The sequence below is a fragment of the uncultured Cocleimonas sp. genome (assembly GCF_947495625.1).
GTDB lineage: Bacteria > Pseudomonadota > Gammaproteobacteria > Thiotrichales > Thiotrichaceae > Cocleimonas.
In genome coordinates this window covers 57,672-147,396 of the sequence record NZ_CANLZW010000007.1, presented here as the reverse complement: position 1 = coordinate 147,396, position 89,725 = coordinate 57,672, and the positions used below count along the sequence as shown (strand labels likewise).

86 protein-coding genes, 1 other RNA gene and 1 pseudogene (1 of these 88 running past the window's edge) are annotated in these 89,725 nt (G+C 39.5%); 38 read left to right on the top strand and 50 right to left on the bottom strand.

Going from position 1 to position 89,725, the window contains the following annotated elements:
* From Q1A31_RS05955 to gspD, 9 genes are all read right to left on the bottom strand, one after another.
* A partial coding sequence (locus Q1A31_RS05955; protein WP_299873745.1) for a hypothetical protein occupies positions 1–1,405 on the bottom strand: 1,405 nt, incomplete at its 3' end.
* Positions 1,406–2,339: 934 nt separating this feature from the next.
* Entirely contained in the window at positions 2,340–4,433 is a 2,094-nt protein-coding gene (locus tag Q1A31_RS05950; RefSeq protein WP_299873742.1) for a reprolysin-like metallopeptidase, read from the bottom strand.
* Positions 4,434–4,630: 197 nt separating this feature from the next.
* Positions 4,631–4,991, bottom strand: a transfer-messenger RNA (tmRNA) gene (ssrA, locus tag Q1A31_RS05945).
* 346 nt (positions 4,992–5,337) lie between these two features.
* Positions 5,338–6,102: a polysaccharide biosynthesis/export family protein gene (locus Q1A31_RS05940; protein ID WP_299873740.1), complete on the bottom strand. Its 765-nt coding sequence runs from the start codon at positions 6,100–6,102 to the stop codon at positions 5,338–5,340.
* A gap of 27 nt (positions 6,103–6,129) precedes the next feature.
* Positions 6,130–7,176 carry a UDP-glucose 4-epimerase GalE gene (gene galE / locus Q1A31_RS05935; RefSeq protein ID WP_299873737.1) on the bottom strand — a complete coding sequence of 349 codons (1,047 nt, stop codon included), beginning with the start codon at positions 7,174–7,176 and terminating at the stop codon, positions 6,130–6,132.
* A 160-nt stretch (positions 7,177–7,336) separates the two neighbouring features.
* Positions 7,337–7,981 (bottom strand): helix-hairpin-helix domain-containing protein, encoded by a 645-nt coding sequence (locus Q1A31_RS05930; RefSeq protein ID WP_366942979.1) that lies wholly within the window; start codon positions 7,979–7,981, stop codon positions 7,337–7,339.
* A 42-nt stretch (positions 7,982–8,023) separates the two neighbouring features.
* Positions 8,024–9,238 (bottom strand): type II secretion system inner membrane protein GspF, encoded by a 1,215-nt coding sequence (gene gspF / locus Q1A31_RS05925; protein WP_299873735.1) that lies wholly within the window; start codon positions 9,236–9,238, stop codon positions 8,024–8,026.
* A 12-nt stretch (positions 9,239–9,250) separates the two neighbouring features.
* On the bottom strand, positions 9,251–10,813 hold the full coding sequence (gspE, locus tag Q1A31_RS05920) for a type II secretion system ATPase GspE (protein ID WP_299873733.1): 1,563 nt from the start codon (positions 10,811–10,813) through the stop codon (positions 9,251–9,253).
* A 12-nt stretch (positions 10,814–10,825) separates the two neighbouring features.
* Positions 10,826–13,066, bottom strand: a complete 2,241-nt coding sequence (gene gspD / locus Q1A31_RS05915; protein WP_299873731.1) for a type II secretion system secretin GspD — start codon at positions 13,064–13,066, stop codon at positions 10,826–10,828.
* 450 nt (positions 13,067–13,516) lie between these two features.
* Here gspD and Q1A31_RS05910 point away from each other — a divergent pair, with 450 nt between their 5' ends.
* Positions 13,517–13,936, top strand: a complete 420-nt coding sequence (locus Q1A31_RS05910; RefSeq protein ID WP_299873730.1) for a secondary thiamine-phosphate synthase enzyme YjbQ — start codon at positions 13,517–13,519, stop codon at positions 13,934–13,936.
* 347 nt (positions 13,937–14,283) lie between these two features.
* Entirely contained in the window at positions 14,284–15,591 is a 1,308-nt protein-coding gene (locus Q1A31_RS05905; RefSeq protein ID WP_299873728.1) for a PilT/PilU family type 4a pilus ATPase, read from the top strand.
* A gap of 30 nt (positions 15,592–15,621) precedes the next feature.
* On the opposite strand, the gene waaA is transcribed toward Q1A31_RS05905, so the two are convergent.
* Positions 15,622–16,911 (bottom strand): lipid IV(A) 3-deoxy-D-manno-octulosonic acid transferase, encoded by a 1,290-nt coding sequence (gene waaA, locus Q1A31_RS05900; protein ID WP_299873725.1) that lies wholly within the window; start codon positions 16,909–16,911, stop codon positions 15,622–15,624.
* 115 nt (positions 16,912–17,026) lie between these two features.
* Here waaA and Q1A31_RS05895 point away from each other — a divergent pair, with 115 nt between their 5' ends.
* A complete protein-coding gene (locus Q1A31_RS05895) occupies positions 17,027–17,524 on the top strand; it encodes a peptidylprolyl isomerase (protein WP_299873724.1) in 498 nt (165 codons plus the stop codon).
* Positions 17,525–17,654: 130 nt separating this feature from the next.
* Here the strand turns inward: Q1A31_RS05895 and Q1A31_RS05890 are convergent, their stop codons facing one another.
* Positions 17,655–18,200: a lecithin retinol acyltransferase family protein gene (locus Q1A31_RS05890; protein WP_299873722.1), complete on the bottom strand. Its 546-nt coding sequence runs from the start codon at positions 18,198–18,200 to the stop codon at positions 17,655–17,657.
* Positions 18,201–18,341: 141 nt separating this feature from the next.
* On the opposite strand from Q1A31_RS05890, the gene Q1A31_RS05885 reads away from it, so the two are divergent.
* On the top strand, positions 18,342–20,708 hold the full coding sequence (locus Q1A31_RS05885) for an EAL domain-containing protein (protein WP_299873721.1): 2,367 nt from the start codon (positions 18,342–18,344) through the stop codon (positions 20,706–20,708).
* A 266-nt stretch (positions 20,709–20,974) separates the two neighbouring features.
* On the opposite strand, the gene tilS is transcribed toward Q1A31_RS05885, so the two are convergent.
* The 12 genes from tilS to ffh all read right to left on the bottom strand — a co-directional run bounded on the left by tilS (position 20,975) and on the right by ffh (position 32,409).
* Entirely contained in the window at positions 20,975–22,237 is a 1,263-nt protein-coding gene (tilS, locus tag Q1A31_RS05880) for a tRNA lysidine(34) synthetase TilS (RefSeq protein WP_299873719.1), read from the bottom strand.
* Between the two features lie 126 nt (positions 22,238–22,363).
* The gene (gene accA, locus Q1A31_RS05875) at positions 22,364–23,317 is read right to left on the bottom strand and encodes an acetyl-CoA carboxylase carboxyl transferase subunit alpha (protein ID WP_299873718.1); all 954 of its coding nucleotides are present in this window, start codon (positions 23,315–23,317) and stop codon (positions 22,364–22,366) included.
* 24 nt (positions 23,318–23,341) lie between these two features.
* Entirely contained in the window at positions 23,342–23,707 is a 366-nt protein-coding gene (gene trxA, locus Q1A31_RS05870; protein WP_299873716.1) for a thioredoxin, read from the bottom strand.
* Between the two features lie 106 nt (positions 23,708–23,813).
* Positions 23,814–24,419, bottom strand: a complete 606-nt coding sequence (locus Q1A31_RS05865; RefSeq protein ID WP_299873713.1) for a flavin prenyltransferase UbiX — start codon at positions 24,417–24,419, stop codon at positions 23,814–23,816.
* On the bottom strand, positions 24,419–25,855 hold the full coding sequence (gene mpl, locus Q1A31_RS05860) for a UDP-N-acetylmuramate:L-alanyl-gamma-D-glutamyl-meso-diaminopimelate ligase (protein ID WP_299873710.1): 1,437 nt from the start codon (positions 25,853–25,855) through the stop codon (positions 24,419–24,421). The genes Q1A31_RS05865 and mpl overlap by 1 nt, the downstream gene beginning before the upstream one ends.
* Positions 25,856–25,878: 23 nt before the next feature.
* Positions 25,879–26,682, bottom strand: coding sequence for a VacJ family lipoprotein (locus Q1A31_RS05855; protein WP_299873707.1), 804 nt, complete (start codon positions 26,680–26,682; stop codon positions 25,879–25,881).
* A gap of 124 nt (positions 26,683–26,806) precedes the next feature.
* Positions 26,807–28,573, bottom strand: coding sequence for an EAL domain-containing protein (locus tag Q1A31_RS05850; RefSeq protein ID WP_299873705.1), 1,767 nt, complete (start codon positions 28,571–28,573; stop codon positions 26,807–26,809).
* A 269-nt stretch (positions 28,574–28,842) separates the two neighbouring features.
* Positions 28,843–29,187: a 50S ribosomal protein L19 gene (gene rplS, locus Q1A31_RS05845; RefSeq protein WP_299873701.1), complete on the bottom strand. Its 345-nt coding sequence runs from the start codon at positions 29,185–29,187 to the stop codon at positions 28,843–28,845.
* A 23-nt stretch (positions 29,188–29,210) separates the two neighbouring features.
* Positions 29,211–29,954 (bottom strand): tRNA (guanosine(37)-N1)-methyltransferase TrmD, encoded by a 744-nt coding sequence (trmD, locus tag Q1A31_RS05840; protein ID WP_299873698.1) that lies wholly within the window; start codon positions 29,952–29,954, stop codon positions 29,211–29,213.
* A gap of 6 nt (positions 29,955–29,960) precedes the next feature.
* Positions 29,961–30,488 (bottom strand): ribosome maturation factor RimM, encoded by a 528-nt coding sequence (rimM, locus tag Q1A31_RS05835; RefSeq protein ID WP_299873695.1) that lies wholly within the window; start codon positions 30,486–30,488, stop codon positions 29,961–29,963.
* An 18-nt stretch (positions 30,489–30,506) separates the two neighbouring features.
* Entirely contained in the window at positions 30,507–30,764 is a 258-nt protein-coding gene (gene rpsP, locus Q1A31_RS05830) for a 30S ribosomal protein S16 (RefSeq protein ID WP_299873692.1), read from the bottom strand.
* Between the two features lie 265 nt (positions 30,765–31,029).
* A complete protein-coding gene (gene ffh / locus Q1A31_RS05825) occupies positions 31,030–32,409 on the bottom strand; it encodes a signal recognition particle protein (protein WP_299873689.1) in 1,380 nt (459 codons plus the stop codon).
* A 250-nt stretch (positions 32,410–32,659) separates the two neighbouring features.
* On the opposite strand from ffh, the gene Q1A31_RS05820 reads away from it, so the two are divergent.
* The 8 genes and pseudogenes from Q1A31_RS05820 (at position 32,660) to Q1A31_RS05785 (ending at position 40,094) form a co-directional block, all read left to right on the top strand.
* Complete coding sequence (locus tag Q1A31_RS05820; protein WP_299873687.1) at positions 32,660–33,520, top strand: inner membrane protein YpjD; 861 nt, start codon at positions 32,660–32,662, stop codon at positions 33,518–33,520.
* A gap of 5 nt (positions 33,521–33,525) precedes the next feature.
* On the top strand, positions 33,526–34,812 hold the full coding sequence (locus tag Q1A31_RS05815) for an HlyC/CorC family transporter (protein WP_299873684.1): 1,287 nt from the start codon (positions 33,526–33,528) through the stop codon (positions 34,810–34,812).
* 3 nt (positions 34,813–34,815) lie between these two features.
* The gene (radA, locus tag Q1A31_RS05810; RefSeq protein WP_299873681.1) at positions 34,816–36,189 is read left to right on the top strand and encodes a DNA repair protein RadA; all 1,374 of its coding nucleotides are present in this window, start codon (positions 34,816–34,818) and stop codon (positions 36,187–36,189) included.
* A 112-nt stretch (positions 36,190–36,301) separates the two neighbouring features.
* Entirely contained in the window at positions 36,302–36,715 is a 414-nt protein-coding gene (locus Q1A31_RS05805; RefSeq protein WP_299873679.1) for a DUF4952 domain-containing protein, read from the top strand.
* Positions 36,716–36,900: 185 nt separating this feature from the next.
* Positions 36,901–37,725: a phytanoyl-CoA dioxygenase family protein gene (locus Q1A31_RS05800; protein WP_299873677.1), complete on the top strand. Its 825-nt coding sequence runs from the start codon at positions 36,901–36,903 to the stop codon at positions 37,723–37,725.
* Between the two features lie 107 nt (positions 37,726–37,832).
* Positions 37,833–38,312, top strand: a pseudogene (locus Q1A31_RS05795) (magnesium chelatase domain-containing protein); the annotation flags it as partial.
* A 272-nt stretch (positions 38,313–38,584) separates the two neighbouring features.
* The gene (locus Q1A31_RS05790; protein WP_299873674.1) at positions 38,585–39,034 is read left to right on the top strand and encodes a phosphate-starvation-inducible PsiE family protein; all 450 of its coding nucleotides are present in this window, start codon (positions 38,585–38,587) and stop codon (positions 39,032–39,034) included.
* Between the two features lie 97 nt (positions 39,035–39,131).
* Entirely contained in the window at positions 39,132–40,094 is a 963-nt protein-coding gene (locus Q1A31_RS05785; RefSeq protein WP_299873671.1) for a calcium/sodium antiporter, read from the top strand.
* A 137-nt stretch (positions 40,095–40,231) separates the two neighbouring features.
* Here the strand turns inward: Q1A31_RS05785 and Q1A31_RS05780 are convergent, their stop codons facing one another.
* The 3 genes from Q1A31_RS05780 to Q1A31_RS05770 form a co-directional block, all read right to left on the bottom strand.
* Complete coding sequence (locus Q1A31_RS05780; protein WP_299873668.1) at positions 40,232–41,995, bottom strand: ABC transporter transmembrane domain-containing protein; 1,764 nt, start codon at positions 41,993–41,995, stop codon at positions 40,232–40,234.
* A 328-nt stretch (positions 41,996–42,323) separates the two neighbouring features.
* Entirely contained in the window at positions 42,324–43,085 is a 762-nt protein-coding gene (locus tag Q1A31_RS05775; protein ID WP_299873665.1) for a sulfite exporter TauE/SafE family protein, read from the bottom strand.
* 155 nt (positions 43,086–43,240) lie between these two features.
* The gene (locus Q1A31_RS05770) at positions 43,241–43,891 is read right to left on the bottom strand and encodes an AAA family ATPase (RefSeq protein WP_299873662.1); all 651 of its coding nucleotides are present in this window, start codon (positions 43,889–43,891) and stop codon (positions 43,241–43,243) included.
* Between the two features lie 191 nt (positions 43,892–44,082).
* On the opposite strand from Q1A31_RS05770, the gene Q1A31_RS05765 reads away from it, so the two are divergent.
* Positions 44,083–44,631, top strand: coding sequence for a prolyl-tRNA synthetase associated domain-containing protein (locus Q1A31_RS05765; protein ID WP_299873660.1), 549 nt, complete (start codon positions 44,083–44,085; stop codon positions 44,629–44,631).
* A 100-nt stretch (positions 44,632–44,731) separates the two neighbouring features.
* The gene (locus Q1A31_RS05760; RefSeq protein WP_299873657.1) at positions 44,732–45,028 is read left to right on the top strand and encodes a hypothetical protein; all 297 of its coding nucleotides are present in this window, start codon (positions 44,732–44,734) and stop codon (positions 45,026–45,028) included.
* 262 nt (positions 45,029–45,290) lie between these two features.
* Here Q1A31_RS05760 and Q1A31_RS05755 read toward each other — a convergent pair whose 3' ends face one another.
* On the bottom strand, positions 45,291–45,935 hold the full coding sequence (locus tag Q1A31_RS05755) for an ankyrin repeat domain-containing protein (protein WP_299873654.1): 645 nt from the start codon (positions 45,933–45,935) through the stop codon (positions 45,291–45,293).
* A 326-nt stretch (positions 45,936–46,261) separates the two neighbouring features.
* On the opposite strand from Q1A31_RS05755, the gene Q1A31_RS05750 reads away from it, so the two are divergent.
* A complete protein-coding gene (locus Q1A31_RS05750) occupies positions 46,262–46,825 on the top strand; it encodes a cysteine hydrolase family protein (RefSeq protein WP_299873652.1) in 564 nt (187 codons plus the stop codon).
* Positions 46,826–46,862: 37 nt separating this feature from the next.
* On the opposite strand, the gene Q1A31_RS05745 is transcribed toward Q1A31_RS05750, so the two are convergent.
* The 3 genes from Q1A31_RS05745 to Q1A31_RS05735 form a co-directional block, all read right to left on the bottom strand.
* Positions 46,863–47,027, bottom strand: a complete 165-nt coding sequence (locus tag Q1A31_RS05745) for a hypothetical protein (protein ID WP_299873649.1) — start codon at positions 47,025–47,027, stop codon at positions 46,863–46,865.
* 29 nt (positions 47,028–47,056) lie between these two features.
* Positions 47,057–47,938: a LysR family transcriptional regulator gene (locus Q1A31_RS05740; protein WP_299873646.1), complete on the bottom strand. Its 882-nt coding sequence runs from the start codon at positions 47,936–47,938 to the stop codon at positions 47,057–47,059.
* Positions 47,939–48,069: 131 nt separating this feature from the next.
* On the bottom strand, positions 48,070–48,591 hold the full coding sequence (locus tag Q1A31_RS05735) for a DUF1772 domain-containing protein (protein WP_299873644.1): 522 nt from the start codon (positions 48,589–48,591) through the stop codon (positions 48,070–48,072).
* 165 nt (positions 48,592–48,756) lie between these two features.
* On the opposite strand from Q1A31_RS05735, the gene Q1A31_RS05730 reads away from it, so the two are divergent.
* From Q1A31_RS05730 to Q1A31_RS05705, 6 genes are all read left to right on the top strand, one after another.
* Positions 48,757–49,362 (top strand): TetR/AcrR family transcriptional regulator, encoded by a 606-nt coding sequence (locus Q1A31_RS05730; RefSeq protein ID WP_299873641.1) that lies wholly within the window; start codon positions 48,757–48,759, stop codon positions 49,360–49,362.
* Positions 49,363–49,413: 51 nt separating this feature from the next.
* The gene (locus tag Q1A31_RS05725) at positions 49,414–50,031 is read left to right on the top strand and encodes a protocatechuate 3,4-dioxygenase (RefSeq protein WP_299873638.1); all 618 of its coding nucleotides are present in this window, start codon (positions 49,414–49,416) and stop codon (positions 50,029–50,031) included.
* 161 nt (positions 50,032–50,192) lie between these two features.
* Positions 50,193–51,038, top strand: a complete 846-nt coding sequence (locus Q1A31_RS05720) for an ATPase (protein ID WP_299873635.1) — start codon at positions 50,193–50,195, stop codon at positions 51,036–51,038.
* 67 nt (positions 51,039–51,105) lie between these two features.
* Complete coding sequence (locus Q1A31_RS05715) at positions 51,106–52,200, top strand: homoserine O-succinyltransferase (protein WP_299873633.1); 1,095 nt, start codon at positions 51,106–51,108, stop codon at positions 52,198–52,200.
* A gap of 122 nt (positions 52,201–52,322) precedes the next feature.
* Positions 52,323–53,525, top strand: a complete 1,203-nt coding sequence (locus Q1A31_RS05710) for a multidrug effflux MFS transporter (RefSeq protein ID WP_299873630.1) — start codon at positions 52,323–52,325, stop codon at positions 53,523–53,525.
* 216 nt (positions 53,526–53,741) lie between these two features.
* A complete protein-coding gene (locus tag Q1A31_RS05705) occupies positions 53,742–54,383 on the top strand; it encodes a fasciclin domain-containing protein (RefSeq protein WP_299873627.1) in 642 nt (213 codons plus the stop codon).
* A 69-nt stretch (positions 54,384–54,452) separates the two neighbouring features.
* Here the strand turns inward: Q1A31_RS05705 and Q1A31_RS05700 are convergent, their stop codons facing one another.
* The 4 genes from Q1A31_RS05700 to Q1A31_RS05685 form a co-directional block, all read right to left on the bottom strand.
* Positions 54,453–55,313 carry a hydroxypyruvate isomerase family protein gene (locus tag Q1A31_RS05700; RefSeq protein WP_299873625.1) on the bottom strand — a complete coding sequence of 287 codons (861 nt, stop codon included), beginning with the start codon at positions 55,311–55,313 and terminating at the stop codon, positions 54,453–54,455.
* A 12-nt stretch (positions 55,314–55,325) separates the two neighbouring features.
* Complete coding sequence (locus tag Q1A31_RS05695) at positions 55,326–56,546, bottom strand: SO_0444 family Cu/Zn efflux transporter (protein WP_299873622.1); 1,221 nt, start codon at positions 56,544–56,546, stop codon at positions 55,326–55,328.
* Between the two features lie 57 nt (positions 56,547–56,603).
* On the bottom strand, positions 56,604–57,002 hold the full coding sequence (gene zntR / locus Q1A31_RS05690; RefSeq protein WP_299873619.1) for a Zn(2+)-responsive transcriptional regulator: 399 nt from the start codon (positions 57,000–57,002) through the stop codon (positions 56,604–56,606).
* Between the two features lie 343 nt (positions 57,003–57,345).
* Positions 57,346–58,086 carry an ABC transporter substrate-binding protein gene (locus Q1A31_RS05685; RefSeq protein WP_299873616.1) on the bottom strand — a complete coding sequence of 247 codons (741 nt, stop codon included), beginning with the start codon at positions 58,084–58,086 and terminating at the stop codon, positions 57,346–57,348.
* An 823-nt stretch (positions 58,087–58,909) separates the two neighbouring features.
* On the opposite strand from Q1A31_RS05685, the gene Q1A31_RS05680 reads away from it, so the two are divergent.
* Positions 58,910–59,833: a tellurite resistance TerB family protein gene (locus Q1A31_RS05680; RefSeq protein ID WP_299873613.1), complete on the top strand. Its 924-nt coding sequence runs from the start codon at positions 58,910–58,912 to the stop codon at positions 59,831–59,833.
* 138 nt (positions 59,834–59,971) lie between these two features.
* Here the strand turns inward: Q1A31_RS05680 and Q1A31_RS05675 are convergent, their stop codons facing one another.
* The gene (locus Q1A31_RS05675; protein ID WP_299873610.1) at positions 59,972–60,406 is read right to left on the bottom strand and encodes a DUF6173 family protein; all 435 of its coding nucleotides are present in this window, start codon (positions 60,404–60,406) and stop codon (positions 59,972–59,974) included.
* Between the two features lie 643 nt (positions 60,407–61,049).
* On the opposite strand from Q1A31_RS05675, the gene nhaD reads away from it, so the two are divergent.
* Entirely contained in the window at positions 61,050–62,387 is a 1,338-nt protein-coding gene (gene nhaD / locus Q1A31_RS05670) for a sodium:proton antiporter NhaD (RefSeq protein WP_299873751.1), read from the top strand.
* A 54-nt stretch (positions 62,388–62,441) separates the two neighbouring features.
* On the opposite strand, the gene Q1A31_RS05665 is transcribed toward nhaD, so the two are convergent.
* From Q1A31_RS05665 to Q1A31_RS05640, 6 genes are all read right to left on the bottom strand, one after another.
* Entirely contained in the window at positions 62,442–62,636 is a 195-nt protein-coding gene (locus Q1A31_RS05665) for a hypothetical protein (RefSeq protein ID WP_299873608.1), read from the bottom strand.
* Positions 62,637–62,675: 39 nt separating this feature from the next.
* On the bottom strand, positions 62,676–63,608 hold the full coding sequence (locus Q1A31_RS05660; protein ID WP_299873605.1) for a hypothetical protein: 933 nt from the start codon (positions 63,606–63,608) through the stop codon (positions 62,676–62,678).
* A gap of 213 nt (positions 63,609–63,821) precedes the next feature.
* Positions 63,822–65,018: an RtcB family protein gene (locus tag Q1A31_RS05655; protein WP_299873602.1), complete on the bottom strand. Its 1,197-nt coding sequence runs from the start codon at positions 65,016–65,018 to the stop codon at positions 63,822–63,824.
* 446 nt (positions 65,019–65,464) lie between these two features.
* Positions 65,465–66,274, bottom strand: coding sequence for a class II glutamine amidotransferase (locus Q1A31_RS05650; RefSeq protein WP_299873599.1), 810 nt, complete (start codon positions 66,272–66,274; stop codon positions 65,465–65,467).
* Positions 66,275–66,281: 7 nt separating this feature from the next.
* A complete protein-coding gene (locus Q1A31_RS05645; protein ID WP_299873596.1) occupies positions 66,282–67,022 on the bottom strand; it encodes an NYN domain-containing protein in 741 nt (246 codons plus the stop codon).
* 84 nt (positions 67,023–67,106) lie between these two features.
* Positions 67,107–69,047, bottom strand: a complete 1,941-nt coding sequence (locus Q1A31_RS05640) for a SulP family inorganic anion transporter (RefSeq protein WP_299873593.1) — start codon at positions 69,045–69,047, stop codon at positions 67,107–67,109.
* A 191-nt stretch (positions 69,048–69,238) separates the two neighbouring features.
* Here Q1A31_RS05640 and Q1A31_RS05635 point away from each other — a divergent pair, with 191 nt between their 5' ends.
* The 10 genes from Q1A31_RS05635 (at position 69,239) to Q1A31_RS05590 (ending at position 73,978) form a co-directional block, all read left to right on the top strand.
* Positions 69,239–69,547 (top strand): hypothetical protein, encoded by a 309-nt coding sequence (locus Q1A31_RS05635; RefSeq protein WP_299873591.1) that lies wholly within the window; start codon positions 69,239–69,241, stop codon positions 69,545–69,547.
* Between the two features lie 156 nt (positions 69,548–69,703).
* Positions 69,704–69,976: an RNA-binding protein gene (locus Q1A31_RS05630; protein WP_299873588.1), complete on the top strand. Its 273-nt coding sequence runs from the start codon at positions 69,704–69,706 to the stop codon at positions 69,974–69,976.
* A 41-nt stretch (positions 69,977–70,017) separates the two neighbouring features.
* The gene (locus tag Q1A31_RS05625) at positions 70,018–70,671 is read left to right on the top strand and encodes a peroxiredoxin-like family protein (protein ID WP_299873585.1); all 654 of its coding nucleotides are present in this window, start codon (positions 70,018–70,020) and stop codon (positions 70,669–70,671) included.
* Between the two features lie 34 nt (positions 70,672–70,705).
* Positions 70,706–70,849: a thioredoxin family protein gene (locus Q1A31_RS05620; RefSeq protein WP_299873582.1), complete on the top strand. Its 144-nt coding sequence runs from the start codon at positions 70,706–70,708 to the stop codon at positions 70,847–70,849.
* Positions 70,850–71,035: a co-chaperone YbbN gene (locus Q1A31_RS05615; protein ID WP_299873579.1), complete on the top strand. Its 186-nt coding sequence runs from the start codon at positions 70,850–70,852 to the stop codon at positions 71,033–71,035.
* A gap of 74 nt (positions 71,036–71,109) precedes the next feature.
* On the top strand, positions 71,110–71,358 hold the full coding sequence (locus Q1A31_RS05610) for a DUF3297 family protein (protein WP_299873576.1): 249 nt from the start codon (positions 71,110–71,112) through the stop codon (positions 71,356–71,358).
* A 113-nt stretch (positions 71,359–71,471) separates the two neighbouring features.
* Positions 71,472–71,714: a hypothetical protein gene (locus Q1A31_RS05605; RefSeq protein ID WP_299873573.1), complete on the top strand. Its 243-nt coding sequence runs from the start codon at positions 71,472–71,474 to the stop codon at positions 71,712–71,714.
* A 372-nt stretch (positions 71,715–72,086) separates the two neighbouring features.
* Complete coding sequence (locus Q1A31_RS05600; RefSeq protein WP_299873571.1) at positions 72,087–72,287, top strand: hypothetical protein; 201 nt, start codon at positions 72,087–72,089, stop codon at positions 72,285–72,287.
* A gap of 84 nt (positions 72,288–72,371) precedes the next feature.
* Entirely contained in the window at positions 72,372–72,974 is a 603-nt protein-coding gene (locus Q1A31_RS05595; RefSeq protein ID WP_299873568.1) for a class I SAM-dependent methyltransferase, read from the top strand.
* 152 nt (positions 72,975–73,126) lie between these two features.
* Positions 73,127–73,978 (top strand): transglutaminase family protein, encoded by an 852-nt coding sequence (locus tag Q1A31_RS05590; protein ID WP_299873565.1) that lies wholly within the window; start codon positions 73,127–73,129, stop codon positions 73,976–73,978.
* A gap of 98 nt (positions 73,979–74,076) precedes the next feature.
* Here the strand turns inward: Q1A31_RS05590 and Q1A31_RS05585 are convergent, their stop codons facing one another.
* The 3 genes from Q1A31_RS05585 to Q1A31_RS05575 all read right to left on the bottom strand — a co-directional run bounded on the left by Q1A31_RS05585 (position 74,077) and on the right by Q1A31_RS05575 (position 76,199).
* Positions 74,077–74,607, bottom strand: a complete 531-nt coding sequence (locus Q1A31_RS05585) for a hypothetical protein (protein ID WP_299873562.1) — start codon at positions 74,605–74,607, stop codon at positions 74,077–74,079.
* A gap of 182 nt (positions 74,608–74,789) precedes the next feature.
* Entirely contained in the window at positions 74,790–75,458 is a 669-nt protein-coding gene (locus tag Q1A31_RS05580) for a hypothetical protein (protein ID WP_299873559.1), read from the bottom strand.
* Between the two features lie 18 nt (positions 75,459–75,476).
* Positions 75,477–76,199, bottom strand: coding sequence for a sterol desaturase family protein (locus Q1A31_RS05575; RefSeq protein WP_299873556.1), 723 nt, complete (start codon positions 76,197–76,199; stop codon positions 75,477–75,479).
* A 147-nt stretch (positions 76,200–76,346) separates the two neighbouring features.
* Between Q1A31_RS05575 and Q1A31_RS05570 the strand changes: the two genes are divergently transcribed.
* From Q1A31_RS05570 to Q1A31_RS05555, 4 genes are all read left to right on the top strand, one after another.
* Positions 76,347–77,087, top strand: coding sequence for a helix-turn-helix transcriptional regulator (locus Q1A31_RS05570; protein WP_299873553.1), 741 nt, complete (start codon positions 76,347–76,349; stop codon positions 77,085–77,087).
* A gap of 201 nt (positions 77,088–77,288) precedes the next feature.
* Entirely contained in the window at positions 77,289–78,641 is a 1,353-nt protein-coding gene (locus Q1A31_RS05565; protein ID WP_299873550.1) for an APC family permease, read from the top strand.
* A gap of 93 nt (positions 78,642–78,734) precedes the next feature.
* Positions 78,735–79,127 carry a TerB family tellurite resistance protein gene (locus Q1A31_RS05560; RefSeq protein ID WP_299873547.1) on the top strand — a complete coding sequence of 131 codons (393 nt, stop codon included), beginning with the start codon at positions 78,735–78,737 and terminating at the stop codon, positions 79,125–79,127.
* 148 nt (positions 79,128–79,275) lie between these two features.
* Complete coding sequence (locus Q1A31_RS05555) at positions 79,276–80,598, top strand: ankyrin repeat domain-containing protein (RefSeq protein ID WP_299873544.1); 1,323 nt, start codon at positions 79,276–79,278, stop codon at positions 80,596–80,598.
* A gap of 99 nt (positions 80,599–80,697) precedes the next feature.
* On the opposite strand, the gene Q1A31_RS05550 is transcribed toward Q1A31_RS05555, so the two are convergent.
* Both Q1A31_RS05550 and Q1A31_RS05545 read right to left on the bottom strand, forming a co-directional pair.
* Positions 80,698–81,453, bottom strand: a complete 756-nt coding sequence (locus Q1A31_RS05550) for an HAD family hydrolase (RefSeq protein ID WP_299873541.1) — start codon at positions 81,451–81,453, stop codon at positions 80,698–80,700.
* 139 nt (positions 81,454–81,592) lie between these two features.
* Entirely contained in the window at positions 81,593–82,177 is a 585-nt protein-coding gene (locus Q1A31_RS05545; protein WP_299873538.1) for a DUF502 domain-containing protein, read from the bottom strand.
* A 233-nt stretch (positions 82,178–82,410) separates the two neighbouring features.
* Here Q1A31_RS05545 and Q1A31_RS05540 point away from each other — a divergent pair, with 233 nt between their 5' ends.
* A complete protein-coding gene (locus Q1A31_RS05540; RefSeq protein WP_299873535.1) occupies positions 82,411–84,810 on the top strand; it encodes a fatty acid cis/trans isomerase in 2,400 nt (799 codons plus the stop codon).
* Positions 84,811–84,817: 7 nt separating this feature from the next.
* On the opposite strand, the gene Q1A31_RS05535 is transcribed toward Q1A31_RS05540, so the two are convergent.
* From Q1A31_RS05535 to Q1A31_RS05520, 4 genes are all read right to left on the bottom strand, one after another.
* Positions 84,818–86,677, bottom strand: coding sequence for a sodium:proton antiporter (locus Q1A31_RS05535; protein ID WP_299873532.1), 1,860 nt, complete (start codon positions 86,675–86,677; stop codon positions 84,818–84,820).
* 168 nt (positions 86,678–86,845) lie between these two features.
* Entirely contained in the window at positions 86,846–88,246 is a 1,401-nt protein-coding gene (locus Q1A31_RS05530) for a mechanosensitive ion channel family protein (protein WP_299873529.1), read from the bottom strand.
* Positions 88,247–88,457: 211 nt separating this feature from the next.
* Positions 88,458–89,147: a hypothetical protein gene (locus Q1A31_RS05525; protein WP_299873527.1), complete on the bottom strand. Its 690-nt coding sequence runs from the start codon at positions 89,145–89,147 to the stop codon at positions 88,458–88,460.
* A gap of 233 nt (positions 89,148–89,380) precedes the next feature.
* On the bottom strand, positions 89,381–89,725 hold the 3' portion of the coding sequence (locus Q1A31_RS05520; protein ID WP_299873524.1) for a hypothetical protein. Its footprint extends 93 nt past the window's final position; only the last 345 of its 438 coding nucleotides appear in the window; the start codon falls outside the window, past its right edge; the stop codon is at positions 89,381–89,383.

Here is an 89,725-nt window from a genome sequence, read left to right as displayed (position 1 = left end):
AACCATCCGTGGCATCTCCTGCCCAGGCCTTAACGATCGTGACATTATTCCCTTTACGTGTGTTCGTTAAGGTACATTCAATTACAGTATCATCGGAATCAACTGTCAGTATATTACCATTCAATACAGAATTGATTGCACCGCCATTACCATCATCACAAACTAATGTTGTATCATAATTTACCGAGTTTGCCGTTGTTATAAAAGTTTCACTAAGAGTTATTTCATTACCAGGAGACACATTAGCTGTCGCTACTGAATCATTATTAGCAGTACCATCGTTACTATTCATACCTTGAACAGAATCTGTTCCTCCAGTTATATCTAACGTAACCGAATCTCCAATGGGGCTACCATCCCAGTCTTTAGTTAATGTTATTGGTATAGCTGTTTTGGTATTGGTAATCGTACAGGTAATTTCATCATCAGAGTTAACGTCAACATCACACGAAGTACCATTTGTGTTAGTGTTTGTACAAATATTAACAACTGATCCAGCTGTAGAACATGAGATGGTTGATGTGTAATCATCAAGAACAGTACCGGTTCCAGCGCTTTCTCCAACGCTATGAATACCTTCATTGACATCAATAAAGTCCGTGGTACCCCCATCTCCTACATTTTCAGCATTAATCACTTCATCTATCTCTAGATTGAACTTGCCTAAATCGGTACTTGGGCTCAAATCTTTCACGACCTTTATTTTGCCAAACCCGCCGAGACCCTCTAGAACCAAAGGAGTACAATCACACTTTGAACCAGTTCCAGCTTGAGAGAGTGTCGAACAAGCAGTTTGAGCATTCTGTTGCCAAATTCTACAAGATGCAATATTCAAAAATCCGTCTTGAATGTTTTTACAAGAAACTGTTGCGGATACAGACCAGTCTACAGGTCCTGCCGTTTTATTTACATCTCCACATGAATCACTATCTTCATTTAAAAATAGGTCAGTATCACTGTCGGCGGGGTAAGCATTCAGGATACCTCCACCTACTTGTGAAGCTGCGCCTCCACAAGAAGTAGCGGTAGAGCCACTATCACTTAAACTTCCACCATCTAATGCAATAAATGTCCCCAGATCATATCTTGTGCCTGCTGTTGCAGCATATGTCAGGGTCATCACAAGATCTATGGTGTCATTTGGACCACTACATGTAGGGTCACTAGTAGCGGCCATGACTGATTTTACAGATGTAGTGAGTTCACCAGCCGAACATGAATTCAAATTAGTAGGACAAGCAGAAATAGGAGGCAATGGGTCGGCTGCATACCCAGTATTAACCAACACAATCATCAACATACACATCAAAAATAGAGTCTTAAACACTCGATGAATAAAACCAAATAGCATTCTATTTTCAGTATTTATATTTTTGTTAGAAAATCCATTTTCTATATTTTTCATTTCATGCTGCCTATATCTTGAGCGATATCCATTTCGGATCGGGGGTTTTATTTGTCAAGTAATACAACTCCCTTTTACAAAGTACATTTGAAAAAGGAAGAAACGGGGGGTTAGATTGATAAACGGAGTTAAAACGAATGATTAACTCTGTTTCTAATAATTTGATATAGGTTGATAGTTTTACTAAGTTAAAAGCACTTTGGACATTGGCTTTTAATCTTGTATACGGTTCAATTATTTTATTTTTTTGGGATATATTGGGGTATTTTATTTTAGCGAATCGAGTTGTTAGACCTGTGAATGACACTTGGTGAAAGCAGCAATTTAACTTAGCTATTAAGTAATTCTTTGTTATTTGGGATAATTCTCGCCCAGCTACTCTGAGTACTCTAAAAAGAGCAGAGGCAATTATCCCTGTTATTGTATTTAAAGAACCCACTTCAAAATCCTTTTTTTAGTTAAAAAGCTCTCTCCCTGAGCTTTTTCCTCTTTATAACTTTATAACTAGTTATTCGTATACTACTAGAAGTAGCTAAAGTAACTTCTAGCTGTTGACTATAAATAAATATAGCAGAATAAAGTGTGAAATATGTCACTAACTGAACGCAAGCTGAACATGCAGACATATTACGATAAGAATAATTTATGGGTATAGATTAACAGACAATGCTAATATAATGTTTTTTTAAAACACAAAAAATTCATATTTTCTATTGAATTTCAACAAGATAGTTTAATTTCTTTGTTTATTTTTTAATCACATTTCTCAGTATAACAAAATGATTTAACTTCTAGTGATTGTTGTTTTTTCACAACACGCATAAAATAATTTCATGGTGAGAAACTTAATATTAATGACTTTTGACTGATTATGATCAGTTAAATATATGGAGCTTACAGACTATTCGATAAAATTTCGCTGTATTTGAATAAGTTACAGCTGTCTTTTCCTAAAGAGATTTATGTTCAGTGAAGCAATCTTGAAAACATTTAATAACATTAAAAACAGGACAAATACATTAAAAGATCCACCGCCACTTGCTCCTGTTTGTTTACTACCATTTGATTCCCCAATTTCAAGCTTTGCAGATGAAATATTGAAAAAAGAATCATTATTGCAAGCAACCATAATGCGAGCTTCTTGCATGTCAGGGGTTGTTAATGGAATGGTAACATTCTCATTACCATCATTTGCAGTACCTTCAAGCAATACGTTTTTCACACCATTTAATCTAATAAGTTGAATATCCACTTCTTTACAATTTATTGGTGATGAATTTGTACCAGCTACATCCCATTCGATAAGTGTTTCTTGCCCCTGCTGTAATATCTCAGGATTAGTATGTGATAATACTTTAAATACAGAGCCTGAATCAGTCACTAACAACTTCTTAAAGTCCGTTGCAATACCACCTTTTTGCCCACGTGCTAAGAAAGCGAAATTTAATTCTCTGTTCATTTTGGGGAGGGTTTCACCTATTAGCGTTGTTTCTTCAAAGAGATTTGTTAATGATGGAATGTATCGCGTTGACTCACTGTTAGGTAAGAGTGAACGTATTATCGCATTTTCACCTAAATCTTCAGCTACTGATGATGCCGCACCTGTATCTAATTGATCCCAGGAATAAGTCACCCCCCCACTTGTAGCACCTTTTAGCATGAAAGGTGTGTTTGCGGGTATATTCAGATCTTCTTTTGCATCAACGCTTAAGTCTTCGTGCACTGTTGATGTTCTTGTCCCACAGGTATTTCCTGTGGCGTTGTTTGTATATTCTGTGATCTGATCAATGCTTGCCCAATGGAATACGGCATCTGAGACTGTTTGTATGTTGTCTGTACCGCAAAGCCCACTATATGACATGATTGTGCTTCCGCTACCCGGTTCTACCGCTGTTATCTGCACTCTATTATTGCCACTACAAGAACGTTGTTCACTATTAAACGTATGTGTTGCTCCTAGCTGATGACCTAATTCATGTGCGACATATTCAACACTAAATGTTTCACCATTTGGAGTGGGTGTACCAGTGGCACCGCCCGCTTTATAACTTTCCTGACAGGCGGAAGCTGCAAATGCTAAACCACCTAAAGAACCTTGCGCAAATACATGACCTATATCATAATTTTCTGATCCGATAACCTTATTAAGGTTTTCAATATTTTCTGAGACTAATGACATTGCACTATTGTTTGTGTAAGGATCAGCACTAGAATCGGTATATACAATTGACTCATCGGTTACCAACTGCAATTTGACGCCTAAATCTCTTTGGTAGATTTCGTTTACGCGATTTATTGTCGTTATCATTGATGCATAAGCAGAAGAACTTGTGCCACCTTGACTCTGCGTATACTCGCCTGTGCCTGCTAGGGCCAATCGGTATGTAATTAAATTTTGACTGGGTGACGCTGCTAATGTTTTAGCCGCAGTAGTCAAATTATTGCCAATGTCTAACTTTGATTCATGATCATGAACTTGACAATTAAATTCTGTTTTAAAGTGATCAACATTTATCTCTTTGCTGAAACTACTATATAAACCTGAGTTATTTTTATCTGGATCTATATAAACAGTGTCTCCATTTTCCAGTATCAGCATTCCATGAAAACCATTGGATGTAATATCGATTCTTCCGCTTACAGCTGGATCATCGACTCCGACTACTCGCCAGGCATGTGTGTCTGGATAACGCTGTTGCAGTTCATTTGACAGCAAAGCTTCATCAACTACTTTAACGCGAATAGAATCATTATCTGGCAAAGGAAGATCAAGAAACTTTTGAGAAGGTTTAGCTGCCATTGAATCTGTAAGAGTTTGTGTAGAGCTAGCAGTTAAGTAATCTCTTAAACTGGCTTCATCTAACCTTAAACTTCGTTTTACAAATTGTTGACTGCTTTTATGTAACTTACCCGAAATTTCTAACGGTTGAATATCGTTAGAGACATCTTGCCAAAATTCTGGAACTATGGGATCAGAGTAAAGATTACTGAAAGCAATTAAACTTAATAAACCTATTATTTTCTTCATAATTATTGTTATTATTTTTCAAAAGGGTGACCCCGATTATCCCACCAGAAAGCTGAACCTAAGCTAAATGAGCTATACAGCTTATCTGATAGTTAACTGTTTGCTTTGTTGCTAAACATATATAAAAGTCACCCCCTACTTTTAAGGCATTTTTTCCAGGCAAAAAAAAGCCTCATCCGAAGATGAGGCTTTTGAATTGGTGGAGGCGGCGGGGATCGAACCCGCGTCCGCAAATACTCTGCCTGAAGGCGCTACATGTTTAGTCTAGCTATTAATTTAACTCTTTTCTAACCACTAGACAGGATTGAAAAAAGCGATTCTGGTAAAAGTTTTAACGGCTCCGTCCCAAACGTACTTCACCGCGATCCCGTATGAATGATCCCGAACACTTGCCCTACAGGCGAGGAAAGGTCAGGAGTCTAGTGATGCTTATTAAGCAGCTAGAGCGTAGTTGTCATCATTGGCAACTAAAGTTTTTTAGATAGTGTTTAAGTGCTCACTAAACGCACTACATGCTCCTTAGGTTTCGTGATCCACGTCGAAGCCAGAATCGCCCCCAAAGGTGAGAATAAATTCTCTATGATGATAGGATGACTTTTAGCATCCCTGTAATTATGACATTCTACAGACTGTTTTAGTTCCTGTCTGCATAGTTTTTATTTAGTTATATTTTTATGCCGTCTGATTCATTTACAACCAAAGAAAATAAAAAACACCAACACATTTAGAAAACGGTACAACAGGCACAATTGTTAGTCTTAAATTTAGATTAATCGTTTAATATTTGGAGAAATACTTTGTAAGTCACCCCCCTACTTTTAGGGGCTTTTTTTAGATAATAATCTATTGGTTATTACACCAATAGATTAAAACAAATTCTTACAGGCTTACATACAGGTCTAGATTACAGGCCTAAGATAGAAAATGGCGCTGTCACAGCAGGTAAGTATTCCAGAACTTTCTTTTCTCTTACTTTTGCGCTGTCTTGCATAACCACTATTCGATCATCTCCGCGAAGACCGGGATCAGCGATTGTGCCATTTCTGACTAAATCAAGATTTACCAGATGACGTGTTCCATCTCTATAAAAGAAAACACCACGAGAATTACCAACTTCAGTTAGCCCCTGAGCTAGCGCTATCGCTTGCAAGAAACTCATATTACCTTTGATAGGAAATACACCCGGGGACTTTACCGCCCCTTCCACAGTGACACGATTTTCAATCGCTTTATTGGTTCTACTAATGCTTACCTGAGGATCTTGCATAAACTCTGTAAGTCGTTTTGTAATTTTTTGCTCTGCCTGAGCTATCGTCAATCCGGCCACTTGAACTGTGCCTACTAATGGCAACGAAATGGCTCCACCCGCTTCTACAGTTAAATCTTTTGCCGATAAATCAGGCACTTTAAATACATTTACATCAAGTTTGTCTTCGGTTGAGATTCTATCTGATGCCGTAGGAGCGCGTTGATAGCTAGGAGTACGTTTATTATTATAATTACTTGCTGCAGGCGCTCTAGCAGCATAAGCCCCAGATTGCGCATTTAACGCATCAACAGAATTTGCTGCTGCGGTCGTTTCTGCAGGTGTAGGCACATAAGGACTAGAACTAGTACACGCTGTGAGCACTAATAAAGGTAGTAATGCTGATAATGTTTTGTTTTTCACTGGATATCCTCTTTAAACCAATTGCCATTAAGCGATTGCTTCTTCAGTTTTGTTATTTGTTTTGTAGCCCATTGGGTTATTACTTTGCCAACGCCAGGTATCATCACACATTTCTTGAATACCACAGGTTGCCTCCCAATCTAGCAATTGCTTGGCAAGGGTTGGATCTGCGTAACAACATGCAATATCACCCGGTCTTCTTTCAACAATTTTATATGCCACTTTTTTACCAGAAGCATTCGAAAAAGCTTCTACCATTTCTAATACTGAATAACCCTTACCAGTCCCAAGATTGACTGTATAAAGATTATCTACATCGCTATTTTCAAATGCCTGCAATGCCTTTACGTGGCCTTTCGCCAGATCAACCACATGAATATAATCTCTAACACCGGTGCCATCTGGCGTAGGATAGTCTCCACCGAAAACTGAAAGCTGCTCATAACGTCCAACTGCAACCCCGGAAACATAGGGCATCAGATTATTTGGTATATCATTAGGATCTTCCCCTATCAATCCACTAGGGTGCGCACCAACAGGATTAAAATAACGAAGCAAAGCGATATTCCAGCTTTTATCGGAGACATGAATATCTCGCAATATCTCTTCTATATGAAGCTTGGAACGACCATAAGGATTGGTAGCACTTACTGGAAAGCTCTCGAGTATCGGAACTGTTTCAGGGTCACCATAAACAGTAGCAGATGAGCTAAAAATAACACGCTTCACATTATTACGATTCATCGCACTAAAAAGGCTAATGCTTCCAGCAATATTGTTATCGTAATACATAAATGGCTTTTCTACGGATTCACCCACAGCTTTCAAACCTGCAAAATGAATCACACCATATATATCGTGCTTCTGAAAAACTTGATCTAAAAGTTCAGAATCTCTGATATCACCTTCTATAAAGGTTATGGCTTGTCCGGTAATTTGTTTAACTCTATCAAGTGAAACCGTTGAACTATTGCATAAATTATCAAAAACTATGGGGGTATATCCTGCTGCGAGCAGTTCTATACATGTATGTGAACCTATATATCCGGCGCCACCGGTAACTAATATATTCATCTAATTATTTTTAATCTGTTTGTATGAATTTAAAAGAAGATTACCTTTCTGTATAAAAAATAGCCAGTATTCTCGAAAGAAACTGGCTATTCCGTACTTATTAACCGACGGTCTGCAAGGTCAAAATATTAAACCTTGATGAGCTCGTCTAAAGTAATTACTACTTTTTATCTTTAGTTGTTTTCTTTTTTGTAGTTTTCTTCTTAGTTGGCTTCTTTTTAGTGGTTTTTGTCTTAGTAGACGTTTTCTTACTGGTAGCTATCTTCTTTGGAGTTGTCTTTTTAGAATCAGTCTTTTTACTTGTTGTTGATTTCTTTGAAGACGTTTTCTTTGTAGAAGCTTTCTTATCCGTTTCTACTATTTTTGAAGACTTGTTTTTAGAAGAGGTAGATGATGTTTTTGAGCTAGAAGAACTCGATGATTTCTTCAATGTTTTCTTTTTTGACGAAGAGCTAGTTGCTTTACCCATTTTATATCCATCAGGAGCAACGCTTTTACCTCTTGAGGTAGATACGTTCTTCTTCATATCTTTATAGGTTTCTTCACCAATTCCAGGAACATTCTTTAAATCGTCAATTTTCTTGAAACTACCGTTTGATTTACGGTATTTAACAATTGCTTCTGCTTTACTTGGTCCCACACCTTTCAAATAAGCAGCTAGTGTTGATGCGTTAGCTTTATTAATATTAACTGTTTCTGTACCCTTGAACTCAGTCGATGCTGAAACTAAAGCAGGAATTAGCATCATAGAAAACATAACACTCATTAATACTTTACGAAGAGTAGAACTAAAATTTAAACCCATTTTTTTATCCTCAATTGAAAAATTATTTATCTCTTAGGGCATTTACAATACTAATTGGTTCAAATTCAGTATTGGTAACAGTATAGATAAAACAATCAGCAGCACCACAGCCCCCATAACAAGGATAAGAACAGGCTCAAATATTCCCAGCATATTGGTTAGCATCGCATCAGTTTCCCTTTCTTGCTGCTTCGCTGCGCGTTCCAGCATATCGTCAAGACGTCCACTACTCTCACCACTTGCTATAAGATAGACGGTCATTGGTGGAAAATAACCAGATTGCTCAAGCGCCTTATTTATTGTCATACCTTCTCTAACTTTAATTGCTGCATCCGTCACCGCTTGTCGCATTGGCATGTTTTGAACTACCTGAGCAGAAATAGACATGGCATCAAGAATAGGAACACCACTAGACGCTAAAATACTCAAGGTTCTGGCAAATCTAGCTGTATTCAAGCCTCTTACCATCTTTTTAATCACAGGGACTTTCAATAAAAATGAATGATAACGATATTTCCACTTTGGAATTTTTATCATTTGCTTGAATATGATGTACAGAATAACTAATAAGACTGCAATATAAATGCCATAGGCCCTTACAAAATCACTAACAGCAATTAACACTAAGGTCATGGGTGGCAGTGATTGCCCAACATTATCAAAAACATCAACTATTTTAGGAACAATAAACGCAAGAAGCCCTGCAACAATTGCTATCGACAAAATAGTTAAAATAACAGGATAAAACATCGCTGTAGATATTCGTTGTTGTGTTTCTTGACGTGATTCTGTGTAATCGGCCATACGCTCTAACACCGCATCTAAATGTCCCGATTGCTCACCTGCGGCAACCGTTGCCCGATACATATCTGGAAATACAGATGGGTAAGTTTTCAATCCTTCCGCAAAAGAAAACCCTTCCACAACTTTTGAGCGAACCGCTGATAGAATATGCTTTATATTTCGTTTTTCACTTTGCTTGGCAGTAGTCGCCAAGGCTTCTTCGAGTGGAGAGCCTGATTGTACTAAAGTTGCTAACTGCCTAGTTAGCAATGCAAGCTCAGATGCTTTAACTTTACCGGCTCTTTTGGTTTTAACTTTATTATTATTCTCAGATTTCTCTACCTGATTAACTTCTAAGGGTGTGAGATTACCATCCCGTAGAATTTGTCGAATTTGCTTGGCATTGTCTGCCTCGAGCATCCCTTTTTCTTCTTGACCTTTTGCATCAAGGGCGATGTATTCAAATGCTGGCATACTCTATAAACTTTAAACCTGATTGCTTTTTTTAGGTTGATCTTCACGTGTAACGCGCAAAACTTCTTCTAGTGAAGTTCTACCAGCCAATACTAGTCTCACACCATCCTGTCTTATTGTAGGGACATATTGGTGAACATACTCTTCAACAACCTGCTCACTTGCTCCATCATGAATCAAGTTTCGGGTTGTATTATCAATTTCGATAAATTCATAAATACCATTTCTGCCGACATATCCCGAGTGATTACACGCGGCACAACCTTTGTGATGAAAAAGTGTCGGTGGATTTGTACTATCGAGATGCAGCAAATCACATTGCGCCGCATCAGCTATATAGGGTTCACGACATTCTTCGCAGAGCAATCTAACCAATCGTTGAGCGATTACACCGATTAAACTAGAGGAAAGTAAAAATGGCTCCACACCCATATCGCGCAAACGGGTCACGGCACCCACTGCTGTATTCGTGTGTAATGTTGAAAAGACCAAGTGCCCTGTTAATGAAGCCTGCACTGCAATCTCTGCTGTCTCTAAATCTCGAATTTCACCAATCATGACGACATCAGGGTCTTGACGCAGAATTGCTCTAAGTCCCCTGGCAAAACTCATATCAACTTTATTATTAACTTGAGTCTGCCCTATCCCATCAATGTAATACTCGATCGGGTCTTCTACCGTTAAAATATTGCGGCTCGTTTCATTAAGGTTTGTTAGAGCGGCATATAATGTAGTTGTCTTACCTGAACCTGTTGGACCTGTTACCAGAATGATCCCGTGAGGTTTTTTGATTAGTTCTTTCAATCGTTCATGTGTTACCGGGTCCATGCCTAGATGTTCTAGATTTAATCTACCTGCTGATTTATCCAGCAAACGCATTACGATGCGTTCATTATGCCCTGAAGGTAAGGTAGAAACACGAACATCAACGCCACGACCGGCTACACGTAATGAGATACGACCATCTTGCGGGATACGCTTTTCAGCAATATCAAGTTTAGCCATTACCTTAATTCGAGAAATGACCAATGCTGCCAATGTTCTTGGTGGTTCTAAAATCTCTCGAAGCACACCATCGACACGCATACGAACAATCATACGATTTTCAAAGGTTTCTATATGAATATCAGATGCATTTTCTTTAACGGCTTGCGTCAAGATCGCATTTATCAAACGAATGATAGGAGCATCGTCTTCAGACTCTAATAAATCTTCTGGCTCTGGCAAAGAATCAGCGACATCATGTAAATCAAATCCTTCACCGAAGTCTTCCATCATGGCGCTTGCACCATCAGCACCACTATTATCGTATTGGCGCGCTAACATATGCTCAAAAGCATCGTTATCTATTTCTTTAAAGGTAACTTTTTGATTTAAAAAACGATTAACTTCACTTGCAATTACTGGAGTTAAACCCTGTTTATAATAAACAGTCAGTTTACCATTTCCATCTTGTACGTCACGCTGAAGCACGACTCCATTTCTTTTAGCAAAGCTATAAGGAAAATCCAAGACCTTTTTTGTTTCGTTTTCTACTTCAGGCTCTAGACTATCAAGTTCGACAAGTTTATTCATAGTATTTGACGCCTATTGATTAGGACGTTCTTCTTCCTGATAGCGTCTCTTCACTGGCATTACTTGTTTGAGACGAGCTGGTATCTGCATTTGAGCTACAGGTTGTGGTTGTGAACGACTTACAGCTGGCACCCGGCTCCTTTTAGCTTGTAGGGCAGCAGCTTGCCTTTGTTGAGCCATTTTAGCCTGTTGAATTCTGTTTTTATATTCAAGTTCACGCTGCTGTTGCTCACGTATAATAATCTGCCGTTTCTGAGCTGGTGTTAATTTTTGTGCAAGGTTATGACGCAGGTCAGCCGGGAATTCAGTAGCCTTATCTTTAAGGATACCTCGTCTAGTAACATTTGATAATGATTGCGCTTTCTTAAGCTTGTTATACTTTTGATGGGTATAGTGATCGCCACTTAAAACATCACGCATTATCATTGGATGAATAAATACCATCAAATTTGTTTTAGTTTTTTCTGTCGTTGTATTCCGAAATAGTTTCCCTAAAACAGGAACATCTCCTAGGAAGGGGACTTTTGAAACCGAATCAGTAAAGCGGTCTCTCATTAAACCACCTAAAACTAGCACTTGATCATCCTCGACCATGACACTTGTCGCGATTGAACGTTTGTTGGTAATTCTATCATCAGCGCCCGTAGACGATGCTGATATACTTGATACTTCTTGTTCTATATCCAGTCGAACACTACTACCATCATTAATTTGCGGCTTGATTTTCAGGGTTATACCTATGTCTTTTCTTTCTATGGTCTGGAAAGGGTTGGATGGATTAGTGGTATCCCCTGTTGACGTATAGCTTCCAGTAACAAATGGTACTTCCTCACCAATAACAATACTGGCTTCTTCATTATCTAATGCCAGCACAGTAGGTGTAGAAAGTACATTGGTTGCACCATCTCCAGACAAAGCATCTATTAACAAGCCGAATTTATTACTACCGACATTGTCTACTAAGCCCAGCCTTCCTCCATTACCCGCCAAACCTGAAGCCACATTATCAGCATCAGCAGTAAAGATATTCAATAGTGCACTCACACCAGTAACTGTTCCTGCAGCTCCAACAATACCTTCTGTACTAGATAAACCTAAATTAGCGCCTAAGGTCTTAGATAAACTAGCAGATACCTCGGCTATCACTGCTTCAACCATAACTTGTGCACGACGAACATCTAAACGACTGATAACTTTTGCCAGATTTCTTTGAACATCAGGTTCAGCGGTAATTATTAAAGAATTTGATGCTTCATCAGCCTGTATATCAATATCTGCTTTTTGGGTACCTGCCGCACCTTTTGTGGTCGCTTTGGTTGTTTTCTGAATAGCAGAAAAACCTGTCAAGACTTTAGCTAAATCCACGGCTTTTGCGTATTTCAAATAAATAACTTTAGTTTTTTCTTGCAGAGGTTGACTTGTATCTAACTTTGCAATGATTTTTCTAACCTGCTGACGAGAGGATTTATCGCCACTGATTAATAGACTGTTTGTTCTGTCATCTGCTGAAATTTTATTTTTAGTAGGGGCCCCCTTAACAGAGGATTGCTGAAGCTTTTGAATAGTAGCTGCTAGATCTTTAGCGGATGCAAACCTTAGCGGTATAACCTCTAACTCTTCATCATCTGCTCTATCCATACGTTTGATAACTTTGATCAAACGCTCAATATTTGCGGCTCTATCAGAAATCAAGATCGTGTTACTTGGTCCGTACGCTTGAAGTTGACCTGTACTAGGGACCAAAGGACGTAAGATTGGCACCAACATCGCAGCGGGCACATGCTCAACACGAATTACGCGAGTGATTAATTCATCTGCGTCGCGTGTACTTTTCTTTTTGCTCTGCTCTTCTTTTTCACCAATCACTGGCACAGGCTGTTGCTTTGCCTGATTAGAAGGAACAACTTTCACTAAATTACTACCTTCTCCTGCTGGTACTGCAGAAAAACCATGCACTTGAAGAATCGATAGAAATGTTTCATACAATTCATTTTTATCGATATCACTGCTGGTTATTACTGTAACTTTACCCTTGACCCTTGGATCAATAATAAAGCTTTTGCCTGTAATTCTAGATACAGTTTCAATTAATGTTGGAATTTCAACATCACGCAAATTGATCTGAGCTGATTCTTCTTCGGCATAAACATTCGACGATAATGCTATAGAAACTGTTGCAACCATGACCATTGAACTGGCAATTTTCTTGCAACCTAGTAATCCCCAAGACCCCGTATTTAACTTAGCAAACAATGATCGCACTCCCAAAAAACCCCATAATCTAATACTTTATTATAAATAAATTAACTTTATTCGTTGACTAATATACTACCAAGATACAAATCAACCATTTATCCGCGCGATTCTATCACTTATCAACTTTATACGCTAAGTGTTTGAGTCATAACCAGAGACATTTGATCTATCGATTTTCTACAAGAAAACAAAAAAACCTGACTAAAAGACTACAATGATCTTTCTAAGTTCAAACACCAGAAGATTTTGTAAGGCTCAAGCAAAGTGATACTCAATTTCATTACACTAAACAAATAATGTGAAAGAAATATGAAGATAGATGAACAATTTTTGTAATTAACCTAATAATCTCCAATTAAAACGACGTGCTAAGGCTAAGTGAAAAACTAGATCAATAATCGAATCGATGTTGTAATGTAAGTCCAATACAGTGAATTTATAATAAATATGTGGATACAAAAAGAAATACAGTTAAAACCAAGATCACGTGGATTTCATATTATTACCGATGAAATACTTAAGCAGCTTTTTGAACTGAAAGACATTGATATTGGTTTGATGAATATTTTTATCAAACACACTTCTGCATCATTAACCATCAATGAAAATGCCGACCCAACTGTGCGTCAGGATTTTGAGTCCTACTACAACAAAGCAGTTCCAGAAAATGAACCTTATTATAAACACACACTTGAAGGCTCAGACGATTTACCCGCACATTTAAAAGCAAGCATCCTAGGCTCTAGCCTAAACATACCTGTAACAAATGGACATCTAAACATTGGAGTATGGCAAGGTATTTACCTATGTGAGCATCGCAATCATGGTGGCTCCAGAACGTTAGTGGTTACGATATCAGGCAATTAATTTAACTCTAACAAGCTAACTGATCTCAACTAGATCTGTAAATAGATTATAAATAAAATTTCACGTGCTATTAAGTAACAAGCATCTAATGAGCTAACAATTATCCAGAATTAGCTTGGTTTCAGTATTAAATAACACTAAATTGACACCCCCCTACTTTTAGGCGGTTTTTTTATAATATCTAATCTTTTTGGTAATTTATTATTGCCACTTTTTTTCTAAGTTAGGTGACTCACAAAATATTTTTAATTAACAGCTAGTCGGAATCCACTTTACCTGTATTAAGCTAATCTTTTAAAATCGAGAGCAATCAATAAAATAATTCTAATAATAAATGGGTACCGCAAATGGACTTCAAAAAATACCTTCGCATACTTGTCAAAAATGATGGTTCAGATCTTTACTTAACGTTCAATGCTCCTCCTTCTGCAAAATTTAATGGAGAACTAAAAGCATTAAGTCGAGATAGAATGACTTCTGAGCAGCTCCATGAGATTGCTAAATTTCTCATGAATGATGAGCAACTCGAACAGTTTGAGCACAAGCCTGAAATGAATCTTGCGCTAGATGAGCCTGATATCGGTAGATTCCGAATTAATATATTCAAGCAACGTACAAATCTTGCAATGGTTATTCGTAACATTAAAGTTGATATACCAAATGCTGACGATTTAGGACTTCCTGACGTTCTCAAAGAACAAATCATGAAAAAGAGAGGTTTAATTCTTTTTGTTGGTGGAACAGGCTCGGGTAAATCAACGTCACTTGCAGCCCTTATAGACCACAGAAATTCAAATTCAGCTGGACATATTGTTACTATAGAAGACCCTATTGAATACGTTCATCCTCATAAAAAATCGTTAGTTAGCCAAAGAGAAGTAGGCGTTGATACAGATACTTACGAAGATGCGCTAGAGAACACATTACGTCAAGCTCCTGACGTTATTCTAATCGGAGAGATTCGTACTGAAGAGACCATGGAGCATGCTTTAGCATTTGCCGAAACGGGTCACTTATGTCTTTCGACATTACATGCAAATAACGCGAACCAGGCGCTTGATAGAATCATCAATTTCTTCCCTGAAGAACGCCATAATCAGTTATTAATGGATATTGGTCTTAATATTCAGGCTTTTATCTCACAACGATTGATACCTACGGTGGATGGAAAACGTGTGGCTGCTATTGAAATTTTGATCGGCACACAAACTATTCGTGACTTAATCATGAAAGGTGATGTATCTGCTATTAAAGAGATCATGGAAAAATCTGAAGAATTAGGCATGCAGACCTTCGATAGCCACATCTACAAACTTCACAAACAAGGCATTATTTCAATTGAAGAAGCACTTAAAAATGCTGATTCGCCGAGTAACTTACAGGTTAAGCTTAACTTAGAAGATAGCACTTACTCGAATATGACGAGTGATGAAGATACCACTGAAGAAGAACAGGAAGCGATTGATCTAGCTTTCGGTGATCTAGCCTTAGAAGAAATGGATGATGGAAAAACTAAGTTAGATGAAGAAAATAAAATACTAAAAACACCGCAAGAACTGATGGAAGAAAAAATAGCGAGACGTATGCAAGAAGATGCCAAAAACGCAGCAGAATTGAAAAAGATGGAAGAAATTCTAAGTAGCAATTCTAACTAGAACTGATATTTAGAAATTCTAACTCGAGACTCAGACTAGTTTTGAAATTATATCATCCAAACGTGCAGTAACACCTCGGTGTTGCTGCATGAATTTTTCCGACTTACTGATAAATTCCATCTTTTGCTGTAAAAACGAGTCATCTGCCAACCAGGCATAAACTGAATCTTTCAATTCTTTTTCATTCTCACAGACAATCATCAACTCTTCTTTAATAAGCTGTGTTGAAATATCATCAAAGTTAAACATGTATTGTCCGCTCACTACGGGAACATTCAAAGCAGTTGCCTCTAACGGATTATGACCACCTGTTTTTACTAAACTTCCACCGATAAAAACAACATTAGCTACCGTGTACCATGATTGTAATTCCCCCATGGAATCACCAAGAATGACACTCACTTTTTTATTTTTATAATCCGTTTGGAGGCTATGGCGCAAGTAGCTTTTATTATTCGTATCAAAGTTGGCACAAAGCGAGTGCACATCGTCAAAACGCTCTGGATGTCTCGGCACGATAATTAACAGCAAATCCGGAATAAGCTCCAATAACTCATGATGAAGCTTTAGAATTATTTCATCTTCACCTTTGTGTGTGCTTGCAGCAACCCAAACTGGCTTATCCTTGCCCCACTCTAGTTGACGTTGTTTACCCTTTTCTATTTGCTGCTGATTAAGTTGTACATCGAATTTTATATTTCCTACAATTTCAACCTGTTCTGGTTTTGCACCTATTGCTATAAATCTTTCTGAGTCGGCTTTTGATCTAACCGCGATAGTGTTCACTCGAGATAGCGTTTCTTTTACTAAACCTTTTATTTTTAAATATGATCGAGTAGACCTCTCAGACAATCTTGCATTTGCTATAACAATGGGAATAGAACGTTGCTGACATTTGGCATACAAATTTGGCCAGATTTCTGTCTCCATCACAATCAACAAGCTAGGATTAATCGTACAAATAAAGCGTGAAACAGCATCGGGTAAATCGTAAGGAAAGTAAAAGTGAGACACTCGATCACCAAACATCGAAAGCACTCGATCAGAACCTGTAGGGGTGGTTGTAGTCACTAACACATCATAAGTGGGATATTTTTCTAGCAGTGATTCAACCAACGGTTTTGCTGCAATAGACTCCCCTACCGACACCGCATGTAACCAGATTACCGGCGAATTTGATTCGTTAGAGACAAACCCTAGGCGTTCAGAAATTCTTTTTCTATAGGCCGGATTTGACCTACTCCGCCATAATAATCTAAGTATAACAATCGGAAGAATTAGATATAAAAAGACAGAATAAAGCGCGCGCCTAAACGACATTCAAACAAATCCCCAAGCTGTGCTTCACAAAAAATAAAAGGATACCACGTAACACTATAAATTATGACGGATTTATGGCAGACTCCGTCCCTTTTAAAATTTCTGCGGAACGACCATGAAAATTAGCGACAATAAAATTGCTTCACTTACTTACACACTTAAAAATGATGATGGAGCAGTATTAGATAAAGCTGACAACGAATCACCTTTTTTGTACATGCACGGCACTGGCGGAATTATTAAAGGCCTAGAAAAAGCATTAGAAAACAAAGAAGTAAACGACACCTTTAATTTAATTGTTGCACCTGAAGATGCTTACGGTGAACGCGACCCTAACTTGACTGAAGCTGTTCCACGCACAATGTTTGAAGGTATCGAAGACGAAAATCTGGTTGCTGGCGCACAATTTCATGCACAGACCGCTCAAGGAACACAAATCATTACCATCGCTGATGTAGAAGGCGATATGGTAAAAATTGATGCGAATCACCCTTTGGCAGGCGAAACTTTACACTTTGATGTTGCTGTTTTAGACATTCGCGATGCAACTGAAGAAGAAATTGCACATGGTCATCCACATGCGCCAGGTGGATGTGGTCACGATCACGGCTAAGCGCTAATACATCAGTTTAATTTTTTAAATACACCCCCCTACTTTTAGCCTGTTTTTATACCTATAAGTAGGGGGGTGTATTTTTTTGTATAATCTATATATGCATTTAATAAATGCTATTCCAGATGAACTAGTCTTCGTAAGGTAAAGCAATGACACTATTTTTAGTATTATTGAGCCGGAGAAATTCTTTCTCCAAGTTCTCGAAGTCAGGTAATTTATTCATGCCTTGTCTGTGAATATAAACATAACCTGCTGCAGCTCCTGCAACAAAACCAATCGGGTTCTTCACGCCGATGAGTGCTCTTGCTCCTATACCCGCTGAATAAATTAATTTTCCACGTTGTGACTGCTTACTTTTATGTCTTCCCGATATACACCACTCAACAAAGTGCTCACAATTATTATGTAAAATATGATATTGGGCCTCCCCTAATCTTAAAGATGCCCGGACAATCGACTCGTCTATTTGATACTTTCTATCTAGATGTGGCTTGATATGAATCTTTTTATTTTGCGCAAATTCTTCCAGTGATAATTCTTCGATAATACCGGGTGTAGATAAGTCATTTGCCAAACCGGAATAATGGATGACTTTATCGTCACCAATGCCTAAACCATGATGCGTGTATGATCCGGATGCTTTTTTGATATATAGATGCTGTCCTTTGTACATAGGTTTGAAATATCGGTTTATTTTGGTTTTGTTAAGTTAGCGTTAGGTTTTCTTTGGGTACAATACAAAGTCAAAAATGGTGTAATTACGTCATTTCTACTTAATAAATAACTAAAAATAAGACTACATACCCATTATTGCATGGCAAAAAAAACAATCATTTCTTATATATTTACCCTTATAGTGTTGATTCTAACACTAATATTGGTTTTTTTTGGCACCCCTTTACTGCCAAATGCGACCACCTCTGAGACTGTAAATACTCATATAAATTCTGTTATTTATAATGATGATTATTCCCTGAATTTAAACGATCAAGAACAAAAATACTTAAAAGATAATCCGACCATCAAGTTAGGTATAGATAGAGCATTCCCTCCCTTTGGATCCATCACAGCCGAAGGTAATTATGTTGGCTTCTCTGCAGACTACATGAGAATTCTGGAACATCGTTTAAACATAAAATTTGATATTTTCAAAGATTCTCCTTGGGGAGAAACGATGCAAATGGCAAAAACAGAACAGCTTGATGTTGTTTCTGCTTTGGTAAAAACAAAAGAACGCTCGAAATTTTTAACCTTCACGCCAGTTTTTGCCCACAATCCAACCATCATTATCAATAACGGTATCAAAAACGGCTATATCGGCTCACTGGATAAACTGAACGGCAAAACAGTTGCCATTGAAAAAGGGTCTTATGCGGCTGGGGAAATTAGTAAAAAATACCCGAATATTAAGCTGATGGAGGTAAAAAACACGAGTATGGCACTCAGCCTAGTGAGTATAGGCAGTGCCGATGCTTACGTAGGCAATGCTGTAACAGCAAGTTATGAGATTAAAAGGTTAGGGCTTCAAGATCTTTCATTTTCTGGGGAAACTGAATATTCAAGCAATCACAGCGTAGGCATTAACAAAAATAAGCCCGTTCTTGCAAGCGCTATTAACAAAGCACTCGCATCAATATCTAAACACGACCGTGCAGCTATCAAAGAATACTGGCTTGGTATCGACATCGTGCCACAAGTAACGATTAAAACAGCGATCTCTGTTGGCTCGATACTTTTAGGAATCTTATTACTATTACTAGGCTGGCTTGTAAGTTTAAGACACTCCCAATACAGATTAAAAAAGAGTCAGGAGCAGATTAAAACCCAATCCGAAATCGATCACTTAACTGGATTAGCTAACCGCAGAAAATTTTATAGTATTCTCGATACACAGATTAAAAGTAATACCGACTTCACCCTATTCTTTCTGGATCTGGATTTATTTAAAGAAGTGAATGACTCGCTAGGTCACGCAGTGGGAGATAAATTACTTATTGAAGTGGCAGCTCGAATAAAAACCTGCATAAGAGACAGCGACACGATTGCAAGATTAGGCGGAGACGAGTTTATGATCATTCTGCCACACATCACTGATTGTGATAAAACTGAAAACATAGCCAATAACATCAAGACAAGCCTGAACAGACCTTTTACAATTCAGGAGAATCAAATCAATATTACGACAAGTCTCGGTATTACACGATATCCAGATGACGCAGATAATGCTGAACAATTAGTGATTAATAGCGATCAAGCGATGTACCACTCAAAGAAAAAAGGTAGAAATCGCTTTTCCTATTTCAATAAGGCCATGCAGACTGACTTACATAATAAAAACAGCCTAATCAGTGACTTACAATTAGCATTATCAAAACAACAATTTGAGCTTCATTATCAGCCGATCATAAAATTAGACGATAACACCATTACTAAAGCCGAGGCTTTAATCCGCTGGAAACATCCGTCGCGTGGTTTTGTTTCACCTGAAATATTTATCCCACTTGCAGAAGAAATTGGATTAATCAACGATATTGGCGAATGGGTATTTTTGGAAGCTACCATTGAAACCGTTGAAGTTGTAAAAAATCATGGCAGTGATTTTCAAATGAGTATTAATACCTCTCCCCTTCAATACCGTAAAAATGGCATGAATATTTCCAGTTGGTTTAATCAATTACATGCCTACGGCTTAACTGGCAGAAATCTGGTACTTGAAATTACCGAAGGGATATTAATGGAGACCAGTGAATCGGTCAGAAAGAACCTTCATCAATTAAAAGATCTAAATATTGAAGTTGCGATAGATGATTTTGGAACGGGATACTCCTCACTTTCTTACCTTAAGAAATTCGACATTGATTACTTAAAAATAGATAAGTCTTTTATTCAGAATTTAACTGAAGACTCTGATGATATTGCCTTGGTTCAAGCGATTATTATGATGGCACATAAACTTGGCTGTAAAGTGATTGCAGAAGGCATAGAAACCGAAACTCAAAAAAGTATTCTTACTGATGCTGGCTGTGATTATGGACAGGGTTATTATTTTTCAAAACCTGTAAATGCCACAGATTTCCACTTATTACTAGAAAACTGGAACAATAATCAAAGAATGGAAAAGGATACAAAAACATTACCTTTATTCGAAGATAATATTACGACTCTTACACCGAGAGCTTGAGTAAAACTTCAAGGTATTGCATCGTATATAGGCGTTGCTAGAAGATAAGCAATGTAAACAACCATAGTAAGCGTCAAAATCACATTCGCTGTCTTCCAATCGAATCGGAAAACAATACAGCTACTATCGTAGCAATAATGAGTGCAATACCATGTGCTTTATTTAAGACATCCTTATAAAAAACCCTCTATAAGTAGGGGGGTGTCTTATTCTATTTGTTTATATGATTTAACTAGTTGTTTAGCTAATTGTTTAGCTATATGTATTTACTTAAGATTTAAGCCTATTACTTTGACCAATTCATCATCGATATAGACTAACGGCATACGATCACGCATCCAGGGTGGGACACCCTCTTCCTGAAAAATATTCTTTAAACTTAAATTTCCTCTGTTGGCTATTCTAATTTTCTCTCCACCTTGTCTAAATTTAACTGTTACCTTAGATGCTTGTTCACGTTGTTCTTCAGATAGCTCTTCAGGATGAATAACTAGATTTAAAGAGTCGATTGTTAAAGCCGAGCTGACATCCCAGTCAAATTTTAGATTTGAATCATGGTCCAGTAATGGCTCCGAAATATAGAGATCATCTTGAAAACGTCTTAGCTGGGTACCCTGCCATTCCAACAAAGGTTGAGTACCTTGATTCGCTTCAATAACATTAGAAAATAAATGTTGGAGCTTTTTCTCAGAAGGATAAGAAAAGCCACTATCCGCAATCCAAAAACGTAATACTAATTTCTGTTTAGCTTTGCTTAATCGCTTTAATTTGGCTGTGGATAGAGCATTTTTACTATAGTCATAAACCTGCTTAAATGCATTCTCCGCGACTTCATTTAAAATTTCTTTCGTTTCTGATTGAATTGAAGCAGAACGAGAAATAGATTTATCTATACCTGGCCAGCGCAGTCGAAGCTCTGGAAGTATTCGTTGTCGTAAGTAATTACGATCGAATGCCTGATCGAGATTACTTGGATCTTCAACAACATTTAACTGATGTTGCTTGGCGTATTTCTCTAACGATTCTCTATTATATGAAAGTAATGGTCTCAATAGCTGACGCTCTGAATCTTTGGGTCCAAACAGTCTTGAGATAGGCATTGAAGCCAAACCATCAACACCCGCGCCACGAAACAAATTCAGCAGAAAGGTTTCTGTCTGGTCATTCTGGTGATGTGCGGTAAGTAGAGATTCGTCTTCTTTTAAGGTTTGATGAAGAGCTTTATAACGCTCTGTACGCGCCACTTCTTCAATGCTTTGACCTTTGGGTATTTCCAGATTCAGTGAAATCACTTCAAATGGGATACCCAATGCTATACACGTATCTTCACAATGTTGAGACCAGCTCAATGAGCTTGTCTGCAAACCGTGATTAACATGAATCGCTCTGACGACATTTTGAGCAAGTGGGATTTGTGAGAACAGATGAAGTAAAACGTGAGAATCCAAACCGCCACTGTAAGCAATAACTAGTTTGTTATCTGGGGCATGTACTCTTAGATGTTGATAGACTTCACTAACATTTATCATTACTTAATTGCGGATACTAAGTGTAGCCCCTCAATCTATCTAAATATATCGAAATAGATTCAAAATTAGTTTAAGAACTATTAGGTGATTGAAAGAATCCTTAATAAACAGTTATATCAGCGATACTCAAGAATCAAACTGACCAAAGCTCATAAGCTTCTGATAGCGTTTTTCAAGAAGCTGATCCGTACTTAATGCACGCAACTCTCTTAAACTTGCTTCTAATGCTTCACGGATACTAACTGCAACCGCATCATAATCGCGATGTGCACCACCTAAAGGCTCAGCAATAATTCGGTCTATAAGCTTCAGCTTACTCAATTTATCAGCCGTTATACCTAGTGCTTCGGCAGCTTCTGGTGCTTTTGCCGCATCTTTCCACAAAATAGATGCACAACCTTCCGGAGAAATGACCGAATAAGTACTGTATTGCATCATCATGACACGATCAGCAACAGCTATAGCCAAAGCCCCACCAGAACCACCTTCACCCATAATAGTGGATACAATCGGTGTTCTTAATTTAGACATTTCAAACAGATTTCTGGCAATAGCTTCACTTTGGCCACGCTCTTCCGCTCCTATCCCAGGGTATGCACCTGGTGTATCAACGAAAGTTAAAACGGGCAAATGAAATTTTTCAGCCATTTTCATTAAACGCAATGCTTTGCGGTAGCCTTCTGGGCGAGGCATACCAAAATTACGTTTGATATTTTCTTTAGTATCGCGACCCTTTTGATGACCGATGACCATAATCGGATTCCCTTCAAAACGGGCCATTCCACCTATAATCGCTTTATCATCACCATAGGCCCTATCACCATGTAATTGCTGGAAGTCGGTGAATATGCGATCAATAATATCAAATGTATAAGGACGCTTAGGATGTCTGGCTAACTGGCCAATTTGCTTTGAGGTAAGCTTTGAAAAAATAGACTTGGTGAGAGTATTCGCCTTCTCTTCCAGACGTTCAACTTCATCGCCTAGGTTTACATCAGAGCTACTCACGTAGCGCAATTCGTCTATTTTAGCTTCTAATTCAGCAATTGGCTGCTCGAAGTCAAGAAAATCTGGGTTCATATGTATACTTTCTAGATGTTGCTATTACTTTTGATCTTGGCTTGCGATTTCTTCGTGGACTTTTTTCATATCAACTTCTTTCACTTTACCGATAACATCTTCCAATTGTTCTGCATTTAACATGCCTGGCTGAGAGAACAATACTACTTGCTCACGGAAAATCATCAATGTTGGGATCGAACGGATCTGAAAATGCCCAGCTAACTCTTGCTGAGACTCAGTATCAATCTTACCGAATACGATGCCTTCGTGCTTATTTGATACTTCTTCGTAGATAGGAGAAAAAGATTTACAAGGACCACACCACTCTGCCCAAAAGTCGACAATAACTATATCGTTCTTCTCTATAGTTTCTTCAAAAGTCTCAGCTGTTATATCGATGGTCGCCACTATGCGCTCCTATTTAAGTAATTAATTAATATGCTGGGGAATATAAGGTTTAGCGCAAGGAATAGCAAGTTGCCGTAACTTTCACTACATTTTAATTTAAAAATTATTATGATCCCCAGACAGGTAATATTTCGTGAGGAATTTCAAGGTGCTCAAGAATTCTGGCAACCATAAAATTGATAATATCATCCAGAGACTCAGGTTTATGATAAAAACCAGGGTTTGCAGGCATGATCACTACCCCCATTCTTGAGAGTTTTAGCATATTTTCTAAATGAATATCGGAGAATGGGGTTTCACGTACTACCAATATAAGTTTTCTGCGCTCTTTAAGTGCAACGTCAACCGCTCGCTCCAATAGATTATTACTGCTTCCAATTGCTATAGCTGACAAAGTTCCCGTGGTACATGGACAGACCACCGTAGCGTCTGTAACACCGCTACCACTAGCAACTGGAGCCATCCACTGTTCGCGCTCATACACTTTTAATTGCTCTGGTTCAGCTCCATATAGCTCGCTAAAAAACACTTCAATATCCGCAGCTCTTGAGGGTATTTTTATCTCAGTTTCAGTATTAATAACAATTTGAGCTGGCCTTGATATTAACAATGTTATGGTTTTTTTTGCTTTTACCAACTCTTCTAGCAAACGTAAGCCATACTGAGCACCTGAGGCGCCAGTCATAATCAATGTAATGGATTGGGTCGGCATTATTTTTTTAGATTTTCCAGCTCAAGTAAAAGCTTTTCGTGAATACCACCAAATCCGCCATTACTCATTACAAGAATATGATCTCCACTTTGAACGCTTGGCATTATTGACTGTATCAACTGGTCAATATCACTGTGCAAGCTCGCTTTATCACCCAAAGCATCAATGACGTCATGCATATTCCAGTCAACATTTTCAGGTTGAAATAAAACCACCTGATCAGCTTCCTCTAGGGAATTTGCTAAGGTTAGTTTATGTACACCTAATTGCATAGTATTAGATCGAGGTTCAAGAATGGCGATGATTTTTTTGTTAGAAACATTCTGCCTTAAGCCCTTTAAGGTAGTTTCGATGGCAGTCGGGTGGTGAGCAAAATCATCATAAACCCGAACACCATTAACTTCTCCACGAAGCTCCATGCGTCGTTTTATGCCTTTAAACTCGGACAATGCCTCAATAGCAAATTTAGCCGGAACTCCTGCATGTCTTGACGCGGCGATAGCGGCTAAAGCATTTGCCACATTATGCTTACCTAGTAATGACCAATTTACAATGCCTTGTTCCTTACTATCAAAAAGCACTTTAAATTCACTACCATCTGAATTTATGTACTCAGCTGTCCAACCTTTAACTGCTCCATCATTCATTTCACTTAAGCTTTCAGCAGAAGCTGAGAATATTTCTTGTGGTGTCCAGCAGCCTTGCTCTAAAACATCACTGATGTTTTCTTCTTCATCATTTAATACGATCAAACCGTTCTGTGGAACCATTCTAATCAGATGATGAAATTGAGTCTTGATTGCATTTAAATCAGGGAATATATCTGCATGATCATATTCCAGATTATTTATCACTAAAGTACGAGGGTGGTAATGAACAAATTTAGAACGCTTATCAAAGAATGCAGTATCGTACTCATCGGCCTCTACAACAAAAAATGGAGAATCTCCCCCTAATCTCGCTGAAACACCAAAATTCTCAGGCACACCGCCAATTAAAAATCCTGGGCTCAAGCCAGCATATTCCAATATCCAGGCTAGGATACTCGCTGTTGTGGTTTTACCGTGAGTGCCAGAAACTGCTAAAACCCAACGATCCTTAAGAATATTTTCATAAAGCCATTGCGGGCCTGAGGTATAAGGTAAGTTTTGATTGAGCACATACTCAACCACTTCTTTTCCTCTACTCATCACATTTCCGACGACAATCTGGCTTTGCTCACCAGTTTCTAAACTGGATTCTATCTCGGCTTCTATCTGAGCCAGATGTTCAGGCTTAAAACCTTGATCTAACTTGATTCCCTGGGACTCAAGCATCGTACTCATCGGCGGATAAACATTTTCATCAGAGCCACTGACAGTTACACCCGATTCTCTTGCCAATAAAGCAATACCACCCATGAAGGTACCGCATATACCTAAAATATGAATACTCATATTACGTTTAAGCCTTGTATACTTTAAAGATCATCTAAGCTTTCCAATCGATCAATGAGATCTGAGGCTGAATTTTTAGACGATTTACCATCTGTAATTAGATAGTCTCGGCGCTGCAACCAGGCATCTCTGATGGCAATATATTGATCATTAGATATGTTCTCAAATGCTCTTTCTTCATTGAGTAGATCTGCTCTTTTATCAATTAACTCAAGAGCCATATAATACAAGCTTTCATCTGAGTAATTGGTTAAATCGGTAACTCTATCCACAGTAAATTTTGCACCAGCATCACGAATAGTCGATGGACCGAAGAATGGTAACATTACATAAGGACCAGAACCTACACCCCAACGTGCAAGAGTCTGCCCAAAATCCTCATTATGCTTCTCCAAACCTGCCGCAGAAGCGACATCTAGCAAACCAGCAAAACCAAACGTTGAATTAAATACAAACCGCTCAGTATCATTAATGGCATCACTGACTTTGAACTGTAATAGATTATTAATTGCGTTACCTACATCACCCAAATTTGAAAAGAAATTTGTGACACTAGTATCTACGAAGTCTGGAGTGACAACCTTATAACCCTTTGCAACTGGTTTTAAGAAATGTTTATCCAAACCTACATTGAATGAGTAAATACTGCGATTGAATTTTTCGAAAGAGTCTATATTAGATGAATTATTCGCATCAGAAGTTACACCTGCACTTGAGGATTCTACTCCATTAGCTTGTGTTTTATTTTGACTACATGCCGTTAAAGACATTAGTAATGTCAAACTCAAAAAAACGTTTTGAGTAATTTTGTTAGTTTTTAATCCCATTATTCTCTTCCTTAAGAGATAAAATTCATTATAAAAAATTTAGATAATGAATTCGTAATTATATATTGAGGGGATTATATGTAAATTTTGTATTAATGTATTATTATATTAGAAACTTAAGCTTTTAATTCGCTACTTTTTCGTCCACATGACTATCTAACATATGGTTTCTAATGACGATTTCCAAAGGCCCTGGTCGTGCAATTTCATATCCCTGACCATAATCTACGCCCATTTCTCTTAGCAGATGAATGATTTGCTCATTCTCTACATACTCAGCTATGACTTTAAGATTCATCGTATGACCAACCTGATTAATTGACTGCACCATCGTTTTTGCAACTTCATCATTAGCGATATTTTTAACGAAACTACCATCAATTTTCAAATAATCAACATCTAGAGATCTTAAGTAACCGTAAGAACTGACACCCGTTCCAAAGTCATCTAATGAGAACTTACAACCCAATGCTTTCAAAGATGCCATTAATGAATTAATTAATGTTAAATCCTCAACAGCAACCTGTTCCGTAATCTCGAAACACAACATCTGTGGATCTACCCCAGAACTTTTAATTTCCTTAGCAACAAAATCAAGAAAATGTGGATCATTTAGACTCTGACCAGATAAGTTAATCGCAAAAACAGGAAGTGGGCTTTGCTCAGGCAATGTACTGATTTGCTTTAATACATTTCTAATAACCCATTTATCTAATTCAGGCATCATCGAATAATATTCAGCAGCAGATATAAACTCATCAGGCGCTATTGGATTTCCTTTCTCATCAGACAGTCGAATCAATAACTCATAATGATAGAAAGGTTTCTTAAATTCGCTCTCCTTCAATGGATGAATAGGTTGCGCGTGCATGCGGAAACGATTTTCCTGAAGTGCTTTCTTGAGAATCATTACCCACTCAAGATTACCTTCCATTTTCTGGATTTCTGAATCTTCTGGCTTATAAGCAGATAGACGATTACCACCGCGCTTATTTGCTAGATTACACGCCGTATTGGCTTCAGAAATCGCTCTGGTTGAAGAAGTCGTTGTTTGATCCACAACCACAAAACCACAACTCATAGTAATTGAGTATTGCTGACCACGTGACATGAATTTGTATTCAGAGACATCGCTTAAAATTTCTTGAATAGTTTTAATCGCTGAAGCCAACTTGCGCTCACAGAAAACCACTGCAAACTCATTAGCTCCTACTCTTCCGACGATATCTAACTGAGTATACAAATGATTCTTGATTTGCTCACCCATGCAGGTAATAAGGTTATCACCACTGGCATAACCAATCGTATCGTTGATCACTTGAAATTGATCAATTGAGAAATAGGCCAATACATGTTTCGAACTGTGCTTATGCGCGTTATCTATAAGTTGCTTAACTTCAGCATCAAATGATTTACGATTTAACATTCGCGTCAAACCATCGTATGTTTCAAGGTTTGATAGTTTAGACTCAAGCGCTTTTCGTTCTGTAATATTATCTAGAACAAGTAATATATGATCTTGCTCCTGATCACCGTAACGTCTCAATGGAATAAGATTTAATTCAATAGATACTGTCTGATTCATCGTTGTTTGTAATAAACAATCTCGCGTCATGCGTTCCCTTAACAGTGAGGTATCACCACCTAATACACCTTGTAAAACTCTGCCAGTATTAGCATTGAGTAAGGTAAAGATCTCACTATAATCACGCCCCATAACACGCCTGAGCTTGCAACTAAGCATATTCTCGGCTTCTGGATTCAGATATATTATTTTGTTATCAAGATTGAGTATTACGATGGGCTCAGGAAGTAATTTATATGCATCTTCCTGACAATTTTCCGATGATTCTTCGAATTGAGTTTTATGTTTCTTATAGTAGTAAAACATATAAAGACCCATAGCGATGATTATCAACATCAAGCTGATTATCACTATGGAAAGAATATTTATTTCAGTATTAGGCACGAATTATTATATGTCTTATTAGAGACTAGTAATCTCAATTTATTATTATTGCTAATATTTTTACACAACCTAAATGAATCTAAGCTTAAGTTGAGCCCTGAATCGTTTGATCTACTTCAATTCTATAAAATAAATCAATAGACATAAAAAAGCCGCCTGATAAAAAGGCGGCTTTCTGTAAAAAGTAAAAATTATACTTTTTCTTTGATTCTTGCAGCTTTACCAGTAAGACCACGTAAGTAATAAAGCTTTGCACGACGTACAGCACCTTTACGCTTAACTTCAATACCAGCAATAGTGTGACTGTAAGTCTGGAAAACACGCTCAACGCCTTCACCGTAAGAAATCTTACGAACTGTAAACGCAGAGTTTAAACCACGATTTCTAATTGCAATAACAACGCCTTCGAAAGCCTGAATACGTTCGCGCTCTCCTTCAACAACTTTAACTGAAACTACAACAGTATCCCCAGGATTGAAATCAGGAACTTCTTTGCTCATTTGCGCGGCTTCAATTGCCTGAATAATCGTACTCATGTTTATACCTCTAAACCTATGTGTTATTTCTTAAAATATTTCAAATATTCATCAAGTAATTTCTGATCTTCATCACTTAATGATCTGTTTTCTAATAAATCAGGACGTTTTTGAAATGTTCTTCCTAACGCCTGTTTTCTTCGCCAACTAGCAATCGCTTTATGATCACCACTCTTCAAAACTGCCGGCACTTCTAAATCTTCAACAACCTCTGGCCTAGTGTAATGACCATGATCTAACAAATCATCACTAAATGAGTCTTGCTCTGCTGACTCATTATGACCTAATACTGATGGTAGTAAGCGAGTAATACCGTCTATTACTACCATTGCTCCAAGCTCACCACCACTTAAAACATAATCACCAATAGACCATTCTTCGTCGACTTCTAATTCAATTACGCGCTCATCAACACCTTCATATCGGCCACATAACAAAATCAGAGATTGCTCATTAACCGAAGTATCTAGCAACATTGATTGTTCTAACGGCTTACCCTGAGGACTTAAGTAAATTACTTTTGTCTTTTCAGGAGCTTGTTTCTTAACTTCACGAATTGTCTTCAATAAACAATCCGCTTTCATGACCATTCCTGGTCCACCGCCATAAGGACGATCATCAACCGTTCGATGAACATCTTCTGTTTGATCCCGAGGGTTCCAACAGTGCAACTCAATCAAATCACGTTTTTTTGCCCTACCTGTTACACCAAACTCTATAACAGCTTCAACCATTTCAGGCATCAATGTAATCACATCAAAACGCATGAGAACCTAAAACTCTGGATCCCAATCAACAATCATCAAGGACTTTTCAAGATCAATCGACTGTATAACATCACCCATAATATAAGGCAGCATACGCTCTTTGATCTCTGTACCGTCAGTATCTTTAACAATTAAAACATCGTTACTGCCAGTATCGAAAAGCCAGTCAATTATTCCTAGCTTTTCACCTTCTTTTGTCTCTACAGAAAGACCAATTAAGTCCCTCCAGTAGTATTGACCTTCAGCGAGTTCTTTCAACTGATCCTTATGGATAGCAATTTCAGAACCTACAAATGCTTCAGCCTGATCGCGATAGTGAGTATTTTCAAGCAAAGCGATAATATTCTTACCCTGCTTTTTACCATCGACAACCTTTATTGGCTTCCAATCATCCCCTCTTCTCTTGATAAACCACTCTTTGTATTCAGTGATTTGTTCACGAGGAGAAGTATGAGAGAAAACCTTAACCCATCCTTTTATTCCATGTACTCCGGAGATTTCTCCCAGAATGATGTAATCGTTAGATTGGCTCATACAGCCGAATCAATCTAATTAAGAAGCTACAGCAGTTTTAGCTGACTCTTTTAATAAAGTAGAGATACGTGTAGAAAGTTGCGCACCTTCTTTGATCCAATGATCAACACGGTCTTGCTTAAGCTCTAAACGAACTTCCTGACCAGTTGCACGAGGATTAAAAAATCCTAGTCTTTCAATATATCCACTGTCACGTGGCTTACGTGAATCAGTAACAACAATTTTGTAAAAAGGACGTTTCTTAGAACCGCCACGAGCCATACGGATTGTAACCATAATCTTAAAATCTCAATTAACGCTAAATACTCAACAAATCGTTCTTCATTTATATCTAGGATATGAATGAATCACAAAATACGAGCAACTAACTATCTTGCCCTAAAGCAACAGAAAAATAATCGCGCAATTCTACGCTTTTTATTTGAAAAAGAAAGTATATTTTCTAATGAAATAAACGAAAAGTGCCAGTTTTAATTATTACTGGTCATTTTGCATTTAAAAAGTGCTTCCAGAAATCAGATTGTACCCTAAATTCCAGAATCTACATACCGGGAAAACCACCACCGCCACCCATTCCGGGAGGCATTTGACCTTTCATGCCACGCATCATTTTCTTCAAGCCGCCACCTTTAAATTTTTTCATCATTTTACTCATTTGCTTATGTTGCTTGAGTAAACGATTAACGTCTTGAATTTGCAGACCGCAACCTGCAGCGATACGCTTTTTATGTGAACCTTTGATGACCGCAGGAAAACGTCTTTCTTTTGGCGTCATCGAATTAATGATAGCAACCATGCGATTTACTTCTTTATCGCCAGCACCATCTTGAACGGCCTGAGTCATCTTACCCATTCCTGGCAACTTATCCATTAAGCCACCCATGCCACCCATCTTTTGCATTTGAAGCATTTGATTACGCAAATCCTCCAAATCGAAACCTTTACCCCTATTCAGCTTCTTTGCTAATTGCTGGGCATCTTTATGGTCAACTTTACGCTGCGCTTCCTCTACTAAAGAAAGTACGTCTCCCATTCCAAGGATACGAGAAGCCATTCTCTCTGGATGGAACGGCTCTAGCTCATCAATCTTTTCACCCATACCGATGAATTTGATTGGCTTGCCAGTCACTTCACGTACAGATAGGGCTGCACCACCACGTGCATCACCATCAGCTTTGGTCAATACAACACCGGTTAGTGGCAATGCATCACCAAATGCTTTTGCGGTATTCGCTGCATCTTGACCTGTCATAGCGTCAACGACAAATAAAGTCTCTACTGGATTAACCGCTGCATGGATTAATTGAATTTCTTCCATCATGTCAGTATCAACATGTAATCGACCTGCTGTATCCACTAACAGCACATCGATATGATTTCGCTTGGCATACTCTAAAGCAGCCTTTGCGATATCAACAGGTGACTGCCCTACATCACTTTCGATGAAGGTTGCTTCAACCTGACCTGCCAATGTCTCTAACTGCTTAATCGCCGCTGGACGATAAACGTCACAACTCACCATTGCGACAGTCTTCTTTTCTCTTTCTTGAAGAAGTTTGGCTAATTTACCTGCAGTGGTTGTTTTACCAGCACCTTGCAAACCCGCCATTAACACAACAGCTGGTGGTTGAGCATTTAAATCAAGAGACTCGTTTGCCTCACCCATGATTTTGACAAGTTCGTCATTAACAACTTTAACCAGCGCCTGACCAGGAGACAAACTCCCCTGCACTTCAACACCAATGGCGCGTTCTTTGACTTTATCAACAAAGGTTCTAACAACTGGTAGCGCAACATCCGCTTCCAATAAAGCCATGCGAACTTCACGCATAGCATCTTTAATATTGTCTTCTGTTAGTCGCGCCTGACCTTTTAGTTTCTTGACTGTATGGGAAAGACGATCACTTAAATTCTCAAACATCTATAAATACTCTTTTATGTTTTGTTCTTTTCTTTAAAATAGGCTCTAAAATGAGCCTTAAAACAACTCTATAAATAAAAAGTTATTCTTTAATTAATTTTTTTAAACGACAAGTAATCGTCTAGTATAACATTAGCTTTCATTACTCTATAATGAATATCTTAGTCGACACGCATTATAATTAGAGACTAACAAAATTTCATCCCAGTAAATCAAAGATATTATAAAGAGATCAAACAGACGATAACTCATGACAGCTAACTTATTGAACTTTGCGGCGATTATATTCTATTTAATCAGTTGGTATATGATAACTGCCTGTGTTCGTGCCAGCATAGAAAATCCTGATACCTGTAAAGACAAAAGAAAATACTTTTTTATTGTCTGGTTTATTGCTCTAGCCATTCACATTATAAGTATTCATACGCCTTTAATGAATGGAGAGCCGTTATCATTTAGCTTCTTTACCTTATCTTCTTATGTCATGTGGTTTATCAGTCTATTACTGTTTATAACAACCATCACCAGAAGGATCGAGTCACTAGCCATTATTGTACTCCCTATTACGGTAATCAGCCTGCTTAGCAGCACCATTGGCTCAGGCTCAGAAAGAGTCGTGCATATGCATAGCGGTCTGGGCATTCATATTTTAATTTCACTGTTAGCTTACAGCGTATTAATGCTGGCATCATTCCAGTCACTGCTGTTACATACCCAGAACAAGCACTTGCATAACCGCCAAAACAATGGCTTCATTCGTACACTTCCTTCGCTTGAAGATATGGAACACTTCCTATTCAGGCTGATTAACATTGGCGTGATTTTATTAACGATCAGTCTCGTTACCGGTTTCTATTATCTTGAAAACCTATTTGGCTCGAATGTCGCGCACAAAACCATTCTCTCCATTATCTCCTGGGTGATTTTTACTTCACTACTAATTGGACGATGGAAATATGGCTGGCGTGGTAAAATAGCCGTTCGCTGGACCCTCGCAGGATTTTTTGTATTGGCATTGGCTTTTTTTGGCTCAAAATTCATTCAGGAATTTATTGTCGATAAACCAATAGCTCAAATTGACACCCCCCTACTTTTAGAAAGAAATAGTTAATACACGTGGACATCAATGAAATTCCAGTAGGAATATTATTCCTGGTGCTCATGATTCTATTTTTCATGTCAGCATTTTTCTCAGGAACAGAAACGGCATTAATGTCGTTAAATCGCTACAAACTTAAGCACCTTTCGAAAAAGAACAAAGGCGCGAAACTCGCAATGCAACTCCTGCAAAAACCAGACAGGCTAATCGGCGTGATTCTGATTGGCAACAATCTGGTTAATATCCTCATCACTCAATTAGCCACCTATCTCGGTTTTCTTCTGGGCGGTAGCGCTGGTGTAGCCATCTCCACAGGACTGTTAACCTTAGCTCTGTTAGTGTTTGCCGAAGTCACCCCAAAAACCATTGCTGCGTTGCGCTCAGAACAGATTGCACTGCCTGCATCTTATGTATATGTAGTTATGCTGAAGTTTGCTTACCCTCTGGTTTGGGTAATAAATCTCTTTGCAAATATGGTGGTGCGTCTGGTGGGGGTTGACCCTCATGCCACCGATGATCAATCACTGAGTCACGAAGAACTTAAAACCGTCGTCATTGAAGCCAGCGGATTAATCCCCGAGAACCACCAAGACATGCTTATGCGTGTTCTGGATATGGAATCAATCACCGTCGAAGATATTATGATTCCACGAACCGATATCAGCGGCATCGACCTTACGGATGACTGGAATGATATTGAAGAACAAATCCTGCGCAGTAATTTTACCCGCCTACTGATTTACCGAGGCAGTATTAATAATATTGTTGGCTTCTTGCATTTACGCCGCATCATGCCTTTGTTCCATGAAGACAAAATGGATCGCGAGCGCTTTGAAAACCTCATATCGCCCGCACACTTTACCCCAGAAGGTGTCCCACTAACGCAGCAATTGATTAACTTTCAGGACGAACGCCGCCGCATGTCATTAGTTGTCGATGAATATGGCGATATCCAGGGACTTGTAACACTCGAAGATATTCTAGAAGAAATTGTTGGGCAATTTTCAACATCGCCAGCCAACTTCGATTACGAAGCAAAAGTAAACGAAGACGGTTCGATCTGGATCGAAGGTGCCATGCATATTCGTGACATCAATCGTCAATTGAATATGGAACTACCTACCGACGGCGCGAAAACCATTAATGGTCTCGTTACAGAAGAACTCGGACATATACCTACACCGGGAACCAGCATCCTGATAAACGACTACCCGATGGAAATCAGAAAAACACAAAATAATGTGATAAAAACACTGATTCTTTATCCACGAATTAATGATCACAGACGCATCATAGAAGATTAAAAAATGGCAAAACCTAAGACTGAATATCATTGCACCTCCTGTGGCACCGTCCACATCAAGTGGGAAGGCCAATGCAGTGAATGCAAGGAATGGAACACACTTGAAGAAAACGCCGTACAAAGTAGTTCAGCAGCGGGCACAGTGGCAGCAAAAGGTAGCCGTTTTCAAAGTTATTCGGGTGATGTCGGGCAAATTAAATCGATTAAAGACATCGACCTTAAAGCCGTACCACGCACCAAGACAGGACTATCCGAACTCGATCGCACCTTAGGTGGCGGATTAGTCCAAGGCTCAGTTACACTCATTGGCGGTGACCCCGGCATTGGTAAATCAACCATATTGATTCAAGTACTCGCCAGCCTGTCTGATCTGCGCACGCTCTATGTCACCGGCGAGGAATCATTGCAGCAAGTCTCGATGCGCGCCACGCGTTTAGAACTCCCCACCGAACCATTACGCTTACTCACAGAAACCTGTGTAGAACGCATTATCGAACATGCCATGCATGAAAAACCCGATGTGATGGTGATCGACTCGATACAAACCATCCACACCGAAGAACTCAATTCAGCCCCCGGTGGTGTTAGCCAAGTACGTGAAGCCACCGCAAGACTCACACGTTTCGCCAAACAAACCAACACCTCACTATTTATTGCGGGCCACGTCACCAAAGAAGGCACACTCGCTGGCCCACGCGTATTGGAACATATGGTCGATACTGTACTCTATTTTGAAGGTGATCCCGGTGGACGCTATAGAATCTTGCGCGCAGTAAAAAATCGTTTTGGCGCAGTCAATGAACTTGGCGTATTCGCAATGACCGAAAAAGGTCTGATCGGCGTAAATAACCCGTCAGCCATATTCCTTTCCCGACATGAAACACCCGTAGCCGGCAGTGTGATAATGGTTACACGCGAAGGCACACGACCTTTGCTAGTAGAAGTACAAGCACTCGTTGATGATAGTCACGGACAACAGGCACGACGAGTTGTAATCGGTTTAGAACAAAACAGAATTGCCATGCTACTCGCAGTACTTCATCGCCACGGCGGTGTATCGATGTTTGACCAAGATGTATTCATTAACGTTGTCGGCGGAATGAAAATTACCGAAACCGGCGCCGACTTAGCGATGATACTCGCGGCCCTATCCAGTTTTAAAAACAAACCGCATCCATCAGATCTAGTGGTGTTTGGCGAAATTGGCTTAGCAGGTGAAATTCGCCCCGTACCCAATGGCGAAGAACGCCTCAAAGAAGCCGCAAAACACGGCTATAAACGCGCTATTATTCCAAAAGGTAATATGCCGCAGAAACCGATTCCTGGAATGAAGATAATGACAGCACAGCGATTGGAAGATGCTCTGGATTACTTGTAGTAGAGTTTAAAGGACACCCCCTACCTTTTCGGCACTTTTTTCAAATTAACACATCTATAATTTGGAATGTTAAACTAATAAAACTCTTACTAATTAAACAGTAAATCAGAAGATGAAAATCACCACTCTATTACTTTGTCTTTTATTTATCCCTTCTCTAGCAACATCTAGCAAGAAAGAAGATTGCATAGACTTCCTTCAAGAATTAAATTTAAAACCTACCGAGCTAACGTTCCAAAGCTGCAAAAAAGTCGAAAAAGCTCCAGCCGTTCTTTTTGAATCTTATTACTCAGTTTCAGGAGTACAAGCCAAAATCGTCGAAGACTTCTTACACAAAAAGTTCAACTTAAAAAGGCTACGTTTTGTTTGTTGTGGTTGGGAGACTAACCCTACAACTTACCAAAGCAAAAATGGAGATACCTATTCAATCAATATGCATTCATACGATGAATACAATTTCCAAGAAAAGTGGCGAGACTACAAAGAATTTAAAGTTATTATTGGCAAATATATAATTTTGCCGTAAGCGGGTATTACCCTCCCTGCTTTTATCAAAAAAATATGCTTAATTGATATAACTCTCACCTGATTTTAAGCGAGAATAAAGAATCGAAAGCCGTCATGAATTCGTGAAAATATTTTGTGAAAACATTTTCTGAATATCTTATCTAATCATTCCTATACTTAATTAAAAAGTAACAAGGAGTACCCATGTCACTGAGCAAAGAACAAATAGAACATTACCGGGAATTTGGCTGGGTTTCTCCTATAGATATCATGAGTGAAGACGAAGCAGCTTATTATCTTTCGCGACTAGAGCAAGCTGAATTAGATTACCCAGGTCAGTTTTCTGCCAGATATCGTAACAACGCGCATATTTCATTCCCGTTTATGGCTGAGCTTGCTTTCAATAAAAAGATAGTTTCTGCAGCCGCTTCTTTGGTGGGCGAGAATATGAGTTTATTGGGCACTGTTTTATTTGCCAAAGAACCTAAATCTTCTTCCTATGTCAGCTGGCATCAAGACGCTACTTATATGGGTTTAGCTTCTAATAATTTGACTACAGGCTGGCTAGCATTAACCCACAGTAATCTCGAAAACGGTTGTGTTGCGGTAATACCTAAAACCCATCACCAAGGAATGGTTAAGCACAACGATACGTTTGGTGAGGATAATATTTTAACGCGTGGACAAGAAGTAGCAGACATAGACAAATCAACCGCAGTGAACTTAATCCTGCGCCCAGGACAAATGTCCTTTCATGGACCTTGGTTAGTCCATGGTTCATTACCGAACAATAGTGATAGTCGGCGGATTGGCTTAGCCTTGCAATCTTATTTAGGCGATGATGTTAAGCCAGCTCGTGGTGAGCATCATGTGATGCATATTCAAGGAGCACCAGTCTCTAATGATTTTATAGAAGTCCCTCGACCTAGTGAAACCTATTCAGAAGAAAACAGATTAGCCAGAGACAAAGCTAATGATGCCTTTGCAGATGTACTTTACGAAGGCGCCAAAATGAAACGTAATATGTAAAAAAAGACACCCCCTACCTTTTAGGCTATTTTTTCAATCTAGCTCACAGACCGCTCCTGAAATTGCAACTCAGACAACCGCTTATACAGAGGCGAACTCTCCAACAACTGATCATGGTTACACGAGAAGGCACACGCCCACTGTTAGTTGAAGTACAGGCGCTCGTTGATGACAGCCACGGGCAACAAGCAAGACGAGTCGTCATCGGCCTAGAACAAAACCGTATCAATATGTTACTTGCGGTTCTATATCGCCACGGTGGTGTATCGATGTTTGACCAAGACGTCTTCATCAATGTAGTCGGCGGAATAAAAATTACCGAAACCGGCGCCGACTTAGCGATGATACTCGCGGCCCTATCCAGCTTTAAAAACAAACCACACCCATCAGATCTAGCCGTTTTTGGCGAGATTGGCTTAGCAGGTGAAATTCGCCCAGTAACCAATGGTGAAGATCGCCTCAAAGAAGCTGCTAAACATGGCTACAAACGCGCCATCATTCCAAAAGGCAATATGCCACAGAAACCAATTCCTGATATGAAGATAATGACAGCACAGCGGCTGGAAGATGCTTTGGATTATCTTTAGGTGAATTATAGTCACCCCCCTACTTTTAGTAGGTTTTGGTGCTTACTCGATAAAAAATCTAAGTAAAATAAATCAATATACTTACCATTTGTTCAGTTAATGAAAAAAGTAAACAAAAGCAATAAATTTATTGTGATATAAGTAAAGAATTACTGAAGTTCTCTAAATAATCTCAAAAAAAGTAGGCCAACGGCACGATAATAAATTAAAAAACCATCGGCCTTATTAATAGTCTGTTAGTCCCCCAAACTACCCACAATTGGTATTGAAAGATGAATAAACATGATGAATTACCGGTAGACCATGAAATTCCACTAATTGCATGGCTTAACAAGGCAATTAGAGCTGCCATGAGCATTTTAGCCATTTTAATGGTGCTAGTTATTTTTTGGGGAGTTGCAGATGTTGTATTTGTGCTTTATGAGAAACTACTATCACCTCCGCTTTTTATTCTTGAAGCATCTGATATATTAAAATTGTTCGGAGCCTTTTTAATGGTTTTAATAGGGGTAGAGGTTTACCAAAATATAGTTCTGTATTTGAAAACAAATATAATCCCTTTGAAACTAGTTATTTCAACCGCCTTAGTGGCAATTGCAAGAAAAGTTATTGTTCTGGATTTCAATGATATTGGGCCAATGTATATTCTATCAACAGCTGCTGTAACTTTGGCGCTAGGAATAACGTATTTCTTAATAGATAGACAGAATAAAGATTCGTAAGAACAGATTATTAGAGCCCGAACTGATTGTATATTGCGCCACAATGGCTCCCGGCACTTTTTAAGGAGTTAATATTTATGCCCTTATGGTCAAAAGTTTGTTGAACATTTTATTCCTCTTTACTGGTATAGCATTGCTTACCATAGGTGGTGAAGCATTGATTCGTGGCTCTCTAGCTGCGGCAAGACGTTTGGGTGTTTCGCCCTTGCTTAGTGGCATTGTTATTGTTGGTTTTGGTACTTCAGCTCCGGAGTTGGTAGTTTCCGTTAATGCTGCAATAGAGGGAAAGCCAGATATAGCTATTGGAAACGTTGTTGGCAGTAATATTAGTAATATATTATTAATTCTAGGAATTTGCGCGTTGATCACACCGTTAACGGTCAAACCATTGGTGCTAAAACGAGACGCTGCGACGGTAGTTGCAGCAAGCATATTGTTCCTCATTCTGGTAGGAGGAAGTGCTCTCGGTCGTGCCGATGCTGCTATCTTGCTTGCTGCCTTATTTGCTTACTTAATTTGGGCTTATTGGAGCGAAAGCTTCCACGCTTCACCTGCGGGGGAGCTACATCGAGCAGAATCAAAAGAAATATCTGTTGATTCGAAGTCAACGCTTTGGATTGTATTTGCCATAGGTCTTGGTTTGTTGTTATTAATAGGTGGTTCACAAGTTCTACTAATTGGGGCTATTGGCATTGCAGAACACTATAATGTACCAGAAGCCGTGATTGGTTTGACGCTAGTGGCGGTAGGTACATCTCTTCCAGAATTGTCTATATCGGTAATTGCAGCAGTTCGCCGACACGCTGATGTAGCGATTGGTAACATACTAGGAAGTAATATCTTCAACTTACTCGGAATTCTGGGTGTGTCAGCACTTCTTCAGCCACTTCCGGTTCATGCAAGAATCCTGCAGTTTGATCAATGGGTCATGCTTGGGACGTCTTTAATCTTGCTTTTGTTCTTGTACACGCAAAGACACCTGAGCCGACTTGAAGGTGGAATGTTACTGATAGGTTACGGCATATATGTCTGGCTAAGTTTTACGTTATTCCGTGGTTAACAAAGTTACTCGGTGCTGTGAACAAATACCCGAGGAAATGAAACAGTCAAAAGAGCAGCGAAAAAACTTATCAAATTCAAACAGATATTAATAAAATGACACCTCCCCCCACTTTTAGCCTATTTTCCAGAAACAGCCTAGCTCACCGAACGCTCCTGAAACTGCAACTCAGACAACCGCTTATACAGAGGCGAACTCTCCAGTAACTCATCATGCTTACCCTGCGCAACGAGTTTCCCCTCTTTTAATACTGCAATCGAATCAGCGTTACGAATAGTCGCTAAACGATGCGCGATAATCACTGTCGTTCGACCTTGCATTAAGTACTCTAAGGCTTGTTGAACGCGGTGCTCGCTTTCAGCATCTAGCGCTGATGTCGCTTCATCCAATAATAAAATCCTGGGGTCTTTTAAAATAGCTCGAGCAATGGCAATTCGCTGACGTTGTCCACCTGACAGGCGAACACCCTGCTCGCCTAAAAAGCTCTCATAACCATCAGGGAGTTTTCGTATAAATTCATGAGCATTAGCCGCTTTGGCGGCTTCAATCACTTCTTCTTTTGTGGCATCGGGCTTGCCGTAACGTATATTGTACATTACGTCGCTACTGAATAAAGTCGGTTGCTGAGCGACTACTGCAAGTTGTGAACGTAGGTCGCTAGGAAGAAGCTCTCGGATGTCTGTTTCACCTAAAGTTATAGTGCCCTGATCTGGATCATAGAAACGTTGCAGTAATTCGAAAACCGTTGATTTACCCGCGCCAGAAGGGCCCACTAGCGCCAGAGACTTACCTTCTTCAATGACTAGATTCAAATTATCCAAGGCCGCTACATCTGGTCTTGATGGATAATGAAAAGTGACGTTTTTAAACTGCATTCGCGAGCCGTTTTTATTAATACTACCTGCGCTTTTTGGCTTACTTGGCAAATCGATAACGCTCTTGATTGATAGTAATTCAAACAACCTTTCAGCTGCGCCAGCGGCACGTTGAACATCGCCAATCACTTCAGAAATAGTGGCAACAGAACCCGCGACCACAATCGCATAAAACACAAACGCACCTAGTTCACCGCCAGTCATAACACCATTGATCACATCATTGCCACCGACCCACAACATTGCCGCAATAGCGCTGAAGATTAACGAGATAACGACAGCAATTAACATGGCGCGTTGTTTAATACGTTTACGCGCTATCTCAAAAGCACCTTCGACGTGACCTGCAAACGCCTTACGCTCATTAGCCTCTTGAGTGTAACTTTGCACTGTTTTAATCTGTTGGATGATCTCGCCTGCATGGCTGCCGACATCGGCAATGGTGTCTTGGCTTTTGCGTGATAACTTTCGAACTCGACGGCCAAATAAAATGATCGGGACTAACACAATGGGCACACCGACAAGTACGAACATGGTCAGCTTTAAATTTGTAATTAAAAGCAGTATCAGCCCGCCACTAAAGGTAAGCAATGATCTCAATGCCATTGCTGCTGACGAACCAATGACCGTTTGTAGCAAGGTCGTATCGGTAGTCAGCCGCGACATGATTTCGCCGCTGCGGTTCTCTTCAAAATAGCTGGGATGCAGTGTTATCAGGTGATCAAATACGGCCTGTCGAATATCCGCAGATACCCTTTCACCCAACCACGAGACCAGATAAAAACGCGCATAAGTCCCAATTGCCATCAGCGCTGCAATTGCAATAATAAAAAGCGAAGCAGTATTGAGTTTATCGACAGAGCCCGCAACAAAACCATCATCGATGAGTATTTTTATACCCTGACCCATTGCCAGGGTAACTCCGGCGGTGAATATTAAGGCACACCCAGCCGCCACTAGCGTACTTTTGTAATTGAGTAAAAAACGGCCTAGCTGGATGAGCACTGAATAACTTTTATTTGCCATATATGGATTCTGCTGAGGGTTTGTTTTAGTATTGCATGGATGTAGGAAATGAACGCATACACTTTTCTAACTACTTGATTAACACCTCCAAAAATATCATCTCAGAGAGCTTAAGTATTAGGCGTTTTAACTAGACTTCAATGCGCATAGTCAATCTAGATAAGATTTAGATATAACGATAAAGGATTTAAAACAACTGTCCGTTGGCTTGCCATTTCTTGGTTCTTGATGATCCTAAAAAGCCACCTCCCCACTTACAGGCACTTTTTTGAAGTAATTATTATCTAACCTTTAAATATCAATGCCGCTCAACTAGCAAGAATAAACACTACAACATAACACCAATAATCTGCTTAAGCGCCAACACAGAAAGCAATACCAATATCACCCGATCAAACACGACTGCATTCATTCGTCTACCAATCATTTCACCGACAGGCAAACCTGCAAGCAATGGGATAAAAGCAAACAAACCCACAATAAATGTTTGAACATTCATCAAGCCGTAGGCTATTAGTAGTGGTATTTGAGCGACGCACATTGCGATAAAGAACACCGATATTGTAAAAATAAACACCGACCGGTTTAACTTAATAGCGTTAAGAAAGGTAAGAGATACAGGACCTGAAATACCGAGCGCTCCTTGCAATACTCCCCCACTCAAACCGGCATACCAGGCTAATTTTTTTGCACGTTCAAGCGGCAGTTGGAACACGGGCTTGGTCAGCCTTAATACGATATAGGCGAGCACAATAAGCGCCATTAAAATATTCAGTTGATCTACGGGCACGTAGGCAAGCATCATCGTCCCAAGTGCTGCGCCTAATAAACCGGCAATAGCGAAATTACGCGTGAATCTGGGTTCCAGGTTGTAGTTTCGATATTTATAAATCTGCAACGTATTGCTGAGAATGTTCGGAACAACCAGAATAGTTACCGCAAGACGTATATCATAGAACGCGGTGATCACCGGTATGGCAACAATAGGCATTCCCACACCCGTTGCCCCTTTTAGGACTCCGCCTAAAAATATGGCAAAGAAGATTGCCAGAACCCCAAAAGAGTCTGTATTTGAAAGATTAGAAAACATTTTATTTCACTGGATTCTCGTAACAACGTATTCGTTTTACACCTAAAACAGATTGTTTTATTTTAGATACTGATACTATCGTAGTAGGTATCCGTTGATTCTGTCGTTTTTCATACTCCAAATGTACGACTAAATATGCAGAGTGATGTTTTTGATTATGTGATTAAAGTAGCAACCTGAACAAAACGATCCGCATTTGCCGGTGACTCCGCCGCTATAAGCTCTGCATTCATGCCATCACTGGTCATAACCCTTTGTAAAGCCTGTTCTTCACTTAAACCAACGTCCACATGACGTTTCATCAATCGTCGCTTACATTCATCCACTGAGACATTCAGATACCATGCTTCATCAAATACTAAATCTCGTAATTGACTCCAGGGATCAGCATCCAGAAGCAAATAATTTCCTTCAACCAGCACAATCCGATGGGTTTTCAACAGTTTTATATCGTTTTCAATAGGATCGCCGATACGATGATCAAACGAAGAAAAGGAGCCCTCGCCCGAGCGTTTAGCCTCAATAAGATCATTGATGAACTTGGCTGAATTGAACGTAAAAGGTGCACCCCTTCGCATGTGAGCCTCTGCAGGGTCATCCATTTGATCCAGCTCGCTTCGATAGTAATGGTAGCCATCAAGAGGAATGACGAGCAATAAATCCTCCAGGCGTTTTTGCAACTCTGCAGAAAGCGTACTTTTCCCACTTCCTGGGCCACCTGCAAGCCCTATCCACAGCTGTTCTCCTTCGGCCATTTTATTGGCTCTGTCTCTAAGCTCTGCTGCTAGCTCATCATATTCTTGCATGTGTTTCAGACTCCTTATTTAATTGAAGAATAGTTGAAAAGCTTAAGAACACTGCTAAATATTTTACGATCTTATTTATTAGTCATAAAAACACACCCTTTTTATAATAAAACACACCCCCCTGGTTTCAGGCGTTTTTTTTCTAAGCTATCATCCAGCAATCACTTAAACCAATCATAGATAAAAAACCAATGGCCCATTCCGATAGACCCAATCCTGAAACAATTACTCTGGAAAACGGCGACTTAGCCGCAACACCCGATCAAGTGATCGCCGCTATCGAAGCGTTAAACTTCGAACAGGAAACCAAAGTCCACGAACCACTTTTCACTGTGGAACAATCCAAAAAAGTGACTTTCGACAAACCCGGCGCAAAAACCAAAAACCTATTCTTACGCAATAAAAAAGGTCGTATGGTTTTATTAGTGGTTGAACAAGATTGCATGATTGAGTTAAAGGAACTGCGCGACAAATTAGAACTCACTGGCGGACATTTATCGTTTGCCAGCACTGATCGATTGGGTCAATACCTTGGCGTGGTGCCTGGTTCAGTATCACCGCTAGCATTAATCAATGATCATTCAAACAGCGTACAAGTCTTTATTGAGAAGGCTTTAATCGAACAGGGATGGATTTATATGCACCCTTGCAGAAACACCCACACCACAAGAATGCGTTGCGGTGATTTACTCACATTGCTTGAAAGCTGGAATCATCCGGCAGGGATAATAGAATTTTGAATCAGGCATTTTTTATTATCACTTTCCATTAATCGGCTGAAAAGGCACTAACTGTAAATCACGTTATAATGGGGGCTAAAACAATAACAAGGCGCTCGTCATGCCATATATAGAAAAACACAAACTAACCGCAATTGGTATTTATATCATCGTTGTATTATTCGAATGGTTTAGCGGTGGACAACAAAATGGATTGGCAGCCGCTGCCGTTTTGGGCTTACTGCTTCTATTGATTATATTCAGTGGCGTTTTTGCGTTTCTGGGAAGTTTTGGCTTTATGGAGTCATTTGCAAGTGACCACAGTGATGGACTCTCATCAAACGCTGTCTCTTTCTTAAGCTGGATTTTATTTTTAATTGGCTGTGCTTTTTTTCTATTTAATTTGAATATTAATTAATTTCTAGTAGAAAAGTAGAAAGTAAAAAGACACCTCCCAACTTTTAGGCCGTTTTCGTGGGAGATAAAGCCTAAAACCCGGAAGGTGTCATATTTATTCAAAGCTGAATCAAGATCATTAAGAACAATTCAACTTTAAATAAAACGGAAAACTATATGGAGCCATATAGCCTGTTGATCAAAATTGTGTTTTTTGTGTTTCTATCTATCATTAAATATCTATACACAAGCCATCTATAAAAAACGATCACTCTAAAAATAAACTAATTTCTACCTCTAGAAATTCGTATGGCAACGTCATTTAAACCCACACGTTGCGCTACTTTGACAGCTGTTTCGCCTGATTTATTTTTATGCGCCAAATCAAACTGTCGAGTTGCGATCAATTCATTGATGATTCTTTTATTGCGCCCTTCTAGCGCATGAAACAATGCATTGTTACCAGAATCATCGATGGCTTTTAAATTACCACCGCTTTTAACAATCTGTTTGAACAGTGTTTCGTTACCTTTTTTAGCAGCATAATGCAGTGCTGATGCACCTTTGTTATCCTGCATATTGATGTTTCTACTTTTCTTTATCAGCAATGATGCAATTTCTTGTTTATTCGTTTTAATCGAATAAATGAGAGGTGTGGTTCCCGAGTTGTCTGCAACATCAACCTTAGAACCGTGCTTAATCAAATTTTCTACAATGGCGACGGTGCTGGTATCAACCGCATGCATCAAAGGTGTGGTGTTATGCACCGATACATCCAGGTTCAGATCTACGCCATTACGAACCAAAGACTCAACCAGATCAGTATTTTGAGATTCTATCGCGTTAAGTAATTCATCAGCTTTTGTAAAAGCAAAAGCCTGTGTGTTTAAAGCAATAATAAGTGTGGTGGCAAGTAATTTTGTTTTCATTTTTATGATTCCCCAATCATTTTTTTATAACTTATTATGATCTCCCACCACCACAATTCATGTCCCTTTTTCGCAATCACTCGTGATTGCTGACAAGTTAGTAGCCTGGAATTCAATTCAGGTTCATTTTATTTTTAAAGGGGTAAACTCTGGAATCAGAGCCAGATGAATAATTTCATATTAATCTACATAGTTAAAGTCACCCCCCTACTTCTGGGGCTTTTTTTACAATGTTTGATTTGGCTTGAACCGTTCTGATTAGACAAATCTTGTTTTATCAACCTACAACCGACTCTTTAATCACATTGTGATATTCTGCTAGTCAGATGAATATGCCTCAAAACAAGCCCTTATTACTCCTGATCGATTTACAAAAAGCCATCGACCATCCCGATTGGGGCGAGCGTAATAATATTGATGCTGAAGAAAACATAGCAACGCTTTTAGCGCACTGGCGAAACAACGACTTGCCCATCATCCATGTAAAACACACGTCTGTGGAACCCAATTCTCACTATCGGCCGCATCAGGAAGGGAATGATTTTAAAGCGGTTGCCCAGCCTGAAACACACGAAGAAGTTATCGAAAAACACACAAACAGTGCTTTTATAAATACACCTTTAGAACAAATTTTGCGCGAGAGAAATATTCAAGATATCGTCATTATCGGTGTGATTACCAATAACTCGGTAGAAGCGACTGCGCGTATGTCCGGTAATTTAGGGTTTAATACAACCGTCGTTTCAGATGCGACTTTTACTTTCGGCAAAAAGGACTATTCGGGAAAGTGGCATAATGCCCAGCAAATTCACGATATATCATTATCCAATATGGCTGGTGAATATGCGCAGATTATAAGCACTAAGGAATTACTTAGTTCTATAGATTAAAAACCAATGCATTTTAGATGACGACCTGATTCAGTCACTATTTTGCAGCGCTTCCTGACAGAAACACAAAAGGTATCGCTAACGGACCAAACACCAAGCCCATCACTGTCCAGAAAGCGGTATTTGCTCCTCGGTTTTTGGCCAAATAATGACAAACAACGCCACTTATTAAAAAAGGAATCGACCCTATCAAGTAAAACATAACACCTCTATTGTGTTTGATTTATGCAGTTAAGCTGCTCGGAATAATCGCTTCAGGATATCACTTAACACCACGATATCGGGATCTTGTTTGCGTTTCGTTTGATAAGCAAAGCCAACAGGAAGCTTGAATGAAGCCTCGGGCCAGACACAGATTTCACCTCTATCAAGCATGGGTTGTGCTTCTTCTTCCATAATTAATGCCAAGCCCGCTCCTGACTTTATTAACTCATTCACATAAATTTCAGAGGTCGCTTCCGTATTCCATTCGGGTGATTTCTCGATGCCTTCAAACAACCTATCCAATATATCAAGATAAGGACATTGAGGCGCAGGATAGATCCAGGGCAGATTAGCGAGACTTTCGATGTCTTCATTTAATAGCTGATCTTGCCATTTAATTGAACCCGCGATGTGAATAGTTGTTTCTGTTAGCTGGATACTTTCCAGGTTTTTATCATCGTTTTGGCCGAAGAAGAACGTCCCATCCAGAGATCCATTGGATAATTGCTCCATAAGTACGGGGGTGTTACCCGCCACAATATTCGCTTTAACACTGGGGTGATGGGTGCGTAATTCGTCGATGAGTTTTCCCAGCTTTAAAAACACCGCGTCAGCATTCAAACCAATACGTAACTGCGTTGATACTTTGTTTTGCAGCATTTTAGCCTGTAAACGAATCTCGTCACTCGACTCCAAAATCTGCAAGGCCTTAAGTTTTAGTGCTTCACCATTTTCAGTCAGCTGCATACCTGTTGAAATTCGATTGAAGAGTTTGATATCGAACTCTTCTTCAAGCGCTTTTATATGCGCACTGAGTGCAGGCTGACTGATAAATAAACGATCCGCAGCTTGGGTAAGATTGCCTGTCTCGGCAATCGTGATAAACGATTTTAGTTGGTAGAGTTCCATTCAATCATGTTGACATTATTTATCGAACTGAACAATCGTATTTGCTGATCGGCGCGTTTTGAATAAGTTATTGGGTGTTATTGATTAATTAAGTCACCCCCCTACTTTAAGACACTTTTTTCAATAAACCGTTAAAGACGCGATGATCTAACCACAAAGGCAGCCACACACATTAGAAATGCGATGAAAGAAGTCACTACCCTTAATAGATTCGCACTGTTCCAACTGTCTCTCGTCGCTTCCCAATCGTTTGGCAGATTAGTGATATTCCATGATTCAGTATAATAATTGAGTGGTAAATTAACTTGTTTGGTGTAAATAATAACGCCAACGATATAGATCACCGAAGCTAAAACGAGCATCCAGAAACTGACTGATCGACGTTGTTTGAGATTAAACAATATGGCAATCACAGAAAATGCCCCTCCTCCAAAAAAGAAGATAAAGAACATCGAGTGACGCACGTTTTGATTAAACAGAGATTGAACTTGCGCATAGGTGGCTCCATCAACTTGCTGCATCGCGTAATTCACATTAAATGAATAAGTCCAAAAGAAGCCCGCCATAATGCCAAAAGCAATGGTGGCGATTGCCAGAGAAGTGTTCTCCATTAAGGTAAATCCGTGATTACTTTTCATCGTTGTCATATCCATATCTAACGCCTTAAAACGTGTCAGCTTTAGTCAAATTGCTTAGTCTTAGAAACTAAAAAATTAACCGTACACCTGTGTACGTATTTGATATTTACTGTACACCTATGTACGATAACTGTCAAAACCTGTTATCAACGAACACAGAGCAAATGAAGAAACACTGAGATGAAAACCAATAAACAAGAACAACGCAGAGCAGAAATTGAGTCAGCTGCCTATACGCTTCTCGCTGAAGTCGGTTATAAAAAAACATCGATGCTGGCAATTGCGAAGAAAGCTTCTGCCTCTAATGAAACCCTGTATAAATGGTATGGAAACAAGCAAAACCTGTTTGCATCTCTAGTGAAAAAAAATGCTGAAACCGTCGAACGACAGTTACAAAAATCAATTGATAATCAATCAGATACTATAGAAACATTAACCATAATCGGACCACTGATACTCGAACTTATCAGTAGCGAAAAAGCAATTTTATTGAACCGTGCAGCCGTATTTGATGTCAATGAGACTAATACTTTGGGTTCTACAATTGCAGAACAGGGACGAATGAAGGTCACCCCCCTACTTTTAGCCGTATTTCAACAAGCGGTTGATAATAAGTTGTTTAAAAATGCCGATGCGATTGAGATGACACAAGTATATCTCAATTTATTAATCGGAGATATTCAGATACAGCGAGTGATTGGCGTATTGGAGGTTTTACCAACGGATATTATTGAGCTACGCTCCAAACTGGCGCTGAAATGCATTAAACAATTGTATACATCATAAAACCATATAAATCATAAAACCATATAAATCATAATCTGGTAAAATTTAGCCATGAAACATACAGCAAATAATCGTCGTAAATTCATTCAATCATTATTGGCATTACCGTGTTTGAGCATATTGCCTGTAAGCGCTGCAATGCGGACACCAAGGGCAACAGAAGGCCCTTTCTATCCCACAAAATCAATGCGATATGGCGATATTGATAATGACTTAGTGAAGATATCTAATGAGGTTAAACAGGCGGGTGGAGAAGTGTTACACCTGCAAGGACGCGTTTTAGATACTAACAATAAACCCATCAAGGGCGCTCGTGTAGAAATCTGGCAATGCGATGCTAATGGGCATTATCTGCATACAGGCGATAGAAACCCTGTACCATTAGACAAAGCCTTTCAAGGATTTGGACACACTATTTCAGGTCATAATGGCGAATACTCATTTCGCACCATAAAACCCGTCTCATACCCTGGCCGCACGCCGCATATTCACGTGAAAGCTTTTGCCAATGGACGTGAGCTGACGACTCAGTTTTATATCGATGATTATCCTGAAAACGATTATGATTTCCTGTTCAACCGTATGTCACTTGAACAACAAGAAGCAGTTAGTATGCGTTTAAAGCAGGGAAAAGAAGGATTAGAAGCGACTTTGGATATTATCGTTTAAGTTTTTAAGTCGATTCGAAAATGCTCCACAGCCAACCCTGTTTTAGACTCAATCAAAAACGTTTATACTAAGCGCCAAACTGAAATCTTTGATTAAGAAAACGTTACAAAAAGTCTCTTTACAAAGATTTCGAAATAAACAGATGTGAGAGAAGAGTAATCGTGAGACTAAACGCAGAAGAATTTGGAAAACTTGAACATAAATCCATTACCCTATTGGGAATGTCGGGTGTGGGTAAAACCTTTTTATCGAATATTCTACGCCAGAGCGGCTGGTTTCATTACTCCGGTGATTACCGAATCGGCACGCGTTATTTGAGCGAGCCTATTCTGGATAATATTAAAATTCAGGCGATGCAGGTTCCGTTTTTGCGTGATCTATTACGCTCGGATTCTATCTATATCAACAATAATATGACCTTCGAAAACCTCGATGCAGTATCGACCTTCTTAGGTAAAATTGGCGACCCTGAATTGGGTGGTTTATCACTCGAGGAATTCAAACGCCGTCAAAATCTGTTCTACCATGCTGAACACGCAGCCATGTCTGATGTTCCAGAATTTATGAGTAAAGCGCGCCAAATATATGGTTTAAATAACTTTATCAATGATGCTGGCGGCAGTCTTTGTGAAATAGATGATGATGCCTTGCTTGATATGTTGGCAGACAACACCATTATTTTATACATTCAAGCTAATAAAGATGACGAGAAACGTCTTATTGATCGTGCAACAGCATCGCCGAAACCGATGTATTACCGCGCTGAATATCTGGATGAGCAACTTGCCATTTATATGGAAGAAAACCAGCTCGAATATGTAGCGATGATAGACCCTGATGCGTTTGTTCGCTGGGTATTTTCGCGACTTTTCTACAGTCGCATTCCCCGCTATGAAGCGATTGCAGAAAAATATGGTTACACCATTAAAACCGAAGATTTATATCAGATTAAAACCGAATCTGATTTTCTAGAATTAGTGAAAAAAGCTATTACGGAGCAGACTTAGTTTTTATTAGTATGCTTAGTTTACTGAATCTAAGTGTTATTAATATAAAAGTAAGCCGAAATCAAAAATGCCATTAGTCGAACATAATAAATTACCCACATTTCAGCGCCTGCGTGATGAAGGTCAGGTTGTATTGCGCCCTGGGCAAGCATCCAAACAGGATATACGTGCGCTACATATCGGTATTTTAAACATGATGCCTGATGCGGCTATGCAGGCTACTGAGCGCCAGTTTTACCGATTAATCGGTGAGAGTAATCCGATTGCGCAATTCCATGTTCATCCTTTTAGTCTGCCGGTTTTTGAACGTGGCGAAAAAGCGCAAAAGCATATTGATAAGTACTACAACACCTTTGAAGAAATCAAAGAAGCGGGTATTGATGCTCTCATCATAACCGGCGCAAACGTCTCTCAACCAAAACTTCCTTTAGAGCCATTTTGGGAGCCTCTGAGTGAAGTATTTAAATGGGCGCATGAGAATGTAACATCGACACTTTGCTCTTGTTTAGCCACCCATGCCGCGTTGGAGTTACAATATAATCAAGCGCGCTATGGTTTGGGTTATAAGCGCTGGGGCGTATTCAGTCATCGCGTTACTGACAAACATCACCCACTGGTGAACGGTATTAATACCCGTTTTGATGTACCGCACTCACGCTACAATCAAATCGATCGTTCTCAATTTGAAGCGGCTGGTTTGCATGTATTGGCAGAAAGCAAAGAAGCAGGCGTACAAATGGCGGTAAGCCCAGATGGTTTCCGTACCGTTTATTTTCAGGGGCATCCTGAATACGATAGCATCAGCTTGCTAAAAGAGTACAAACGCGAAGTCGGTCGCTTTGCAAAAGCAATGAGAGAAGGAGAAAACCTGGATTACCCCCCTTTCCCTCTGAATGTTTTTGATGTCCACACGCAGGCGATACTTAATGAATTCAGATATCGTTTGATTGAATCGGTCAATCTTAAAAAAGAATTAACTGCTTTTCCTGAAGCACTGATACTCGATCACATTGACAATAGCTGGCACGATACCGCTGCGGCTATTATGGCGAACTGGATGGGACTGGTTTATCAAGTAACCAATGTCGATCGCAGATTACCGTTTATGGATAGCATCGATCCAGATAATCCGCTGTCCCTTAAAAAAATCTCTGACGCTTAATATTCTATAGGCTACGCTATATTCTTTAGCCTTTTCGGACCTAATTTCCATTTCTATCTGCCTATCGTTTTTCTGCATTTTCCGGATTACATTTTGCACCTAGTTTTATAAGAGTAATTGTTGTGAACGCTGTACCTTCTAAAGCAAATCAAACTGCCAAATGGCACTTGATTGTTCTCGTATCTTTAATGTCCATGGTTGGTCCCTTTAGTATCGATACCTACCTACCGGCTTTTGAAAGCATGGAAGCTGATCTGGGTGTAAACAGGATTTTGATGACCAAAACCCTGGGTGCTTATCTGATGGCTTTTGGTGCCTCGACATTGGTTTGGGGTGCTATCACCGACTGGATTGGGCGTAAACCGGTGATGATTATTTCACTCGGCAGTTACTTTATTTCATCAGCAGCCTGTGCATTAGCCAGTGATTTCGACCATTTATTGTGGTTGAGAGTATTTCAAGGTTTAGGAGTCGGTGGCGCACTTATCGCTGGTCGCGCCATGGTACGTGATGTGCTTGATACCAAAGATGCACAAAAGGCGATGGCCTATGTGATGATGTTATTTTCTGCCGCGCCTGCACTCGCACCAGTAATTGGTGGGTGGCTGCACGATTTCTTTGGCTGGCGTTCTATATTCTGGTTTCTAGCCATTTACGGCATTGTGGTGATGGCTTATGCCGTGATTGTCGCGCGCGAATCTCTGCCTCAAGAAAACAGAAGCTCAATACGAATTCAGGAAGTTAGCCGTGTTTATTTAAGAACTTTACAAAGCCCGCGCTATTTACGTTTGGTTTTTATCCTCGCGTTTGCGTTCGCTAGTTTCTTTGTATTTATTGCCGGCGCACCTACACTTTTATTTGATGTTTTAGGCTTAGATGCGAGTAGTTTTTACATTTTATTCGTGCCGATGGTTTCGGGAATTATGCTGGGCGCGGTAGTTTCCAATCGTTTGATTCACTATTTAACCTCAAGACAAATACTGACTATTTTCATCACCTTGATGCTGGCAATATCCATTTTCAACTGGAGTTTAAATTACTTCGCAGAGATATCTATAGTGCGCGTGATTGGCCCACTCGCATTGTATTCCTTCGGTCTTGCCGTAATCATGCCCGTTTTAACCATCGAAATTATCAATTGTTTTCCAAAAAATCGTGGCTCTGCGACCGCGATGCAGAGTTTTATTCAAATGGTTTTCAATGGTATTACCGCGAGCTTTATCGTCGCAAGTCTGGGAACAGTACTGAGCAACTTTATTATCACTCAAATCGTATTAATACTGGCTGCAATGACGCTATGGTTGTATGAACTCAGAGTTAGATAACATCAAAACTGACATCTCCGACTTTAATGACAACTCGTTTTTTTATGTAAAAAACGATAGTTGAATTTATGCAGAGCTAACCGCTTTGCCACCAGTCGATGCTATTTTAAAATAATCAAAAATTTCATTTCCAGTTCACAAAATTTTTACAGTCATCAGCATACTCTGCGTAGGCGGTACGAAGATTCGTACACTAACTATACGGAGATACATGAAATGAAAAACGAGTTAAAGTCAGGTTCAAAATCAAAGATAAATGCCAAACTATTAACAGCAGCAATTGCGACCCTATTTGTATCTATGCCAATGATGGCATCAGCGAGTGATTGTGACTATTCGAAAAAAATGAAGTCTGCACAATCCAAGCAACATTCAATGCAAGGACAATACAGCCACGCTGTAAATAAAAGCCCGATGGCACAAGGTGGTTTTATTAAAGTCGGTGCACACAGCCCAAAAGCGGACATTGTTGATACTGCAGTAAAAGCAGGAAGCTTTAACACACTGGTTACAGCGGTGAAGGCAGCTGGACTGGTAGACACACTTAAAGGTAAAGGACCATTTACGGTCTTCGCCCCAACCGATGAAGCCTTTGCAAAAATACCAGCAGACGTACTGAATGGCTTACTAGTCGATAAAGAAGCATTAAGAAAAGTGCTACTTTATCACGTAGTCGCCGGAAAAGTAACGGCTGACCAAGTAGTAACAGTGAAATCAGCGGCAACTGTTCAAGGCTCAGATGTGATGGTTGATGCATCTAATGGCGTTATGATCAACAACGCAAAAGTAGTCAAAGCCGACATCATGACAAGCAATGGTGTAATTCACGTCATTGACACGGTTTTAATGCCGAAATAAAACGCGCTAAGTAATACACAAAAGGCTCTCTTGAATTTATTTCTCGAGGGCCTTTTTTATGAGATGAACTTAACAGCGACTATCCTTAAAGTTCATCCAGCCTAAACCTTCATCTGTGGTCGCTCTTGGCCGATATTCTGCGCCTACATAACCCGTATATCCCAATTCATATAACCAGTTTAATAATCGGCTATAGCACACTTCACCTTCATCAGGTTCGTGTCGTGATGGCACTGCGGCAATCTGAATATGTTGAATGTATTCAAGATATTGCTCGAGTCTCTTCATCAGGTTTCCTTGCGCTACTTGAATGTGATAACAATCGAACATGATTTTGATATTAGAACGACTCAGGCAGGCAACGGTTTCTACAGCCGTTTCTATATCTGAAAGATAATAGCCCGGTATATCCTGACGGTTTATCGGTTCTATCAATATACCGATGCCATGATCAGCCGCGAGGTCTGCCGCGTAATTTAAGTTACGCAAATAGACATCAAAACAGGATTCTAAATAACCATTAGTCCCCCCCCCACTTTCGGGCACTTTTTCTGGAACTTTACCCGACATCACGTGGACTTGTTGTGCGTTTATCTGTGCGGCGTATTCAACGGCTTGTTCGATGTATTGACGAGCTTCAGTTTCTCTATCTGGAATGGCGCATACGCCAAAGTCGCCTGCGCTCAGATCACCTGGTAATGTATTTAAACTCAACATTGGCAAGCCCGTCTCTTGTAAGGCTTGTTTGACGTCTTCTGCGGGAGTATCAAACGGCCAGTGACATTCCACTGCATCAAAACCCGCTTTAGCTGCAGCATGAATACCTTCTATCAAGCTGAGTTCCTGCCAAAGAAAGCCAAGATTTGCTGATAGCTTAATGGAAGGATTAATGGACTGATTTATTGATTGATGTGTAGTTGTCTTAATCAAGTGAGAACCCTATTAACTTGTTTGTGTTTTCCATGGGTGATTCTTACCCAGCTTTAATTTTAAAACGACACCAACTAATAACAATAATGATGCCCAGGCAATAACCGCAGGAACCATTTCGTGACTATGTGAAATTTGCCCTTGAACATCAATGTTGAACGCTGAAATGAGGTAATCAACAAGAAACCCTGTGATTAAAGCAACGATCGTCACCCCTGATAAATAAGCAATCAATGAGCGTCTACCCAGCTCTTTGCCGATTACTCCCAGCGTTGAAATATTTGTCGCTGGTCCCGCCATCAAAAACACCATAGCTGTACCCGGTGAAACTCCCGCGAGTAGTAAACCAGCAGCAATTGGTGTAGATGCGGTTGCACAAACGTACATCGGAATGCCTACCACTAACATCAACAACATCGCAGGCAAGCCACTTCCCCATTCTGCGAGAAAAGCTACCGGCACAAAGGTTTGTACCAGCGCCGCAAATACCAAACCAATCGCCAGCCAGAACAGAACTTTATCGAATAGATCGGTGAATGAGTAAACAACACCATCCCACGCTTTATGTAAAAAACTATCTGGGTGAGATTCCATAGGAATCTCGTTAGAAGATCCATTTGATGAATCACAACATGACTTTATTTCTTTGGGTGGTTTTGATGCTTCTTCATCACTGCCACAACATGAAGCTGTTTTTTCTACAGGTTTAGATACTGCCTCGCTGCCACCGCAACATGACGCTTTTGCAACTACCTTTTCTGTTTTTTCTGATCCACAACAGCTAGCTTCCGCTGAACTCGTAGTAGCCACAGAAGCCGCCATATGAGATTCGTTTTCTTCTGCCTTACCCACCAAAAGACCTGCCGTGATAGCTGATACTATCGCTGCTATAGGTCTGACAATTGCCATAAATGGACCCAGCAAGGCGTATGAAACACTCACTGAATCAATACCTGTTTCAGGTGTTGCGACCAAAAAAGAAACTGTCGCAGATTTTGAAGAACCCGCACGACGTAAACCCAAAGCGGCGGGAATAACGCCACAAGAACACAATGGCAATGGCGCACCAAAAAAAGCGGCTTTAATTACCGATGGTGCACCATTTCCGCTTAGATGCTTTTGTAATAAAGAGGTTGGAATCAACGCCTTTATCAAGCCACCAATGACTAAACCCAGTACTAACCACGGCGCTGCTTCTAGACATAATTCTAATAAATTGTTTAAAAATTCCATAATCTATCCTTGTTCTATTCCTGTCCATAAAACTAGTTTTTGTTTTAATTGCTAGTCCTAAACGTTATCCAATGCATTTAAAATCGTACAAGAGGTCGCAGGTTCTGGCCCACCACAACACGCATCAGTAATTTTATGTAATGCATCACGCATTTTATTTAACTCATTGATTTTACTTTCTATCTGTACCAGTTTTTGCTCTGCGATAGTTTTAACTTCAGAACAACTGTGCTGATCCCTTTCGACACGTAAAGTGAGTAATTCCGAAATTTCATTCAATGAGAAACCAACCGACTTCGCCTGTTGAATAAAATGCAACTGCTTAAGAGACTCTTGATCGTATTCACGATAGCCTGACTCTGTTCTTCCCACAGGTGAGATCAGGCCCTGCTTTTCATAGAAGCGTAAAGTTTCAACTTGAAACCCTGTATTTTTCGAAAGCTCACCAATGCGCATTTTAGAAACCTTATTACTATTTATGCTTTGAGTATAAACCCTAAAGTCTACTATAGGGTCAAGGCAATACTTGTAATTTACATTAACTAGATTCAGATCAATTTACTGTGTGGTATTTCTTATCACTTAATTCGCATCTCTAAGTGAAGTTGCAAGTGATGATGCAAGTGATTTTAGGAAAACCTAGATAAAACAGGAAACTTGAAGAGACTAACAAGAGAGGGATGAAGTGTAATTTTATTTATTATCAAAAAAACGGCTAAAAGATGGGGGGTGACCTTAAATTAGTCATGCAAACAGACTATTCACAGAGGTTCTATCATTAAAATAATACATTGAAATGTTATAAATAATGTTCAACTAACTCCTTATAGAGTTCAATATCACTTTCATAAACAACAGATTCATATTTTTTCACAAGATCAGAATCAACAAACGGTGAGAAAGCAGTGAAAATTTGAATCGGTGGCTCAGGTAAATTAAGCACCTTGAATTTATCCTTCATACCTAGCTTAGTAATTTCACTGGTTATTGATATATAACAGGGCAAATAGACTGCGTCTAAACGGTTAAATGCTAATTTTTTAAGATTTTTTCCTGGTGCTTCTAACCCTGGCAGAGGATCAAGATCAACCTTATTTTTAGTTAACATCGGAGATACAAACGAATTTTGTATAGTGCCAATTCTAAAACCTGATAAATCAGTTCCTGATGAAACCTGACTTAATGCAGATGACGAATTCACCACTATGCCTGACTTAATTTCGGAATATGGCAGTTTTGGGTATTGAAATATTAATTCTCGTTTTGGATTTTTTGCCAAAAACAAAGCGGCATCCAGTGATGCTTCTTCTAAACGTTGAACTAGGCGGCTTAATGGATATTCTTCAAACTCATAGTCTGTCAGGCCCATACGCTTTGCGACGATATTGAAATAATCGATCGCTGCACCTCTCGGCTGCTTATTTTCATCCAAAAACATGTGTGGATGTAAATTAACAATACCTAGTTTTAAAGTTTCTGCCTGAACACTTGTCGATAAAACTAAAGATAAGCTGATTATGAAACTCGTGATAAGTGTCAAAAATAGTCGAGGCAATTTATAGGCAGGCACAGAAATAAAAGCAACTTTTTTGCTAATTAAATTTATGCAATAGCTTTCCTTATTGATAAAAATCTCTCTCCAAATAGCTTAAAATAACTTTCTAAAATAGAGGCTTAGTTAGAATTTTTTTGGGGCCATGTTAAATGTAAGCGTTAATATTTTTTATTTTCTCCCACTTAATATTATTTTTATTTTTTGTGAAGAATTTATATCCATTGATGTCTATTTTTAATAGTGCCTTATTTTTATATATGACACCCTATAAAATGACTTCATAGTGCTACTTGCACAGTTTATATTGAGCAATAATACTAGAAATATTGTTGCGAACAAATAATTTTTATTTATCACGAATTTTATTTATTCAATTAATAGTATTTGATTAAATTCATTAGTAATCACCAGCATTAATTAACGCTAGTTTACTTGTATCAACCGAGCATAAATTTTAGAACCCTTTAAGAAACTCAATGTATTTTTAATAGCTATCTCACAACAACATCCAATTGAAAGTTATAAAAGGAGCTTCCTAAGAGTTCGCTTTTCCTTTCACTTTCTTTCTCTTCTTTTTATATACCTCAAAAAATTTCGCGCTGAATAACTTTTTAGATATCAATTAAAACTAAAGTTAGCGTCAAAAATACCGTTAATCAATCAAATTGGCATGAACTTGATATAACGATTCTAATACCAATCTTAAGTAATACCAGACGCCTTAGGGTTTTTAAACTAAACTTATGGCGTTTAAAATTGTTATGGGCAAATGCTCATTACGCCCCTCAAATATTCAAAGGAGAAAAAAATGGATGCTATTGATACGATTAAGATATTAGGTAGTCTTCTTGGCAACGGTGCATTATCAAAAGGTTCTGGAGGCAATGTCTTAGGCAGTATTCTAGGTTCAGCTCTAGGTGGGGCGCAAAATCAACAGACACAAGGTGGCGGCGCATTAGGTGACATCCTTGGTGGACTTATTGGTGGAAACCAGCGCAACACAAGTGGCGGCGGCATGGCTGACGTGCTGGGTGGATTACTCGGTGGTCAAAAGCAACAACAAGGTAGCGGAGGTCTTGGTGATCTACTAGGAAGCTTAGCTGGTGGCGGACAAAGCGGTGGCGGATTAGGCGACTTACTAGGAAGCCTTGCTGGCGGACGTCAACAACAAGCTCCACAAAGCGGCGGGATGGGTGATTTACTCGGTAGTCTTTTAGGCGGCGGACAATCTAATAGTTCTGGTCTTGGTGGTGCAGGTGGTCTAGGTGGATTACTTGGTGGCGCACTAACTAAATACGCTCAAAATCAAAACAGCACAGCGCCAAATCCTGGCTATGAAGATGCAGACCTGTTACCAGTAGGTGTAGATCAATCACAAGCAGCTGATCACGCTACGCTGATTATCCGTGCAATGATTAATGCTGCAAAATCAGATGGACAAATTGACGAAGCAGAACAAGAAAAAGTCATCGGCAAATTAGGTGATGTCTCTCAGGCAGAAGCTGACTTTGTACGCAGTGAATTCCGCGCACCGTTAGACGTTGAAGAATTTACTCGTCGTATCCCAAGAGGTATGGAGCAACAGATCTATGCAATCTCACTAATGGCTATCGATCTGGATCACAATAAAGAAGCGAAGTACCTTGATGAACTGGCACGTGGCCTTAACATGAAGCCACAACTTGTAAATCAGATACACGAGCAACTAGGTGCACCAAAGATTTATTCGTAAAATTTACTTTGCCTAGCTTTTACTCAAAAGATTTTTAGTAAGAGCTTTTAGGTTTATGCTAAAACTAAAAAAGCGACTCATTGAGTCGCTTTTTTTTGGGTTAATCTTTTATTTATTAGAAATACTAAAAATATCAATTTAATTCAGTTTAGATTTCTCAGCCTTATATTCAGCCCAATCTGCAAAGCCAAAAGGTGTTTTTTGCTGGTCTGATGATCTTCTCTTAAGTGCAATCAACTTTATATTTAGATCAGAGAAATGTTTAACAAAGTGCACTTGTTTACCATTTTCGGTGCTCCCTTTAAAATAAATCATAGAGTTATTTTTATAAGCAATATGGTCGATATAAAAAACGACCTGCTTACCTAAATGATCTATTTGCATACCCGCTTCATGGTCATCATCCAGTGATTTATGAAGGTCATTAATCCAGATCACAATATCAGTATTGTTAATATTTTGAGTTAATTTAGAACTGATTAGAATCTGGCAATTAGATATTGCTGCCTTACTTTTCAATAATATTGTATTGAAAATATCTTCTTTTTCAAAATTACAGCATGTAGCTTCCATTCTATCGTCCTTGACAGTTGTTATTGATAGTTATTATTCCTATTTTTTATTAGTGCTATAACTCTCTTCTAAGTTCATAGTTTTACTAAGAAATTACTTTGCATAGCCATAAAGAATAAAATAATTAAGAATGACACCCCCTACTTTTGAACCACAACTTGTTTTTGTTGTTTAGAAAGGATCTTAAAATTTATACATAACCAGATTTTTTGATAAATTATTTCAGCATCTCTTTATTATCAGTGCATTGTTTAGACCTTAATCTACTCTTTTATAAGCCAAATCTAGTTAATCTCTAGCCCTTTTCCTGTAAATTATTTGTGATACCAAACAAACTATTAGTAATACTCTATATCCCTTAATTTAATCGCTATCACACCGATATATGAGAAGAACTATGGCTTTCGCGCTTGTAGCAACTGATCGATCAAATTAACTGAGGATTCTCACATAATAACTAATTGAAAAATATCAAAATAACCATGCTACAATCCCGCCCTTTTTTGGCAGAGCTAACCTGAAATAGCTCTAATCGATAGTTATAATTGAAGGTATTACCTTGTCTCCTTTCGCAAAAACATCACTAATAATCCTCTTATTAATATCATGCATCAGCCCTGCATTTGCATCATCCGCTGCCAGCATGATTCCTCATGATTTCACCGCAAGTACTTTAAGCTGGTTAGCCATTGCCATTTTTGTTATCGCGTATACCTTTGTTATTCTGGAAGATGTCATTCACTTGAGAAAATCCAAGCCGGTAATTGTAGCGGCTGGTTTAATCTGGGTTATTGTTGCGCTGTCGTATGCAGATATCGGACAGTCTGATCAAGTCGATGCTTTTCTAAGCCACAATATTCTTGAGTATGCCTATCTGTTTTTATTCCTGTTAGTGGCGATGACCTACATCAACACCATGGAAGAACGAGGCGTATTTGATGCGCTCCGAGGTTGGTTAATCTCCAAAGGTTTTACCCTAAAAGGCATCTATTGGATTACCGGCGCACTGGCTTTTATTATCTCTCCGTTAGCAGATAACTTAACAACTGCATTATTGATGGCAGCAGTGGTTATCTCGGTATCTGGTGGTCGTGAAGCCATCATGGCAAATCCAACTATCAAAGCGTTTGTAGTACTTGCCTGTGTCAATATTGTGGTTGCAGCGAATGCAGGTGGTGCTTTTAGTCCGTTTGGCGATATCACTACTTTGATGGTGTGGCAAGCAGGTAAAGTGCCTTTCGGCGGTTTCCTCGGCTTACTTCCTGCAGCCTTGGTTAACTGGTTGATACCAGCCATTATCCTTTCTTTCTTTTTGCCAAAAGCGAAGCCCCAACCTAAAAAAGAAGAAACACGTCTCAAATACGGTGCATTCGTTGTTGTTGGTTTATTTATTTTCACGATCGCACTTGCGGTGACTTTCCATAATGCGTTCCATCTTCCACCGATGCTAGGCATGATGACTGGTTTAGGCTTTTTGCAGTTGTATGGTCATCATCTAAAAAACACAGACAAATCACACGTTGATGATAATCGTATCGGACGTTTTGATATCTACAACCAGTTACAACGCTCAGAGTGGGACACATTGATGTTTTTCTATGGCGTTATTTTATGTGTGGGTGGCTTAGGCGCATTAGGTTATCTTGCACAAGTTTCTGGTCTACTTTATGGTGTTTTAGGACCAACCTATGCCAATATTTTAGTGGGTGTGATGTCAGCAGTAGTTGATAATATTCCCGTTATGTTTGCTGTTCTTAGTATGAATCCTGAACTGACTCAAGGCCAATGGTTACTAGTAACGTTAACCGCTGGTGTTGGTGGATCTTTGCTATCTGTAGGATCAGCAGCTGGTGTAGCGCTTATGGGACAAGCTCGTGGCATTTACACTTTCATGTCTCATCTCAAATGGGCATGGGCTATTGCATTGGGATACATCGCAAGCATTGGCGTTCATATGATGATCTATAAACTTTCGTTTTAATCTGCGATTTAGATAGTAATAATCACCCCACTACTTAGGGGCACTTTTACATCACTAATAAATAGATAAAACCCAGACAAAAGAATGGCCACGATATGTGGCCATTGCTTTTGAAACAGTTTTGCGTAACTCACTTTTCTGTTTCTGTCGTTTTGCTTTACGACTTTTCTCATGTACCCCGCCCTTACGCAGAATTGCAGACAGGGCTACAGGGTTACGTTTTTTATGCACTTTATTTACCTTAGGCATTAACTTACTCCTTACTTACTGATTGTCGCAATGCGACGGTTATGAACTCACTGGAAGCCTGAACCAACAAGGTTCTTCCACTCGTTCTTGAAAATATTTAATCTTCTTCTCACGCATCAAAAACTCCGGTGCGTACCAGCTTTTCTTAAACCCAAACTGTTTTGGTAGCTGGGTATATAAAGAACGTGGCGGTTTGCTATGCCCGATATTTTTAAGTCGCGCGCCATTCTCAAAGCTGTGATAGTAGACTTGTTTGATGCCTAGTTCATTGCGCACGAAATCAATCGTCGCAGCTAACATGGCTTCTTGCCAAATCTTTGCATACGGCTCTAATACATCGTTAGCGTAAGCTTCCAATTCAGCTTTACTATAATCTCCGTACCAGCTGTAATCGTACTTAACAGCAGATCTCACTTTTCGAATCCAATCGCATTGAATCTCTTCAATCAATACCTCATCGGTTTCAAAGTCTAGATCCAAACGTACCCATGCCAAGGTTCCGCGATCACCTTTTGTTAAAGACGGATGTCCCCAATAATTAAAGGTGTGTGCATCTTCAGGGCGGATTAGCTTTTGTAACTGTTGTGTATGATCAGTCGCCATATTCAGCTGTAGCACTAAGTGGTATCCACTTCTGCTCATTTGCTTCCAGCGCCATTCCTTTTTACCAGAACCCCACTGACCCAGCGTTACTACAAATGCTAATGGATTTTCATCCCAAATCATCTCTAGATCTTTGGCCGTAATGTATCCGTTACCAGATTGTGCCAGCGCCTTTTTAACGGGTGTTTTGTTAAGCAGATTTGCGAAGCACGAACGCTTTAACTCTGCCACTGAGATTGGCTTTTCGCCTACTTTTTCAGTGATGTAATCTGTTAATAGCATTAACGCATAGCGATCACGAAAGTAATAAAACTTGGTTCTATCACCCGCTAAACAACTTATAATTTCTTCTACTTCATGTAATTCCATAATTTTTTCTTCCCGCAATCCAATCGCTTTTTTACAGATTGGAATGCTCTTTCTAGATTTGTATTCGTTCCCTAAGTAACAGGGTTTGTTTGAGTTGCGCCGCTAATGTGTGGCACAACCAACCAACTGTATTTATTAGATAAATCATATTATTCTCCTGAAATTCATTTAGTTAATCTTTTTAAAAAAGTGGCTTAAAGTGGGGGGGTGTCTTTACCCCTTTACGCAAAGCACTTGCTTTAAGGTATGCACCACTTCAACCAAATCGTGCTGATTTTTCATTACCGTATCGATATCTTTATAGGCCGATGGAATTTCGTCCACGACGCCTTTATCTTTACGGCATTCAACACCTTCGGTCAGTGCTGCTAAATCGAATCGGTTAAATTGACGTTTAGCCTTTGTCCGACTCATTTTTCGACCTGCTCCGTGTGCACACGAGCAAAACGATGCTTTAGAGCCTTTACCACGAACGATATAGGATTTCGCTCCCATACTTCCGGGGATAATACCTAAGTCATCCACACCTGCTCGAATTGCACCTTTGCGCGTGATAAACACGTTTTCGCCGTAATGCATTTCTTTCTGCACATAATTGTGATGGCAGTTGATCGCTTCTTTGGTTGCAATAAACGGTGGCAATTCAGCTTGCAAGGCCTTGATCGTCAAACGCATCATTTCGCGTCTATTAACCATCGCGTAATCTTGCGCCCAGCCTACTGCTTCAACATAGTCATCAAAATGTTGTGCGCCATCGGTGAAATAGGCGAGTTCTTTATCAGGCAAATGACCCAACTGTTTTCCCATATCTTTTTTTGCTAAATTAATAAAATAGCGACCGATTGCGTTTCCAATTCCACGGCTACCTGAGTGCAGCATGATCCAGACATCATCGTTCTCATCAATACACAATTCGATAAAGTGATTACCACCACCTAAAGTTCCTAACTGACGACCCCATGTATGGTGAAAATTTCGCACCATTTTTGTTAATCCGGGGTGTTTGTCCGTTATGGCTTTCAATGGTCTTTCCATCGAGTTCCACGTTGAAGCGTTAATCGCTTCGCGTTTATGCATATCAAAACCGACAGGTACTTGATCTTCAATCGCTCTTCGTGAGCGTCTCAAGGTATCGGGTAAATCATGTGCTTTTAACGAAATTCGCACCGCATTCATGCCGCAACCAATATCCACGCCAACTGCGGCGGGGATGATTGCGTCTTTGCTCGGAATCACCGAACCCACAGTAGCGCCTTTGCCGACATGCACATCAGGCATAGCTGCAATGTGATGATGGATAAATGGCAGTTGGGATATATTCGTCAACTGCGTCATCGATGCACTATCAACATCATTGGTAAATATTTTTACGGGAACTTTGCCTTTGTTTAATGTTTTTTGAATTGGCATTTTTCTGTACCTAGTTTTATTTCTCAATTCCTCGCAGGCATAAAAAAACCCTGAGGACTCGCGTCACTCAGGGTTTCAATGTTCATACAGAAATCGTATACATTGGCTGGGTGACGCTTAGTTATTTTTTAAACCAAGCTCCCAGCAATTGCATGGGAGATTAGTCGATAAATTTCTGATTTTGATTGAACATGTGTATCTCCAGTATTTGTTTAGTAAGCTAAATGATAATTTTCAAAAGCTTGTGTGTTAAAAGTGGCGGGGACTTTGCGCTAATTTTTATTGTCTGTCAATTATTTGTAGGTGATTTACAGGAAAAGCACACAATTTTAGGATAGATGGATCAAATTTAAGTATAAAAGTCACCCCCCTACTTTTAGGCAGTTTTTAAGTTTATTCTATGACTTAGCTACTTTTCGAAACCTCACTTCCAAGTTAGTGACTTATCAAAATTCGTCAGTGATAGTAATCACTTCACCGTTTCTTAGCACCCTGATTTCACCCTCTGGAATTTCAAACCATTTTTCGTCACTGAGTGGTACGCTGGCGATTAGCATTACATCCTTTGAGTTAAGTTTATCCAGCTCTAAGCCATCGATGGCCACATCGGTTTCACAAGCAGAGCAGCGTCGACACGTCATATATAGGCCCGGCAGAAGATCACCATCCGGAGAAATTCTTTTGTGGCTATGATTGAAAACATAATCACTATCTGAATAAATGACATTGGCGATGCCCAGAGTACTCATTTTGCTTACAAAACTAGCAAAGACTTTATAACGTGATACCAAGTCAGGCGCTGTTTCCTGATCCCAGATTTTGCTCATATTCTCCATCAGATAACAGAAAGCAAATTCTGAGTCTGTGTTTCCTATTGGCCTGAATCGCTTTGACTTGAATTCTTCTTTTGTATCGATTTCGAGAAGGTCACCATTGTGCGCAAAAACATGCTGTTTGCCACCTAATTCGCGGGTAAACGGTTGAGTATTTCTGGTACTGACCTCCCCTTGTGTTGCCAGACGGATGTGCGAAATGATAATTTTGCTGTGAATACTGAGATCCTTGACGAACTTAAGATAACCACTTTCACTTGCAGTACAGGCTTCTTTAATGATGCGCGCATCATTATTATCATAATAGGCAATTCCCCAGCCATCTTTGTGCAGGTCGGTCAGACCACCATGCCTGGAAAACTCATCCAGAGAAAATGAAACTTCAGCGGGAACCGAGCTACACATGGCAAATAACTCACACATTGATCAATTATTTACGCGCATCTTTTATGTACATAACCGAGCCGTCATTTCTCATTTCTATATCAAATAACTCGCTGGCTCTAATCAAATCACCCAGCTTTCTGTAGCCATAGTTTATGGATGAGAAAGAGCTGTTATTGGAAATATAGTGTCCGACATGGCTCATGTGCGCCCAACCGTCATCTTCTGATGACTGCTCAACTGCCGTCCTTAATAACTTCACCAGTGCGTTATCACGTCTAAGTTCAGCTTTACTTTTCTTCGCTTTCTTAGTGGATGTATTATCTGTGCTACCTGTTTTCTCTTTTTCTTCTTGCGCTAAATTTTCTGTGAAGATAAATGGCGAACATGCATCAACAAATGGCTGCGGCGTTTTCTTTTCACCAAAGCCATAAACAGGTAATCCACTCTCAAGAATTCGAAGAACCAGTGGCGTGAAATCACTATCGCTGGTCATCAAGGCAAACGCATCAATACTGCCACTGTAGAGTAAATCCATTGCGTCGATAATCATCGCAGAGTCGGTCGCGTTTTTGCCTTTGGTATACGCAAATTGCTGCATCGGCCTTATCGCGTTTGGGTGTAATCGATTAATCCAGCCAGACAACGATGAGTTATTCCAGTCACCATGCGCATGACGAACATTTACCATGCCGTATTTTGCAAGTTCTTCTAAAACACCTTCTATCGAGTTGTGGCTTACATTATCGCAATCGATAAGCAGCGCGATTCTTTTTCTTTCTGACACAAATATCTCCTGATATTTTAAAACTTATAATGTCCCCCCCTACTTTTAGGCTAAAAAAGTACTGATAAGTAGGGGGGTGACAAATTAACTTTCTTTTTTCTGATCTTCTATTTTAATGAGTGCTTTACCACCTGTGGCGGCTTCCTCAGCAGCATCATCTTTAGCTTTTTTTTCTTTTTCTTCATCATTGTCTGTATCACCTTCATAGACAATGATTTCCACGGGCTTATGATACATCAAATGCGAGACATCAACGCTGTCGCCGTATTTTTCCTTTATTGCTTTAATTGCACGGGTGCGTTTATCAAAGAAATGATCTGCGCCAATAATCTTATATAAACCAGAACGTTTCAGAGCATCTTCGACTTTAAATTTAACCCGCGAGAAATAGAATTCTATGCCTGCTTCAGCCAGGCGTTCCGACATATGACCCAGCATTTCTTCACCTGTCGCATCAATTTGATCAACCGCTTCCAAGTCTAATACGATCACTTTTAACTTAGGTTTGTCTGCCACTGCATTAAGCAATTTGCGTTCTAAATAACCTGCATTGGCGAAATATAAATCGCCATCATAACGATAGAATGCAACGGTTTCACTGGTTTTAAGGGCATTCAGTCGAGCATCACGATACACGCCTTCTTCGGTTAACGAGACTTCGGCAAAATGTGGTTGCATAGTGCGATAAAGATAGAAAACAAGTGACAAAACTACGCCAACAAGAATCCCCATTTCTAAATGCGGCGCATAAAATAACGTCGATAAAAACGTTGCTAACGCAACAAAACCATCGTGTGGATTGACTTTCCAGGCGTGGTGAAAAGGCTCAAAATGGAATAACCCAATTACCGCAACAATAATCACTGCTGCCAACGTCGCCACAGGCAAATGATAAAGTAAGGGCGTTAAAAACAATAAGGTTATACCGACAATAATGCCTGAAACAATCGCAGTAAAGCCAGTTTTTGCGCCGGCATCATAAGCCACAGCGGTACGTGAAAATGAACCCGAAACAGCATAGCCCTGGGTGACACCCGCAACTACATTCGCTAAGCCTTTGCCGACCATCTCCTGATCTGCAGATAAATGTTGGCGCGTTTTAGAGGCCACTGCTTTAGCAATTGAAAACGCCTCTACAAAGCTCAATAAAGCGATCATGAAAGCGGGCAATAACAAGAAGCCTAGATCTTTGGGAATGATTGTAGGGATAACTAATGAAGGCAAACCACTTTTAATATCAGCAACAATTGCACCTCCCATTTGCTCATAACCGATTGCCCATGAAACTAATATAGTGACCACAACCGTGATAATAATATTGGGTAATTTTGGTGTGAATTTCTTCAAACCAAATAATAAAGCCAAAGAGAAAACGCCCATCATTAATGTGACAAAATGGGTTTGCGGTATCGCTAACACAAGATTCCATAACGTTTGATAAAGGTGAACACCTGTTTCTGGATTAACCCCTAAAATTTTACCAATTTGGGTGCTGGCAATAACAATCGCGGCGGCATTCGTAAAACCAATAACAACAGGATGCGAGAGAAAATCAACCATGATGCCTAAACGCAAAAAGCCCAATAACATTTGCATGACACCTGCGAGAATCGCAATCATCGCGGCATAAGCTACATATTGCGTCGCATCAAGATTAAGGGGCAATAAAGCGGCTGCCGTCATCAAAGATATAATCGCGACCGGACCATTTTGTAATTGTCGCGACGAACCGAAAAGCGCGGCAACAATCGGAACCAGAAAAGCAGCGTATAAACCCATCTGCGGAGGTAAGCCTGCGAGCTGTGCGTAAGCCATCGACTGCGGAATTAGCACCAATGCGACAGTAATACCCGCAATGACATCAGCTCTTAAAATTTGCGGATTTTTAAGTTCAAAAATCCAGTCAAGAAAAGGAACGAAACGTTTTTTTCCATCGCGCGCCAGTTGTAATAAGTATTCGTTCATTCTTGCCCTATTGGTGTCTTTATTGTGCTTTTTTATTTGAATCAAAATATGCTGATTCATACTATTTCATTATTATCATAAAGATAGCAGAAACTAATCAACAATTTTCTATAATCTATTTTATTTATGGATTAATTAATCTAATTTAAGACAATTCGATCATTCTTTAAACTAAGCATCGTATAATAAGAAAAAAGTGCCCTAAAGTACGGGGGTGTCTTTTTGAATACCAACAATAGATCAGAAGAATTATGTTTATATTTACCATAGTAGCCAAGCCAAAACCTGATAATAATGAGTCCAAAGAACTTGGCGGTGCCTATGTGAATGCTTATATTAATTTTAAGGATGAGGAAGGTGCTGAAGTGATTGCCAGGTATTACATCGAAGATGCAGGTTGGTACGCTGAAGAAACTGACGAAGTATCTTGGGTATTTAAAGGTGATTTAAAGAAAAGTGAAGAAAGATATCAATACTTTAAAGAAGCAAAGGCAAGTGGAAGCTGTCTTGTTTTTAACACTTGGCCAATTGATGCAGAAGATGTAGAAACAAAACATTAATATATTAATACATTAATAAATAACAGAACAGAACAGACTAGCAAATATTCTCACAACAAAAACACGTTTCGCAGAACTAGCTAATACCGTTTATTGCGATGTAATGCTAATTAACCAAAACGTGTCCTCAATGAAAAATTACCCATCGGATTATAAATGAAATTATTAGTACGTAACTTAGATCGATCAACAACAGAAGAAGAGCTACAAAAGTTATTTGAAGAATTCGGCGCAGTTCAATATTGCACTCTGATAAAAGATATCAATAGTGGCGCGTCTAAAGGCTTTGGATTCGTTGAGATGCCCAAAATAGGTGATGCAAAAGCCGCAATCAAACATTTAAACAACAAAGCAGTCGGTAGCAATAAAATACGCGTTAAGAAAGCTGAAGATAAAACTGAAGATAAGGCTGAAAATAAAGATGAATAACAAGCCCAAATAAAAAATAGTCAGCATATTAAAGGAAGATCATGATACGTCTAAAAGAACAGACCGAGGCTAAAATTGAAGAGTCTCGACAAGCTAACCCTGAGTTTATGAAAGGCGTCGAAGATATCATTAAGCAGGCAAAAGACTTCCAACAAGGTAGCAACGCTGTTGAAACGGGCACGCAAGCACCTGGTTTCAAATTACCAGATCCAGATGGTAAATTAGTATCATTGCCTGCTTTACTGGCAAAAGGCCCTCTTGTTGTCACTTTTTATCGTGGTAGCTGGTGTCCTTACTGCAATTTACAGCTTAGAGCTTTGCAAGCACGTTTAGGTGATATTCATGCGCTAGGTGCTGAATTGGTTGCCATTAGCCCACAAGTACCTGATGGGTCGATGACAAAGAACGCCATTAGTGAAATGGACTTTCTTGTATTGTCTGACCAGAATGCAAAAGTTGCGGCTGAATACGGTGTTGCATGGGAAGTTCCAGAGTTTCTTGTAGAGCACATGAAAGTAGACCGTAAGCTTGATCTAGAAGAAATCAATAATGGCAATGGCAGCATGCTTCCGATTCCTGCGACTTTTGTTTTAGATACTGATGGTGTCATTACATGGCGCTTTGTCGATGTTGATTATCGCACTCGCTCTGAGCCTGAGGATATTATTAAGGCACTACAGAAGCTGTCTAAATAGACCACCATGACATTCACCCGCTATGAACAATGCTATGAATAACTTTACAGATATTGCATTAATAGAAAAGCTATCATCCCAAGGTGCTTTGTTTATTTTATTTGGCGGCCCCACTTGTGGCGTTTGCAAAAGCATACGACCACATCTTGAGGCAATGCTGAAAGAACACTTCCCTTAAATGCAAAGCGCTTATATCGACTGCGAAATATCACCTGAAATATGCGCACAATTCGGTGTATTTAGCCTGCCAGTAGTAAAAGTCTTTATTGAAGATAAACTCATCGAAGAAGAGTTTGGTGCTTTTAGTATTTCTCAACTGAAAGAGAAATTAGATAGGCCCTATTCCATGTGGCTTGCACTGTAGTTAGTAATAACATTCTTGAGTGCCAAGTCTTTATTACCTACAATCACTCACTATTTTAAAATAAGGACATTCACATGACAGATACTGATTCTCGACCACCATTGCCAGACCGACTTTCGGGTAATCCTCGTAGCCCACACCATGTAAAAGAAATTTTCGAGCACGAAATTGGCATCAAGTTTAATAATAAAGAACGCAACGATGTTGAAGAATATTGTATTAGTGAAGGTTGGGTAAAAGTTGCTTCTCCTAAAGCGTTGGACCGTCGCGGACAACCACTTCTAATTACGCTAAAAGGAACGGTTGAAGCCTTTTATAATTAATAGAGTTATAAATTGCTAAGTCACTTGTCACTTCTCGATTTCACCCTGATGATTGATGTGTATTTAACACGTCAATCAAGCAGACCATTATTTTTGAGGTCTTAGAGCACATATTGATTACTTCTAAATACTATTTTGTATTTACCTTCCTGTTCATTACATTTCAAAGTGCAAAAGCGTGTGAGCATCCCATTCAAATTGAAGGCAGTCATCGCGCCAAACTTCATGAGCAGGTATATATTGGAAGAGTTTCCAGTATCGCGATCCCAGAACTAGAAAAAACGATTCTTCCCGAAGATAGTCAAGGCTATATGTTTAGAAGCACAGACAAAAACGTTCGAGTTAAAGTCTATTAAGTCTTAAAGGGAGAAAGTCAGGATATATTAATAGCAAAACTTGGATGGTGCGGTAGCTATGATATTAATCTGGGAGATGTTATCGCCATTTTTGGAAATGGCAAACATTGGGAAGCAGTAAATGATAAGGCTGAAATTGCTGTAATACGTTCAGCGCTCACTAAACAATAAAACCAATCATAAAAATAAATTTGCGACGCAAAATCTATGCTTTCACTATTAATTCGTTAATTTAGACACCCCCCTACTTATAAGCACTTTTTTATTCGTGTTAATTGTCCCTTCGCAAGAATTAGAAATAGATTCACGTTCATAAAACACGCGTTTGCTTTACAATATCTTTAATTAAACAAATCAATTGAGTACAAGAAAATGAATGAAAAAGAATTATTACTAAATAAAATAAATGAAATGAAAGCTCAGTTAGCTAGTTCTAGAAAAGGAACAGAAAGCTGGAGCGCTACCGGGACAAAAAAATCAGGGGTTTCTCAAGTATCTAAACTAGCAGTACAGAAGCTGGAAAAAGACATAAAAAGCTTGAGTGAAGAACTAAGAATACTTCAGAATAAATAAACTAGAACAGAACAGAACACGGTATCAGTGGATCGCCAAAATCAGGCACTCTTTAACAAGATGTTCGAAAGGTAGGTAACACAAATGAATAAAGATTTTTTTGAACACAAGGCAGATGTTTACGAGAAAGATGATAAAAGAGTTTCGAATGTCGAGAACATTGCGAATACTGTCATTGAAAATGTAAAATTTGATCCAACAATGCACTTGATGGATTTTGGTTCGGGTACTGGATTACTACTTGAGCGCATTGCGCCATTTGTGCAAAAAATTACGGCTATTGATATTTCGAAATCAATGATTGAGCAGCTGGATAAAAAGCGAAACAGTCTGAGCTGTGAAATTGATATTCGGGAAATTGACTTAGTCACCGAAGATATTACGGAGACATTTGATGGAATCATTTCTTCAATGACTATGCATCATGTAAAAGATATAAATGCGATGTTCGATAAGTTCTATTCTTTATTAAATGATGGCGGAATAATCGCCATATCTGATCTTGATAAGGAGGACGGCAGTTTCCATACGGAAGATACAGGTGTCTTTCATTTTGGTTTTGAACGAGATGAGATAGCACTTGCCGCTAAGCAAGCTGGTTTTGATGAAGTTAACGTAGTAGATGCTAGTGTGATGCACAGGCCAGAAGGCGTTTTTCCGGTATTTTTACTGACTGCTAAAAAATAATAGTAGATACCCCCTTTTGCGTTAAGGACTCACTGCACAATCTACACAGCGAATTAGATTTTTATCTGAACACAAAGTCATTTTTAAGGGATTTATTAAGAGCACTCCTTTACAAGTAATTAAAGTAATTAAACTTTCATCTCAGGGTTAATATGAAACGCTATCGCATCATACATCGTACCTATTACAATTATACCGATACAGTAACGCTTGGTCCCCATCAATTAATGTTGCGTCCTCGCGAAGGCCACGACCTCCGTATCGAATCTTTTGTGCTAAAAACTACACCCGATGCCAAAATATACTGGCATAGGGATGTTGAAGATAATTCTGTTGCTATCGCCAACTTTACTAGCCCAACGCAACAGCTCACCGTTGAAAGTGAAGTCATCATTCAGCAATTCAATGAATCTCCATTGGATTTTATTGTGGCAGATTATGCGATTAACTACCCTTTTTCCTACAACGAGGGAGACCAGTGTTTATTGTCACCCTACAGGGTTTTACCCGATCAAAAGACCAGAGAACTTTTAAACAACTGGATATTTGAAAGCTGGAAGTCTGGCGAACAAGTTCAAACCTATACGCTCTTAAAGCGGCTTACTGAAACCATCTACAAAACACTGACTTACACGGTGAGAGAAGAACCCGGAGTTCAATCTGCCAAAGAAACTCTGACACTCGGTTCGGGGTCTTGTCGTGATTTTGCCTTACTCTTTATGGAAGCTGTAAAGTGTCTGGGCCTTGCCTCTCGTTTTGTTAGCGGATATTTACACGCTCCGCTTATGTCTAGTCAGGTTGGGTCTACGCATGCATGGGCTGAAGTTTATATACCTGGCGGAGGCTGGAAAGGGTTTGACCCGACGATAGGCGATATTGTTGGAACAGATCATATACCCGTGGCGGTATCTCGATTAGCTGAGTCTGTGCCCCCTATATCTGGGTCATACGCTGGTTCAGCTGAGTCAAAGCTTGATGTGGGTGTTTGGGTTAGCGAATGCTAAATAAGGATATTTCTTTTGATACTCAAGCCTCGATAACATAGCGAGGCTTGAGTAGATTTCTTTGTCACTGTTCTTTATCAACGTTCTTTGTCAGTGCTCTAAATAACTTCTTCGATAATACTTACCAGCAAAGCTTTGATCGCTTTCGCTTCAGGCACTCTTGCATCTGGCTCTCTAAAGCTTAGATAGACTTTCTCTGGTTCATTATGAACAACATAAATCGCAATAGCATAAGGACATAACACGATATTGTGAGGATTTGCGCCAACCAAGGCATGAGATAAATCAGCCTTACAGAATAGTAAAATTTCTGCATCATCATAGACTGGGGTGGTCACGCCTGCTATTTCAGCGGTGTTTTCCAACATGGTTTTAGCGTGTGAGGTGTAACTGATGACCAGACCTTCTGCGGCAATTGCTGCTAGTAAATCATCTTTAGCATCCTTAAAGCTGGATTCGGTACTAAATACATTGGCAAATTCAGGGTACTCATTTTTCGTGTTTTTTGCCGTTTCACTTTCAGTGGGTGTAGCTGCATTGGCAGACGCATCACCATTTAAATTTTTAAACAATTCAGATGCAGCAAGGCCACACACAACAAACAGAACTATGATGAATATTTTTTTCATTTAACTACCCTATTTCAACGTTAATAATTATTTTATAGCTGTTATCAAGTATAGACTCACCCAGCAAAGCTGTTTAGTGATTTTTGTCACCCCCCACCTTTGAATGACAATTCGTTTTGATGTTTACAAAACGATTTTGGAATTTATGCTTTGCGCAGGCACTTTTTTCTAAGGGGTTAATATTAAAAAGCGCTACACGGTTTAATATCACCAATAAAGAATTGCATACCTGCAATATTCGCAACTTGTTTAAAACTGGCATATTGGGCGAGTTTATAAATGCGTGATTCTTTAATACTCCAGAAAAACAATCTACTGGTTTGACTGCGTTCCGCTAAAGAGTTCAACACAGGGCAGATGAGTTTATGCAGCGGCACCTGTCCTCGATAGTCTTTTGAGATACCTAAATCATGCACATACAACACCGGCTTATCATCCAGAATACGTTTTAGTGGTTCTAATATTTTGGGGCAACCCAGATCCTGATAAAACTGGATTGATTCAATCGCAGATTTTACTCCCTGTAATCCTAATTGTTGCGCCCAACAAAAGCCGAGTAAATCATTGGTTGTTTGATTTGCGCTATCAGCAACTTTATCACTTACTTTATCGACATCATTATCATTTATACATAACCGTAAGCCTGCATTGCCTGACAATTCATCTTTGAGCTTTTCTTCCACTTCAGCTTGAGAGTAGCTTTCCCCCCAAAGATCAGGGTCTCCAAATATATTCTGATAGGTTTTAATTAATTGCTCACTCATATCACCTTCTGCCATTAACGCGTCGAAGTTGTGAAAATCTTTAAAAGTCATCTTGTTATTCATTGTCTTGTTTATGAAGTTGTTCATGGGTAAAAATCCTCAGTTTTATATTTTTTTAGTGAGTAACATTGAAAGTAATTTGCTTTCGCGCTTTTCAGAAAAGCCACACGAATCGACGTCATGCTTGGGGTTGCTGTATGTACCAAAGAGCATGTCCCACCAAACGATGTCGCTATAATTCTGTGAATGATGACCAGACTTGTGATGCAAACGGTGCATTTCTGGCGTTTGAAAAACGTATCCAACCCAATGGGGTAATCGGATATTGGCGTGAATTAGGAAACCCGCCGAGCCTGTGATTAATAGAAACCATGATGCCGCTTCCAGATTTAACCCCAATAGAACAAACACAACGCTATTGCTGATGATTAAATCAAATGTCATATCGAGTGGGTGGATATAAAAAGCAGTCAACGTTTGTAAGCGTTTTGGACTGTGATGTAGTTGATGAAAAACTCTCCAAGCTAACGGTGATGCATGACGAAAACGGTGCCACCAATAGCCCACAAAGTTAAATATCACATAAGCAATCAATGCTGCCAAAGGCGCTGACATCGAATCACTTAATGAAAATAGCGACCAGCCATTCGCGATGCTGTTCCACAACATATCGACCAAAATGTAAACGCCAAAGATAAGTGCATTTACCAGTGCCGCACGCCCATACCATTTCCATTCGAACATTAAGGGATGGGCAGGAAAACGATGTTCCAAAAACATTAATACACCGGCAAAGGCATATAAAATGGGTAAGGCTAATTCGGTCATTGATAACTCCGTTTGTATCTTGTGTTATGTAAGTGCTAGCTATAATCGTACGAAGTATCAAAATTGACTATTTATTAAGCTCAAGTTTAGATATAGGACCTATAATGGATCTTATGATGATACGTATTGATATGACGAAGGTTTAATATGGCGATAACCACAAACTTATTAGAAGCCCTAAAGACAGTCTTACGTGCCAAAGGCATCACCTATAAAGATGCCGCGCAGGCGCTGGAACTTTCTGAGGTAAGCATTAAACGCATTTTCTCTGAGAAGAATTGCTCCTTAACGCGTTTAGAAAAACTCTGTGATTTAGCTGAAACTGATTTTTCAGAATTATTGGAGATTGCCGAATCTCAACAACAAAAAGTGAGCCAGTTAAGCCACGATCAGGAACGAATGCTGGTTAGTGATACCCAGTTGTTAGTGGTCTCTGTGTGTATCATTAATTACTGGACGTTTGCTGAAATACTCGCGAAGTATCAATTCACCGAAGCGGAACTCACCGGTGCATTCACGACATTAGATCGTCTGGGCATTATCGAATTACTGCCTGCTAACCGTTATCGTCTCAAAATCTCACGACGTTTCAATTGGCAAGTCAGAGGCCCTATTCAAAACTTCTTTATCGAATCCGTTTTACAGGCTTATCTGCACAGCGATGCGCAAGACGGAGGCAATCACCTGCACTTTACCTGGGGCATGTTGAGCAAAGAATCTGCCGAAGAATTAAACCGAAAAATTCACCGAGTGGTTGATGAGTACATGAGCATAGTTAATCAGGATGCAAAAATTCCGGTAGAAAATAAACTGACCAGTAGCTTATTGATTATGTTCAGAGAGCATTGGGAACCTGAGTCATTTAAAGCGCTGTGGAAGGATGCATAAACACATGGTTGCTAATAACTCCGCATAGTCATTTAAAGAATGATTCGACACACCCCCCTACTTTAAGGCACTTTTTTTAATCGAATACCTATATAACTATTGATAATTAGCGAGAACAGCTAACAATTCTTTAAATGATATATATCACTGATCCGTCGCTTTTAACTTTTCAGCCTGAATAATTAAGCGCAAGATAGAATTATGAAGAAGGTAGAGAAAATCCAGCTTAAGCGTTGTTTGAGTTTAAGCGAAATCGTTATCTATGGCGTTGGACTCATACTAGGTGCAGGCATCTATGTATTGATCGGTTCTGCAGCTGGTATCGCAGGCAATATGCTGTGGCTTTCGTTCACCTTGGCGGCAATCGTAGCCAGTTTTACGGCGATGAGTTATGCCGAACTCGCTGCGATTTTCCCCGAAGCCGGGGCTGAATATATCTACGCCAAAAATGCGTTCGGCTGGGATAAAATGGCGTGGGTGTTTGGCTTTATCGCTATTGTGATTGGCTTTACAACTGCAAGCGCGGTAGCCCTTGGTTTTGCGCGTTACCTCTCCTATTTCATCCCGATGAATCAGGTGATACTGGCCATTGGCTTGTTAGTGCTAATGACTGGCATCAATTTCTGGGGGATCAAAGAATCCGCACGTTTTAATGCATTAGCGACCACGATCGAAGTCGGCGGTTTAGTATTGCTGATTGCAATTGGTGGTTATTTTATCTTCAAGGGTGATATACCGTTAGCAAACTTGACTGAATTCCCCCCTCTACAGGAAGGTAGTTCTATAAGCTGGTTACCTGTGGTGTCTGCCAGTGCCTTAATTTTCTTCGCCTATATGGGTTTTGAAGATATCGCGAATATTGCCGAAGAAGCAGAAAACCCGGCACAAACCTTACCCAAAGCATTTATTTATGCCTTATTAATTTCAACCATCATTTATATCTTGGTAGCGGTTGTTTCTGTGAGCGTCATTCCTTTTTCTGAATTGGCTAAAGCCGAGCAACCTTTGTCGATGATCATGTCAAAATTGATCGGCGGCTTTAGCCCAGAACTCATCGCCTTGATCGCCTTATTCGCCACGGCAAACACCGTTTTAATTACGCTAATTGTGTGTGCCAGAATGATGTATGGCATGGCAAAATCAAACTCTTTTCCTCGGGCATTAGCCAGTGTGCATAAAACTCGTCAAACGCCTTATGTTGCCATCATGGTGACAGGTTTTATTTCAATTATCTTCTTATTTTTCAAAAAGGTAGAAGTCCTTGCTGCGATTTCAGATGTCGGTATTTTTATTCTATTCTTCATCGTTAATCTTAGTAATATTGTTTTGCGATATCGCAGACCGGATATACAGCGAGTTTGGCGAACACCCCTTAATATTGGACGCTTACCTGTTCTGTCTGTGCTTGGCGTGTTGAGTTGTGCATTTATGCTGTTTAATATTAACCACCCTGTTCATCTTGGCGATAAAATCTATTCTGCACAGTTGGTTGGTATCTGCATATTCGCCTTAGCGATTCCTTTGTCATTTATCTTTAATCGTAAACCTAAATGATAAAAACGAGTTTATTCATTTTTTGACTTTTAGCTGGATGCAGTTAACGCTCTGCTGTTAAACTAAAAAAACAACTAATAAGAGGACTTAAGAATGCCTTCAAAATTAAGAGAATGGTTTGACGAGCTGGGTCATATGGACCATTTAGATAAAAAAGATCACACTTTGCAAAGAGCCTTTGCGGTGGTGATTTATCATGTCATCAACGCCGATGAAAAAGAAACGTCAAAAGAGAAAAAGCGCTTCAGCACTTTCTTTGAAAATGATTTTGGTCTGGACGAATTAGAAATCTATAAATTGCATCAGGAAGCTTCTCAATTCGATAAGGACTTCGATACCTACCTAGGAGTATTAAAAGAGAAAATTGGAGCCTATCCAGAAGTAGAATTGAAACTGATGCAAACCTTAAATTCCATTATGGTTACTCAAAAGTTTAATGAGAAAGAGTATGCTGAGTTTGAAAAAATTCGTGATGCATTACTTTGAGTTTCTTCAAAGTACTTATTAAATGAGTTTAAACGCCTTTTAAGCCCTATTTAACTGAATAATTCAGGATCTATTCATAATGAGTTAAGTCACCGCAAGGTAATATTGGGGAGTCCAATCCATTGACAAAAATAAGGATTCCGTTTCGATGAAATACTGGTTCGATAAAAGTGCTACAAAAAACAATATCGTTATACTCTCTGCCAAAGCACTTGTAGTAGCATCTGCGGATGAAGCCTCACAAGCAGAAGTCGATGAGCAATTAAAATCAAACACTCATCCAAAGATGATATTTGGTCCTAAAGGCTTTCAAGTTATTCCATTCACATCGATTGAAGACTTAAAAAGCATCAGCGTCGATGGCAAATTGGATATTAGCTTTAAAACACCGAAAAAACTCGTCACCAAACAGATTAGTTTTGATAGCGCCAAATCCAAACTGGAATGTATGGGATACATTAAAAAGCTATCACATAAAGATGGCGATAAAAATGGCGCGGCTGGAGCAGCAAAAAGCGCTAAGCCCAAAAAAGACTCATTCACAGTAAAAGCGAGCGAGCCTGAAAAACCAAAATCTAAGCTGGATTTAAATTACCAGGCAATGTTATACCCTTTTCTTGGCCTTATTTTAGCAATCGTAGGCGCATATCTGCTCTACCCTAAAATTAATATTATCGCATTAGCCGCAGGTGGTGTTGGTGCTTTAGTAAGCCTGATCTTCTTATACCTAGGTTTTAAAAAATCACCAGATGATGACGGTACGGAAATTAGTGCTAAAGAAACTCCACTTTCTAAATTATCAGAAAAGGTTTTCGGCATACTTAAACCAGCCTATATTATCGGTTTAGCCACAATAGCGGTTGCAGCTCTATTCTTCTTAATACCTGATGAGTTACGCGGACCAGCATCACTTTATCAAGCCATTCAAACACATAAAAGCGACGTAAGCGAAAAAACTATTCAAGGCTATTTAGATAAAGGTGCTGATATAAACTATATGGCAGAAGATGGTACAACCCCTCTTATCACGGCGTTAAACTTTAGCGAAGAAACTTTAGCCATTGAGCTGATAAACAACGGTGCAGCCTTAAGTACGCAATTCGTCGGGCAAACTCCATTAGATTTGGCGATCGAAGCCTCTTTAGATAAAGCCGTGAACAGCATGTTAAATAAAAAAATGGTCACCAGTAATCCTCAGGATTTATTGTTGCGTAGTATCTCTAGTAGTTTAAATTTTGAAAACATCAAACTCATCGCCGATTCTGGAATGGATATAAATCATCAGGACGAGGAAGGTTTAACTGCTCTCGGTATGGCACTGTTATTTGGATCGGAACCAAAAGTTATTAAATTATTGCTAGATCGTGGTGCATCAACCAAGTTTAAAGTCGGCGAACTATCACCGTTAGAATTCGCAAAACTGCGTGGCTATACAGAAATTTCTGCGATGTTGGAACAACATAGTTCTTAATCGCTTAATCTACAAATATTGAGTCACCCCCCTACTTTAAGGCACTTTTTAAAAAAGTGCCTTAAAGTAGGGGGGTGACTGTTAGTTATAACTAATTAATTAAAAACTGATCAGAAAAGATTCTAAACCAATCACTTCAATACCCTTTTCTCGCGCAATCTGCTGATCTCTTAGCGTGTTATATCCCCAATCAACCAATTGAAGTTTGACCGATGTTAAAGCCGGATTTTGCTGAACGCCTAGTAATGTCGGCAAGCGATCTTCTATAAAGGTAATTGGCCTGTCTGGATTTTTTTCAACTAAATTTTCAAGCACAGCCTGTTTTGAGAGTTTTTTATCCAGTCCAAATAAACGATCATCAGCAAGTTCGATATCATTACCCTGAAGCGTTTTTTTAACAAACCGTTCCTGTTTAGTGGTGATGATTAACCAATCTTCTGGATTCAGTTGTTTCAATTTATCGGAAACGCCATCAAATAAAGGATTGTTAGATAACCACGCCGCCTCATCTTTCTGAATCGTTTCATCGCGAGTTCTGCCAAAAAGCATTTGTAGCGCATCGACATTAAAATCGTTATCGCTTATGAGTGATTGAATCTGCTCGTGATAATTACTGCAATCCGTCGCCAAATCTGTTTGCTGTTGCAGTAAACGCATAATCAAAAGCGCTTCATAGCCGACTTCCAAACAGGGGCGCATATTCACAAACGCTTGAATACGAGATTCCGTAATCTCCTCGTACTGCATATCAGGCCAAAGCGTTTGTGCCGCTTTCCAGGAAGTTCTAGCCGTTTCAATTGCGCTATTGCAAATTACCCCGTCAAAATCGAGGGCGTAGAGTGTTTTATAATTCATAGAGAAGAATTATAGAGGGGTCTAGAAATAATGACACCCCCCTACTTTTAGCTGTTTTTTCACTGTTTTGCGCGCAGCGTATCAACTTGTATTTATTTAAAAAATCAAACGCCAAATAGTCTGATCTAGTCAAATTATGCTAATGCTTTTTAGTCGATAGACCCGCTGTAAGCACTCGGCGCATTGCTTCTTCAACCGACATATCAATGACTTTTACCTTATCTTTGGAAACATAAACGGTGTAACCACCTATTTGATAACTCAAGGGTAAATAGACAGGGACCTTATCTTCTGGCATGTCGATGCCTTCTAGATCACCTATTTCTCCCGTAACGAATCCGATCAATTGAATCTCATTGAGCGTTACCATTACTACTTTTTGTAATTCTTTCTTTTCCGGAGAAGATGAAAAATAATCCATGAAATCACGTAATCCACCATAGACCGTTTTGATCAATGGAATACGCTCTAAAAGATCTTCCCCCAGACCGATAATACGCTTGAATAACCAAGCATTGACCATTAAACCAATGAAAAACAACAGTAAAATACCTGCGACCATTCCCATGCCAGGCACGTAATATTGCTCTGGTAAAATCAGCGTGATCAAAGAATGAGCCGCTTTTTCTATAGAAACAATCAGCCAGTATATGAAATATAGCGTCAAACCTATTGGTAATACTGCCGCAATTCCTTTTAGAAGTATTTTCCACAAATTTATCATTAATCTTTTGCTCTATTATAAAAAAACAGTATCGCTCAAATAAGGCAAACCGCAAATGGTTAAAATGACTAATCGGTTAAACGGTTAATTAAACTAAATGTTAAACGATCAAACAGGATTAGGGCTTTTTTGTTAATCTGATGAAAGACCGCTAGCTAAAAATACCTTAATTTACTTAAACATTCTTTAGAATAAATCGTTAGGATTAACTAAAACTTGATGAAAGTGACTCAATGATAAAAAACACAAGCACAAAAATATGTATTCATTCCCTTTTGCTGTTTGGACTCATTTTATTACTATCATCCTGTAAAACCGACACTGAAACACAGACTATTCCCAGAGTAGTCGCTGAGAAACAAACTTACGATTTTCAGCAACACGTCAAACCCATCATCGAACACAAATGTATCTCTTGTCATGCCTGTTATGACGCCCCCTGTCAGCTAAAAATGCAGTCTGCAGAAGGGGTCGATCGTGGCGCTAGCAAAATTAAAGTCTATGATGGCGCACGCTTAGAAAATGAATCACCTACCCGTTTATTTGTTGATGCTCAAACCACTGAAGAATGGCGTAACAAAGGGTTTATCTCTGTTTTAGAAAAAAGCGTGTCTTCAGACAAGACACAAAATAATTCGCTATTGCGCAATATGATTGAGCTTGGGCAAAGCAACCCTTTTCCAGCGAATAAACAAATACCAGATTCGATCGAACTAGGCTTAAAACGCAAGAATTTTTGCCCAACGACAGGTGAGTTTTCAAAGTACGCCGATAATAATCCACATGGGGGAATGCCTCTGGCAGTGTCAGGACTCTCTCAAAAAGAAGCGAATATCCTGACTACGTGGCTTGATGAAGGCGCTAAAGTTACGCCTTTATCCATAGATATTTCTGAATCTGAAAAAGCATTGATCCAGCAATGGGAGACATGGCTTAACAGTGACGACATACGTACTAAATTAGTGGCGCGTTATGTATACGAGCATTTATACCTTGGGCATTTATATCTGCAAACAGATGACACAGAGACTGATACGACCAATCAAACCACACAGTTTTATACCTTAGAACGCTCTTACACACCCAGTGGTGAAACCGTTATACCGGTTAAAACAGTGAGGCCGTTTGATGATCCCGAAAAGCCTTTTTACTATCGATTGACTCCGATTACAGAAACCATCGTGCATAAAACGCACATTATCTACCCGTTTGATCAACAGCGTTTACAGCAGTATAAAGACTTGTTTCTTCAAGCTGAGTGGACTGTAAATAAGCTACCTGGTTACAGTTATCAGGAGAAGTCGAACCCCTTTATCACCTATCAAGCGATACCCGCCAAACTCAGGTATCAGTTCTTATTGAATGATGCCGAATATTTTGTACGTAATTTTATTCGAGGTCCTGTTTGCCGTGGTCAGATCGCCACCAACGTCATTCGCGATCAATTCTGGGTGATGTTTGAAAACCCCAAATACGAGATTTATACCAATAATGACGAATACCAAAACTCGGTGAATTCGTACCTGGGTTTACCGGGTGAAAAAACATCCCTTAGTGACCTAGGTACAGAATGGTTTAAATACAGTGAAAAGCGCAATAAGTATCTGAATACCCGGGAAAAACAATACCGCAAAACCTATCCTGAAGGTGCCACGACACAACATATCTGGGACGGTGATAAAACTAATGAAAATGCATTCTTGAGTATTTTTCGACACCATGACAGCGCATCAGTAACGACCGGCTGGTTAGGTGAAATCCCGCTAACCACATGGATGATGGATTACCCTTTATTTGAGCGCACCTATTATGAATTAGTTGCCAGTTTCGATGTCTTTGGCAATGTTTCTCATCAGGCACAAACGCGTCTTTATTTTGATTTAATTCGCAATGGCGCAGAAGTAAATTTTTTACGATTACTTCCTCCAGAATCACGTGAAAAAATCTACGAGAGTTGGTATCAATCAGCGGCGAAAATTAAAACAGAAATCACTTATCATGAACTTGATGATAAATCCCCGACGGCTATTCGTTATAAGACTAAAGATACTTACTCAGAAGTTTTGGATTCACTATTAGATCAATACCCTCAATTAACCAAAAAACAGGATACGATTAACCGCTGTGATACGGCGTGTAGAGATGCGTTAAGTAAAAAATCAAAAACAGATAAAATCAATTTAAGTCTATCTCAAATTGCTGCGATACCCGCCAAAAAACTCGCTGCCATTGAATGGTTACCAGAGGTGAGCTTTGTTCGGGTAGAACTGCCTGATCAACAAGTGCAAAGCTATTCACTATTAAGAAATCGACGCCATAGCAGCGTGTCATTCATGCTCGGCGAGGAATTACGTTATCAGGAGAAACTTGATACGTTAACGATTTTACCCACACTCATTGGCAGCTATCCAAATTTGATGTTCAATCTCAAAAGCACCGAGATTGATGCGTTCGTTATACAATTCGCAAATGTAAAGTCGGAAAAAACTTTCAATCAACTGATAGAAAAATGGGGAGTGCGACGCATGAGCCCTGATTTCTGGAATGTGTTACACGGATTCACGGAGAACATGCAAACAGAGCAACCCTTAGAGTCAGGCATTTATGATATTAATCGCTATGGTCGATGGTAGCGAGTGCCTAAGATTTACTCACTTTTTTAGTCTTTTTAGACTCAACTTCTTCGCCCTTTTTATCGGGAACATAGCTAATCACCACACTGAAGTCGTCTGCATCCAGATCTTTATCCCACGGATATAATTGCACGTGCCCTGCTTCATCCAGAGCCGCTATTAGCATCGTTCCTTCTGGTTTATCTTCTAACACATTATCGATACCGTACTTTTCTGTCAGCGGGGTACTTTCAAACTGCCAGCCATGCGCAAACGAATCTCTAAATTCTTCATAGGAGATTTGACCATCAAACAAACTGTCACCACGAATGGATTGACTAGGCACTTTCCTCGAGTCTTTTTCCTTGCCATCCCCTTCTCGTACGATATTTTTCCAACCCATTTCATAGACATTATGATGACCGAGTTCCGGCGCAAAGCGACTACAAATCAAGGTGTTATAGGCTTCATTGGGGGTTACAGCGACAAGTTTGGTAATATTGGATAATTCCAGAACCTCTTCGGTGGTTTCAGATAAGATTTCACCATAATGGGTGGGTATATTTTGCATTCTGGCGGCTTTCAAATGTTTCCAGCGAGTATCAATCAGCATCACTGGCACATCGTTTTTCTGTAATTCAGCGGCCAAGCCGGTACTCCAGAGTGAAGCACCAACAATCAAGATTCCATCGGCGTGTGCTGAAGCCAGATTCAATTTTCGCGCAATCCAGCCAATGCTTAAACCGTGCATGGTGACGGTTAAAATAATCAGAGCAAAAACCAGAGGCAACAAGAGTTCTGCACCTTCATACCCTTTTTGCGCCAGTTGCGAACCAAATAAACCGGCAACAGCGGCGGCAACAATGCCTCGTGGAGCAATCCACATAATCAATAATCTTTCTTGTTTACTGATATCTGTGCCGATGGTTGAAATATAAATAGCCAAGGGTCTAAACACAAATATCACCAGCGCCAGTAACACCCAGCTTTGCCAACCCAAACGCTGCAAAATTTCAGGCTGGATATCAGCGGTAAGAACAATGAAGGTTGAAGACACAAGCAAGATGGTGACATATTCTTTGAAGCGTTTCAGTTCATGCAAGGTGCTCAAATTCTGATTCGCAAGCGTGATTCCAAGTATCGTGGTTGCCAATAGACCTGCTTCGCTTTGCACTCTATTAGCGATGGTATAAACCAAAACAACAGCGATTAAAATCAACGGTGACTTTAAGTATTCTGGCACACTTCCCTGTCGAAAAGCTCTTGCGATAAACAAACCAATGCCAACACCCAAAGCAACGGAAACGACTAGGCTAATCGCCAGACCACCCAGAATACCTGTGGCTAAAGTATCACCTTCCGATTGCACGTAATAGCCATAAATCAGCACCACCAGCAACGCACCAATAGGATCGTTAACGATGCCTTCCCAACGTAATAATGCCGCTGGTTTTTTTCTGAGATTTGCCTGTTTTAACAAAGGCATGATGACGGTAGGACCAGTGACAATGATAATGGCACCAAACATTAACGCCACCGTCCATGACAAGCCGACGAGGTAATGTGCAGCCAGACTGCCAAACAGAAAGGTTAAAACGACATTCCACGTGACTAGACGATATATAACATGGGTATTCGCCTTTAACTCATGCCAGCGTAAATTCAAACCACCTTCGAATAAAATAACAGCAACACTTAGTGAAATCAGCGGTTGCAGTAAATCACCAAAATCTTCACTGGGTTTCAGCCAGCCAGTCAAAGGCCCCATGATGAAGCCTGCAATTATCAACAAAATCAGCGCAGGAATTTTTAAACGCCAACCTATCCATTGCAGAGCAATACCTACGATAAGTATAGAGGCGATAATTTCAGCGAGATGATGATGCATAGAGTTTAGTTATCTGATTTCAGCAAAGCAGTGATAGTAGCCGCTTAGTGCTTTTATGATAAAAAACCCCTCAAAGTGGGGGGGTGTATTTTCAATGATCTACATACTGACCTTGCAAGAAGCTGTTATTTTTCTCTTAAAGACGTGTCTCGCCTGTTGAAGAAGTGTTTACTCATTAGGAGCTTGTTCACTCAATAGATTTTGCTGATCGCCTTCTGCAAACTCCTCTTCGATTTGATCTATGGCGGCATCGTCTGGCTTGAGATCAACCGATTCTTCAGTGTTACGTTTAGCTTTGGTGGTTGGTTTAACTTTTGGCTTGTTGCTCGCTGATGGAATGCCAGTATTATCCGTCATTCGAACCTGGTAAATTGGTTCCGGCATAATAATATCGGCATCATCGAATGCCTGTTTGGATTTTTTAATTGCTTCGCTTCGAACCTTGGAAAAACTAAAATGATCCTGATCAACCCAGCCATAAACACGTAAAATGACGTTAAAATCACCTAACTCCTCAATTAACGCCATTGGCTTAGGGTCATTGAGTACGCCCTCAATCTGATTGAGAGTATCGACAGCCAGTTGTTGAGCTTCCGTTAAATCCTGAGCAGCATCGACACCTATATCAAAGATAAAACGTCTTTCTGAATTTCTGGTGAAGTTTACAATAACGGCTTTATAGACTTCTGAATTTGGAATACGGAGGTGGTTTCCATCTGATGTAATCAATATTGTGGCACGTGACGTTAAACGGGCAACACTCCCTTGGTTTCCATTTATATCGACAAAATCTTTCACCTGAAATGGGTTTCGCAAACTTAATAAAATACTGGCGATGTAGTTTTCAACGGTATCACGAACCGCAAAACCAATGGCTAAACCAAAAATACCCGCTGCCCCCATGATAGTCCCGAGCAGTGCAGTGGCATCGAGTAGAGATAACGCCAACACAAGACCAATGATGATAAATATCAGATGGGTAATCTGGCCTAAGAGATTGGCAATAAATGCATTTTTGGTGAAGTAGCTAAACAGCTTTTGCCTGTTTGAAATCCATCTACCTATAAACCACATGATGATGAAAACGGTAAACGCCAATGCTAATAGTGGTAGCGCAGTGATGATTTTATTGCCTAATTTGGTACTTTTATTCCATGTCGATTCTAAACGCTTTTCAACGCTTTGCGTCACTACAATTTCATTTTCTACTTCGACAACACCTTCAACTTTTTTCGCGAGACTATTGGCTTTTGCCTGAACCGTTGAGGATGACACCTCACCGCTGAGCGTTACTACCCCTTTATTTACTGCTATTTTTAATTTATCGAGCGTATCCAGTTCTGCAAAAATCTCACTTAAACGACTTCGGATTTTCTTATCACTAATACGAGTATCGTCGGTGGTAATAACTTTGGTACTAGTCTCTTCTTCACTAGTGGCGGGTTTCTTACCACCCAGTAAGTCATTAATGGCATCCGCATGAATAGTGGTTATTGGCAGTGCCAATCCAAAAAGAATAATGAATGAAAAAAGACAGCGGGATATTAAGGTGTGTGAAGTTTTGGTCATATTCAAACGATTGTCAGGAAGGAAGGAAATAGGTATTTATATATGGTTTTAACCAGTGTTTTTAATTATAGGTTTTAATCTATATTCTATCTATATTCCCCCCTACTTAGGAGACCCTATTGATTTTCTCAAAAAGTGCTTCTAAGTAGGGGGGTGTATTTAGCTTTAGAAATTTCGCATGAAATTATTCAACGGTTAGTTAAACTTCAATTCACATACCACCTTTTTCGTATTCCTTTAGTCTTCGATTGTTAAAGACATTATTTTTATTGTAATTTTTACGAGGCACATATCGGGCACGATGCACACTATGGTTCAGATATGGTTTATCTCTTGATTTAACTTTTACTTTTACGCGTTCCTTATGATTCAAGCGATAGTTTTTAGGGACACGTTTAGTACGCTTCCATGTCTTACGACCAGGGTAGTAGTAATACTTTGATTTAGCGTTGTAATAGACTCTTGATCCTGGGTAATAGTAATAGTCGTAAGTGCTTTTTACCTTAACCTTAGTGCGATTCTTGTATTTGTTTTTATCACGGTAATAACGCTGGTCACGATTATATCTGCGTGGTACATATTTCTTGCGATGTTCACTGTGCCTAGCATAAGGACGGTCTTTCGACTTGATTCGAATCTTTACACGATCTCTACGATCAAGGTGATAGCTGCGAGGAAGTGACCTGACTTTTCGCCACCGGTTTTTATAGGGGTAAAAATAATAACCCGTTGAAATATTCAGATAGATTCTGGATTGTGGGTAATAATAGTAATCGTAGGGCTGATAATAGGATGAACCATAAGAGGAAGATCTAACTGATGTGTCATCGCACCCTGCCATACCTCCTAGTAGGAAAATCGCAAATAATGCAGTACTGAGGGGTTTAAACCACTTTTTCATATTATCTCCAAGTTTGAATTTAATAAAAAACAAAAGAATTTAACTTGTTGCTACCCTACAAGCTTAGATGAAAAGCAATTGATTGACACTGTACTTTGTATAAATTCACTAAAGCAGCAAAAAAGGATAACGTAAATCATAAACTGCGATCAAAAAAAATCAACCCGACTTCTATATTGTTTTTATAGAGTCGGGTTGATTGATTAAACAGATTTAAAATTTGAAGCTAACCATTAACGCTTACGATATCGCTTATACCTGTCGCGATTTAAGTTACGCTCAATTTGATCTCGTTTTCGATCAACCCTTATTTGTGGCTTTGGCACATAACGCTTACGATGCGTGTTGTGATAGATATAAGGCTTGTCGGGGGACTTGATTTTAAGCGTAACACGATCACGCGGATCGAGATAATAATGAGAAGGTAGTACTCTCACCTTAACCCAGTTAGCGCCATCGGGGTAATAGTAATAACCCGTTGAAATACTAAAATAAACTCGGGAATATGGGTAGTAATAATAATCGTAAGGGTAATAATATGGCGCAGGTACAGCCGCTCGCACAACCGTCCTATCATT

Bases quoted from the DNA above. Each gene is read 5' to 3' on its own strand.
- Q1A31_RS05770 (WP_299873662.1), bottom strand. From the start codon at position 43,891: ATGCAAGAATATGATGAGCTAGCAGCAGAGCTTAGAGACAGAGCCAAT.
- Q1A31_RS05675 (WP_299873610.1), bottom strand. From the start codon at position 60,406: ATGGAAGCTACATGCTGTAATTTTGAAAAAGAAGATATTTTCAATACA.
- Q1A31_RS05905 (WP_299873728.1), top strand. From the start codon at position 14,284: ATGGACTTCAAAAAATACCTTCGCATACTTGTCAAAAATGATGGTTCA.
- rplS (WP_299873701.1), bottom strand. From the start codon at position 29,187: ATGAGTACGATTATTCAGGCAATTGAAGCCGCGCAAATGAGCAAAGAA.
- Q1A31_RS05530 (WP_299873529.1), bottom strand. From the start codon at position 88,246: ATGACCAAAACTTCACACACCTTAATATCCCGCTGTCTTTTTTCATTC.
- Q1A31_RS05760 (WP_299873657.1), top strand. From the start codon at position 44,732: ATGCCATATATAGAAAAACACAAACTAACCGCAATTGGTATTTATATC.
- Q1A31_RS05540 (WP_299873535.1), top strand. From the start codon at position 82,411: ATGATAAAAAACACAAGCACAAAAATATGTATTCATTCCCTTTTGCTG.
- Q1A31_RS05750 (WP_299873652.1), top strand. From the start codon at position 46,262: ATGAATATGCCTCAAAACAAGCCCTTATTACTCCTGATCGATTTACAA.
- Q1A31_RS05660 (WP_299873605.1), bottom strand. From the start codon at position 63,608: ATGGAATTACATGAAGTAGAAGAAATTATAAGTTGTTTAGCGGGTGAT.
- rpsP (WP_299873692.1), bottom strand. From the start codon at position 30,764: ATGGTTACAATCCGTATGGCTCGTGGCGGTTCTAAGAAACGTCCTTTT.
- Q1A31_RS05715 (WP_299873633.1), top strand. From the start codon at position 51,106: ATGCCATTAGTCGAACATAATAAATTACCCACATTTCAGCGCCTGCGT.
- Q1A31_RS05635 (WP_299873591.1), top strand. From the start codon at position 69,239: ATGTTTATATTTACCATAGTAGCCAAGCCAAAACCTGATAATAATGAG.
- Q1A31_RS05890 (WP_299873722.1), bottom strand. From the start codon at position 18,200: ATGTACAAAGGACAGCATCTATATATCAAAAAAGCATCCGGATCATAC.
- ffh (WP_299873689.1), bottom strand. From the start codon at position 32,409: ATGTTTGAGAATTTAAGTGATCGTCTTTCCCATACAGTCAAGAAACTA.
- Q1A31_RS05910 (WP_299873730.1), top strand. From the start codon at position 13,517: ATGTGGATACAAAAAGAAATACAGTTAAAACCAAGATCACGTGGATTT.
- Q1A31_RS05565 (WP_299873550.1), top strand. From the start codon at position 77,289: ATGAAGAAGGTAGAGAAAATCCAGCTTAAGCGTTGTTTGAGTTTAAGC.
- galE (WP_299873737.1), bottom strand. From the start codon at position 7,176: ATGAATATATTAGTTACCGGTGGCGCCGGATATATAGGTTCACATACA.
- Q1A31_RS05615 (WP_299873579.1), top strand. From the start codon at position 70,850: ATGCAAAGCGCTTATATCGACTGCGAAATATCACCTGAAATATGCGCA.
- Q1A31_RS05820 (WP_299873687.1), top strand. From the start codon at position 32,660: ATGACAGCTAACTTATTGAACTTTGCGGCGATTATATTCTATTTAATC.
- accA (WP_299873718.1), bottom strand. From the start codon at position 23,317: ATGAACCCAGATTTTCTTGACTTCGAGCAGCCAATTGCTGAATTAGAA.
- Q1A31_RS05600 (WP_299873571.1), top strand. From the start codon at position 72,087: ATGAATGAAAAAGAATTATTACTAAATAAAATAAATGAAATGAAAGCT.
- Q1A31_RS05895 (WP_299873724.1), top strand. From the start codon at position 17,027: ATGAAAATTAGCGACAATAAAATTGCTTCACTTACTTACACACTTAAA.
- Q1A31_RS05950 (WP_299873742.1), bottom strand. From the start codon at position 4,433: ATGAAGAAAATAATAGGTTTATTAAGTTTAATTGCTTTCAGTAATCTT.
- Q1A31_RS05850 (WP_299873705.1), bottom strand. From the start codon at position 28,573: ATGTTTTACTACTATAAGAAACATAAAACTCAATTCGAAGAATCATCG.
- Q1A31_RS05655 (WP_299873602.1), bottom strand. From the start codon at position 65,018: ATGCCAATTCAAAAAACATTAAACAAAGGCAAAGTTCCCGTAAAAATA.
- Q1A31_RS05755 (WP_299873654.1), bottom strand. From the start codon at position 45,935: ATGAAAACAAAATTACTTGCCACCACACTTATTATTGCTTTAAACACA.
- Q1A31_RS05730 (WP_299873641.1), top strand. From the start codon at position 48,757: ATGAAAACCAATAAACAAGAACAACGCAGAGCAGAAATTGAGTCAGCT.
- mpl (WP_299873710.1), bottom strand. From the start codon at position 25,855: ATGAGTATTCATATTTTAGGTATATGCGGTACCTTCATGGGTGGTATT.
- Q1A31_RS05535 (WP_299873532.1), bottom strand. From the start codon at position 86,677: ATGCATCATCATCTCGCTGAAATTATCGCCTCTATACTTATCGTAGGT.
- Q1A31_RS05575 (WP_299873556.1), bottom strand. From the start codon at position 76,199: ATGACCGAATTAGCCTTACCCATTTTATATGCCTTTGCCGGTGTATTA.
- Q1A31_RS05580 (WP_299873559.1), bottom strand. From the start codon at position 75,458: ATGAACAACTTCATAAACAAGACAATGAATAACAAGATGACTTTTAAA.
- Q1A31_RS05585 (WP_299873562.1), bottom strand. From the start codon at position 74,607: ATGAAAAAAATATTCATCATAGTTCTGTTTGTTGTGTGTGGCCTTGCT.
- Q1A31_RS05805 (WP_299873679.1), top strand. From the start codon at position 36,302: ATGAAAATCACCACTCTATTACTTTGTCTTTTATTTATCCCTTCTCTA.
- Q1A31_RS05695 (WP_299873622.1), bottom strand. From the start codon at position 56,546: ATGGAATTTTTAAACAATTTATTAGAATTATGTCTAGAAGCAGCGCCG.
- Q1A31_RS05650 (WP_299873599.1), bottom strand. From the start codon at position 66,274: ATGTGTGAGTTATTTGCCATGTGTAGCTCGGTTCCCGCTGAAGTTTCA.
- nhaD (WP_299873751.1), top strand. From the start codon at position 61,050: ATGATTCCTCATGATTTCACCGCAAGTACTTTAAGCTGGTTAGCCATT.
- Q1A31_RS05930 (WP_366942979.1), bottom strand. From the start codon at position 7,981: ATGGGTTTAAATTTTAGTTCTACTCTTCGTAAAGTATTAATGAGTGTT.
- Q1A31_RS05550 (WP_299873541.1), bottom strand. From the start codon at position 81,453: ATGAATTATAAAACACTCTACGCCCTCGATTTTGACGGGGTAATTTGC.
- Q1A31_RS05705 (WP_299873627.1), top strand. From the start codon at position 53,742: ATGAAAAACGAGTTAAAGTCAGGTTCAAAATCAAAGATAAATGCCAAA.
- Q1A31_RS05740 (WP_299873646.1), bottom strand. From the start codon at position 47,938: ATGGAACTCTACCAACTAAAATCGTTTATCACGATTGCCGAGACAGGC.
- Q1A31_RS05620 (WP_299873582.1), top strand. From the start codon at position 70,706: ATGAATAACTTTACAGATATTGCATTAATAGAAAAGCTATCATCCCAA.
- tilS (WP_299873719.1), bottom strand. From the start codon at position 22,237: ATGATAAATGTTAGTGAAGTCTATCAACATCTAAGAGTACATGCCCCA.
- Q1A31_RS05680 (WP_299873613.1), top strand. From the start codon at position 58,910: ATGGATGCTATTGATACGATTAAGATATTAGGTAGTCTTCTTGGCAAC.
- Q1A31_RS05885 (WP_299873721.1), top strand. From the start codon at position 18,342: ATGGCAAAAAAAACAATCATTTCTTATATATTTACCCTTATAGTGTTG.
- rimM (WP_299873695.1), bottom strand. From the start codon at position 30,488: ATGAGCCAATCTAACGATTACATCATTCTGGGAGAAATCTCCGGAGTA.
- Q1A31_RS05665 (WP_299873608.1), bottom strand. From the start codon at position 62,636: ATGCCTAAGGTAAATAAAGTGCATAAAAAACGTAACCCTGTAGCCCTG.
- Q1A31_RS05800 (WP_299873677.1), top strand. From the start codon at position 36,901: ATGTCACTGAGCAAAGAACAAATAGAACATTACCGGGAATTTGGCTGG.
- Q1A31_RS05560 (WP_299873547.1), top strand. From the start codon at position 78,735: ATGCCTTCAAAATTAAGAGAATGGTTTGACGAGCTGGGTCATATGGAC.
- Q1A31_RS05595 (WP_299873568.1), top strand. From the start codon at position 72,372: ATGAATAAAGATTTTTTTGAACACAAGGCAGATGTTTACGAGAAAGAT.
- Q1A31_RS05610 (WP_299873576.1), top strand. From the start codon at position 71,110: ATGACAGATACTGATTCTCGACCACCATTGCCAGACCGACTTTCGGGT.
- Q1A31_RS05745 (WP_299873649.1), bottom strand. From the start codon at position 47,027: ATGTTTTACTTGATAGGGTCGATTCCTTTTTTAATAAGTGGCGTTGTT.
- radA (WP_299873681.1), top strand. From the start codon at position 34,816: ATGGCAAAACCTAAGACTGAATATCATTGCACCTCCTGTGGCACCGTC.
- Q1A31_RS05570 (WP_299873553.1), top strand. From the start codon at position 76,347: ATGGCGATAACCACAAACTTATTAGAAGCCCTAAAGACAGTCTTACGT.
- zntR (WP_299873619.1), bottom strand. From the start codon at position 57,002: ATGCGCATTGGTGAGCTTTCGAAAAATACAGGGTTTCAAGTTGAAACT.
- Q1A31_RS05545 (WP_299873538.1), bottom strand. From the start codon at position 82,177: ATGATAAATTTGTGGAAAATACTTCTAAAAGGAATTGCGGCAGTATTA.
- Q1A31_RS05865 (WP_299873713.1), bottom strand. From the start codon at position 24,419: ATGCCGACCCAATCCATTACATTGATTATGACTGGCGCCTCAGGTGCT.
- Q1A31_RS05555 (WP_299873544.1), top strand. From the start codon at position 79,276: ATGAAATACTGGTTCGATAAAAGTGCTACAAAAAACAATATCGTTATA.
- Q1A31_RS05780 (WP_299873668.1), bottom strand. From the start codon at position 41,995: ATGGCAAATAAAAGTTATTCAGTGCTCATCCAGCTAGGCCGTTTTTTA.
- trmD (WP_299873698.1), bottom strand. From the start codon at position 29,954: ATGCGTTTTGATGTGATTACATTGATGCCTGAAATGGTTGAAGCTGTT.
- Q1A31_RS05765 (WP_299873660.1), top strand. From the start codon at position 44,083: ATGGCCCATTCCGATAGACCCAATCCTGAAACAATTACTCTGGAAAAC.
- Q1A31_RS05625 (WP_299873585.1), top strand. From the start codon at position 70,018: ATGATACGTCTAAAAGAACAGACCGAGGCTAAAATTGAAGAGTCTCGA.
- gspF (WP_299873735.1), bottom strand. From the start codon at position 9,238: ATGCCAGCATTTGAATACATCGCCCTTGATGCAAAAGGTCAAGAAGAA.
- Q1A31_RS05775 (WP_299873665.1), bottom strand. From the start codon at position 43,085: ATGTTTTCTAATCTTTCAAATACAGACTCTTTTGGGGTTCTGGCAATC.
- Q1A31_RS05855 (WP_299873707.1), bottom strand. From the start codon at position 26,682: ATGGGATTAAAAACTAACAAAATTACTCAAAACGTTTTTTTGAGTTTG.
- Q1A31_RS05790 (WP_299873674.1), top strand. From the start codon at position 38,585: ATGAATAAACATGATGAATTACCGGTAGACCATGAAATTCCACTAATT.
- Q1A31_RS05640 (WP_299873593.1), bottom strand. From the start codon at position 69,047: ATGAATCAGCATATTTTGATTCAAATAAAAAAGCACAATAAAGACACC.
- gspE (WP_299873733.1), bottom strand. From the start codon at position 10,813: ATGAATAAACTTGTCGAACTTGATAGTCTAGAGCCTGAAGTAGAAAAC.
- Q1A31_RS05590 (WP_299873565.1), top strand. From the start codon at position 73,127: ATGAAACGCTATCGCATCATACATCGTACCTATTACAATTATACCGAT.
- Q1A31_RS05725 (WP_299873638.1), top strand. From the start codon at position 49,414: ATGAAACATACAGCAAATAATCGTCGTAAATTCATTCAATCATTATTG.
- waaA (WP_299873725.1), bottom strand. From the start codon at position 16,911: ATGTCGTTTAGGCGCGCGCTTTATTCTGTCTTTTTATATCTAATTCTT.
- Q1A31_RS05525 (WP_299873527.1), bottom strand. From the start codon at position 89,147: ATGAAAAAGTGGTTTAAACCCCTCAGTACTGCATTATTTGCGATTTTC.
- Q1A31_RS05735 (WP_299873644.1), bottom strand. From the start codon at position 48,591: ATGGATATGACAACGATGAAAAGTAATCACGGATTTACCTTAATGGAG.
- Q1A31_RS05630 (WP_299873588.1), top strand. From the start codon at position 69,704: ATGAAATTATTAGTACGTAACTTAGATCGATCAACAACAGAAGAAGAG.